Source organism: Nonomuraea sp. NPDC050783, assembly GCF_040802095.1.
Taxonomy (GTDB): Bacteria; Actinomycetota; Actinomycetes; order Streptosporangiales; family Streptosporangiaceae; genus Nonomuraea.
In genome coordinates this window covers 168,596-283,938 of sequence record NZ_JBFAHK010000009.1, presented here as the reverse complement: position 1 = coordinate 283,938, position 115,343 = coordinate 168,596, and the positions used below count along the sequence as shown (strand labels likewise).

95 protein-coding genes (2 of these 95 running past the window's edge) are annotated in these 115,343 nt (G+C 73.6%); 58 read left to right on the top strand and 37 right to left on the bottom strand.

Going from position 1 to position 115,343, the window contains the following annotated elements; all coding sequences use genetic code 11:
* The 4 genes from AB0H75_RS25715 to add all read left to right on the top strand — a co-directional run.
* Positions 1–698 carry the 3' portion of a hypothetical protein gene (locus AB0H75_RS25715; protein WP_367800193.1) on the top strand. The gene continues 139 nt to the left of window position 1, outside the view, so only the last 698 of its 837 coding nucleotides appear in the window; its start codon lies off the left edge, out of view; its stop codon occupies positions 696–698.
* A gap of 338 nt (positions 699–1,036) precedes the next feature.
* Positions 1,037–1,900 carry an oxidoreductase gene (locus tag AB0H75_RS25710; protein WP_367800191.1) on the top strand — a complete coding sequence of 288 codons (864 nt, stop codon included), beginning with the start codon at positions 1,037–1,039 and terminating at the stop codon, positions 1,898–1,900.
* 15 nt (positions 1,901–1,915) lie between these two features.
* Complete coding sequence (locus tag AB0H75_RS25705; protein ID WP_367800190.1) at positions 1,916–2,491, top strand: TetR/AcrR family transcriptional regulator; 576 nt, start codon at positions 1,916–1,918, stop codon at positions 2,489–2,491.
* A gap of 82 nt (positions 2,492–2,573) precedes the next feature.
* The gene (gene add / locus AB0H75_RS25700) at positions 2,574–3,614 is read left to right on the top strand and encodes an adenosine deaminase (RefSeq protein ID WP_367800188.1); all 1,041 of its coding nucleotides are present in this window, start codon (positions 2,574–2,576) and stop codon (positions 3,612–3,614) included.
* Between the two features lie 45 nt (positions 3,615–3,659).
* Here the strand turns inward: add and pgl are convergent, their stop codons facing one another.
* The 6 genes from pgl to tkt are packed head-to-tail and all read right to left on the bottom strand — an operon-like array spanning position 3,660 to position 11,753.
* Positions 3,660–4,433 carry a 6-phosphogluconolactonase gene (gene pgl, locus AB0H75_RS25695; RefSeq protein ID WP_367800186.1) on the bottom strand — a complete coding sequence of 258 codons (774 nt, stop codon included), beginning with the start codon at positions 4,431–4,433 and terminating at the stop codon, positions 3,660–3,662.
* Positions 4,434–4,465: 32 nt separating this feature from the next.
* Positions 4,466–5,380, bottom strand: coding sequence for a glucose-6-phosphate dehydrogenase assembly protein OpcA (locus AB0H75_RS25690; protein ID WP_367800184.1), 915 nt, complete (start codon positions 5,378–5,380; stop codon positions 4,466–4,468).
* Positions 5,381–6,982 carry a glucose-6-phosphate dehydrogenase gene (gene zwf / locus AB0H75_RS25685; RefSeq protein WP_367800182.1) on the bottom strand — a complete coding sequence of 534 codons (1,602 nt, stop codon included), beginning with the start codon at positions 6,980–6,982 and terminating at the stop codon, positions 5,381–5,383. It abuts the gene before it with no gap.
* A 1-nt stretch (position 6,983) separates the two neighbouring features.
* Positions 6,984–8,561: a glucose-6-phosphate isomerase gene (locus AB0H75_RS25680; protein WP_367800288.1), complete on the bottom strand. Its 1,578-nt coding sequence runs from the start codon at positions 8,559–8,561 to the stop codon at positions 6,984–6,986.
* On the bottom strand, positions 8,561–9,652 hold the full coding sequence (gene tal / locus AB0H75_RS25675; RefSeq protein ID WP_367800180.1) for a transaldolase: 1,092 nt from the start codon (positions 9,650–9,652) through the stop codon (positions 8,561–8,563). Before tal ends, AB0H75_RS25680 begins: the two co-directional genes overlap by 1 nt.
* A gap of 7 nt (positions 9,653–9,659) precedes the next feature.
* Complete coding sequence (tkt, locus tag AB0H75_RS25670; protein WP_367800179.1) at positions 9,660–11,753, bottom strand: transketolase; 2,094 nt, start codon at positions 11,751–11,753, stop codon at positions 9,660–9,662.
* Between the two features lie 271 nt (positions 11,754–12,024).
* Here tkt and AB0H75_RS25665 point away from each other — a divergent pair, with 271 nt between their 5' ends.
* Positions 12,025–12,969 carry a heme o synthase gene (locus tag AB0H75_RS25665; protein ID WP_367800177.1) on the top strand — a complete coding sequence of 315 codons (945 nt, stop codon included), beginning with the start codon at positions 12,025–12,027 and terminating at the stop codon, positions 12,967–12,969.
* Between the two features lie 119 nt (positions 12,970–13,088).
* Entirely contained in the window at positions 13,089–14,276 is a 1,188-nt protein-coding gene (locus AB0H75_RS25660; RefSeq protein WP_367800175.1) for a PrsW family intramembrane metalloprotease, read from the top strand.
* 64 nt (positions 14,277–14,340) lie between these two features.
* Here the strand turns inward: AB0H75_RS25660 and AB0H75_RS25655 are convergent, their stop codons facing one another.
* Together AB0H75_RS25655 and AB0H75_RS25650 are read right to left on the bottom strand one after the other, a co-directional pair.
* Positions 14,341–15,051: a vancomycin high temperature exclusion protein gene (locus tag AB0H75_RS25655; RefSeq protein ID WP_367800173.1), complete on the bottom strand. Its 711-nt coding sequence runs from the start codon at positions 15,049–15,051 to the stop codon at positions 14,341–14,343.
* Between the two features lie 40 nt (positions 15,052–15,091).
* Positions 15,092–16,090, bottom strand: coding sequence for a heme A synthase (locus tag AB0H75_RS25650; protein WP_367800171.1), 999 nt, complete (start codon positions 16,088–16,090; stop codon positions 15,092–15,094).
* Positions 16,091–16,204: 114 nt separating this feature from the next.
* On the opposite strand from AB0H75_RS25650, the gene AB0H75_RS25645 reads away from it, so the two are divergent.
* Genes AB0H75_RS25645 through AB0H75_RS25625 form a run of 5 tightly spaced genes read left to right on the top strand, consistent with a single transcriptional unit; the run spans position 16,205 to position 20,755 of the window.
* Complete coding sequence (locus AB0H75_RS25645; RefSeq protein ID WP_367800169.1) at positions 16,205–17,131, top strand: dihydrodipicolinate synthase family protein; 927 nt, start codon at positions 16,205–16,207, stop codon at positions 17,129–17,131.
* A complete protein-coding gene (locus tag AB0H75_RS25640; RefSeq protein ID WP_367800168.1) occupies positions 17,128–18,129 on the top strand; it encodes a proline racemase family protein in 1,002 nt (333 codons plus the stop codon). Before AB0H75_RS25645 ends, AB0H75_RS25640 begins: the two co-directional genes overlap by 4 nt.
* The gene (locus AB0H75_RS25635) at positions 18,126–19,103 is read left to right on the top strand and encodes a proline racemase family protein (RefSeq protein ID WP_367800166.1); all 978 of its coding nucleotides are present in this window, start codon (positions 18,126–18,128) and stop codon (positions 19,101–19,103) included. The genes AB0H75_RS25640 and AB0H75_RS25635 overlap by 4 nt, the downstream gene beginning before the upstream one ends.
* On the top strand, positions 19,100–20,065 hold the full coding sequence (locus tag AB0H75_RS25630) for an ornithine cyclodeaminase family protein (protein ID WP_367800164.1): 966 nt from the start codon (positions 19,100–19,102) through the stop codon (positions 20,063–20,065). The genes AB0H75_RS25635 and AB0H75_RS25630 overlap by 4 nt, the downstream gene beginning before the upstream one ends.
* Before the next feature lie 12 nt (positions 20,066–20,077).
* Positions 20,078–20,755: a GntR family transcriptional regulator gene (locus AB0H75_RS25625; protein ID WP_367800162.1), complete on the top strand. Its 678-nt coding sequence runs from the start codon at positions 20,078–20,080 to the stop codon at positions 20,753–20,755.
* Positions 20,756–21,105: 350 nt separating this feature from the next.
* Here the strand turns inward: AB0H75_RS25625 and AB0H75_RS25620 are convergent, their stop codons facing one another.
* Complete coding sequence (locus AB0H75_RS25620; RefSeq protein WP_367800160.1) at positions 21,106–22,020, bottom strand: DMT family transporter; 915 nt, start codon at positions 22,018–22,020, stop codon at positions 21,106–21,108.
* A gap of 91 nt (positions 22,021–22,111) precedes the next feature.
* Between AB0H75_RS25620 and AB0H75_RS25615 the strand changes: the two genes are divergently transcribed.
* The gene (locus AB0H75_RS25615; RefSeq protein WP_367800158.1) at positions 22,112–23,290 is read left to right on the top strand and encodes an MFS transporter; all 1,179 of its coding nucleotides are present in this window, start codon (positions 22,112–22,114) and stop codon (positions 23,288–23,290) included.
* Positions 23,291–23,349: 59 nt separating this feature from the next.
* On the opposite strand, the gene AB0H75_RS25610 is transcribed toward AB0H75_RS25615, so the two are convergent.
* Positions 23,350–24,141 (bottom strand): ABC transporter permease, encoded by a 792-nt coding sequence (locus AB0H75_RS25610; protein WP_367800156.1) that lies wholly within the window; start codon positions 24,139–24,141, stop codon positions 23,350–23,352.
* Complete coding sequence (locus AB0H75_RS25605; RefSeq protein ID WP_367800155.1) at positions 24,138–25,046, bottom strand: ABC transporter ATP-binding protein; 909 nt, start codon at positions 25,044–25,046, stop codon at positions 24,138–24,140. The genes AB0H75_RS25610 and AB0H75_RS25605 overlap by 4 nt, the downstream gene beginning before the upstream one ends.
* A gap of 175 nt (positions 25,047–25,221) precedes the next feature.
* Between AB0H75_RS25605 and AB0H75_RS25600 the strand changes: the two genes are divergently transcribed.
* The 10 genes from AB0H75_RS25600 (at position 25,222) to AB0H75_RS25555 (ending at position 35,167) form a co-directional block, all read left to right on the top strand.
* Positions 25,222–26,463, top strand: a complete 1,242-nt coding sequence (locus tag AB0H75_RS25600; protein ID WP_367800153.1) for a multidrug effflux MFS transporter — start codon at positions 25,222–25,224, stop codon at positions 26,461–26,463.
* Between the two features lie 122 nt (positions 26,464–26,585).
* Positions 26,586–27,299 (top strand): helix-turn-helix transcriptional regulator, encoded by a 714-nt coding sequence (locus AB0H75_RS25595; RefSeq protein ID WP_367800151.1) that lies wholly within the window; start codon positions 26,586–26,588, stop codon positions 27,297–27,299.
* Positions 27,296–28,708 (top strand): Fe-S cluster assembly protein SufB, encoded by a 1,413-nt coding sequence (sufB, locus tag AB0H75_RS25590; protein WP_367800149.1) that lies wholly within the window; start codon positions 27,296–27,298, stop codon positions 28,706–28,708. The genes AB0H75_RS25595 and sufB overlap by 4 nt, the downstream gene beginning before the upstream one ends.
* Positions 28,708–29,829 (top strand): Fe-S cluster assembly protein SufD, encoded by a 1,122-nt coding sequence (gene sufD, locus AB0H75_RS25585; RefSeq protein WP_367800147.1) that lies wholly within the window; start codon positions 28,708–28,710, stop codon positions 29,827–29,829. The genes sufB and sufD overlap by 1 nt, the downstream gene beginning before the upstream one ends.
* Complete coding sequence (locus AB0H75_RS25580; RefSeq protein WP_367800145.1) at positions 29,826–30,143, top strand: non-heme iron oxygenase ferredoxin subunit; 318 nt, start codon at positions 29,826–29,828, stop codon at positions 30,141–30,143. The genes sufD and AB0H75_RS25580 overlap by 4 nt, the downstream gene beginning before the upstream one ends.
* A gap of 6 nt (positions 30,144–30,149) precedes the next feature.
* Positions 30,150–30,896: a Fe-S cluster assembly ATPase SufC gene (gene sufC / locus AB0H75_RS25575; RefSeq protein WP_367800144.1), complete on the top strand. Its 747-nt coding sequence runs from the start codon at positions 30,150–30,152 to the stop codon at positions 30,894–30,896.
* A complete protein-coding gene (locus AB0H75_RS25570) occupies positions 30,893–32,149 on the top strand; it encodes a cysteine desulfurase (protein ID WP_367800142.1) in 1,257 nt (418 codons plus the stop codon). The genes sufC and AB0H75_RS25570 overlap by 4 nt, the downstream gene beginning before the upstream one ends.
* Before the next feature lie 2 nt (positions 32,150–32,151).
* A complete protein-coding gene (gene sufU / locus AB0H75_RS25565) occupies positions 32,152–32,589 on the top strand; it encodes a Fe-S cluster assembly sulfur transfer protein SufU (protein WP_367800140.1) in 438 nt (145 codons plus the stop codon).
* A complete protein-coding gene (locus AB0H75_RS25560; RefSeq protein WP_367800138.1) occupies positions 32,586–32,948 on the top strand; it encodes a metal-sulfur cluster assembly factor in 363 nt (120 codons plus the stop codon). Before sufU ends, AB0H75_RS25560 begins: the two co-directional genes overlap by 4 nt.
* A gap of 281 nt (positions 32,949–33,229) precedes the next feature.
* Complete coding sequence (locus AB0H75_RS25555) at positions 33,230–35,167, top strand: DEAD/DEAH box helicase (protein WP_367800137.1); 1,938 nt, start codon at positions 33,230–33,232, stop codon at positions 35,165–35,167.
* 76 nt (positions 35,168–35,243) lie between these two features.
* Here the strand turns inward: AB0H75_RS25555 and AB0H75_RS25550 are convergent, their stop codons facing one another.
* The 4 genes from AB0H75_RS25550 to AB0H75_RS25535 all read right to left on the bottom strand — a co-directional run bounded on the left by AB0H75_RS25550 (position 35,244) and on the right by AB0H75_RS25535 (position 39,686).
* The gene (locus tag AB0H75_RS25550; RefSeq protein WP_367800135.1) at positions 35,244–36,215 is read right to left on the bottom strand and encodes a carbohydrate ABC transporter permease; all 972 of its coding nucleotides are present in this window, start codon (positions 36,213–36,215) and stop codon (positions 35,244–35,246) included.
* A complete protein-coding gene (locus tag AB0H75_RS25545; RefSeq protein WP_367800133.1) occupies positions 36,215–37,123 on the bottom strand; it encodes a carbohydrate ABC transporter permease in 909 nt (302 codons plus the stop codon). The genes AB0H75_RS25550 and AB0H75_RS25545 overlap by 1 nt, the downstream gene beginning before the upstream one ends.
* A 28-nt stretch (positions 37,124–37,151) precedes the next feature.
* Entirely contained in the window at positions 37,152–38,411 is a 1,260-nt protein-coding gene (locus AB0H75_RS25540) for an extracellular solute-binding protein (protein ID WP_367800131.1), read from the bottom strand.
* Positions 38,412–38,627: 216 nt separating this feature from the next.
* Positions 38,628–39,686 (bottom strand): LacI family DNA-binding transcriptional regulator, encoded by a 1,059-nt coding sequence (locus AB0H75_RS25535; protein WP_367800129.1) that lies wholly within the window; start codon positions 39,684–39,686, stop codon positions 38,628–38,630.
* 239 nt (positions 39,687–39,925) lie between these two features.
* Here AB0H75_RS25535 and AB0H75_RS25530 point away from each other — a divergent pair, with 239 nt between their 5' ends.
* The 7 genes from AB0H75_RS25530 (at position 39,926) to AB0H75_RS25500 (ending at position 45,637) form a co-directional block, all read left to right on the top strand.
* The gene (locus AB0H75_RS25530) at positions 39,926–40,900 is read left to right on the top strand and encodes an acetylxylan esterase (protein WP_367800127.1); all 975 of its coding nucleotides are present in this window, start codon (positions 39,926–39,928) and stop codon (positions 40,898–40,900) included.
* A 127-nt stretch (positions 40,901–41,027) separates the two neighbouring features.
* Positions 41,028–41,291 (top strand): phosphoribosyl-ATP diphosphatase, encoded by a 264-nt coding sequence (locus AB0H75_RS25525; protein ID WP_020547470.1) that lies wholly within the window; start codon positions 41,028–41,030, stop codon positions 41,289–41,291.
* Between the two features lie 63 nt (positions 41,292–41,354).
* A complete protein-coding gene (hisG, locus tag AB0H75_RS25520) occupies positions 41,355–42,200 on the top strand; it encodes an ATP phosphoribosyltransferase (protein WP_367800125.1) in 846 nt (281 codons plus the stop codon).
* Between the two features lie 101 nt (positions 42,201–42,301).
* On the top strand, positions 42,302–43,186 hold the full coding sequence (locus AB0H75_RS25515; protein WP_367800123.1) for an ABC transporter ATP-binding protein: 885 nt from the start codon (positions 42,302–42,304) through the stop codon (positions 43,184–43,186).
* Positions 43,186–43,920 (top strand): ABC transporter permease, encoded by a 735-nt coding sequence (locus tag AB0H75_RS25510; RefSeq protein WP_367800121.1) that lies wholly within the window; start codon positions 43,186–43,188, stop codon positions 43,918–43,920. Before AB0H75_RS25515 ends, AB0H75_RS25510 begins: the two co-directional genes overlap by 1 nt.
* Complete coding sequence (locus AB0H75_RS25505) at positions 43,917–45,035, top strand: histidine kinase (protein WP_367800119.1); 1,119 nt, start codon at positions 43,917–43,919, stop codon at positions 45,033–45,035. The genes AB0H75_RS25510 and AB0H75_RS25505 overlap by 4 nt, the downstream gene beginning before the upstream one ends.
* The gene (locus tag AB0H75_RS25500; RefSeq protein WP_367800117.1) at positions 45,032–45,637 is read left to right on the top strand and encodes a response regulator; all 606 of its coding nucleotides are present in this window, start codon (positions 45,032–45,034) and stop codon (positions 45,635–45,637) included. Before AB0H75_RS25505 ends, AB0H75_RS25500 begins: the two co-directional genes overlap by 4 nt.
* A 35-nt stretch (positions 45,638–45,672) precedes the next feature.
* Here AB0H75_RS25500 and AB0H75_RS25495 read toward each other — a convergent pair whose 3' ends face one another.
* Positions 45,673–47,169: an aminotransferase class V-fold PLP-dependent enzyme gene (locus AB0H75_RS25495; protein WP_367800116.1), complete on the bottom strand. Its 1,497-nt coding sequence runs from the start codon at positions 47,167–47,169 to the stop codon at positions 45,673–45,675.
* Positions 47,151–47,468, bottom strand: coding sequence for a hypothetical protein (locus AB0H75_RS25490; RefSeq protein WP_367800115.1), 318 nt, complete (start codon positions 47,466–47,468; stop codon positions 47,151–47,153). The genes AB0H75_RS25495 and AB0H75_RS25490 overlap by 19 nt, the downstream gene beginning before the upstream one ends.
* Positions 47,469–47,619: 151 nt before the next feature.
* Here AB0H75_RS25490 and AB0H75_RS25485 point away from each other — a divergent pair, with 151 nt between their 5' ends.
* On the top strand, positions 47,620–48,282 hold the full coding sequence (locus AB0H75_RS25485) for an acVLRF1 family peptidyl-tRNA hydrolase (RefSeq protein WP_367800113.1): 663 nt from the start codon (positions 47,620–47,622) through the stop codon (positions 48,280–48,282).
* A 133-nt stretch (positions 48,283–48,415) separates the two neighbouring features.
* Here AB0H75_RS25485 and AB0H75_RS25480 read toward each other — a convergent pair whose 3' ends face one another.
* Positions 48,416–49,237, bottom strand: a complete 822-nt coding sequence (locus AB0H75_RS25480) for an NAD(P)H-binding protein (RefSeq protein WP_367800111.1) — start codon at positions 49,235–49,237, stop codon at positions 48,416–48,418.
* Between the two features lie 97 nt (positions 49,238–49,334).
* On the opposite strand from AB0H75_RS25480, the gene AB0H75_RS25475 reads away from it, so the two are divergent.
* The 13 genes from AB0H75_RS25475 (at position 49,335) to AB0H75_RS25415 (ending at position 64,675) form a co-directional block, all read left to right on the top strand.
* A complete protein-coding gene (locus AB0H75_RS25475) occupies positions 49,335–49,898 on the top strand; it encodes a TetR/AcrR family transcriptional regulator (protein ID WP_367800109.1) in 564 nt (187 codons plus the stop codon).
* Positions 49,899–50,001: 103 nt separating this feature from the next.
* Positions 50,002–50,751: an MEDS domain-containing protein gene (locus tag AB0H75_RS25470; protein ID WP_367800108.1), complete on the top strand. Its 750-nt coding sequence runs from the start codon at positions 50,002–50,004 to the stop codon at positions 50,749–50,751.
* A 175-nt stretch (positions 50,752–50,926) separates the two neighbouring features.
* Complete coding sequence (locus tag AB0H75_RS25465; RefSeq protein WP_367800107.1) at positions 50,927–51,946, top strand: LacI family DNA-binding transcriptional regulator; 1,020 nt, start codon at positions 50,927–50,929, stop codon at positions 51,944–51,946.
* Between the two features lie 32 nt (positions 51,947–51,978).
* A complete protein-coding gene (locus AB0H75_RS25460) occupies positions 51,979–52,641 on the top strand; it encodes a DUF1961 family protein (RefSeq protein ID WP_367800105.1) in 663 nt (220 codons plus the stop codon).
* 125 nt (positions 52,642–52,766) lie between these two features.
* Positions 52,767–53,396 (top strand): YesL family protein, encoded by a 630-nt coding sequence (locus AB0H75_RS25455; RefSeq protein WP_367800104.1) that lies wholly within the window; start codon positions 52,767–52,769, stop codon positions 53,394–53,396.
* A 29-nt stretch (positions 53,397–53,425) separates the two neighbouring features.
* Positions 53,426–54,949, top strand: coding sequence for an extracellular solute-binding protein (locus AB0H75_RS25450; protein ID WP_367800103.1), 1,524 nt, complete (start codon positions 53,426–53,428; stop codon positions 54,947–54,949).
* Positions 54,950–55,007: 58 nt separating this feature from the next.
* A complete protein-coding gene (locus tag AB0H75_RS25445) occupies positions 55,008–55,991 on the top strand; it encodes an ABC transporter permease (RefSeq protein ID WP_367800101.1) in 984 nt (327 codons plus the stop codon).
* Between the two features lie 13 nt (positions 55,992–56,004).
* Positions 56,005–56,928: a carbohydrate ABC transporter permease gene (locus AB0H75_RS25440; RefSeq protein ID WP_367800099.1), complete on the top strand. Its 924-nt coding sequence runs from the start codon at positions 56,005–56,007 to the stop codon at positions 56,926–56,928.
* On the top strand, positions 56,925–59,627 hold the full coding sequence (locus AB0H75_RS25435) for a Tat pathway signal sequence domain protein (RefSeq protein ID WP_367800097.1): 2,703 nt from the start codon (positions 56,925–56,927) through the stop codon (positions 59,625–59,627). The genes AB0H75_RS25440 and AB0H75_RS25435 overlap by 4 nt, the downstream gene beginning before the upstream one ends.
* Positions 59,628–59,770: 143 nt before the next feature.
* The gene (gene abc-f / locus AB0H75_RS25430) at positions 59,771–61,369 is read left to right on the top strand and encodes a ribosomal protection-like ABC-F family protein (protein WP_367800095.1); all 1,599 of its coding nucleotides are present in this window, start codon (positions 59,771–59,773) and stop codon (positions 61,367–61,369) included.
* Between the two features lie 113 nt (positions 61,370–61,482).
* Positions 61,483–61,698, top strand: coding sequence for a helix-turn-helix domain-containing protein (locus AB0H75_RS25425; protein ID WP_125642298.1), 216 nt, complete (start codon positions 61,483–61,485; stop codon positions 61,696–61,698).
* A gap of 126 nt (positions 61,699–61,824) precedes the next feature.
* Positions 61,825–62,646 (top strand): enoyl-CoA hydratase/isomerase family protein, encoded by an 822-nt coding sequence (locus AB0H75_RS25420; protein WP_367800093.1) that lies wholly within the window; start codon positions 61,825–61,827, stop codon positions 62,644–62,646.
* Between the two features lie 142 nt (positions 62,647–62,788).
* Positions 62,789–64,675: an ABC transporter ATP-binding protein gene (locus AB0H75_RS25415; protein ID WP_367800091.1), complete on the top strand. Its 1,887-nt coding sequence runs from the start codon at positions 62,789–62,791 to the stop codon at positions 64,673–64,675.
* Here the strand turns inward: AB0H75_RS25415 and AB0H75_RS25410 are convergent.
* Positions 64,647–65,528: a sulfotransferase gene (locus AB0H75_RS25410; protein ID WP_367800089.1), complete on the bottom strand. Its 882-nt coding sequence runs from the start codon at positions 65,526–65,528 to the stop codon at positions 64,647–64,649. The two genes, AB0H75_RS25415 and AB0H75_RS25410, sit on opposite strands and share 29 nt — an antisense overlap.
* 76 nt (positions 65,529–65,604) lie before the next feature.
* Here AB0H75_RS25410 and AB0H75_RS25405 point away from each other — a divergent pair, with 76 nt between their 5' ends.
* Both AB0H75_RS25405 and AB0H75_RS25400 read left to right on the top strand, forming a co-directional pair.
* Positions 65,605–66,513 (top strand): LD-carboxypeptidase, encoded by a 909-nt coding sequence (locus AB0H75_RS25405; protein ID WP_367800087.1) that lies wholly within the window; start codon positions 65,605–65,607, stop codon positions 66,511–66,513.
* Positions 66,514–66,546: 33 nt separating this feature from the next.
* Positions 66,547–67,410: a hypothetical protein gene (locus AB0H75_RS25400; RefSeq protein ID WP_367800085.1), complete on the top strand. Its 864-nt coding sequence runs from the start codon at positions 66,547–66,549 to the stop codon at positions 67,408–67,410.
* A gap of 3 nt (positions 67,411–67,413) precedes the next feature.
* Here AB0H75_RS25400 and AB0H75_RS25395 read toward each other — a convergent pair whose 3' ends face one another.
* The 3 genes from AB0H75_RS25395 to AB0H75_RS25385 all read right to left on the bottom strand — a co-directional run bounded on the left by AB0H75_RS25395 (position 67,414) and on the right by AB0H75_RS25385 (position 72,188).
* Positions 67,414–69,696, bottom strand: coding sequence for an ATP-binding cassette domain-containing protein (locus AB0H75_RS25395; RefSeq protein ID WP_367800083.1), 2,283 nt, complete (start codon positions 69,694–69,696; stop codon positions 67,414–67,416).
* 85 nt (positions 69,697–69,781) lie between these two features.
* Complete coding sequence (locus AB0H75_RS25390; protein WP_367800081.1) at positions 69,782–70,945, bottom strand: histidinol-phosphate transaminase; 1,164 nt, start codon at positions 70,943–70,945, stop codon at positions 69,782–69,784.
* 61 nt (positions 70,946–71,006) lie between these two features.
* Positions 71,007–72,188 carry a PP2C family protein-serine/threonine phosphatase gene (locus AB0H75_RS25385; protein WP_367800079.1) on the bottom strand — a complete coding sequence of 394 codons (1,182 nt, stop codon included), beginning with the start codon at positions 72,186–72,188 and terminating at the stop codon, positions 71,007–71,009.
* Between the two features lie 307 nt (positions 72,189–72,495).
* Here AB0H75_RS25385 and AB0H75_RS25380 point away from each other — a divergent pair, with 307 nt between their 5' ends.
* From AB0H75_RS25380 to AB0H75_RS25365, 4 genes are all read left to right on the top strand, one after another.
* Positions 72,496–74,994, top strand: coding sequence for a lantibiotic dehydratase (locus AB0H75_RS25380; protein ID WP_367800077.1), 2,499 nt, complete (start codon positions 72,496–72,498; stop codon positions 74,992–74,994).
* Entirely contained in the window at positions 74,994–76,430 is a 1,437-nt protein-coding gene (locus AB0H75_RS25375) for a hypothetical protein (RefSeq protein WP_367800075.1), read from the top strand. Before AB0H75_RS25380 ends, AB0H75_RS25375 begins: the two co-directional genes overlap by 1 nt.
* 36 nt (positions 76,431–76,466) lie before the next feature.
* Complete coding sequence (locus AB0H75_RS25370; protein ID WP_367800073.1) at positions 76,467–77,321, top strand: NAD-dependent protein deacetylase; 855 nt, start codon at positions 76,467–76,469, stop codon at positions 77,319–77,321.
* Positions 77,322–77,466: 145 nt separating this feature from the next.
* The gene (locus AB0H75_RS25365) at positions 77,467–77,829 is read left to right on the top strand and encodes a YchJ family protein (protein ID WP_367800287.1); all 363 of its coding nucleotides are present in this window, start codon (positions 77,467–77,469) and stop codon (positions 77,827–77,829) included.
* A gap of 27 nt (positions 77,830–77,856) precedes the next feature.
* On the opposite strand, the gene AB0H75_RS25360 is transcribed toward AB0H75_RS25365, so the two are convergent.
* The 5 genes from AB0H75_RS25360 to AB0H75_RS25340 all read right to left on the bottom strand — a co-directional run bounded on the left by AB0H75_RS25360 (position 77,857) and on the right by AB0H75_RS25340 (position 82,884).
* Positions 77,857–78,717, bottom strand: a complete 861-nt coding sequence (locus tag AB0H75_RS25360; protein ID WP_367800071.1) for an SAM-dependent methyltransferase — start codon at positions 78,715–78,717, stop codon at positions 77,857–77,859.
* Positions 78,718–78,789: 72 nt separating this feature from the next.
* Complete coding sequence (locus AB0H75_RS25355; protein ID WP_367800069.1) at positions 78,790–79,788, bottom strand: LacI family DNA-binding transcriptional regulator; 999 nt, start codon at positions 79,786–79,788, stop codon at positions 78,790–78,792.
* Positions 79,785–80,675 (bottom strand): carbohydrate ABC transporter permease, encoded by an 891-nt coding sequence (locus AB0H75_RS25350; protein WP_367800067.1) that lies wholly within the window; start codon positions 80,673–80,675, stop codon positions 79,785–79,787. The genes AB0H75_RS25355 and AB0H75_RS25350 overlap by 4 nt, the downstream gene beginning before the upstream one ends.
* Complete coding sequence (locus tag AB0H75_RS25345) at positions 80,675–81,562, bottom strand: carbohydrate ABC transporter permease (RefSeq protein ID WP_367800285.1); 888 nt, start codon at positions 81,560–81,562, stop codon at positions 80,675–80,677. The genes AB0H75_RS25350 and AB0H75_RS25345 overlap by 1 nt, the downstream gene beginning before the upstream one ends.
* Positions 81,562–82,884: an ABC transporter substrate-binding protein gene (locus tag AB0H75_RS25340; RefSeq protein WP_367800065.1), complete on the bottom strand. Its 1,323-nt coding sequence runs from the start codon at positions 82,882–82,884 to the stop codon at positions 81,562–81,564. Before AB0H75_RS25340 ends, AB0H75_RS25345 begins: the two co-directional genes overlap by 1 nt.
* 166 nt (positions 82,885–83,050) lie before the next feature.
* Between AB0H75_RS25340 and AB0H75_RS25335 the strand changes: the two genes are divergently transcribed.
* The 5 genes from AB0H75_RS25335 to AB0H75_RS25315 all read left to right on the top strand — a co-directional run bounded on the left by AB0H75_RS25335 (position 83,051) and on the right by AB0H75_RS25315 (position 88,749).
* Positions 83,051–85,138 (top strand): beta-galactosidase, encoded by a 2,088-nt coding sequence (locus tag AB0H75_RS25335; protein ID WP_367800063.1) that lies wholly within the window; start codon positions 83,051–83,053, stop codon positions 85,136–85,138.
* Positions 85,135–86,250 carry an arabinogalactan endo-beta-1,4-galactanase gene (locus AB0H75_RS25330; RefSeq protein ID WP_367800061.1) on the top strand — a complete coding sequence of 372 codons (1,116 nt, stop codon included), beginning with the start codon at positions 85,135–85,137 and terminating at the stop codon, positions 86,248–86,250. Before AB0H75_RS25335 ends, AB0H75_RS25330 begins: the two co-directional genes overlap by 4 nt.
* An 88-nt stretch (positions 86,251–86,338) precedes the next feature.
* A complete protein-coding gene (locus AB0H75_RS25325; RefSeq protein WP_367800059.1) occupies positions 86,339–87,067 on the top strand; it encodes a hypothetical protein in 729 nt (242 codons plus the stop codon).
* Positions 87,068–87,190: 123 nt separating this feature from the next.
* Complete coding sequence (locus AB0H75_RS25320; RefSeq protein ID WP_367800057.1) at positions 87,191–87,820, top strand: nitroreductase family protein; 630 nt, start codon at positions 87,191–87,193, stop codon at positions 87,818–87,820.
* Positions 87,821–87,918: 98 nt separating this feature from the next.
* Complete coding sequence (locus AB0H75_RS25315; RefSeq protein ID WP_367800055.1) at positions 87,919–88,749, top strand: SAM-dependent methyltransferase; 831 nt, start codon at positions 87,919–87,921, stop codon at positions 88,747–88,749.
* Positions 88,750–88,756: 7 nt separating this feature from the next.
* Here AB0H75_RS25315 and AB0H75_RS25310 read toward each other — a convergent pair whose 3' ends face one another.
* The 4 genes from AB0H75_RS25310 to AB0H75_RS25295 are packed head-to-tail and all read right to left on the bottom strand — an operon-like array spanning position 88,757 to position 95,519.
* On the bottom strand, positions 88,757–90,148 hold the full coding sequence (locus tag AB0H75_RS25310; protein ID WP_367800053.1) for a GH1 family beta-glucosidase: 1,392 nt from the start codon (positions 90,146–90,148) through the stop codon (positions 88,757–88,759).
* Positions 90,145–92,460, bottom strand: coding sequence for an alpha-xylosidase (yicI, locus tag AB0H75_RS25305; protein ID WP_367800051.1), 2,316 nt, complete (start codon positions 92,458–92,460; stop codon positions 90,145–90,147). The genes AB0H75_RS25310 and yicI overlap by 4 nt, the downstream gene beginning before the upstream one ends.
* 54 nt (positions 92,461–92,514) lie before the next feature.
* A complete protein-coding gene (locus tag AB0H75_RS25300; RefSeq protein ID WP_367800283.1) occupies positions 92,515–94,494 on the bottom strand; it encodes a beta-galactosidase in 1,980 nt (659 codons plus the stop codon).
* A gap of 5 nt (positions 94,495–94,499) precedes the next feature.
* Positions 94,500–95,519 carry a LacI family DNA-binding transcriptional regulator gene (locus tag AB0H75_RS25295; RefSeq protein ID WP_367800049.1) on the bottom strand — a complete coding sequence of 340 codons (1,020 nt, stop codon included), beginning with the start codon at positions 95,517–95,519 and terminating at the stop codon, positions 94,500–94,502.
* A 111-nt stretch (positions 95,520–95,630) separates the two neighbouring features.
* Here AB0H75_RS25295 and AB0H75_RS25290 point away from each other — a divergent pair, with 111 nt between their 5' ends.
* Both AB0H75_RS25290 and AB0H75_RS25285 read left to right on the top strand, forming a co-directional pair.
* Positions 95,631–98,228 carry a beta-galactosidase gene (locus AB0H75_RS25290; RefSeq protein WP_367800047.1) on the top strand — a complete coding sequence of 866 codons (2,598 nt, stop codon included), beginning with the start codon at positions 95,631–95,633 and terminating at the stop codon, positions 98,226–98,228.
* Positions 98,225–99,400: an SGNH/GDSL hydrolase family protein gene (locus AB0H75_RS25285; protein WP_367800045.1), complete on the top strand. Its 1,176-nt coding sequence runs from the start codon at positions 98,225–98,227 to the stop codon at positions 99,398–99,400. The genes AB0H75_RS25290 and AB0H75_RS25285 overlap by 4 nt, the downstream gene beginning before the upstream one ends.
* Positions 99,401–99,433: 33 nt before the next feature.
* Here the strand turns inward: AB0H75_RS25285 and AB0H75_RS25280 are convergent, their stop codons facing one another.
* Positions 99,434–100,636 carry a hypothetical protein gene (locus tag AB0H75_RS25280; RefSeq protein WP_367800043.1) on the bottom strand — a complete coding sequence of 401 codons (1,203 nt, stop codon included), beginning with the start codon at positions 100,634–100,636 and terminating at the stop codon, positions 99,434–99,436.
* 168 nt (positions 100,637–100,804) lie between these two features.
* Here AB0H75_RS25280 and AB0H75_RS25275 point away from each other — a divergent pair, with 168 nt between their 5' ends.
* Positions 100,805–101,389, top strand: a complete 585-nt coding sequence (locus AB0H75_RS25275) for a hemerythrin domain-containing protein (protein ID WP_367800042.1) — start codon at positions 100,805–100,807, stop codon at positions 101,387–101,389.
* A gap of 36 nt (positions 101,390–101,425) precedes the next feature.
* Here AB0H75_RS25275 and AB0H75_RS25270 read toward each other — a convergent pair whose 3' ends face one another.
* Entirely contained in the window at positions 101,426–102,646 is a 1,221-nt protein-coding gene (locus AB0H75_RS25270) for a PP2C family protein-serine/threonine phosphatase (protein ID WP_367800040.1), read from the bottom strand.
* Between the two features lie 426 nt (positions 102,647–103,072).
* Here AB0H75_RS25270 and AB0H75_RS25265 point away from each other — a divergent pair, with 426 nt between their 5' ends.
* Positions 103,073–103,264, top strand: a complete 192-nt coding sequence (locus tag AB0H75_RS25265; protein ID WP_367800038.1) for a DUF6203 family protein — start codon at positions 103,073–103,075, stop codon at positions 103,262–103,264.
* A 114-nt stretch (positions 103,265–103,378) separates the two neighbouring features.
* Here the strand turns inward: AB0H75_RS25265 and AB0H75_RS25260 are convergent, their stop codons facing one another.
* From AB0H75_RS25260 to AB0H75_RS25245, 4 genes are all read right to left on the bottom strand, one after another.
* Positions 103,379–106,003, bottom strand: coding sequence for a WD40 repeat domain-containing serine/threonine protein kinase (locus tag AB0H75_RS25260; RefSeq protein WP_367800036.1), 2,625 nt, complete (start codon positions 106,001–106,003; stop codon positions 103,379–103,381).
* Positions 106,004–106,079: 76 nt separating this feature from the next.
* The gene (locus AB0H75_RS25255) at positions 106,080–106,250 is read right to left on the bottom strand and encodes an MbtH family protein (protein ID WP_367800034.1); all 171 of its coding nucleotides are present in this window, start codon (positions 106,248–106,250) and stop codon (positions 106,080–106,082) included.
* Positions 106,229–111,808, bottom strand: coding sequence for an amino acid adenylation domain-containing protein (locus AB0H75_RS25250; RefSeq protein WP_367800032.1), 5,580 nt, complete (start codon positions 111,806–111,808; stop codon positions 106,229–106,231). The genes AB0H75_RS25255 and AB0H75_RS25250 overlap by 22 nt, the downstream gene beginning before the upstream one ends.
* Positions 111,805–115,343, bottom strand: partial view of an amino acid adenylation domain-containing protein gene (locus AB0H75_RS25245; RefSeq protein ID WP_367800030.1) — the 3' portion only. The gene runs 3,001 nt beyond the window's last position; only the last 3,539 of its 6,540 coding nucleotides appear in the window; the start codon falls outside the window, past its right edge — the gene reads right to left on this strand; its stop codon occupies positions 111,805–111,807. Before AB0H75_RS25245 ends, AB0H75_RS25250 begins: the two co-directional genes overlap by 4 nt.

The window sequence follows — 115,343 nt, the reverse complement described above, 5'->3', positions numbered from 1 at the left end:
CCACCGTGTCGGCCTGGGCCGTGAACCGGGCCGCCCGCGAGCACCCGGCCGAGGTGGCCGAGCTGCTGGAGGTGGGGGAGCGGCTGCGTGCCGCCTGGCCGGAGCGGGACCCCGGCACCCTGGCCGAGCTGGCCCGCCGCCGCGGCGAGGCCGCCGGGCGGCTGCTCCGGCTCATCCGGCAGGAGAGCGCGTTGTCGGCCGCGGCCGCCGCCGAGGTGGAGCAGACCCTGGACGCGGCCGTCGTGGACGCCGGCGCGGCCGGGCAGGTGCGCCGGGGCCGGCTGGCCAGGCCGCTGGCCTACAGCGGCTTCGCGCCCGCCCCGGTCCCGCGCGTCGGGCCGGCGGCCGGGAAGCAGGGCGGGGCGGCGGCCGGGAAGCAGGGCGGGCCGGCGGCGGGGAAGCGGGGCGGGGCGGCCGGGAAGCGGGGCGCGGGTGAGGACGAGGCCGCCGCGGCGCGCGCCCGCGAGGAGGCCGCGGCCAGGAAGGCCAGGGAGCGGGCCGAGGCGGAGGCCGCGCACCGGGAGTGGCGCGAGGCGCTGGAGGCGGCCCAGCGGGACTTCGACGAGCGCGCCGCCGAGGCCGAGCGGCTGGAGCGGGCACTGGCCGAGGCACGCGACCGGCTCGGCGACAGCAGGAGCCGCCTGGAGGTGACCCGACGGGAGGAACGGCGCGCCCGGCGACGACTGGAACGCCTGTGACCCACCGCCCGGCCTTTCGGCGGCGGGTAGGTCGGTGGTGGGCTGGGCAATGGCGGGACGGCTCTGATTCGCCGTCCGGTGTTTCGGCGGTGGGTGGGTCGGTGGTGGGTTGGGCGATGGCGGGACGGCTCTGATTCGCCGTCCGGTGTTTCGGCGGCGGGTAGGTCGGTGGTGGGCTGGGCAATGGCGGGACGGCTCTGATTCGCCGCCCGGCGTTCCGGCGGTGGGTGGATCGGCGGTGGGTCCGGAGTGGGGGTGATGCGGTGGGGAGGGTTCTGGGCGGTGGGTGAGGTGGTGGGTTATGGTGTACGAAACGGTTTCGTACACCTGGAGCGACGATGACCTCGTGGACCCCCGACTCCATGCCCGACCTCACCGGCACGACCGCCGTCGTGACCGGCGCCAACAGCGGCATCGGCCTGCCTACGGCGCTCGAACTGGCCAGGCACGGCGCCCGCGTCGTGCTCGCCGCCCGCTCGCCCGAACGGGGCGGCGAGGCGGTCGCGGGCATCCTGCGGCAGGTCCCCGGGGCCCGGGTCGAGTACCGCCGGCTCGACCTGGCCGACCTGTCGTCGGTCCGGGAGTTCGCCGCCGCCACCGACGCCGTGGACCTGCTGGTCAACAACGCCGGCATCGGCATGATCGCCCGCCAGGAGACCAGGGACGGGTTCGAGATGCAGTTCGGCGTCAACCACCTCGGGCACTTCGCGCTCACCGGCCTGCTGCTGCCGAAGCTGCTGGCCGCCCCCGCGCCGCGCGTGGTCACCGTCTCCAGCGACGCCCACTCCGTCGGCCGCCTCGACTTCACCGACCTGGGGCTGGAGCGCGGGTACGGCCGCTTCAGCGCGTACGGGCGTTCCAAGCTGGCCAACCTGCTCTTCGCCCTGGAGCTGCAGCGGCGCGCCGAGCGGGCCGGTACGGGCCTGCTCTCCGTCGCCACCCACCCCGGCACCACCGCCACCAACATCATCAAGCTCGGCCCGCTGCAGTTCCTCCTGGGCGTGTTCCTGAAGGGCGCGGCGGCCGGCGCGCGGCCCTCCCTGTACGCCGCCACCGCGCCGGGGATCCGCGGCGGCGAGTTCGTCGGCCCGCGGCTCAAGCTGCTCACCCCGTCGAGGACGGCCAGGTCGGAGCAGGTCGCGCGGCGGCTGTGGCAGGTGTCCACCGAGCTGACCGGCGTACGATTCAAGGAGTTCGACTAGCAGAAGGACGTGTACGTGGCTCCCCTCGACCCCGAGCGCGACAAGGCCATCCTCGACGCCACGATGGAGCTGCTCTCCGAGGTCGGCTACGACCGCATGTCGGTCGACCAGATCGCGCGGCGGGCCAGGGCCAGCAAGGCCACCATCTACCGGCGCTGGGCGGGCAAGCCGGAGCTGGTGGTCGACGTCATCTGCCGCCGCTTCGACATGGACGCCCCGCCCGGCGAGGACACCGGCTCGCTCCGCGGCGACCTGGCCTCGATCTTCCGGGGGCTGTGCGGGACGGTGGAGCGCAAGCACACCCTCGTCATCGGGCTGTCCTCGACGCTGGTGTCCCACCAGGAGCTGGCGCGGACGCTGCGCGCCCACATGCCGGCCAAGGACCTGAGCCAGGTCGGGGCGCTGGTCGAGCGGGCGGTGCGGCGGGGCGAGCTGGCGGCGGCGGTGGATCCGGCGCGGCTGTTCGGGGTGGCCGAGGCCCTGGTGTGGCACCGCATGATCTTCACCGGGCCGCGGTTCGGCGAGGAGTTCGTCGAGGAGTCCGTGGACGGGGTGCTGCTGCCGCTGGCCCGCGCCTGGGCAGCGGCCTGACGCCGGGAAACCTTACATTATTCCGTCAGATTGCCCCGCCAAACCTATCGATCCGCCGGGAAGCGCCCTTAAGGTCGTCGCCATGACGACCATGACGACCCCCGACCTGGAGACGTTCATCGCCGCGCTCCCCAAGGTCGAGCTGCACGTGCACCTGGTCGGCTCCGCCTCGGTGCCCACCGTCCTGGAACTGGCCCGCCGCCACCCGGACGGGACCGAGGTCCCCCGTACGGAGGAGGAGCTGCGCCGCTTCTACACCTTCCGCGACTTCCCCCACTTCGCCCGCGTCTACACGGCCGTCAACGCCCTGGTCCGCGAGCCCGAGGACGTGGCCACGCTCGTCCTCGGCCTGGCCCGCGACCTCGCCCCCCAAGGCGCCAGGTACGTCGAGCTGCAGGTCACCCCGTACGCCCACCACGTCGTCGGCATGCCGATGCGCGAGGTCACCGAGGCCCTCGACCTGGCCGCCCGCCGCTCGGCCGCCGAGCACGGCGTGGAGATGGCCTACATCTTCGACATCCCCGGCGAGCACGGCGAGGAGGCCGCCAGGATCACCCTCGAGCACGCCCTCCAGGAACCTCCCGCCGCGCTGGTAGGTTTCGGCATCGGCGGCATCGAGCAGGAGCGCCCGAAGTACCGCGACGCCTACCGCGCCGCGTTCGCCGCCGCCCGCGCGGCGGGCCTGCACAGCGTGCCGCACGGGGGCGAGATGAGCGGCCCGGAGACGATCTGGGAGGTCATCGAGGGCTATGGCGCCGAGCGCATCGGCCACGGCATCAGCTGCCTGGCCGACTCCCGCCTGGTCGCCCACCTGCGCGAGACCCAGCTCCCCCTGGACGTCTGCCCCACCTCCAACCTCCGCACCGGCCAGATCGCCCGCCTGGCGGACCACCCGCTGCCGCGGATGCTGGAGGAGGGCCTGTACGTCACGCTGAACAGCGACGACCCGCCGATGTTCGCCACTACCCTGGCCGACGAGTACCGCGTCGCGGCCGAGGTCCTCGGCCTCGACCGCGCGGGGCTGGCCGCGCTGGCGGCCAACGGGGTGCGGGCGTCGTACCTGCCGGAGCCCCGCAAGCAGGCCCTGCTCGCCGAGATCGACGAGCTGACGGCCGGAAGCTGACGGCTGGAAGCTGACGGGGCTCCGGGAGGATCGGGCGAGCGGCGATCAGGGCGAGGCGAGCCGCCCCAGCTCCGGCGGGATCTTCCCGGCCGCCGCCCGGTCCAGCAGGAACAACGTGCGGTTGCGCCCCCGCGCCCCGGCCGCCGGCACCTGGACCGGCCCGGACTCCGACAGGGCCAGCCGGACCGCGCCCGCCTTCTCCTCGCCGGCCGCCACCACCCAGACCTCGCGCGCGGCCTGGATGGCCGGCAGCGTCAGGGAGATGCGGGTGGGCGGCGGCTTGGGGGAGCCGTGCACGGACACCACGGGGCGGGTGTCGTACAGGGCGGGCATGCCGGGGAACAGCGAGGCCACGTGGGAGTCGGGGCCCATGCCGAGCAGCATCACGTCGAAGGCCGGCACCGGGCCGTGGTCCTCCGGCCGGGCGGCGGCCCGCAGCTCGGCGGCGTAGGAGTCGGCCGACTCCTCGGCCGACATGCCCGAGTCGGGGCCGCGCATGACGTGCACCCGCTCGGGGTCCACGTCCACGTGGTCGAGCAGGGCCTCGCGGGCACCGGTCTCGTTGCGCTCCTTGTCGCCCGAGGGCAGGAAACGCTCGTCGCCCCACCAGATGTCCAGGCGCCGCCAGTCGACCGCGTCCCGCGCGGGCGTGGCGGCGATGGCGGCCAGCGTGGCGATGCCGACCGTGCCGCCGGTCAGCACCAGCGAGGCCGAGCCCTTGGCCGACTGGGCGTCGACCAGGCGGGTGATGATCCGCGCCGCCACGGCCTTGGCCAGGACGTCGGCGTTGCGGTGGACGACGATCGTGGGGACGCTCACAGACGCCAGTTTCGCAGTCACGGTCTCTCGCGTCATCCCTTGTACGTCCGGGCGAACCGCTTCACCGCGGCCTCGTAGATCTCGTCGCTGTCCAGCCTGCGCAGCTCCTCGGCCATCAGCTCCGACAGGCTGCGCCGGGCCAGGGCCACGTTGCGGTCGGGCTGGCCGGGCCGCGACAGCGTGGCCAGCCGGGCGTCGTTGCGCACGACCGCCAGCTCGCCGTCGCCGGTCTGCAGCCGCACCGCGGTCAGCCCGGGGCCGCTGGAGTCGGTCACCTTGATCGTCGCCCCCAGCCGCTCCGACAGCCACGCGGCCAGCAGCGGCGCGCTCGGGTGCCCGGGCGAGGCCTCCACCACGCCCTTGCGCACCCGGCCCACCGGCTGGTCGAAGGCGGCGGCCAGCAGGCTGCGCCACGGCGTCAGCCGCGCCCACGACAGGTCGGTGTCGCCGCGGGCGTACCCCTTGGCGCGGATGACCAGCGACTGCACGCCGCCGTCGTCGAAGCCCTTGGCGTCGGTGATGCGGCGCTGCGCCAGCGCGCCGATCGGGTCCTTGGAGGGCACCTCGGGCGCCGCGCCCGGCCACCACGCCACGACCGGCGTGTCGGGCAGCAGCAGCGGGCTGACCACCGAGTCGGCGTGCTGGGTGAGCTCGCCGTACAGGCGCAGCACCACCACCTCGCCCGGGGTGTTCTCGCCGATGCGCAGCTCGGCGTCGAGCCTGATCGGCTCCTCCGGCTCGCGGTTGACCAGCACGATGATGCGCGAGGGGTGCTCGCGGGCCGCCTCGGTGGCCGCGCGCAGCGCGTCGTACTGGTGGCGCTCCTCGCAGACCACCACCAGCGTCAGCACCATGCCGATGGCGGGCGCGCCCATCTGGTGGCGCAGGTGGGTGAACTGCGCCGAGATCTTGCCCGCCGTGGTGTCGGACAACATGAACGTGGTCATCTAGAGTCTCCTCCACACCCGGCCGTCGCGGGCCATCATCGCGTCGGCCGACTGCGGCCCCCAGGAACCCGACTCGTAGGGCTCGGGCTGGCCCTGCGTGGCCCAGAACTCCTCGATCGGGTCGAGGATCGTCCACGACAGCTCCACCTCGCGCTGGTGCGGGAAGAGCGGTGGATCGCCGATCATCACATCGAGCAGCAGCCGCTCGTACGCCTCCGGCGACGACTCCAGGAACGACTCGCCGTAGGCGAAGTCCATGGACACGTCGCGCACCTCCATGGCCGTCCCCGGCACCTTGGAGCCGAAGCGCACGGTGATGCCCTCGTCCGGCTGGACCCGCACGACCAGCGCGTTCTGACCGAGGATCTCGGTGTCGGTCTTGCTGAACGGCAGGTGCGGCGCCCGCTGGAACACCACGGCGACCTCGGTCACCCGGCGGCCCAGCCGCTTGCCGGTGCGCAGGTAGAACGGCACCCCGGCCCAGCGCCGGTTGGCGATCTCCAGCTTGACCGCGGCGTAGGTCTCGGTGATCGAGTCGGCGGAGATGCCCTCCTCCTGGAGGTAGCCGACGACCTTCTCGCCGCCCTGCCAGCCGGCGGAGTACTGGCCGCGCGCGGTGTACGCCTTGAGGTCGGCCGGCAGCCGCACCGCCCGCAGCACCTTCTCCTTCTCCCGCCGCAGCGCGGAGGCGTCGAACGAGGTCGGGTCCTCCATCGCCACCAGCGCGAGGAGCTGGAGCAGGTGGTTCTGGATCACGTCGCGGGCCGCGCCGATGCCGTCGTAGTAGCCGGCGCGCCCGCCGATGCCGATGTCCTCGGCCATCGTGATCTGCACGTGGTCGACGTAGCTGCGGTTCCAGATCGGCTCGTAGAGGTTGTTGGCGAACCGCAGCGCCAGGATGTTCTGGACGGTCTCCTTGCCCAGGTAGTGGTCGATCCGGAAGATCGAGCTCTCCGGGAAGGCCGAGGTGGTGATCTCGTTCAGCTCGTGCGCCGACTGCAGGTCGTGCCCGAACGGCTTCTCGATCACCACCCGCCGCCACGAGCCCTCGGGCGCGTCGGCGAGGCCGGTGCGCTTGAGCTGCTCGACCACCACGGGGAAGAACTTCGGCGGCACCGACAGGTAGAACGCGTAGTTGCCGCCGGTGCCGCGGGTCTGGTCGATCTCGTTCAAGGCCATGGCGAGCGCGTCGAAGGCGCCGTCGTCGGAGAACTCGCCGGGCACGAAGTGGATGCCCTCCAGCAGTTGCTTCCAGACCTCCTCCCGGAACGGCGTCCGGGCGTGCGCCTTGACGGCGTCGTGCGTCAGCTGGGCGAAGTCCTGGTCCTTCCAATCGCGCCGGGCGAAGCCGACCAGCGAGAAACCGGGCGGCAGCAGCCCCCGGTTGCCCAGGTCGTAGATCGCCGGCAACAGCTTGCGCTTGGCCAGGTCACCGGTCACGCCGAACAACACCATCACACAAGGCCCCGCCACCCGTGGCAACCGCTTGTCGCCGGGGTCGCGCAACGGGTTCGCGGCGGCCGCCTCGATCGTGGTGGCGGTGCCCGCGACGGCCGCCGCCACGGTGGTGGCGTCCTCCATGGGTGATCCAGGGTCTGTCATCTCAAACCTCCTGTGCGGCTGCGAGCAGGTGCGCGACTCCCGCCGCGCGGTCGGTCAGGTGCAGGCGTACGGCGGGCCGCCCGCGCGTCGCGAGCGCCTCCAGGTCGCCGAGCGCCTGGGCGAGCTGGAGCCGGCCCAGGGTGTACGGCCTGCCGGGGACCGCGACGTCCTCCGCCACTTCCCCCGTGATCTGCAGGAAGACCCCGTTCTGGGGCCCGCCCTTGTGGTACTGGCCGGCGGTGCGCAGGGAACGCGGCCCCCAGCCGAACGTCACCGGCCGGTCGGTGCGCAGCGCCAGCAGCGCCCGCAGCGTCGCCGCGTCGGCCATCATCCAGGCGTCGGTCATCTGCTCGAAGTCGGCCCCCTCGGGCACCGGCGCGTCGAAGGCCGCCAGCCGGTCGAGGTGGGCCGTCACCGCCAGGTAGCCGTCGCCGGGGATCGCGCGCAGCAGCTCGGCGAGGACGCCCGGCAGGTCCTTGGCGCCGGCCGGGCCGTGGACCTCGACCGGGCCGTCCACCAGCGTGGGCGCGCCGGTGGGCAGCTCGGGCAGCTCCAGCAGGGCGGCGGCGGCGCGGTCGGCCTCGGCCGCGTCGGGCCGGTCGTCGGGGTCCACGCCCAGCAGCAGCGCGGCCACGTCGGTGGCGTACTCCCAGACCAGGAACTGCGCGCCCAGCCGGCCGTCCACGCGCACGTCCCCCACGTCGTCGGCGAGGCCGACGACCAGCTCGTCCGAGACGCGCTGCGGGTCGGCGCCGACGACCGGCAGGATCCCCCGCCCCTGCTTGCCGGTGGACCCGGCGACCAGCGCCTCGATCCAGTCGGGCAGCCCGGCGACGGGCGAGAGGCGGTCCTCCAGCAGCAGCTTGTCGCGCCCGGCCAGCGCCGCGCCGCCGAGCGCCGCCCCCAGGTCGAGGCCCGGGTTGCCGGTCCCGGCCGCCAGCAGGGGCAGCACCTCGGCGGCGTCGTCCAGCAGCCGGGCCACGTCGGCGCCCGCCAGGGCGGCGGGCAGCAGCGCCGCCGCCGACAGCGCGCCGCCGTCGCCGGCCGGCAGGACGGGGTAGCCGCGCTCGCGGGCGTGCCGCTCCAGCGGCGTGCCCGGCGCGGCCACGGCCACGACGTGCTCGGCGGGCGCCAGGCCGGACCGCTCGAACAGCTCCTCGTAGACGCGCAGGCAGGCGTCGGCCTCCGCGGTGCCGGCCGCGGCCACCACCACCGTGGCCGCCGGCGGGCCGGCCGGCGCCCGCCGCACCTGGCCGGGGTCGGCGGTGTCGAGCACGGTGAGCGGCACGTCGGCGGTGTCGCAGATGGCCTCCGCGGCCAGCGCGGGGGCGCCGGCCGCGATCAGCACGACCTCGGTCAGGCCCGCGGCGCGCCGGGGCGCCACCAGCGCGTCCAGCTCGGCGAGCAGCTCGCGGGGGACGCGGAAGGGCTGCTCGGCCCCGGTGTCCCCCTCGGCGTCCTCGTCCCACAGCGTGGGGTCGCCGGCGGCGAGCCGGGCCGGCACGCCGTCGGCGACGAGGCGCCCCGCGACGGAGGAGGCGGCCGCGGCCACCCCCTCGTCGCGGTAGTGCACCTCCATCACGGAACCAGGTTCTTGGTGACGCTCTCCAGCAGCTCGCCCCAGGACGCCTCGAACTTCTGCACGCCCTCCTCCTCCAGCACCCGCACCACGTCGTCGTAGTCGACGCCGGCCTCCTTGAGCGCGGCCATGGTGTTCCAGGCCTGCTCGTAGAACGGGCGGACGGTGTCGCCGCTGATGTCGGCGTGGTCGGCGGTCGCGTCCAGGGTCTTCTCCGGCATCGTGTTGACCGTGCCGGGGGCGACGAGCTGGTCGACGTACATCGTGTCGGAGTACTCGGGGTTCTTCACGCCGGTGGAGGCCCACAGCGGCCGCTGCGGGCGGGCGCCGGCCGAGCGCAGGCGCTGCCAGCGCTCGGAGTTCATGACCTCCTCGAACGCCGCGTAGGCCAGGCGCGCGTTGGCCACGCCCGCCTTGCCCTTCAGCTCCGGCTTGCCGAGCTGGTCGAGCCGCTTGTCGATCTCGGTGTCGACGCGGCTGACGAAGAACGAGGCCACCGACTCGATCGAGGCCAGGTCGAGGCCCTTGGCCTGCGCGGCCTCCAGGCCGGCCAGCCAGGCGTCCATGACCGCGCGGTAGCGCTCCAGCGAGAAGATCAGCGTGACGTTGACGCTGATGCCCTCGGAGATGGCCTGCGTGATCGCCGGCAGGCCCTCCACGGTCGCCGGGATCTTGATCATCAGGTTGGGCCGGTCGACCATCCACCACAGGGCGCGGGCCTCGGCCACGGTCTTGTCGCTCTCGTGCGCCAGCCGCGGGTCGACCTCCAGCGACACGCGGCCGTCCACGCCGCCGGTGGCGTCGTAGACCGGGCGCAGCACGTCGGCGGCCCAGCGGATGTCGTAGGTCGTGATCGCGCGTACCGCCTCCTCGACGGTGACGCCGCGCACGGCCAGGTCGTGCAGCTGCACGTCGTAGGCGTCGCCCTTGCTGAGCGCGCTGGCGAAGATCGTCGGGTTGGAGGTCACCCCGACGACGTTCTTGTCGCGGATCAGCTGCTCCAGGTTGCCGGTGCGCAGGCGCTCGCGGCTGATGTCGTCGAGCCAGATGGCCACGCCCTGGCCGGACAGCTTGTTGAGGATCTCGCTCATCTTCTTCTCAGTTTCCCGTCGTCTCGCCCTTGTCCTGGCCCAGCTTGGCCAGGCTCGCCTTGGCCGCCGCCGCCACGCGCTCGGCCGTCAGCCCGAACTGCTCGTACAACGTCCTGTACGGAGCCGACGCGCCGAAGTGCTCGAGGCTGACCACCTCGCCCTTCTCGCCGACGAACTCGCGCCAGCCGAGGGCGATACCCGCCTCGACCGCGACCCGAGCCTTGATCGACGGCGGCAGGACGGTCTGCCTGTAGGCGGAATCCTGCCCGTTGAACCACTCGACACACGGCATGGACACCACTCGCGTGGGAATTCCCTGCGCCTCCAGCAGCTCCTGGCCCTGCACCGCGATCTCGACCTCGCTGCCGGTGGCGATGAGGATCACCCGCGGCTGGCCGTCGGACGCCTCGCGCAGCACGTAGCCGCCGTTGGCCACGCCCTCGGCGCTGGTGCCCTCGAAGACCGGCAGGTTCTGCCGGGTCAGGGCCAGCGCGGCCGGCCGGTCCTTGTGCTCCAGGACGGCCTTCCACGCGTACGCCGTCTCGTTGGCGTCGGCCGGGCGTACCACGTCGAGGCCGGGGATCGCGCGCAGCGCCCACAGGTGCTCGACCGGCTGGTGGGTCGGGCCGTCCTCGCCGAGGCCGATGGAGTCGTGCGTCCACACGTAGGTCACCGGCAGCTTCATCAGCGCGGCCAGGCGCACCGACGGGCGCATGTAGTCGGAGAAGACCAGGAACGTGCCGCCGTAGGGGCGGGTGCCGCCGTGCAGCGCGATGCCGTTGAGTATCGCGCCCATCGCGTGCTCGCGGATGCCGAAGTGCAGCGTGCGGCCGTAGCGGTTACCGGGGAACTCCTTGGTCTGGTATTCCTCGGGGATGAAGGACGGCTCGCCCTTCATCGTGGTGTTGTTGGACTCGGCCAGGTCGGCCGAGCCGCCCCACAGCTCCGGCAGCACCGGGGCCAACGCGTTCAGCACCTCGCCCGAGGCCTTGCGGGTGGCCATCGAGCCGCCCTTCTCGAACGACGGCAGCGCCTCGGCCCAGCCGGCCGGCAGCTCGCGCTGCGAGATGCGGTCGAGCTCGGCGGCGCGCTCCGGGTTGGCCTGGCGCCAGGCGGCGTAGTGCTCGTCCCACTCGGCGCGGGCGGCGCGGCCGCGCTGCACCACCTCGCGGGCGTGGGCGAGCACGGCGTCCGGCACCTCGAAGCTCTTGGCGGGGTCCATGCCCAGCAGCTCCTTGGTGGCGGCCACCTCGGACTCGCCCAGCGCCGAGCCGTGGATCTTGCCGGTGTTGCGCTTGTTGGGCGCGGGCCAGCCGATGATCGTGCGCAGCCGGATGAACGTCGGCCGGTCGGTCTCGGCCTTGGCCGCCTCCAGCGCCTGGTGGAGGGCCTGCACGTCCTCGTGGTAGTCGTCGCCGGAGGTCCAGTCGACCTCCAGCGTGTGCCAGCCGTAGGCCTCGTAGCGCTTGACGACGTCCTCGGACTTGGCGATCAGCGTGTCGTCCTCGATCGAGATGTTGTTGTCGTCCCACACCACGATGAGGTTGCCCAGCTTCTGGTGGCCGGCGATGGAGCTGGCCTCGTGGCTGATGCCCTCCTCGATGTCGCCGTCGCTGACGATGCACCAGATGCGGTGGTCGAACGGCGAGGCGCCGGGCTCGGCGTCGGGGTCGAACAGGCCGCGCTCGCGGCGGGCCGCCATCGCCATGCCGACCGCGTTGCCGATGCCCTGGCCCAGCGGGCCGGTCGTGGTCTCCACGCCGGCGGTGTGGCCGTGCTCGGGGTGGCCGGGCGTGAGGCTGTCCCACTGGCGCAGCCGCTTCAGGTCGTCCAGCGTCAGGCCGTAGCCGGACAGGTAGAGCTGGATGTAGAGCGTCAGGCTGCTGTGGCCGCACGACAGCACGAAACGGTCCCGGCCGATCCAGGTGGGGTCGGTGGGGTCGTGGCGCATCGCGCGCTGGAACAGCAGGTATGCGGCGGGGGCCAGGCTCATGGCGGTGCCGGGGTGGCCCGAGCCCGCCTTCTCCACTGCGTCCATCGCCAGGGCTCGAACGACGTCGACCGCCTGCTTGTCCAGGTCGGTCCATTCAAGGGCTGGCACGAGTTCGGTGCTCAAGTGCTCGATCTCCGGATTCTAGATGTCATCGGTTGTGCCGGTTGGCTATCCCGCCCACAGGGACCCTAACCGAGTGGAGCTGGCGATCAATTCCATTCCACGTGTGCGTGTCCATGCATGGCGCAAAGCCCCCCATTGGCCGGACCGGCCGCCCCTGCGACTACAGTTTGTTTGTTCGCAGAGGCGTCACCGGCGCCCACCATGGATCCGCTCTAATCAGAGGTTACGCGTTGACCCCGCACAGGCTGGAAGCGCCTTGACGGTGCTGACCAACAGGCAGGCGACGGCCCGAACTCCGCAGGTGGAGGCGCCGCGCTCGATCGGCATAATCGTCAAGGCCTACATCGCGCTCACCAAACCGCGGATCATCGAGCTGCTGCTGATCACCACGCTGCCGGTGATGTTCCTCGCGGCCGGCGGCCTGCCGCCGCTGTGGACGTCCGTCGCGGTCATGGTGTTCGGCACCCTGTCGGCGGGCAGCGCCAACGCGCTCAACTGCTACGTCGACCGCGACATCGACCAGAAGATGCGCCGCACCCGACGCCGCCCGCTGGCGCGGCACCAGGTCTCGCCGCGCGGCGCGCTGATCTTCGGAATCGTGCTCGGGATTTTGTCCACCATTGGCCTGTGGGCGACCACCAACGGGCTGGCGGCGCTGCTCTCGCTCGGCGCGATCCTGTTCTACGTCCTGGTCTACTCGATGATCCTCAAGCGCCGCACGGCCCAGAACATCGTCTGGGGCGGCATCGCCGGCTGCATGCCGGTGATGATCGGCTGGGCGGGCATCACCGACCGGGTCGACTGGGCGCCGCTGGTGCTGTTCGGCGTGGTGTTCTTCTGGACGCCGCCGCACACCTGGACCCTCGCCATGCGCTACAAGGAGGACTACGCCGCGGCCAAGGTGCCGATGCTGCCGGTGGTGGCCACCGAGCGGCGGGTGATCCTGGAGTCGATCGCCTACACCTGGGCGACCGTGCTGTGCTCGCTGGCGCTGTGGCCGGTGGCGGGCACCACGCTGTTCTACCCGGTGGTGGCCGCCGCGCTGGGCGTGATGTGCCTGTGGGAGGTGCACCGCCTGCTGGGCCGGCTCAACGCCGGCAAGACCGGCGTGGACCTGCGGCCCATGCGCTTCTTCCACTGGTCCAACGCCTACCTGGCGCTGCTGTTCCTCGCCGTCGCCATCGACCCCCTGCTGGCCTGACCTCCCGTCCGTCCCGGCCCTCGCCGGGCGGGCCCAGAGGTGGCCGGACGGTGACGAGTGGCTGTCCGGCGCCACCGGCCCGCACGGTCACCGGGGTCCTGATCCGTTAAAGTCACCCTATGGCGACCCGTGATCCACGCTGGGTGTTGAAGGACCGCCCGTCCACCGCGTTGATCATCGGGCTGGTCCTGACCGGCATCTGCGCCCTGATCTCGTTCTCCTTCGACGTCTTCAACGGCGAGCCGGTGCAGTTCTTCATCGCCCTCACCCTCGCCCTGGCCCCGGTGCCGCTGCTGCTGGCCGCGGTGCTCGCGCTCGACCGTATGGAGCCCGAGCCGCGCAGCAACCTCATCTTCGCCTTCGCCTGGGGCGCGGGCATCGCGGTGCTGGTCGCCGGCGTGATCAACTCGCTCAACCTGCACTACTTCATGGACACCGTGAAGCTGTCGCAGGACAGCGCCCGCAACGTCGCGGCCACCTTCGGCGCCCCGGTGGTCGAGGAGACGATGAAGGGCCTGGTGCTGCTGGGCCTGCTCAGGTTCCGCCGGGCCGAGCTGGACGGCCCCACCGACGGCGTCATCTACGCCGGCATGGTCGGCCTCGGCTTCGCCATGAGCGAGAACGTCAGCTACTACCTGGGCGCCCTGTCCACCTCGGGCGTCAAGGGCCTGGCGGTCACCGTGGTGCTGCGCGGCATCCTGTCGCCGCTGGCCCACCCGCTGTTCAGCTCGATGATCGGCATCGCCGTGGCCTACGCCGCCCAGCGCGGCTCGGAGCGGGTGTTCCTCGTCCTGGCCGGCTGGACGGGGGCGATGGCGCTGCACGGCCTGTGGAACGGCCTGGCCTCCTACGGCGGTTTCCCCGGGCTCGTGGTGGCCTACCTGACGCTGCTGGTCGTGCTCATCGTGATCATCGGCGTGGTCTTCCGCGACCGGCGGCGCATCGTCGCGCTCATCCAGCGCTACCTGCCGGCGTACGAGCCGACCAAGCTCGTCGGCGAGGCCGACATCTACATGTTGTCCACGTTCTCCCGCCGCCGCCAGGCGCGCCAGTGGGCCAAGGCGTACGGCGGCAGGCGCGGGCTGCGCGCGATGGCCGACTACCAGCTCGCCGCGACCGAGCTGGGGCTGCTGCACGAGCGGGCCGCCCGGCACATGGTGGACGAGCAGACCTTCCACGAGGAGCAGCGGGCCCTGCTGGAGTGCATGAGCACCGCGCGCCACCAGTTCCCGGTGCCGCCGGTGCACGCCCAGGCGCTGGCCGAGGGCATGCCGCCGCCCGGCTACGCGCCGGGCGCACCCGGCTGACCGGCGGCCCCGGCTGACCGGCGCGGCCGGTCAGCGCGGTCGGTCAGCGCGGTCGGCCCGCCGGTCAGCGCGGGCGGTCGTTCGCGGTCTCCAGGGCGCGGATGAGCGAGGTCTCGGGCGGGCCGGGGAAGACCGGGTCGGAGTGCAGCACCCACGCGTCCACGAACGCCTTGGCGGCGGCCGGCAGCTCGCGGGCGGCGTAGACGTAGGTGGTGCCGGGCCAGCGCCGGGAGGAGTCGTCGCCCGCCCCGAACGTCTCCAGCCCCGCCGTGCGGCACAGCGCCACCGCGCGCGGCAGGTGGAACTCCTGGGTGACCACGGTGACGCTGCGCGCGCCGAAGACCCGCCGCGCCCGCACGCACGAGTCCCAGGTGTCGAACCCGGCGTAGTCCAGCACCATCGCCGCGTCCGGCACGCCCCTGGCGCGCAGGTGGTCGCGCATCACCGTGGGCTCGTCGTAGTCCTTGCGGCTGTTGTCGCCCGACAGCAGCAGCGCCCTGACCTTGCCGGCGTGGTAGAGCTCGGCGGCGAGGTCGAGGCGGCGGGCCAGCATCGCGGAGGGCCGGTCGCCGCCGTAGAGGCCCGCGCCGAGCACCAGCGCCGCCTGCGTGGCGGGCACCCGGGCGGTCCAGCGCGGGCCCTCGGCCGTCACCCGGTGCCCCGAGCTGTCCAGCCAGGCCCAGGTCATGGGCGCGAGCGCGAGCACGCTCAGCAGCACCAGCCCCTGGTACGCGCGCCGCAGGCCCCGGCGGGAGAGGCGGATCTTCCCTGGCACGTCACACTCCTTGCCGGTCGGAGGAACGCCGGGCGGCCGCTCAGACGGCGGCGGTCGCCTCGGTGGGGGAGGGGCGCCCGGCGGCGGCGGGCAGCGGGTCGCGGACGCGCAGCGCGGTGACCGCCCGCAGCGCGGCGATCCAGACCGCGGTCGAGCCGAGCACGTGCAGCAGCACCAGCGCGGCGGGCACGGCCAGGAACCACTGGGTGTAGCCGATCACGCCCTGCGCCAGCTCCACCGCGAACAACCCCAGCGCCGCCCGCCGGGCCGCCCGGGGCGCGCCGGAGACGTGCAGCGCGAACAGCAGCGCGAACGTCAGCCCCACCACGAGGTAGGCCACGTCGGCGTGCAGCCGGGCCACGGACTCGATGTCCAGGTCGAAGCGGGAGGCGATCTCGTCGCCCGAGTGCGGGCCGGTGCCGCTCACCACCACGCCGGCCACGAGCAGCGCGAGCACCGCGGCCACCAGCACGTGGCCGAGCCTGCGCACGTCGCGGTGGACGACGGCCCGCAGGGCGCCGTCGCCCTCGCCGGCGCGGGCGTACAGCAGCCAGCAGGCGGCGATGAGGCCGGTGGACAGCAGGTAGTGGGTGCCCACGGTGAACGGGTTGAGCGCGCTGCGCACCACCAGGCCGCCCCAGAGCGCCTGGGCCAGCACGCCGAGCGGTTGCAGCAGGGCCAGGCGCATCAGCGCCGGGCGGCGCGGCGCCAGGCGCCAGGCCGCCAGCACGCAGGCCGCGCCCACGGCCAGCACCAGGAACGTCAGCAGCCGGTTGCCGAACTCGACGAGCATGTTGAGCATCGACACCTCGGGGTGCGCGACCGGCACGAAGCTGCCGGGGGTGCACCGGGGCCAGGTGGGGCAGCCGAGCCCCGAGGCGGTGACGCGCACGCCCGCGCCGGTCACCGTGATGCCCGCGTTGGCCAGCACCGAGGCCAGCGCCCAGCCCCGCAGTGACCGCGTGGTCGGCGCCCAGAAGGAGCGCAGTCCGCGTACGAGGAGGTTGGGGCGGCCGGGCTGACCGGCGGAAGGCTTCACGTCAAAAATGGTACGGGCCGGACCCCGCGGTCCCGCCACCGGGAACGGGGCTTCTCAAGCCTAGGGGTATGTGACATATTACCGGCGGAGCGCACTGACCTGGAGGAGCCCTCGATGGAACGCAAGCCCTGGCACGGCGTCATGGTCGCCACCGCGCTGCCGCTGCGCGCCGGCGACCCGTCCGACGACGGGCCCGACGACCGGCCCGACGATCTGGCCGTCGACTTCGACGGCTACGCCGCCCACTGCCGCTGGCTGGTGGACAACGGCTGCGACGGCGTCGTGGCCAACGGCTCGCTCGGCGAGTACCAGACGCTCACCCCGCGGGAGCGCGCCAGGGTGATCGAGACCGCGGTCGAGGCGGTCGGCGGCGCCCGGGTGATGGCGGGGGTGGGCGCGTACGGCGCCGCCGAGTCCCGCCGCTGGGCCGAGCAGGCGCGCGAGGCGGGCTGCGGCTCGGTGCTCCTGCTGCCGCCCAACGCCTACCGCGCCGACGAGCGGGCCGTGCTCGCCCACTACCGCGAGGTGGCCAGGGCCGGGCTGCCGGTCGTGGCCTACAACAACCCCTACGACACCAAGGTGGACCTCACCCCCGCGCTGCTGGCCAGGCTGCACCAGGAGGGCCTGATCGTGGCGGTCAAGGAGTTCAGCGGGGACGTGCGGCGGGCGTACGAGCTGGCCGAGCTGGCCCCCGGCCTGGAGCTGCTGGTCGGCTCCGACGACGTGTTGCTGGAACTGGCCGTGGCCGGCGTGACCGGCTGGGTGGCCGGCTACCCCAACGCGCTGCCCGCCTCCACCGTGGCCCTCTACCGGGCCGCCGTCGCGGGCGACCTGGCCACCGCGCTGCCCCTGTACCGCACGCTGCACCCGCTGCTGCGCTGGGACTCCAAGACCGAGTTCGTGCAGGCCATCAAGTTGTCGATGGACCTGGCCGGCCGCTACGGCGGCCCCTGCCGCCAGCCCAGGCAGCCGCTCACCGGCGAGCAGGCCGCCGCGGTCCTGGCCGCCACCGAGAAGGCGCTGGCGGAGGGGCTGAGGTGAGGACCAAACGGGTCTTCCACGCCGTCGACTCGCACACCGAGGGCATGCCCACCCGCGTGATCACCGGCGGCGTCGGCGTCGTCCCCGGTGCCGGCATGGCCGAGCGGCGCGTGTACTTCCGCGACCACCTCGACCACATCCGCAAGCTGCTCATGAACGAGCCCCGCGGCCACTCCGCGATGAGCGGCGCCGTCCTGCAGCCGCCCACCCGGCCGGACGCCGACTTCGGCGTGCTGTTCATCGAGGTGTCCGGGCTGCTGCCGATGTGCGGGCACGGCACCATCGGCGTGGCCACCGTGCTCGTCGAGACCGGCATGGTCGAGGTGAGCGAGCCGGTCACCACCGTCCGCCTGGAGGTCCCGGCCGGGCTGGTCGTGGTGGACGTGGCGGTCGAGGACGGCGTGGCCACGTCGGTGACCCTGCGCAACGTCCCGTCCTACTGCGACCGGCTCGGCGCCGTCGTCACCGTGCCCGGCTTCGGGGAGATCCCCTACGACCTGGCCTACGGCGGCAACTTCTACGCCATCGTCGACCTGGACGCCTACGGCCTGCCCTTCGACCGCAAGGCCAAGAACGAGATCATCGCCGCCGGCCTGGCCACCATGGAGGCGATCAACGCCGCCGACCGCCCGGTGCACCGCGAGGACGAGCGCATCCAGGGCTGCCACCACGTCTACTTCGCCGCCCCCGGCTCCGACGCCCGCCACTCCCGGCACGCCATGGCCATCCACCCCGGCTGGTTCGACCGCTCGCCGTGCGGCACCGGCACCAGCGCCCGCATGGCCCAGCTGCACGCCCGCGGCGAGCTGCCCCTCGGACGGGACTTCGTCAACGAGTCGTTCATCGGCACCCGGTTCGTGGGGCGGCTGCTGGAGGAGACCGCCGTGGGCGGCGCGCCCGCCGTGCTGCCGTCGATCACCGGCCGCGCCTGGATCACCGGCACCGCCCAGTACTTCCTCGACCCGCGCGACCCGTTCCCCGAGGGCTTCGAGCTGTGATCACGACCGTCGACTACCACACCGGCGGCGAGCCGTTCCGGATCGTCACCAGGGGCGTGCCCGAGATCCCCGGCGCGGACGTGGCGGCGCGGCGGGTGGCGGCCGCGGGCGTGGCGGACGGCGTGCGGCGGCTGCTGTGCCACGAGCCGCGCGGCCACGCCGACATGTACGGCTGCTTCCTGGTCCCGCCGGACGACGCCGGCGCGCACCTCGGGGCGCTGTTCTGGCACAAGGACGGCTTCTCCACCGCCTGCGGGCACGGCACGATCGCGCTGGGCGCGTACGCGGTGCACGAGGGCCTGGTGGCCGCCGCGCCGGACGGCGTCACGGACGTGGTGATCGACGTGCCGTCCGGGCGGGTCACGGCCCGGGTGCGCACCGGCGGCGGGCGGGTGCGGGGCGTCACGTTCGTCAGCGTGCCGTCGTACGTGCTCGCGCGCGGCGTCCCGGCCGGCGGCACGCGGGTGGACCTGGCCTACGGCGGCGCGATCTACGCCTCGCTGCCGGCCGCGGCCGTCGGCCTGCCGGTGGAGCCCCGCCACCTGGACGCGCTGATCGGGCACGCCCGGCGGATCAAGGCGGACCTGGCCGGGCACCCGGCCACTCGGCACCCGTCCGACGAGCGGCTGTCCGGCGTCTACGGCGTCATCTTCCACGAGACCCTCCCCGGCGGGCCGCCGGACGCAGGCGGCGTGGCCCGCCAGCGCAACGTCACGGTCTTCGCCGACGGCGAGGTGGACCGCTCGCCCTGCGGCTCCGGCACCGCCGCCCGGCTGGCGCTGCTGCACGAGGCCGGGTTCCGGGGCACGCTGGTGCACAGCGGCATCGTGGGCAGCGCCTTCACGGCCCGGGTGGGCGAGGTCGTGCCCGGGGGGATCGTCCCGGAGATCGAGGGCATGGCGTACCGGACCGGGCGGCACGTCTTCGAGCTGGATCCCGAGGACCCGATCGGAACGGGGTTCGTCCTGCGATGAGCGATCTGCCGTATCTCGACGGCGCCACCGTGGAGCGGCTGGTGCCGATGGCGCGGGCCGTACAGGTCCTGGAGGACGCCCTGCGCGCCGGGCTCGACCCCGAGGCCACCCCGCGGCGCTCCGCCGTGAGCCTGCCCGCCGGGCAGCTCCTGCTCATGCCCGCCGCCACCGCCCGCTACGCCGGCGTCAAGGCCGTCTCCGTCGCGCCGGGCAACCCGGAGCGCGGGCTGCCCCGCGTCCAGGGCACGTACCTGCTGCTGGACGGCGGCACCCTGGCCCCGCTGGCCGCCATCGACGGCACCGCGCTCACCTCGCTGCGCACCCCAGCGGTCTCGGCGCTGGCCGTGCGGCACCTGGCCGCGCCGGAGGGCGGCCGGCTCGTCGTCTTCGGCAGCGGTCCGCAGGCGTGGGGGCACGTCCTGGCCCTGCGCGAGGTCCGCCCGGTCACCGAGGTCACGATCGCCGGGCGCGACCGGGCCCGCGCCGAGGCGCTGGCCGCCCGCTGCCGCGCCGCCGGCCTGCCCGCCCGCGCCCTCGCCCGCGAGGAGGACGCCGTGCCGGCCGATCTGGCGGCGGCCGTGTCCGCGGCGGACCTGATCGTCTGCTGCACGACGGCGAGGCGGCCGCTGTTCCCCGGTAAGCTCGCCCGCGACGGCGTCACCGTCGTCGCCGTCGGCTCCCACGAGCCCGCGGCCCGCGAGCTGGACGGCGATCTCGTCGCCCGCTCCACCGTGGTCGTCGAGGCCAGGACGGCGGCGCTGGAGGAGGCCGGCGACGTGATCATCCCGATCCGCCACGGTACGATCACCTCCGGTCATCTCGCGGGCGGCCTCGCCGAGCTGGTCGCGGGGAAGGTGCCGGTCGGGCCGGGGCCGCGCGTGTTCAAGAGCACGGGCATGGCCTGGGAGGACCTCGTGGTCGCCGCCGCGGCCTACGAGGCGTGGATGTCCGGCAGGACGTAGGAGGGAGGGCGGATGGCCGCAGGGGACCGGCTCGACCTGCCGGCGGTGGGCGAGCGCCAGAGCCTGCGCGAGCAGGTCGCGCAGGCGTTGCGCGCCGCGCTGATCGCCGGCGAGATGCGGCCGGGCGTGGTCTACTCCGCCCCGGTGCTGGCCGCCCAGTTCGGCGTCTCGGCCACCCCCGTCCGCGAGGCCATGCTCGACCTCGCCAAGGAGGGCCTGGTCGAGGCGGTGCGCAACAAGGGCTTCCGGGTGACCGAGCTGTCCGACCGCGACCTCGACGAGCTGACCGAGCTGCGCCGCCTCATCGAGGTGCCGACCGTGGCCAGGCTGGCCGACAGCGCGCGGGCCGAGGAGTTCGAGCGGCTGCGCCCGGCCGCCGAGGAGATCGTCGCCGCCGGCGAGGCCGGCGACCTGCTCGCGTACGTGGACGCCGACCTGCGCTTCCACGTCGAGCTGCTGGCCCTGTCCGGCAACGCGCACCTGGTGTCGGTGGTCCGCGACCTGCGCAACCGGGCCCGCCTGTACGGCCTGTCCCAGCTCGCCGCGCACGACGCGCTCGGCGGCTCGGCCCGCGAGCACCTGGCGCTGCTGGACGCGCTCAAGAGCGGCGACGGCGAGGCCGTGGCCCGGATCATGGACGAGCACATCGGCCACGTCCGCGGCATCTGGGCCGGGCACACCGGCACCTGAGCCGGGCACACCGGCGCCTGAGCCGCCCGCGGCCGGCCGGCGGGCGCGACTTCGCGCGTTCGGGGATCGAGCACTCCCCGGGGGAGGTACCCTCAATGCGGACCGGCCGGACGGACACGTCGCGGGCCCGCCCGCACCCCCCGTCCAGCGGGGTGGCAGGGCGGCGATCCCCGCCGGATTCCGGCCGACACAGGACAAGCGCCGACACAGGACAAGCACGGTCACGCGGAACCCCGCACTCCGCTGGCCTTCCCCGGGCTCGGCACACCCCGCCCACCAAGCCGAGCCCTCCGCCGCGCGCGCCCGCGCACTCCCGTCCCGCCCGGGGCGCGCGGCGGACCCCCTTCTTCCTACTTCTTGACGCGCCTGGTCGAGCCGAGGCTCGCGGCCACCACGCACACGACGGCCGCCCACTGCTGCGCGTGCAGCACCTCGCCCAGCAGCAGCACGCCGACCAGCGCCGCCACGGCCGGCTCCAGGCTCATGAGGATGCCGAACACGCGCGGCGGCATGCGCCGCAGCGCCTGCAGCTCCAGCGAGTACGGGATCACCGACGACAGCAGCCCCACGCCCAGCCCGATGAGCAGCAGGTGCGGCTGCAGCAGGCCGGCCCCGCCGGTGGTGACCCCGACCGGCGCGACCAGCACGGCCGACACGACCATCGCGAACGCCAGCCCGCTCGTACCGGGGAAACGCCGCCCGGCCGCCGCCGACAGCAGGATGTACCCCGCCCAGCAGGCCCCGGCCACCATCGCGAAGCCGATGCCGAGCCAGCTCACCGACGCCGACTCGCCCCAGGGGGCCAGCAGCACGACGCCGGCGCCCGCCAGGGTCACCCACAGCAGGTCGATCCGCCGCCGCGAGGCCGCCACCGCCACCCCCAGCGGCCCCAGGAACTCGATGGCCACCGCGATGCCCATCGGCAGCCGCGCCAGGGCCTCGTAGAAGGTCAGGTTCATCAGGGCCAGCGTCGCGCCGAAGCCGAGCCCCACCGCCCAGTCGCGCCAGGCCAGCCCCTTCAGCCGCGGCCGCACGAACGTCCCCATGATGAGCGCCCCGGCCGCGATGCGCAGGAACACCACCGCGCTCGGCGGCAGCACCGCGAACAGCTCCTTGGCGAACCCGGCGCCGATCTGCACCGACAGGATGCCCAGCAGCACCAGCGAGGACGGCGGGATCGAGTCGGCGGCCGCGCGCAACACGTTGCCCGGCCGCGGCAGGCCGGAGCCGCGCTCGAACGGTTCGTCCAGGGCGAAGGCGGTCACGGAACTCCTCGGAAGAGACATCAGACGGATGAGCGTGACCGGTAGAGCCTACTGGCGGCCAGGTATATTTCCGCATTTAGAGTGATGTCTCATGGACGCCCCCGCTCCTCCCGCCAGCCTCGTCCGGCCGCCGCTGGGCGTCTCCGCGGCCTCGTTCGTCAGCAGCTTCGACCGCTTCGCCGTCAGCCCCATGCTCGTCGTGATCGCCACCGACCTGGGCGCGCCGCTGTCGGCGTCGGTCGCCGCGGCCAGCGGCTACTACCTGGCCTACGGGCTCACGCAGCCGCTGTGGGGAGTGCTGTCGGACCGGTTCGGGCGGGTGCGGGTGATGCGCGGCGCGCTGTTCGGCGCGGCGCTGGCGGGGCTGGTCTCGGCGCTCATGCCGGCGCTCTGGGCGCTGGTGGCGGCCAGGGTGGTGACCGGCGCCTGCTTCGGCGCGGTGATCCCGACGGGGCTGACGTACGTGGGCGACACCGTCCGGGCCGAGGCGCGCCAGCGCGCGCTGACCGACCTCATGGGCGCCGCCGCGCTCGGCACGGCCCTGGCCACCGGGCTGGCCGGCGCGCTGGCGGGGCTGGTGAGCTGGCGGGTGGCCTTCACCGTGCCCGCCGCCTGCGCCCTGGCCTGCGCGCTGGCCCTGCGCGCGCTGCCCGAGCCGCGCCGCGAGGGCGGGCCCGCGGGCGTGGCGCGCTTCCTGCGCCTGGTGCTCGGGCACCGCTGGGCCCTGCTGGTCTTCGCGCTGGCCTTCACCGAGGGCGCGATCATGCTCGGCGTCATGCCGTTCCTGGCGCCCGCGCTGGAGCACGCCGGCGTCGCCGCCGCGCTCGCGGGGCTCGGCATCACCGCCTACGGGCTCGGGCTGTGGGCCCAGGCCAAGCTGGTCAAGCGGCTGTCGGGGCGCTGGCCGGCGCCGCTGCTGATGGCCGCGGGCGGGGCGCAGCTCGTGGCGGGCTTCGCGCTGGCGGCCGCGCACGTCAGCATGGTCACCGTGGCGGTCACCGCGCTGCTGCTCGGCGGCGGCTGGTCGTTCCTGCACTCCTCGCTGCAGACCTGGGCGACCTCCGTGGTGCCGCAGGCGCGGGGCACCACGGTCGCGTTCTTCGCCGCCGCGCTCTTCGTCGGCAGCGCCGTCTCCTCGTGGGCGGCCGGGCCGCTGGCCGAGGAGGGCCGCTACCCGCTGTTGTTCGGGCTGGCCGCCGCCGCGGCGCTCCCCCTGACCGCCGTGGCCGTCCTCACCCGCCGCCGCTACCTGCTCGCCCGGACCGCCTGAACGCGCTCACGCGCCGGCCCGCCTACTCCCGGCCCGCCCGCTCCCGGCCTCGGGCCCGCTCACTCCCAGCGGAACGTCCGCGACACCAGCGCCAGCGACAGCACCGCCCAGGCGGCCAGCACGCCCAGCGGGGCCAGCGGCAGCGCCGCCCCCTGGGCGAGCACCGCGCGCAGCCCGCCGGTCAGCGCCGAGATCGGCAGCACCTCCAGCGCCGGCCGCACGCTCCCGGGGAACTTCGACAGCGGGAAGACCACCCCGCCGGCCCCCAGCAGCACGAGGTAGACGAGGTTGGCCGCGGCCAGCGTGGCCTCCGCGCGCAGCGTGCCGGCCATGAGCAGGCCGAGCCCGCTGAAGGCCGCCGTGCCCACCACGACGAGCAGCGCCGCGCCCAGGAACGACCCCTGCGGACGCCACCCCAGCGCCAGCCCCACGGCCACGATCACCACGGCCTGGACGCACTCCACCGCCACCACGGCCGCCGTCTTGGCCAGCATCAGCCCGGCCCGCGACAGCGGCGTGGCGCCGAGCCGCTTGAGCACGCCGTAGCGGCGCTCGAAACCGGTGGCGATGGCCTGCCCGGTGAAGGCCGTGGACATCACCGCGAGGGCCAGCACGCCGGGCGCCAGGAAGTCGACGCGCCGCCCGCCGCCCATGTCGACGATGGGCGCCAGCGAGAAGCCCACCAGCAGCAGCACCGGGATGACCAGGGTCAGCAGGAGCTGCTCGCCGTTGCGCAGGATGGCCCGCAGCTCCGCGCCGGCCTGCGCCAGCACCATGCGCGGGAGCGGCGCGGCTCCCGGCGCGGGCGTGAGGTCGAGGACGGGCGCCGCGCCCGCGTCGTGGGCGCTCATCGCAGCTCCCTGCCGGTCAGCTCCAGGAACACGTCTTCGAGGGTGCGCCGCTCGATGCGCAGGTCGTCGGCCGTGACGCCCTCGGCCGCGCACCAGGCGGTCACCGTGGCCAGCAGCTCGGGCCCGACCTGGCCCTCGATGATGTAGTGGCCGGCGGGCGACTCCTTGGCCGCGCTGCCCGCCGGCAGCGCGTTGAGCAGCTCCTCCAGCGCCAGCCCCGGCCGGGCCCTGAACCTGAGCTGCCGCTCGGCGCCGGTCAGCTCGGCGGGGGTGCCCTCGGCCACCACCCGCCCCCTGTCGATGATCACCACGTGGTCGGCCAGCCGCTCGGCCTCGTCCATGTGGTGCGTGGTCAGCACCACCGACACCCCGGCCGCGCGCAGCTCGGCCACCAGCTCCCAGCAGGCGTGGCGGGCCTGCGGGTCGAGGCCGGCGGTGGGCTCGTCGAGGAAGACCAGCTCGGGGCGGCCGACGACGGCCGCGGCCAGCGACAGCCGCTGCTGCTGGCCACCCGACATGCGCCGGTAGGGAGTGCGGGCGTGCCCGGCCAGCCCCAGCCGGGCCAGCAGCGCCCCCGGGTCCAGCGGGCGGGCGTAGAAGCGCGCGACCAGGCGCAGCCACTCGCCGCAGCGCATCGCCGGCGGCACCCCGCCGGCCTGGAGCATGATCCCGACCCGGGCGCGCAGCTCGGGCCGCTCGGGGGAGAGCCCCAGCACCCGGACGGTGCCCGCGTCGGCGGTGCGGAACCCCTCGCAGATCTCGACCGTGGACGTCTTGCCCGCCCCGTTGGGGCCCAGGACGGCCGTGACCGCGCCGCGCTCCGCGCGCAGGGCGAGGCCGTCGAGCGCCGTGGTGCCGCCGTAACGTTTGACCAGGTCGAGGATCTCGACGGCTGGGGAATCCATGGCCACGAGTCTAAGGACTGCGCGGGGCGGTCCGGTCCTCAGGTGAGCCCACGGAGCGGACGCTCTATGGAAAGTTCCGGAAATATCTGATAACTGGGAATTAGGAGGACCGGATAACGGTTTCCGTACCTCGGCCCTCGTGGGCCGCCTGGTTCGCGAGGAGAGGGGTTCACGCATGTCCGTGGCTGAAGCCACGTCCACGTCCGCCGCCGTCCGGTCCGAGCGCGGGAGCCGCAGGGTGCTCCTGCTGGTCATCCTCGGCGCGCTCTCGGCCATCGGACCCCTCTCCATCGACATGTACCTCCCGGCGCTGCCCGCCATCACCTCCGAGATGCTCAGCGCCCCCGCCCAGGTCCAGCTCACGCTCACCGCCTGCCTCATCGGCGTGTCGGTCGGGCAGGTCATCGCCGGGCCGGTCAGCGACGTGCGCGGGCGGCGGGTGCCGCTGATCGTGGGCGTGGCCGGGTTCATGGCGGCCTCGCTGTTGTGCGCGTTCGCGCCCTCGGTGCCCATGCTCATCGCCTTCCGCCTGCTGCAGGGCATGCTGGGCGGCGCGGCCCTGGTCATCGTGCGCGCGGTCGTGCGCGACCTGTACGACGGCGCCGCCATCGCCCGCATCTTCGCCACGCTCATGCTGGTCAGCGGCCTGGCGCCGATCCTGGCCCCGATCGCCGGGGCGCAGCTGCTGGCGTTCACCTCCTGGCGCGGCGTGTTTGTGGCGCTCAGCCTGGCCGGCGTCGTGCTGCTGGTCGCCGTGCTGGCCGGGGTGCGCGAGACGCTGCCGGCCGGGCAGCGCGAGAGCGGCGGGCTCGGGCACACCGTCCGCACGTTCTGGCACCTGCTGCGCGACCGCTCGTTCATGGGCTACGCGCTGACCGGCGGCCTGGCCTTCGCCGGCATGTTCGGCTACATCTCCGGCTCGCCGTTCGTGCTGCAGGAGGTCTACGGCGCCACCCCGCAGCAGTACTCGCTCATCTTCGGGCTCAACGCCCTCGCCCTGACCGCCATGGCGCAGGTCGGCGGCCGGCTGTCGGGCCGGGTGCCCCCGGTCGCCCTGGTGGTCGCGGGGCTGGCCGTCAGCCTGGCCGGCGGGGGCCTGCTCATGACCGCCGCGCTCACCGGGCTCGGCCTGTGGGGGATCGTGGCGGGACTGTTCGTCATCATGCTCGGCCAGGGACTGACGCTGCCCGGCACCGGCGCGCTGGCCCTGAGCTCGCAGCCGGCCCAGGTGGCCGGCAGCGCCTCGGCGCTGATGGGCGTGCTGCAGTTCGCGCTGGGCGCGCTGGCCGCGCCGCTGGTCGGCCTGGCGGGGGCGGGCACCGCCGTGCCCATGGCCACGGTCATGCTCGGGCTCGTGGCCGCCGCCGCGGCGGCGTTCGCCGTCCTGGGCCGGCCGTGGCGCCGGGCGGCGGCCTGAGCGGGCGCGAGGGACGAGCGGAGTAAGGTAAGGCTACCCTGCGTGACAAATTCCATTGCCGAGCTGCTCGGATTCGTTTGTGAGCCGGGAAGGATTTACGGCACACTGATGTTGTGAAAAACATGCCCACGATCGAGCCCGGTAGCGAGCGCGGCACCCGTGCCCGCGTCGCCAGGCTGATCCTTGAGCATGGTCCCGTCGCGGCCGCGGCCCTGGGGGAGCGGCTCGGGCTCACGCCCGCCGCCGTCCGGCGTCACCTCGACGCGCTGCTGGCCGACGGGATGATCGAGCCTCGTACGACCCGGCCGCGCGGGCAGCGCGGGCGGGGGCGGCCGGCCAAGCTGTTCGCCATCACCGACGCGGGGCGCAGTGCCTTCGAGCACGCCTATGACGACCTGGCCGGCAGCGCGCTGCGCTACCTGGCCGAGCGCATGGGGCCGGGCGCGGTGGCCGACTTCGCCCGCACGCAGGTCGCCGGTCTGGTCAAGCGGCTGGAGCCGGTCATGCGCGCGGTGCCGGCCGAGCAGCGCGTCCAGGTGCTCGTGCAGGCGCTGTCGGCGGAGGGGTACGCCGCCTCGGCCAGCAAGGCCAAGTCCGGCGGCGACCAGCTCTGCCAGCACCACTGCCCGGTGGCCCACGCGGCCGCGGAGTTCCCTCAGCTCTGCGAGGCCGAGACGGAGGCGTTCGCGCAGCTCCTCGGCACGCCGGTGCAGCGCCTGGCCACGATCGCGCACGGCGACGGGGTCTGCACGACGCACGTGAGCCCGCAGACGCTGGGCGAATCCGCACATAAGGACAAGAGTCCTCACGATAAGAGCAAGGAGACCGGAAGGTGACTGTCACCGACCGCCCGGAGCTGGAAGGCCTCGGGAATTACAAGTTCGGCTGGGCCGACCCGGACATCGCGGGGGCGACGGCCAGGCGCGGCCTGTCCGAAAAGGTCGTCCGCGAGATCTCCGCCCTGAAGAACGAGCCGGAGTGGATGCTCGACCTTCGCCTCAAGGGTCTCCGGCTCTTCGACAAGAAGCCCCTGCCCGCCTGGGGCGCGGACCTGTCGGACATCGACTTCGACAACATCAAGTACTTCGTGCGCTCGACGGAGAAGCAGGCCGCCTCCTGGGACGAGCTGCCCGCCGACATCAAGAACACCTACGACAAGCTCGGCATCCCCGAGGCGGAGAAGCAGCGCCTCATCGCCGGCGTCGCCGCCCAGTACGAGTCGGAGGTCGTCTACCACAAGATCCGCGAGGACCTTGAGGAGAAGGGCGTCATCTTCGTCGACACCGACACGGGCCTCAAGGAGCACGAGGAGCTCTTCAAGGAGTACTTCGGCTCGGTGATCCCGGTCGGCGACAACAAGTTCGCCGCGCTCAACACCGCCGTGTGGTCGGGCGGCTCGTTCATCTACGTGCCGCCGAACGTCGAGGTCGAGATCCCGCTGCAGGCCTACTTCCGGATCAACACCGAGAACATGGGCCAGTTCGAGCGCACCCTGATCATCGTGGACGAGAACAGCTACGTCCACTACGTCGAGGGCTGCACCGCGCCGATCTACTCCAGCGACTCGCTGCACAGCGCGGTCGTCGAGATCATCGTGAAGAAGAACGCCCGCTGCCGTTACACGACCATCCAGAACTGGTCCAACAACGTCTACAACCTGGTCACCAAGCGCGCCGTGGCGTACGAGGGCGCGACCATGGAGTGGATCGACGGCAACATCGGCTCCAAGGTCACGATGAAGTACCCGGCCGTCTACCTCATGGGCGAGCACGCCAAGGGCGAGACCCTGAGCGTCGCCTTCGCCGGCGAGGGCCAGCACCAGGACGCCGGCTCCAAGATGGTGCACCTGGCGCCCAACACCAGCTCCAGCGTCATCTCCAAGTCGGTGGCGCGCGGCGGCGGCCGCACCTCCTACCGCGGTCTGGTCCAGATCGAGGAGGGCGCGCACGGCAGCGCCAGCACCGTCAAGTGCGACGCGCTGCTGGTCGACCAGATCAGCCGCTCCGACACCTACCCCTACGTCGACGTCCGCGAGGACGACGTCTCGATGGGCCACGAGGCCACGGTCTCCAAGGTCAGCGAGGACCAGCTGTTCTACCTCATGAGCCGCGGGCTCGACGAGGACGAGGCGATGGCGATGATCGTGCGCGGCTTCGTGGAGCCGATCGCGCGCGAGCTGCCCATGGAGTACGCGCTCGAGCTCAACCGGCTGATCGAGCTGCAGATGGAAGGAGCCGTCGGCTGATGGGCCTGAACGAGAAGCCCCTGTCGACCCTGCACGAGAAGGCGTCCTACGACCTGGGCGACTTCGAGGTCCCGGCCGGCCGCGAGGAGGCCTGGCGCTTCACGCCGCTGTCCCGGCTGAAGGGCCTGCACAACGGCAAGGCCGAGGCCGTGGGCCACGTCCGCCTCGACGTGGACGCGGCCCCCGAGGTCACCGTCGAGACGGTCGGCCGCGACGACGCCCGCGTCGGCAAGGCGTTCACGCCCACCGACCGGATCAGCGCCCAGGCGTGGAACAGCTTCGAGAAGGCCACCGTCATCACGGTGCCGCGCGAGGCCGTCGCCTCCAGGCCGACCGTGCTGACCCTGACCGGCGAGGGCGACGGCGCCGCCTACGGCCACCTCGTGGTCGCGGTGGAGCCGCTGGCCGAGGCCGTGCTCGTGCTCGACCACCGGGGCAGCGCGGTCTACGCCGACAACATCGAGTTCGTCGTCGGCGAGGGCGCCAACCTCAAGGTCGTCAGCCTCCAGGACTGGGACGACGACGCCGTGCATGTCTCGCACCACCACGCCCAGCTCGCCAAGGACGCCACCTTCCGCAGCTTCGTGGTGACGCTCGGCGGCGACCTGGTCCGGCTGTCGCCCAGCGTGGCCTACACCGCCCCCGGCGGCGACGCCGACCTGTCGGGCGTCTACTTCGTGGACGCCGGGCAGCACCTGGAGCACCGCCTGCTGGTCGACCACTCGCAGCCCCACTGCAAGAGCAACGTCGACTACCGCGGCGCGCTGCAGGGCGAGCGGGCGCACGCCGTCTGGATCGGCGACGTGATCATCAGGGTCGAGGCCGAGGGCACCGACACCTACGAGCTCAACCGCAACCTGATCCTCACCGACGGCGCCCGCGCCGACTCGGTGCCCAACCTGGAGATCCTCACCGGCGAGGTCGCCGGCGCGGGGCACGCCTCCGCCTCCGGCCGCCTCGACGACGAGCACATCTTCTACCTCCAGGCGCGCGGCATCCCCCACGACGAGGCCCGCCGCCTGGTCGTGCGGGGCTTCCTCGGCCAGCTCATCGAGAAGATCCAGATCGAGGAGATCCGCGAGCGCGTCATGAGCGCCGTGGAGGCGGAGCTCGCCCGATGAGCTTCGAGAAGGTGTGTACGCTCGCCGACATCCCCGACGGAGGGGTCATCGGCGTGGAAGTGGGGGAGACCCCGGTGGCGCTGGTGCGCAAGGGCGGCGACGTCTACGCCCTGCACGATGTCTGCTCGCACGCCGAGGTCAAGCTCAGCGAGGGCGAGGTCTACGACGGCACGCTGGAGTGCTGGCTGCACGGCTCGTGCTTCGACGTGCGCACCGGCAAGCCGACCGGCCCGCCCGCGACCCAGCCCGTGAACGTCTACACAGTCAAGATCGACGGCGATGACGTCCTCGTCTCGCTCTCGAAGGAGTCATAAGCAATCATGTCCACCCTTGAGATCCGCGACCTGCACGTCGCCGTCGAGGACAAGGAAATCCTGCGCGGCGTCAACCTGACCGTCAACGCGGGCCAGACCCACGCCATCATGGGCCCCAACGGCTCGGGCAAGTCGACGCTCGCCTACGCGATCGCCGGTCACCCCAAGTACACCGTCACCGGCGGGCAGGTCCTGCTCGACGGCGTCGACCTGCTGGAGCTGTCGGTCGACGAGCGCGCCCGCGCCGGCCTGTTCCTGGCCATGCAGTACCCGGTCGAGGTCCCCGGCGTGTCGGTGTCGAACTTCCTGCGCTCGGCCGTCACCGCGGTCCGCGGCGAGGCGCCCAAGCTGCGCGAGTTCGCCAAGGACCTCAAGGGCGGCATGGACGCCCTGTCCATCGACCCGGCCTTCGCCCAGCGCAACCTCAACGAGGGCTTCTCCGGCGGCGAGAAGAAGCGCCACGAGATCCTCCAGATGGAGCTGCTCAAGCCGAAGTTCGCCGTCCTCGACGAGACCGACTCCGGCCTCGACGTGGACGCGCTGCGCGTGGTGTCGGAGGGCATCAACCGCTTCCGCGCCGCCGGCGACACCGGCGTGCTGCTCATCACGCACTACACCCGCATCCTGCGGTACGTGAAGCCCGACTTCGTGCACGTCTTCGCGGGCGGGCGCATCGTCGAGGAGGGCGGGCCGGAGCTGGCCGACAAGCTCGAGGCCGAGGGCTACGAGCAGTACACGAAGGCGACTGCATGACTTCCACCAGCTTGGACGTGGAGAGGATCAGGAAGGACTTCCCGGTCTTCTCCCGCGAGCTGCCCGACGGGCGACCGCTCGTCTACCTCGACTCGGGCAACTCCTCGCAGAAGCCCACCCAGGTCATCGAGACCATGCGCGAGCACCTGGCCCTGCACTACAGCAACGTGGGCCGGGCCATGCACGTGCTCGGGGCGGAGTCCACGGAGGCGTACGAGGGCGCTCGCGACAAGATCGCGTCGTTCGTCGGCGCGCCCTCGCGGGACGAGGTGGTCTTCACCAAGAACGCCTCCGAGGCGCTCAACCTCGTCGCCTACTCCTTCGGCAACCCCGCCAACACCGACCCCCGCTTCACCCTCGGCCCCGGCGACGAGATCGTCGTCTCCGAGATGGAGCACCACTCCAACATCGTGCCGTGGCAGCTGCTCGCGCAGCGCACCGGCGCGACGCTCAAGTGGTTCGGCGTCACCGACGAGGGCCGGCTCGACCTGGCCGACGGTGTCGTCACCGAGCGGACGAAGATCGTCTCGGTGGCCCACCAGTCCAACGTGCTCGGCACCATCAACCCGGTCGCCGAGCTGGCCCGGCGGGCGCACGAGGCCGGGGCGCTGATCATGCTGGACGCCTCCCAGTCCGTGCCGCACCACCCGGTGGACCTCGCCACGCTGGGCGCCGACTTCGTGGCCTTCACCGGCCACAAGATGGTCGGCCCGTCCGGCATCGGGGTGTTGTGGGCGCGGGCCGAGCTGCTCGACGCCATGCCCCCGTTCCTCGGTGGCGGCGAGATGATCGAGGCGGTCTGGATGGACCACTCGACCTACGCCCCGGCCCCGCACAAGTTCGAGGCCGGCACGCCGCCCATCGTCGAGGCCATCGGGCTCGGCGCGGCCGCCGACTACCTGACCGCGGTCGGCATGGACGCCGTCGAGGAGCACGAGCGCCTGCTGACCGGCTACGCGCTGGAGGCGCTGCGCGAGGTGCCCGGCCTGCGGATCATCGGCCCGGAGACGCTGGAGCAGCGGGGCGGCACGGTGTCGTTCACGCTGGAGGGCATCCACCCGCACGACGTCGGGCAGATCCTCGACGACCAGTTCGGCGTCGCGGTGCGCGTCGGGCACCACTGCGCCCGGCCGCTGCACCTGCGCTTCGGAATACCCGCGACCACGCGGGCGTCGTTCTACCTGTACAACACCACGGGCGAGATCGACGCTCTGGTGCGCGGCATCCATCACGTTCAGAAGGTGTTCGCATAGCCATGATCGGCGAGTCGATGTACCAGGAGTTGATCCTGGAGCACTACAAGCACCCGCAGGGGCGGGGGCTGCGCGAGCCGTACGACGCCGAGGTCCACCACGTGAACCCGACGTGCGGCGACGAGATCACGCTCAGGGTCAAGGTGGACGGCGGCCAGGTCCTCGACGTCTCCTACGACGGGCAGGGCTGCTCGATCAGCCAGGCCGCCGCCTCGGTGCTGCACGAGCTGACCACCGGCTCGTCGGTCGAGGAGTCGCTGTCGGTCGTCGACGAGTTCACCCGGCTCATGCAGGGCAGGGGGCAGGTGGAGGCCGACGAGGACGTGCTCGGCGACGCGGTGGCGTTCGCGGGCGTGGCCAAGTTCCCGGCGCGCGTGAAGTGCGCGTTGTTGTCCTGGATGGCCTACAAGGACGCAGTGGTGAGGAGTGCTGCCCAGTGAGCAAGCCCACGGAGACGCCCACGACCGACTTCGACGGTGAGACCACCGTCGAGGAGGTCATGGAGGCGCTCAAGGACGTGGTGGATCCCGAGCTCGGCATCAACGTGGTCGACCTGGGCCTGGTCTACGGGCTCAACCTCGACCCGGCCGGTGACGCCAAGCCCGTGGCCACCATCGACATGACGCTGACCAGCGCGGCCTGCCCGCTGACCGACGTCATCGAGGACCAGGCCCACTCGGCCCTGGACGGCATGGTGTCGGACGTGAAGATCAACTGGGTCTGGCTGCCGCCGTGGGGGCCGGACAAGATCACCGACGAGGGGCGCGAGCAGCTGCGTATGCTAGGCTTCAACGTGTGATCTCTTACGCTGTCGCGGCTGGCGTCCGAACGTCAGCCGTTTCAGCGTGTCACCAAGGTTTTCGGAAGGTCCGAACTCGGCCGGGAATTATCCGATAACATCCCGGCGTTGGTAACAGATGTACCTGACGCCTCATCGCGCGTTGAGCACTGCCTGCGGCCGGTGCCCCGGTGCATCCCCCCATTTTTCTTTGATCTTGTACGGCGTGTGCCGTACATCTTGGCTCGTCCTTTCGCAGAAGTGACGTGCCACTTCGACGGAAAGGCACGACTTTCGTGACCATGCTTGACGCTGTCATGCCCACGCTCGACGACGAGAACGTCTCCGGCGCGCCCGCCACGGCGGCCCCGGAACGCGCCGCCGAGCCGGGCCCGTCCGAGTTCGAGCTGCTGGGGCTGCCCAGGCCGCTCATCTCCGGGCTGGCCAGGATGGGCATCGACAGTCCCTTCCCCATCCAGAGCGCGACGATCCCCGACGTGCTCGCCGGCAACGACGTGCTCGGCCGCGGCCAGACCGGCTCCGGCAAGACGCTCGCCTTCGGCCTGCCCACCATGGCCCGCATCGCCGGCGCGAGGCCGGCCCCTGGCCGCCCCCGCGCCATGATCCTCGTGCCGACCCGCGAGCTCGCGCTCCAGGTCCACGACGCCCTCGAACCCCTCGGCCGCGGCCTCGGGCTGCGCATGAAGGTCATCGTCGGCGGCATGTCCATGGGCAAGCAGATCGAGGCGCTGCGCCGCGGCGTGGACCTCGTCATCGCCACCCCCGGGCGGCTCGGCGACCTTATCAGGCAGGGCGAGTGCTCGCTCTCCGACGTCGAGGTCAGCGTCCTGGACGAGGCCGACCACATGTGCGACCTCGGCTTCTTCCCCGTCGTCACCGACCTGCTCGCGCAGACCCCGACCGACGGGCAGCGGCTGCTGTTCTCCGCCACGCTCGACGGCGACGTCGACAAGCTCGTGCAGCGCTTCCTCAAGAACCCCATCACGCACTCGGTGGCCCCGGCGACCTCGCCGGTCGACACCATGGAGCACCACGTGGTGCAGGTCACCCGCGACGACAAGTTCGACGTGACGGCCGAGATCGCCAACCGCGAGGGACGCACCATCATCTTCGTGCGCACCCAGCACGGCGTCGACCGGCTGTGCAAGCAGCTCGCCCGCGTCGGCGTCAAGGCCGGCGGCCTGCACGGCGGCAAGCGCCAGAACCAGCGCACCCGCATCCTCGCCGAGTTCCGCGAGGGCGCGATCAACGTGCTGGTCTGCACCGACGTCGCGGCGCGCGGCATCCACGTGGACAACATCTCGCTGGTGCTGCACGTGGACCCGCCCCAGGACCACAAGAGCTACCTGCACCGCGGCGGGCGTACCGCGCGGGCCGGCGAGAAGGGCACGGTCGTCACGCTGGTGCTGCCCAACGAGCGGCGCTCCACCGACGCCCTGACCCGGCGGGCCGGCATCCACCCGTTCCGCCTCAAGGCCACCCCGGGTCACCCGCGGCTGGCCGAGGTGACCGGCGCCCGTGTGCCGAGCGGCGAGGCCATCCCCGTGTGGGAGCCGGACGTCCGCAAGCCGCTGCGGCCGCGCCGCGACGGCGGCCACGGCGGCGCCGAGCGCCGCGGTGACCGGGGCGGCCGGCGCCCGCGCCGCGACTTCGACGGCGAGCGCCGCCCGCGCCGCCACGAGGACGGCGAGCGTCCCTTCGGCGGCGGCAACGGCGCCGGCGAGGACCGGCGTCCCCGCCGGCACTCCGACGAGCCGCGCACCATCGGCGGCGACCGCGACCGCGGCTACCGCCCGAGGCGCGGCTTCCGCGAGGGTGCCCGTGACGGCTTCCGCGACGGCGCCCGTGACGGCTTCCGCGACGACCAGGACCGCCGCGGCGGCAGCCCGCGCGACGACCGTGGCTTCTCCGGCGACCGTGGCTTCTCCGGTGACCGTGGTTTCTCGGGTTCGGGCGACCGGGGCTTCTCCAGCGAGCGCGGCCACTCCGGTGACCGTGGCTACTCGGGCGACCGTGGCTTCTCCAGCGACCGTGGCTTCTCCGGTGACCGTGGCTTCTCCGGCGATGACCGGCGAGGTGGTTACCGGGGCGGCTACCGCGGCGACGACCGCGGCGGGCGCGGACAGGAGCGCGGGGCGCGTGGCGACTGGCGCGGCGGTTCCGACGACCGCGGCAAGCGTCCCCGCCCGTTCTCGTCCGACCGCCGATACGCCCGCTGACGGCTGACGGCACACCACGACGGACCGCCCGCCGTACCTCCTGCGCGAGGTGCGGCGGGCGTTCGCGTGCCGGGGGTCAGCCCTTGAGGCCGCTCAGCGCGATCCCCCGGGTGAAGTACTTCTGGAAGACCAGGAAGAACACGATCGTCGGCACCGACGCGATGAACCCGCCCGCCATGATCGCCCCTTGCTGGTCCGGCGCCCCGAAGTAGGAGTTGAGCCGCGCCAGCGCGACCGGCAGGTTCGCCATCTCGTCGCTCTGCACGATCACCAGCGGCCACAGGAAGTTGTTCCACTCCGCCAGCACGATGAAGATCGACATCGCGGCGAGCGCCGGCCGCAGCAGCGGCAGCACGATCTTCCACCAGATCCGCCACTCGCCGGCGCCGTCCACCCGCGCCGCCTGGATCAGCTCGTCCGGCACCGACTGCAGGAACTGCACCAGGAAGAACAGCACGAACGCCTTGGCCAGCGCCGGCACGATGTAGGCGGTGTAGGTGTCCAGCCAGCCCAGGTTACGCATGATCACGTAGTTCGGGATCAGCGTGGTCTGCCAGGGCACCATCATCGACGCGATGATCATCAGGAAGATGATCCGCCGCCCCCTGATCCGGTGCTTGGCGATCACGTACGCCGCCAGCGAGCAGATCAGCAGCGACCCCACGGTGATCGACGTGGTGACGAGGACGCTGTTGAACAGGAACCGCCAGAACCCGAAGTCCACGTGGAAACGCTGGAACACGCCCTGCAGATGGCCCGGGTTGACCCGTTCCGCGGTGTACTCGGGATCGTAGAAGTTGACGAACGACGGCGAGCGCGGCACGAACGACGGCGGCACCCTCCCCAGCTCGGCCGGCGGCTTCAGCACCGTGATGATCAGCCAGTAGAACGGCACCACCATGGTCAGCGACAGCAGGTAGAACGGCAGGCGCAGCAGGTGCCGGTTGACCCGGGCCCGCCCGCCGCCGGCGCGGGGCTGCTCGTGGCGCGCCCGCCGCGCCGGGCCGGCCGGGCCCGCCGGGGCGGTCGTGTCCAGCGGGACGGCCATCACAGCTCCTTCATCGCGCGCCCGACGCGCAGGTTGACGAGGCTGAGCACGAAGATGATCAGGAACAGCACCCAGGCGATGGCCGAGGCGTAGCCCAGCTTGAAGTGGGTGAACCCCTGGTCGTAGAGGTAGGGCACGATCATCAGCGCCGAGTCGAGCACGCCGCCGATGTTGTTGGTGCCGCGGAAGATGATGTAGACCGCCTCGAACACCTGGAACGCCCCGATCAGCCCGGTCACCACCACGTACGTGGTCACCGGCCGCAGCAGCGGCAGCGTGATGTGGCGGAATCGCTGCCAGGCCGAGGCGCCGTCGATCCTGGCCGCCTCGTAGAACTCCTCGGGGATCGAGCCGAGCCCGGCGACGTACAGCACCATGCCGTACCCCATGCCGCCCCACACCGACATCAGCACCAGGATCGGGATGGTCAGCGCCGGCGTGGCCAGCCAGGGCACGGCCGCGCCGCCGAACCAGCTCACGACCGTGTTGGCCAGGCCCACCTCGCTCGGGAACAGCACCCACTTCCACATGAGCATGAGCGCGATCGAGGAGGTCACCGAGGGCAGGAAGAACAGCGTGCGCATGACCCGGTGCGGCCAGCTCGTGCCGTTGAAGGCCAGCGCCAGCCCCAGCGACAGCAGGGTGCCGAGCACGACCGACCCGGCCACGTACAGGGCGGTGTTGCCGAGCGCGTGCCGGAAGCGGGCGTCGCCCGCGAGCCGGGTGAAGTTGTCCAGGCCGGTGAGGACGGCGGGGTTGACGCCGTCGAACCGGGTGAAGCTGAGGTAGAGCGAGTTGGCCAGCGGCCAGAGCAGGAACGCCGCGAACAGCGCGAGGAAGGGCAGCAGCATCGCGTACGAGGTGCCGTAGCGGCGCAGCCTGCTGCCGAGGGGGGCGGGACCCGCCATTGTCGAACTCCTATCGGCCGTCGGGCTGCTATCCGGCGTTGCGCTCCATGACCTTGGCCGCCTCGGCCAGCGCCGTCCTGACGTCCGACTTGCCGAGGATGGCCGACTGGAGCTGCTTGGCGACGTCCGAGGCGCTCTCGTCCCAGCCGGGGCAGCCCGGGGCCGCCTTGCCGGTGCCGATCGCCTCGGCGAACACCCGCGCCTGGTCCGGCGTGAACGTCGAGCCGCCCACGATCTTGTCCGGGCGCGGCGGGATGTAGGAGATGTTGCGCTTCCTGGCCTCGCCGGAGACGGCGGCGATGGCCTCGTCGCTGTACATGAACTTGACGAAGTCCGCGCCGGTCCTGGCGTACTTGCTGAAGGAGGTCACGCCGATCGCCCGGCCGCCGATGAACGTGGTGGGACCGGCGGGCCCGGCCGGCAGCGGCGCCAGCGCCCACTTGCCCTTCAGCTTCGGCTTGTTGGCGTCGATGCCGAGGGCGATCCAGTTGCCGGCGACGACCATCGCGGTGCCGGTGTCCAGCGCGTCGGAGCCCTCGACGGTGGCGGTGGGCACGCCGTGCTCGCGATAGAGGTCCACCCAGTACGTCAGCGCCCGCTCGGCCTGCGGCGTGTTCAGTGAGGGCTTGCAGTCGGGGGTGTAGAAGGTGCCGCCGGCCTGGTAGAGGTAGTTGAAGTAGCCGATCCAGTCCAGGTTGCCCCAGTCCTGGCTGTAAGGTTTCTTGACCCCGGCCGCCTTGAGCCTGCCGATGTCGTCCACCAGTTCCTGCCACGTCCTGGGCGGGGCGGCGATCCCGGCCTCCTTCAGCAGGTCCGTGCGGTAGTAGAGGGCCAAGGTGGACATGTCGAGCGGCACGCCGTACACCGAGCCGTCGGGGGAGACCGCCGACTCCCACTGGGCGGGCTGGGCCTGGCCCTTGAGCGCCTCGATGCCGTGCTCGCGCAGGTCCACCATGGCGCCGCGGGCGCCGAACTGGATGGTCCAGGTCATGCCGCCGGACAGGATGTCGGGGCCGGTGCGGCTGGTGGCCGCGGCCAGGAGCTTGGCGTAGGCGTCGTCCCACGACAGGGTCTGCACCTTGACCGTCACGTTGGGATGTTTCTGGTGGTAGAGGTCGGCCGCCTTCTGGAAGGTCGCCGTCTCGTCGTCGCCGCCCGTGGACCAGAAGGACAGGGTCATGGGGGCGTTCTGGTCGGCCTGCCGGGTCTGGGTCTGGCCGCTGGTGGCGCAGGCCGCGCTCAGGGCCGCCACCAGGACCGTGCTGCACGCTGCCAGGGTTCGTCGCATGAGGCCATCCGATCTCTCCGTCGGATGGGCGCCGGACTTGCGCCGGCGGACGTGCGGATGTGCCTGCGGGTCCCATGACCGGCGCCCAATTGTCCGTGCGGAGCGGATCTCATCACTTAAGCGGGTAAGCCACAATAGGGAGTTTTTTAAGAGAGCGCGTTCCCGGCCGTTCACAACGGTGATGACCTCCGGTTACGCGGCCGCCGGAAAATCCGGTCACGATGAAAACGGAGCGGTGCTCCCCCGGGGGAGCAGGCGCGCGGGCGGCTCCTGGGCGCCGCCAGGCCCTCCTCCGTCCCGCCCGCCCCGCACCTGTTCGCCCCGCACCTGTTCGCCCCGCACCACGCGCAGCAGGACCCTGGCGGCGTGCGCGCCGTAGGCGGGGACGTCCCGCGTGACGGCCGTCAGCGGCGGCCGGACCACCTGGGAGAGCGGCGAGTCGTCCCAGGCCACGATGGACAGCGCGGTCGGCACGTCCAGGCCCATCTCCTGGGCCACCGACAGGCCCGCCACCGCCATGATGTCGTTGTCGTAGACGATCGCCGTGGGCCGCGGCCGCGCGCTGAGCAGCAGGCGGGTCGCCCGCGCCCCCTCCTCGCCGGTGTAGTCCGTGTGCGCCACCGGATGCCCCGCCAGGCCGGCCGCCGCGCAGCAGCGCGCGAACGCCTCGTCCCTGATCCTGGTGTGCAGCAGCGCCGGCAGGCCGGCCACCCGGGCCACCCGCCGGTGGCCGAGCGCCGCCAGGTAGCCGACCACCTCGCGCAGCACGGCGGCCTCGTCCGACCAGACCGCGGGCAGCGAGCCCGCGCCCGACGGGTGCCCGGCCACCACCGCCGGCATGCCCAGCCGTTCCACCACCGGCACCCGGGGGTCGGCGGCGCGCAGGTCCACCAGGATCGCGCCGTCCACCCGGCCCTCGCCCCACCAGCGCCGGTAGAGGGCGATCTCGGCCTGGTGGTCGGGCACCACCTGCAGCATCAGCGCGCACGAGCCGGCCGCGAGCTCGTCCTCGACGCCGCTGATCAGCTCCATGAAGAACGGCTCCACGCCGAGGAAGCGCGCGGGCCGGCACAGCACCAGGCCGATGGCGTCGGCCCGGGCGCCGCTGAGCGAGCGCGCGGCCAGGTTGGGCCGCCAGCCCAGCTCCTGGGCGATGGCCCTGACGCGCGCCCTGGTCTCCGCCGAGACCCCCGGGCGGCCGTTCAGCGCGTAGGAGACGGCGCCCTTGGACACGCCGGCCCGCCGGGCGACGTCGGCGATCGTCGGCCTCTTCACGCGTGCTCCTCTCCGCGTCCCCGCCGCGCGCGACACATCGCTGAACCGTATCAGCGACATTGACAATGCCCGCCTCGGTAGGGGCACAATGCTTTTCCGGTTCATAAACCGGAAACGGGTTCGCGGACAAGCCCCCGGGAGTTCCGGGCGGCCGGCGCAGTCATCGGATCTGCGGGCGGCCGCGCGGCGGGTGCGCGTACGGTGAGCACACCCTGTCCGATGCGTACGCAGGAGCGCAGATGTTCGTCGACATGCCCCTCGCCCGGCTCCGCGAGTACCTTCCCGAGCGTGCCGAACCGGCCGACTTCGACGCCTTCTGGCGGCGCACGCTCGCCGAGGCCCGCGCCCACGACCTCGCCGCCGCGTTCGTCCCCGTCCCCTCGGAGCTGACCGTCGCCGACGTGTACGACGTCACCTTCGCCGGCTTCGGCGGCCACCCGGTCAAGGGCTGGCTGCTGCTGCCCCGCCAGGCCGCGGGGCCGGTGCCGTGCGTGGTGGAGTACCAGGGCTACGGCGGCGGGCGCGGCCTGCCGATCGACTGGCTGTTGTGGCCCAGCGTCGGCTACGCGGTGCTCGCCATGGACAGCCGGGGCCAGGGCGCGGGCGGCTGGCGGCGCGGCGACACGCCCGACCCGTACCCCGGCACCGGGCCGCAGACGCCGGGCGTCATGACCAGCGGCGTGCACGACCCGGCCGACTACTACTACCGGCGGCTCTACACCGACGCCGTGCGGGCGGTGGAGGCCGCGCGGGCGCATCCCGGGGTGGGCCCGGTCGCGGTGGGCGGCGCCAGCCAGGGCGGGGCCATCGCCCTGGCCGTCTCGGCGCTGGCCGACGAGGTCACCGGCGAGCTGGCCTGCGCGCTCGTCGACGTGCCGTTCATGTGCCACATCAGGCACGCCACCGAGATCACCGGCGAGTACCCGTACGCCGAGATCGCCGCCTACTGCCGGGCGTTCCGGGAGCGGGTGGAGGACGTGTTCGCGACGCTGGCCTACTTCGACGGGGTCAACTTCGCGGCCCGCGCCGCCACGCCCGCGCTGTTCTCGGTCGCGCTGCAGGACGGGATCACGCCGCCGTCCACGGTGTTCGCCGCCTACAACCACTACGCGGGGGAGAAGGACATCCGGGTGTACCCGTACAACGGGCACGAGGGCGGCGAGTCGGCGCACGCCCTGGAGCGCGTCGCGCGGGCCAGGAAGGCGTTCGGCTGACCGCACGGCCAGGGGCGGCCGGCCGGGCGGCCGGCGGGCGGCGTCTCGCGTGGCGGAATCGGGGCGGCGTCATCCGCTCCCGCAGACTAGGCTTGTCAGGCACGTCATCCGACCGACGAGAGAGACCATGAAGACCTTCGAAGAGCTGTTCGCCGAGCTGTCAGAGAAGGCCCGGACCCGGCCCGCCGGCTCGGGCACCGTGGCCGCCCTCGACGCCGGCGTCCATGCCATCGGCAAGAAGGTCGTCGAGGAGGCCGCCGAGAGCTGGATGGCGGCCGAGCACGAGTCAGACGACAGGGCGGCCGAGGAGATCTCCCAGCTCCTCTACCACGTGCAGGTGCTCATGATCGCCAAGGGCATCGGGCTCGACCAGGTCTACAAGCATCTCTAGGGCGCGCGCCGCGCCCGCCGCCGTCCCCGACCTGGACAAGCACGAGAGCGAACGAGGACCGACATGCTGCGTCTGGCAGTACCCAACAAGGGCGCGCTCAGCGAGGCCGCCCAGGCCATGCTCAAGGAGGCCGGCTACCGGCCCCGCCGCGACAGCAAGGAGCTGGTCGTGGTCGACCAGGACAACGGCTGCGAGCTGTTCTTCCTGCGCCCCCGCGACATCGCCGTCTACGTCGGGGAGGGCACCCTCGACGTCGGCATCACCGGCCGCGACATGCTCGTCGACTCCGGCGCGCCGGTCGAGGAGATCATGCCGCTCGGCTTCGGCGGCTCCACCTTCCGCCTGGCCGCCACGGCCGGCACGATGACCTCGGTCAAAGACCTCCAGGGCCGGCGGGTGGCCACCTCCTACGCGGGGCTGCTGGAGAAATACCTGTCCGACCAGGGCGTGGACGCCCGCGTGATCAAGCTGGACGGCGCGGTCGAGACCGCCATCAGGCTCGGTGTGGCCGACGCCGTGGCCGACGTCGTCGAGACCGGCACCACGCTGCGCAACGTCGGCCTGGAGGTCTTCGGCGACCCGATCATGCGCTCGGAGGGCGTGCTGATCAAGCGGCAGGGCGCGCCGGAGACGGCCGGCGAGGGCCAGCTCGTCCGACGCTTCCAGGGCGTCGTGCACGCCCGCGACTTCGTCATGATGGACTACGACATCCGGGCCGAGCGCATCGAGGAGGCCATCGCGCTCACGCCCGGCATGGAGGGGCCCACCGTCTCGCCGCTGCACCGCGAGGGCTGGGTGGCGGTGCGCGCGATGGTCCGCCGCAAGGGCCACCAGCAGGTGATGGACCAGCTCTGGGACATCGGCGCGCGGGCCATCCTGGTCACCGACATCTACGCCTGCCGCCTCTGACGCCCGCCCTCCGCCGCGGAGGGCACCCCTGACAAATGTCACGGCCGAAGCCGGAAGGATCGCACTTACCGGGCGTCGGCCGTGACCCTAGCGTTTCAGACATGAACGCCATCACGTTCGACCGCGTCAGCAAGCACTACGGGGACGTGCTCGCCGTCAACGATCTCTCCCTCGCCGTCGAGCCCGGCTCCACCGTGGCCCTGCTCGGCCCCAACGGCGCCGGCAAGTCCACCTCCATCAGCCTGCTGCTCGGCCTGCTGCGCCCCACCTCCGGCCGCGTCTCGGTGCACGGCCGCACCCCTGACGAGGTGGTCCGCGACGGCGAGATGGGCGCGATGCTCCAGCAGGGCGCGCTCATCCCCGAGCTGAGCGTCAAGGAGCTCGTGGACCTCGTCCGCCGCCTCTACCCGCGCCCGCTGCCCCTGGACGAGGTCCTGGAGCTGGCCGACCTGACCGGGCTGGCCGGCCGGCGGGCGAACAAGCTGTCCGGCGGCCAGGCCCAGCGCGTGCGCTTCGCCCTGGCCATCGCGGGGGCGCCGAAGATCCTGCTGCTCGACGAGCCGACCGCCGCCATGGACGTGGAGTCCCGGCTGCGGTTCTGGGCCGGCATGCACGACTACGCGGCCGGCGGGCGCACCGTGCTGTTCGCCACCCACTACCTGGAGGAGGCCGACGCGCACGCCGACCGGGTGGTGGTCATCGCCCGCGGCCGGCTGGCCGCCGACGGCACCGCCGCCGAGATCAAGGCCGGGGTGGGCGGCCAGACCGTCCGCTTCGCCCTCGGCGGGCAGCCCTCCGCCGGGCTGGACCGGCTGCCCGGCGTCACCGCCGTCGAGATCGCCGACGGCGCGGTCACCCTGCACACCGCCGACCCCGACGCCACCCTGGCCGCGCTCTACCGCGGCACCACGCTCGACGTGCGGCACGTGCAACTGTCCGGGGCCGACCTCGAAGCCGCCTTCCTCGCCCTCACCCGGGAGTCCTGATGTTCTACTACGCCAAGACCGAGGCGCTGCGCATGCTGCGCAACCGGCGCTACCTGATCTTCGTGGTGGCCTTCCCCGTCCTGCTCTACCTGATCAACGCCAACATCTACGGCAAGCAGACCGACGACCAGGGCGTCGCCTACAACGTCGTCCTCATGGTGTCGATGGCCGCCTACGGCGCGCTGGCCTCGGCCATGATGAGCTCGGCCGTGCCCTGGGCCACCGAGCGCCAGTCCGGCTGGCTGCGCCAGCTGCAGATCACCCCGCTGCCGGGCTGGGCGATCGTCGCCACCAAGCTGTGGACCGCGATGTTGCTCGTGCTGCCGTCGCTGCTGCTGGTCAGCGTCGTGGCGATCGTGCAGCAGCACGTGTCGATGCCGCCCGCGCGCTGGCTGGGGCTGCTGCTGGCCATGTGGCTGGGCACGATCCCGTTCATCGCGCTCGGGCTGGCCATCGGCTCGATGTTGTCGGCCGACGCCGCCCAGCCCGCCGCGATGTTGTGCATGTTCGGGCTGGCCCTCGCCGGGGGCCTGTGGTTCCCGCCGGAGGTCTTCGGGTCCACGATGAAGGCCGTCGCGGACGTCACTCCGTCCTACCACTACGCGGCGCTCGGCTGGAGCGTGGTCGGCGGGGGCGGCGTCGAGCTCGCCGACGTGCTGGTCGTCGCCGGATGGGGAGTGGTGCTCGGCCTGGCCGCCGCCTACCTCTACCGGCGGGCTACCGTTCGGTCATGAGCTTCGCCGAGCGCATCAGCTTCGGCAGGGAGGACGAGCGGCCGTCACTGGCGCGGCGGCTGCTCGGCATCTCCGTCGGGCTGGTCTACCTGGTCTTCCCCGTCGCGGAGATCGCGACCGGCGCGATCACCGGCACCCGGGCGCTCTGGGCCGGACTGCTGCTGGCGGTCTTCGTCACCACCTTCCTGGCGACGGTGGCGAGCGCCAGGAGCTTCGTGGAGCGCAACCGCTGGACCTACCCGCTGCTCGCGGTCACCACCGCGCTCGGGATCACCGGCGCGCTGGTGATCGGCGGCTCCTGGCTGAGCCTGCCGGTCTTCACCGTCGTGCTGTACGGGTTCGCGCTGCCGCCCGCGTGGGCGCTCGTGGGCCTGGCCACCAGCCTGGCCGTGGTCGTCGGCGGCGGCCTGCTGCACGGCAGCAGCCCCGAGTCCATCATCATCCTCGGCCTCCAGGTGGTGACGCTCGGCATCCTGTTCATCAGCGTCCGCAACACCCGGACGCTGGCCTTCAAGCTGCGCCGCGCCCAGGACGAGATGGCCCGGCTGGCCGCCGCCGAGGAGCGGCTGCGCATCGCCCGCGACCTGCACGACCTGCTCGGCCACAGCCTGTCGCTGATCGCGCTGAAGAGCGAGCTGGCCGGGCGGCTGGCCGAGGGCTCGCCCGAGGTGCGGCGGGAGGTCATGGACATCGAGAACGTCGCCAGGAAGGCGCTGTCGGAGGTGCGCGAGGCCGTCACCGGCTACCGGCGGCACGGCCTGGCCGAGGAACTCGACGGCGCCAGGTCCGTGCTGGCGGCGGCGGGCGTGCGGGCCCGCGTGCAGGTGACGGGCACGCCCCTGCCGGAGCCGGCGGAGAGCCTGCTGGCCTGGGCGGTGCGCGAGGGCACCACGAACGTCGTGCGGCACGCGCGGGCCGCCTGCTGCGAGATCAGGGTGACGCACGGCGACGGGCACGCCATCCTGGAGATCATGGACGATGGACGCGGCGCGGGGCCGTACCGGATGGGCAACGGGTTGTCGGGGCTGGGCGAGCGGGTCGCCGGGGCGGGCGGCGCCATGACGGCCGGGCCGGCCGGGCGGGGGTTCCGGTTGCGGGTGGAGGTGCCCGCGTGATCCGGGTGATGCTGGCCGAGGACCAGGGCATGGTGCGCGGCGCGCTGGCGTCCCTGCTGGGCCTGGAGCCGGACATCGAGGTCGTCGGCGAGGCCGCCGACGGCGCGCAGGCCGTCGAGGTCGCCGCGCGGGCCCGGCCCGACGTGGCGCTGCTCGACATCGAGATGCCCGGCGTCGACGGCCTGGCCGCCGCCGCAGCGATCACCCGGGACGTGCCCGGCTGCCGGGTGATGATCCTGACCACGTTCGGGCGCCCCGGCTACCTGCGTACGGCCATGGAGGCCGGGGCGGTGGCCTTCCTCGTCAAGGACAGCCCGGCCAGGGAGCTGGCGGCGGCCATCCGGCGGGTGCACGCGGGGGAGCGGGTCATCGACCCCGGCCTGGCCGCGGCGGCGCTCAGCGCCGGCCCCAACCCGCTGTCGGGGCGCGAGCGCGACGTGCTGGCCGCCGCCGCGGACGGCTCCACCATCGGCGACATCGCCGGGCGGCTGCACCTGTCGGAGGGCACCGTGCGCAACTACCTGTCCTCGGCCATCCAGAAGACCCACGCCCGCAACCGCATCGAGGCCGTGCAGCGCGCCCGCACCCAGGGCTGGCTCTGACGCCCCGGCGGGCTGGCTCTGACGCCCCCGGCCGGTTAGCGCAGCGCCGCCACCGCCCTGATCGCCTGGTCCACCTGCTCCGGGGTGGTGACGATGCTGGTGCCGAAGCGCAGCAGCGGCGGGTTGTACGGCGTCACGCTGGCCACCACCTTCTGCTCGTGCAGCCGCCGGACCGCCTCGAACGGCTCCATGCCGCTCACCGAGCAGCACACCAGCCCGGCCGACAGCTCCGCCGCCACCGGCGTGGCGAGCGTGACGGAGGGCAGCTCGCGCAGGCCCGCCTTGAGCCGCGTGGCCAGCTCCTGGGTGCGGCGCTGCACGCGGTCCTTGCCGATGGCCGACATGAACGCGAACGCCCGCGGCAGCGCCCACCGGTGCTCGAACGCCTTGAACCCGCCCGGCGTGACCAGCTCGGCCGTGCTCGGCCCCGGCGCCCGGCCCTGCCAGGCGTCGAACGCGGCCCCGCTGAAGCTCGGGATGACCGGCGAGATCGCCTTCCAGTCGCCGCCCCACACGATGCCGGTGCCGCGCGGCCCGAACAGCCACTTGTGGGTGCCGCTCACCAGGAAGTCGCAGCCCAGCTCGCCCGGCCCGTCGGCCAGCGCGCCGAACCCGTGCACCCCGTCCACGCACAGCAGCGCCCGGTCGTGCTCGTCGCGGCCCCGGTTGACCTCGGCCAGCAGGTCGGCGACGGCCCGGACCGGGACGCGCACGCCGGTGCTCGAATGCACCCAGGTGAGCGCCACGACCCGGGTCCGCGGGCCGAGGCCCTTCCTGACGGCCTCCACCATCCGGTCGGCGGAGGCGGTGGCCGGGTCGTCGTACAGGCGGACCCTGCGGACCTTCGCCCCCGTACGCTCGGCCAGCAGGCGCAGGCCCTCGTGGGTGGCCAGGAAGTCGTGCTCGGTGGTCAGCACGTCCTGGCCGGGGCGCAGCCGGACGCCCGAGTACAGCAGGCCGAGGCCCATCGTCGTGCTGTCGGTGAGGGCGATGTCGCCCGGCCTGGTCGGGATGCCCAGGTACTGGGCCGCGGCCTCGCGGACGGTCTGGTCGGGCTCCGCGCCGCCGGGCGGGACGTACTCGGGGTCGGCGTCCAGGCCGTCGCGGTAGGTGCGGACGGCCTCCCGTACCGGGGCCGGAGCGGGCGCCAGGACGAACGCGGCGAACTGGGCGTAGGCCGGGTCGAGCGCGAACTGGGCGCGGACGGAGGCCCAGTCCTGGGGGTCGAAGGCGGCGCCGCCCGCGTGCGGCGCGGCGGATCCGGAGGGGGCGGGGCCGGAGGGGGCCTGCGGCTGGGCGGGCGTGCAGGCCGCGACCCCGGCCAGCAGTCCCGTGCCGAGCAGGGCCCGTCTGTTCAGGGCCCGTCTGTTCTGGGGCATGCCTCCTTCATAGCCGTACGGAGGCCCGCGGCCCAGCATGATCCGGTGACGATCGGGCTCGCGCCGCCGCCAGGCGCCGGCCGCGGTCACCTCCCTGGCCAGGTCCGCGACGCGGACGATGCCGAGGCAGCGGTTCATCTCGTCGGTGACCACCAGGTCGTCGTAGACGCGGCCGGCGTCCCGGGAGGCGGCCGCATCGCGGCGGCGGGCGGCGTCACCGCGGGGACCAGCAGCTCCTGCGGCGCCCCGTACGAGCCCGCGCCGGTGGACCCGAGCAGGTAGCCGAGGTTCCGAAGGCCGTCCAGCCCGATCTTCCGCAACGGCCGGTCCTGCTCGTGGCACGGCCCGGTGAGCAGGAGGACGGCCTCGCGCGGGTGCCGGTCCGCCCCGTGCAGCGGGGCGAGCGCGCCCGCCCCGGGGAGCGCCGCGTGGACGGGCAGCTCCAGCGTCATCGGCAGCGGCCCGGCCCGGCCCGGAGCAAGGGGCCGGCACGGCTCGGGCGCACAGAAGACCTACGAATCAGATTTAACCGACATTTCCCCTTCGGTTCCGTGCCGGGGTGGCGGGGCACCGGCGGGAGCGGGGTCGGCTAGCCTTCCTGACATGAGCGGGCGTCCGGCCAGGGGCGGTGGCCGGTGGGTGGTGGTGCCGCCGGAGCGGGTGCACCCGTGGATCGACGGGTTCGCCGAGCGGCACGGGCCGTTCACGGCGAGCGGCGACGAGCGGGTGGTGCGGCTGCGGGCCGATGACGGCGCCCTGGCCGAGCTGCACGTGCCGTTCCCGCCCATGACGCCGGGGCCGCCGCACGTCAGCAGGCTGGTCGCGCACGCCCGCGCCGAGCGCAGGGTGGGCGTGTTCCTGGTCCGGCTCGGCGGGTACGCCGCCGGGGTCTTCCACGGCGGCGCGCTGGTGGCCTCCAAGGTCGGCTCGCGGCTGGTGCAGGGGCGCACGGCGGCCGGCGGCTGGTCGCAGCAGCGCTTCGCCCGGCGGCGGAGCAACCAGGCGGCCCAGGCGTTCGACGACGCGGTGGAGACCGCGGTGCGGGTGCTGTCGCCGCATCTGGGGGAGCTGGAGGCCGTCGTGCTCGGCGGCGACCGCCGGGCGGTGGACGCGCTGCGCGGCGACCGGCGGCTGGCGCCCCTGCTGGCGCTGGAGTCCGAGCCGTTCCTCGTGGTGCCCGACCCGAAGCTGGCCGTGCTCCGCGACACGCCGGCCACCTTCCGCGCGCTGCGCGTCCGGGTGGTGGACCCGGAGCCGCCCGCCTGACGGGGCCGCCCGCCTGACGAGGCCGCCCGCCTGACGGGGCCGGGCGCTTGACGGGGCTGGGCGGTGGCGCTCAGGAGGCGAAGGCGACTCAGAAGGCTCAGGAGGTGAAGGCGGCTCAGGAGGCGAGGCCGCTTCAGGAGGCGAAGGCCGCCCTGTGGTCGGCGAGGAACCGCTCCAGGGTGCGCGGTGGCCGCCCCGTGATCTCCTCGACCGCCGCCGTGGTGGAGGCCCAGCGGCCGTCGCCCGTCTCGGCCATCAGCGCGGCCAGCTCGGCCGCCAGCGGGCTCGGCAGGCCCTGCCGCTCCAGGTGGGCCGCCATCTCCGGCACCGGCAGGTCCACGTAACGGACCGGGCGGCCGAGGGCGGCGGTGACGCGCTCGGCGATGCCCTCGTGCGACAGCGACTCCGGCCCGGTGAGCACGTGGTCGCCGCTCGCCCCCACCGGCCGGGTGAGCAGCGCCGCCGCGACGTCGGCGATGTCCCTGGCGTCGATGTAGTTGACCTCCTTGGGGCCGTACGACCCGTGGAAGCGGCCGTCCCTGATCTCGCCCGGCAGGTTCTGCATGAACCCGGTCGGCTGCAGGATCGCGTACGGCACGCCCGAGCGCCGCAGGTGGGCGTCCACCTCGCCGTGCATGCCGCCGCCGAGCCTGCGCCCGGGCCGGGCGCCGCGCACGGACACGGTCACCACCTGGGCGACGCCGGCCCGCGCCGCGAGGTCGATGACGGCCCGGTGCGCGGCGACGAAGCCGGGCCACAGCGAGCTGTTGAGGAACAGCCGGTCGCCGGCCGACAGCAGCCGCCCGATCGTCTCCGGCCGCTCGAAGTCGCCCGGCGCGTGCGCGCACCCCAGGTCGTCGGCGGGCCGGCGGGCGACAGCGAGCACGTCGTGCCCGCGCAGCCGCTCCACCAGCGCCCGCCCGACGGTGCCGGTGGCCCCGGTGATCACGATCATCCCTGACACCTCCTAAGCGGAATCTCGGCTTCCGCTTGGCGCCGACGCTACACTAAGCGGAATTCGATCGTCCACTTGCGGGCGGGAGGGAGGCCACGTGCGCGCGGACGCCAGGCGGAACCTGGGCAGGATCGTCGAGGCGGCGGCCGAGGTCATGGCCGAGCGCGGGGTCGAGGCGCCGATGGAGGCCATCGCCAGGCGCGCCGGGGTCGGCGTCGGCACCCTCTACCGCCGCTTCCCCGACCGGCACGCCCTCCTCGCCGCCGTCGGCGACCACTACGTCCACGCCATGGCCGCCGCCCTCGACCGGGCCGCCGGCGAGGTGCCCGACGCCTGGAGCGCCATCGGGCGGTTCGTCTCCTGGGCGGCCGAGCCGGGCCGGGCCGCGCTGGCCGCCGCGCTGGCCGAGCTGCCCGTGGAGGCGTACACGGGCCGCGCCTCCTTCGCGCGCGCCCGCGCCGGCTGGCTGGAGCGGCTCGACGCGCTCGTGCGCCGGGCGCAGGCGGAGGGCTCGATGCGCCAGGACGTCGGCGCCGACGACCTCGTCCACCTGCTCAACGTCTTCACCTGCCACCCCGACCGGCTCCCCGCGCCCGTCGCCGCCGACCCGGGCCGGTACCTGCGCCTCATGCTCGACGGCATGCGCGCCGGGGCGGGTTGAGCGGATGACTGGATGCGGCCGGTCCCCGGATGTGATGCTGGTACCGAGGTCGAGAGGCGAGGTGGGCATGCGTAGTCAGGGGCCGCGTCTGGAGTGCCTGAGGATGAGGCCGCACGACCACATCGGCTGGGCCTTCACCGGGCCCGAGGAGTTCGCCGCGCTCGCCGGGCCGTTCCTGGCCGAGGGCGCGGCCAGGGGAGAGCGGATGATGTACGTCTGCGCCGAGCCGGCCCCGGACGCCGCGGCCCTGCTGGGCGGCGGGTTCGACCCCGGCGCCCTGGTGGTGGCGAGCATCGCGGAGGTCTACGGGCCCTCGGGCGTCGTGGACGCGGCCGGCCAGCGCGCCACCTTCGCCGCCGCGCTGGCCCGCGCGAAGGCCGACGGCTACAGCGGGATCAGGGTGGCGGCCGACAACACGCCCCTGGTCGCCGGCGAGGAGGGGCTGGCGGCGTGGCTGCGATGGGAGATCGTGGCCGACCGGTTCATGTCCGAGCACGCGGTCACCGGCCTGTGCGCCTTCGACCGCGACAAGGTGGACGTGGACCGCCTGCGCCACCTGGCCACGTTCCACCCGCTGTCGTCGGCGGGCAGCCCGGCCCCCCAGTACCGCGTCTTCGCCGAGGCGGGCAACCTGCGCGTCGAGGGCCAGATCGACTCCCTCGCCGTCAGCCAGCTCCGGCTGGCCCTGAGCGTGCTCCCGCCGGACACCGGCGTGCTGATCGACCTGGCCACGGCGGGCTTCACCAGCCGGGTGCCCCAGGCCCACCTGCGGCGCCTGGCCGACACCGGGGTGACCGTCACCATCCAGGGGGTGCCCGCCGGCCCCGATCCGGTCCTCGGCGAGCTGCGCTGAACGGGTGCCGGTGCGAGCGGTGACCGTGCCCTTGTGACCGTTTTGAGGTTTTGAGACGATTCAAAAGAATCTTGATGCCCGCTATGATGAGCCGAGTTCACCGTGGGGCTCCGTACGCGGACCACGTGAAAGCGGCGAATCATGCACCTGCAGCAGCACGGCCTCGTGAGGATCGATGGCGACCAGGAACATCAAGGAGGTCGCGCAGCTGGCGCGGGTCTCCGTGGGCACGGTGAGCAACGTGCTCAACCGCCCGGAGATCGTATCCCCCGCCACCCGCGAACGCGTCTTCGAAGCGATCAAGAAACTCGGGTTCGTCCGCAACGAGGTGGCCCGCCACCTGCGGGCGGGCCGCAGCAGGACCGTCGGGCTGGTCGTGCTCGACGTCGCCAACCCGTTCTTCGTGGACGTGGCCCAGGGCGCCGAGTCGGTCGCCGATGAGCACGACACGATGGTGGTGCTGTGCAACAGCGCCGGCGACCCCGGCCGCGAGCGCCGCCACCTCGACCAGCTCGAACAACAACGGGTGATGGGCATACTGGTCACCCCGGTCGAGATGGACAACCCCTGGCTGGAGGAGCTGGTCGCCCGCGGCACGCCGGTGGTGCTGGTCGACAGCCCGGCCACCGGGCGGCAGTGCTCGGTCGCCGTGGACGACCGGCTCGGCGGGCAGATCGCCGGCGCCCATCTCATCGAGCGCGGGCACCGGCGCGTCGCGTTCGCCGGCGGGCCGCCGTCCATCAAGCAGGTGGCCGACCGGCACGCGGGCATCGCCGGCGCCGTCGCGGCCGCCGGCGGCGCCGTCGAGCTGATGACCTGCACCGCGCCCTCGATGACCGTGGCGGGCGGGCGGATCATCGGCGAGCGCGTCGCCGCGCTGCCGCCCGGCGAGCGGCCCACCGCGGCCTTCTGCGCCAACGACATGATGGCGCTCGGCTTCCTCCAGGCGATGGCCACGCACGGGCTGCGCGTGCCCGAGGACCTGGCCATCATCGGCTACGACGACATCGACTTCGCGGCGGCGGCCGCGGTGCCGCTGTCGTCCATCAGGCAGCCGCGCGAGCTGCTCGGACGCACCGCCATCGACCTGCTGCTGGAGGAGGTCGCCGAGCCCGAGCAGCACCGGCACCGGCAGGTCATCTTCCAGCCGGACCTGGTGGTGCGCAAGTCGAGCGCCATGCGCCGCGACCCCTGACCCCCTGAGTCGCGCCCGGCGAAGGAGCCCGTTTGACCGCCACGGAGATCTACCGCAACCCCCTGTCCACCCCCGCCGAGCTGGCCGGTTTCCGGATGGAGGGTGACGGGGCCGTGTCCTTCCCGCAGGGGAGGCTGCGCCTGGAGAGCCGCCGCCCGCCCGCCGACGGTCAGGCGGCCAACCTGGTGCTGTGGTGCCCCGAGGAGTTCCCCGCCGACGTGCGGATCGAGTGGGACTTCTGGCCGGTCCGCGAGCCGGGCCTGGCGATCATGTTCTTCCACGCCCGCGGCCGCCGCGGCGAGGACCTGTTCGACCCCGCCCTGGCTCCCCGCACCGGCCCCTACGAGCAGTACCACCACGGCGACCTCGACGCCTACCACGTCTCCTACTTCCGCCGCATGTGGGAGTCCGAGCGCGCCCTCCACACCTGCAACCTGCGCAAGAGCCACGGCTTCCACCTGGTGGCCCAGGGCCCGGACCCGCTGCCGGGCGTGCTGGACGCCCGCGGCCCCTACGCGATGCGCCTCGACGTCAAGGGGGCGGCGATCACCTTCTCCATCAACGATTTGGTCTCGTTCCGCTGGGTGGACGACGGCTCGATCGGGGGTCCCGCCCTGGCCGGAGGCAAGATCGGCTTCCGGCAGATGGCTCCGCTCATCGGGGAGTACGGAAATCTCCGCGTTTTTCGTCATTGACTTTGAGTCGATTCAACACTAATTTCGCACCACCGACCGGCGTTCACCCGCTCGTAACGAGAGGGGAACCACGGTGCAACGCCCACCCCCGTGTCCTCGCACACGCCGTCAGAAGGTGCTGCGGGATGAGCCATCCAGCCATGTCGATGAAGGTCCAGGCCGTCTGCTCGGAGATTTTCTGGGTGGCGCGGCTGAACCTGCTGTGGATCGTCTTCACCCTTCTGGGCGGCGTGGTGCTCGGGCTCGGCCCCGCCACCGTAGCGGCCTACACGCTCGCGCGACGGCACCATCGTCATGAATCGTTTCAGGTCTGGGCCGCGTTCTGGTCCGTCTACCGACGGGAGTTCGTCCGGGCCTCGTTGCTGGTCCTGCCCCTGGTCCTCGCGGCCACGGTCCTGGCCGGCAACTACCTCTACCTGTCCGCTCTCGGGTCCGGCGCGGGAGCGCTGCGCGCCGTCACGTACGTGGCGCTCGTGGCGCTCGCCGCCGTCGGGGCCTACCTGGGGCCGCTCTACGTGCACTACGAGTTGCCGCTGTGGGGGTACATCCCGAAGGCATCACTGCTGGCGCTGACGCGGCCGGCCTCGACCGTGCTGCTGTTGTTCGTGCTCGCGGCGATCGTCTTCGCCGCCACGACGGTGCCCGCCCTCGCGCCGCTCGTCAGCGTCGGCGCGTGGATCTACCTCAACACGTGGCTCTGCCTGCGCTTCTTCGCGGAGAACGAGGCGCGCCTGCTTGCGAAAGGGAACTCATGAGCGCTTTCCGCCCACGGCTCGCTGCCGGCTTGTTAACGCTATCAGCCGTCCTGCTCGCTTCCGCCTGCTCGGGCGGGGGTGAGCAGGGCCAGGCCGGCGGCGACTCGCTGACCATGATGGTCCCCCTGTTCGGCACCGCCCCCAACCCCAAGGGCGAGATCCAGCAGGCCGTCGAGAAGCTGATCGGCAAGAAGCTCGCCATCACCTGGGTGCCCAACGCCGAGTACAACGAGAAGACCAACGTCGTGCTCGCCTCGGACAAGCTCCCCGACGTCATGGTCATCCAGGACAACAAGGCGGCCTCGTTCGTCAAGGCGGCGCAGGCGGGCGCGTTCTGGGACCTGACCGACAAGCTCGACACGTACCCGAACCTCAAGCCCAAGTCCGAGCAGGCCTGGATCAACTCCAAGACCGACGGCAAGAACTACGGCATCTACCGGGTGCGCCCGCTGCTGCGCTCGGCCGTCGTGCTGCGCAAGGACTGGCTGGAGAAGCTCGACCTGAAGCTGCCCGAGACCACCGACGACCTGTACGAGATCGCCAAGGCGTTCACGGAGAAGGACCCGGACGGCAACGGCAAGAAGGACACCTACGGCATGATCCTGCCGAAGTGGCCCGGCACCGGCTTCGCCGCCTCCAGCCCCTACAACGCCATCGACGTCTGGTTCGGCACCCCCAACAACTACGGCATGCGCGACGGCAAGCTCGTCCCCGAGTTCGACGTGCCGGAGTTCTGGGAGGCCCAGAAGTACATCAAGAAGTTCATCGACGAGGGCCTGGTCAACGCGGACTGGGCCACCTTCGACACCGGCAAGTGGAACGACCCGTTCGTCCAGGGCAAGGGCGGCATCATCATCGACGTCAACGTGCGGGCCGGCCAGCTCTACGACCTGTTCAAGGAGCTCGACCCCAAGACCTACGACCAGAAGGTCGCGATGGTGGGCAACCTCAAGCGCCCCGACGGCAAGAAGTTCTCCCTGCCGTTCACGGGCTTCAACGGCATCGTGGCGATCTCCAAGCAGAACGTCCGGACCGAGCAGCAGCTCGACGCGGTGCTCCGGACGCTGGACAAGCTGGCGTCCAAGGAGGGCGCGGTCCTGGTCAACAACGGGATCGAGGGCCGCAACTTCAAGGTCGAGGACGGCTTCGCCGTGAAGATCAACGAGCAGGACCCGGCGATCAAGACGATCAACAACGACGTCGAGAAGGCGTTCATCCAGCTCGGCACGACCGCCAGCCTCGGCGTGGCCGGCGAGGCGTACGAGTGGACGCGCGAGAGCGAGGCCGAGAGGGCGTGGCTCAAGCAGCGCGACGAGCTGATGAACCTCGACCTGCAGACCGCCGTCCACGACCCGTCGCTGCCGGTGATCTCGAAGACCGCGGTGGAGAAGGGGGCCACGCTCAACCCGATCCCCACCGACGCCCGGATCAAGTACCTGGCGGGCGAGCTGACCGAGGAGCAGACCAAGGCCGAGTTCAAGCGCTGGTACGACGGCGGGGGCACGCAGATCCTGGCCGAGCTCCAGACCGCCATCGCCAACCTCGGCGGCTGACCGACCCGACCGAGAGGGCCCGGACCAGCCGGGCCCTCTCCCGCGAGAGGAGGCCGCTGTGGCCACCGACCTGGCGCCACCTTCCGCGAAGGCGGCCCGCAAGGCCGGGCGCTCGCCCGAGGGCGCGCCCGGCAGGATCCGGCTGGGCGTCGCGATGCGGCGCTACCGCTGGCTGTACCTGATGCTCATCCCGGGCCTGGCCTACTTCGCGCTGTTCAAGTACCTGCCGATGTACGGCCTGACCATCGCCTTCCAGGACTTCGTGCCGTTCCTCGGCTACTCCGGCAGCCCGTGGGTCGGCCTCAAGCACTTCGAGGAGCTGTTCACCGGGCCCGACTTCGGGCGCCTGCTGTTCAACACGCTGTTCCTCGCGCTGCTGACGGCGGTCTTCGTCTTCCCCGCGCCGATCGTCCTGGCCCTGCTCCTCAACGAGCTGCGGGTGAGCGTCTACAAGCGGTACGTGCAGTCGCTGATCTACATCCCGCACTTCCTGTCGTGGACGATCGTCTTCTCCCTGACGTACCTGCTGTTCTCGGTGGACTTCGGGGTCGTCGCCGGGTGGATCCACGGCCTGACGGGCGGCCCCAAGGTCGACTACCTGGCCCGGCCGGAGTGGTTCCGGCCGCTGGTGGTCCTGCAGCTCATCTGGAAGACCTCCGGATGGGGCACGATCATCTACCTGGCGGCGCTGGCCGGGGTGGACCCCAACCTGTACGAGGCGGCCCGCATGGACGGCGCCGGCCGCTGGCGCCAGTTCGTGCACGTCACGCTGCCGGCCATCCGGCCCACGATCGTGGTCATGGCCATCCTGACCTCCGGCAACCTGCTCGACCAGAGCTTCGAGCAGATCTGGCTGCTCACCAACTCGCTGAACCGCTCGGTCGCGGACGTGTTCGACACCTTCGTCTACTACGTCGGCGTCCAGCAGGGCGGCTACAGCTACGCCACCGCGGTCGGCCTGTTCAAGGGCGTGGCGGGAGTCGTGCTCATCTTCGGTTCCAACTGGCTGGCCAAGCGCCTGGGCCAGCGCGGACTGTTCTAAGGAGTGCCCGGACATGTCTGCCACGACCACCGGCTCTGCCACGACCACCGGCGAGCCCGGCACGCCGATCCGGCACTACAGCTCGGCCGGCAGCCGGATCTTCGACACGCTCAACATCCTCTTCCTCGGCGGGGTGGCACTGGTCACCGTGCTGCCGCTGCTCTACGTGCTGGCGGGGTCCTTCGCGAGCGAGGCGGAGATCGCCTCCCGGCCGTTCTTCCTGTGGCCGGAGAAGTTCGTCACCAGCACGTACGCGTACATGTTCGAGAACGACACCATGATCCGGGCGCTGCTCACCACGGTCGGGGTGACGGCCGTCGGCACGGTGGTGCAGCTCCTGCTGACCTTCACCATGGCGTACCCGCTGGCCAAGCGGTACCTGCCGGGCCGCGCGCTGGTGCTGAACCTGGTGGTCTTCACGCTGGTCTTCGGCGGCGGGATCGTCCCCACCTACCTGGTGGTGCGCGACCTCGGCCTGCTGGACAGCTATTGGGCGCTGATCCTGCCGCTGGCGATCAACCCGTTCTACCTGATCATCGTCAAGTCGTTCTTCCAGGAGCTGCCGCAGGCGCTGGAGGAGGCCGCGCGCATCGACGGCTGCACCGAGCTGGGGGTGTTCTTCAAGATCGTGCTGCCGCTGTCCAAGCCGATCATCGCGACGTTCTCGCTGTTCTACGCCGTCGGCATCTGGAACGACTACATGTCGCCGCTGCTGTACGTCAACGACAGCAGCAAGTGGACGTTGCAGGTGCTGGTGCGCCAGCTCACCAGCCCCGACGCGGCCAACGCCATCAGCGCGCTGGACACGGTGTTCTTCCCGGTGGAAGGGCTGAAGTTCGCGGTCGTCGTCGTGGCCACGCTGCCGATCCTGCTCTTCTACCCCTTCCTGCAGAAGCACTTCGCCAAGGGCGTGCTGATCGGGGGCGTCAAGGAATGACCGCCGAAGGAGCCCGGGCGACCGCGCTGCGCTGGCTGGACCGGCCGGGTGACCAGGGGGTGACCTGGGGGGTCCCGTGGCCGCGCGGCGCGGTCGCGCCGGGGACGCCGTTCGCGCTGACCGACGAGGCCGGCCGCGACGTGCCCGTGCAGAGCTGGGTGAGCGCGACCTGGCCGGACGGCTCGGTCAAGTGGTCCGCCCACGCCGCCGGCGCCGGCCCGGCCGCCGCGGGGTACCGCCTGGAGCCCGGCCGCGCGCCCGCCGCGCCCGCCACCCCCGTCACCGTCACCCGCGACGGCGGCGCGCTGGCCGTCACGACCGGCGTGGTCACCTGGACGATCGAGGAGTCCGGCCCCACGCTGGCCCGCTCGATCGCGCGTCACACGGCCGGGAGCACCAGGGAGATCGCCAGGGACGTCCGCCTGGTCAGCCTCCACCAGGCCGGCCCCACCCCCGACGAGGGCGCCGCGCCGCCCCGCGAGCAGGCCACCGGCCTGGTCGAGCGGGTGACGGTCGAGCAGGACGGCCCGGTGCGCGCGGTCGTCCGCCTCGACGGGCACCACGGTGGGAGCCACGGTGGGAGCCACGGTGGGCACCACGGTGGGCACCACGGTGGGCACCACGGTGGGCATCACGGTGGCCGGCTGCCGTTCTCGGTCCGGCTGTACTTCCACGCCGGGGCCGAGGCGGTGCGGATCCTGCACACGTTCGTCTGGGACGGCGATCCGGAGCGGGACTTCCTGGCCGGGCTCGGCCTGCGCGCCGACGTCGTCATGCGCGACGAGCTCCACGACCGCCACGTGCGCCTGGCCGGGTCCGGCGGCTTCCTCACCGAGGCCGTGCGCGGCCTGACCGGGCTGCGCCTGGACCCCGGCGAGAGCGCCCGCCGCAACCAGGTCGCCGGGCTGCCCTGCGGCGAGCTCGCCCCCGAGGTGGCGAGCCGCCTGCACCTCGTGCCCGCCTGGAACGACCACACCCTCGACCAGTCCTCCGCCGACGGCTTCACGCTGCGCAAGCGCACCGCCGAGGGCCACGCCTGGGTGACGGTCCCAGCCGGCACCCGCTCGGCCGGCTACGGCTACCTCGGCGGCGTGAGCGGCGGGCTGGGCTTCGGGCTGCGCGACTTCTGGCGGCTGCACCCCACCCGCCTCGACGTCAGGAACGCCGCCGCCGGGTCGGCCACCGTCACCGTCTGGCTGTGGTCGCCGTCCGCGCCCGCCATGGACCTGCGCTTCTATCACGACGGCATGGGCCAGGACACCTTCGCCGAGCAGCTGGAGGGCCTGGCGATCACCTACGAGGACTACGAGCCGGGCTTCGGCGACCCGCGCGGCATCGCGCGCACGCACGAGCTGACCCTGCGCGCCCTCGGCGCCACGCCCTCCGCCGGGGAGCTGGCCGGCTTCGCCGCCGCCATGAACGAGCCCGGCCTGCTGACCGCCGCGCCCGCCCGGCTGCGCGAGGCGGGCGTGTTCGGCGTCTGGGAGCCGCCCGACCGCTCCACGCCCGCCCGCGCCGCGATCGAGGACCGCCTGGACTTCCTGTTCGACCTGTACGTCCGCGAGCGCGAGCAGCGCCGCTGGTACGGGTTCTGGGACTACGGCGACGTCATGCACACCTACGACGCCGACCGGCACACCTGGCGCTACGACGTCGGCGGCTACGCCTGGGACAACTCCGAGCTGTCGCCGGACCTGTGGTTGTGGCTGCAGTACCTGCGCACCGGCCGCGCCGACGTCTTCCGCTTCGCCGAGGCGATGACCCGCCACACCGGCGAGGTGGACGTCTACCACCTGGGCCGCTGGAAGGGCCTGGGCAGCCGGCACAACGTGCAGCACTGGGGGTGCAGCTGCAAGCAGGTGCGCATCTCCAACGCCGCCTACCGCCGCTTCTACCACTACCTCACGGCCGACGAGCGCACCGGCGACCTGCTGGACGAGCTGAGCGCGCCGGAGGAGACGTTCACGGTGGTCGATCCGCGGCGCAAGGTCCGCGAGGACGTCTACACTCCCGACCCGTCGGCGCTGTCGGTCGGGCTCGGCACGGACTGGGGCGCGCTGGCCGCCGCCTGGCTGACCCGCTGGGAGCGGCACGGCGACGAGCGGGCCAGGGACCGGCTGCTCGGCACGATGGCCGACATCGGCGCGCTGCCGCGCGGCTTCCTGACCGGCGAGGCCCGGCTGGACCTGGCCACCGGCCGCTTCGACACCTCGGCGGACGACATCGCGGTCTCGCACCTGTCGTCGTTGTTCGGGCTGCCGGAGATCTGCGCCGAGCTCATCGACCTGGTGGACGTGCCCGGCTTCGAGCGGGCGTGGCTGGAGTACTGCCGCCTCTACCTGGCCACCCCCGAGCAGCAGGAGGCGGAGGTCGGGCGGCGGCTCGACGGGATCTCGCTGATCCAGGCGCACAGCCGGCTGACGGCGTACGCGGCGGCCCGGACCGGCGACGCGGAGCTGGCGGCCTGGGCCTGGCGCAGGTTCGCCCGCGACGAGGGCGACCAGCTCAACACCAACCCGCTGCAACGGCAGGAGACGTGGGAGCTGACGCTCGTGGACGGCCCGCACGTCCTGGCCCCCGTGCGGGAGGCGGCGTTCGTCAGCACCAACGACGCCGCGCAGTACGGCCTGGCCGCCATCCACAACCTGGCCCTGATCGCCGAGCACCTGGAGGAGGCGGGCCCGGAGAAGGGACCCTGAGGGAAGGGACGGGCCCGGCGGGGCGTTAACCAGAGGTGGAGCTCCAGCCCGGAGCCCTACACTGATCGTATGCGCACTCCCGATTGATCAGGCGTAGCACGCCCATAACCCTCGTTTCCTAGCTCGGGAGTGTTTCCGCCACCATGATCATCGCTAATGATATCGAGCTGCGCGCGGGCGCGCGCCTGCTCATCGAGAAGGCCTCCTTCCGGGTCAACCCGGGGGACAAGATCGGGCTCGTCGGCCGCAACGGCGCCGGCAAGACCACGCTGACCAAGGTGCTGGCCGGCGAGGCCCTGCCGGCCGCCGGCTCGGTCACCACCAGCGGCTCGATCGGCTACCTGCCCCAGGACCCGCGCACCGGCGACCTGCAGGTGCTGGCCCGCGACCGCATCCTGTCCGCCCGGGGCCTCGACGAGGTGCTGCGCGAGCTGCGCGAGGCCGAGCTCGGCATGACCTCCGCCGACGAGCGCACCCGCGAGCGGGCGGTGCGCCGCTACGGCCGCCTGGAGGACCAGATGCACGTGCTCGGCGGGTACGCCGCCGAGTCGGAGGCGGCCTCGATCGCCTCCAGCCTCGGATTGCCGGACCGGGTGCTCGGCCAACCGTTGCAAACGCTTTCCGGCGGTCAGCGCAGGCGCGTGGAATTGGCCCGAATTCTATTCAGTGGCGCCGAAACTCTCCTTCTTGACGAGCCGACAAACCACCTAGATGCGGACTCAATCGGCTGGCTTCGTGATTTTTTGCGCAGCCATCAAGGTGGTTTGGTGATCATCAGCCACGACGTCGGCCTTCTTGAAGCCACGGTCAACAAGGTCCTGCACCTGGACGCCAACCGCGCCGTGATCGACCACTACAACGTGGGCTGGAAGGCGTACCTCGCCCAGCGCGAGACCGACGAGAAGCGCAGGAAGCGCGAGCGCGCCAACGCCGAGAAGCAGGCCGGCGCGCTGCTGGCGCAGGCCGACAAGATGCGCGCCAAGGCCACCAAGGCCAAGGCCGCCCAGGACATGATGCGCCGCGCCCACCGCCTGCTCGCCTCCACCGAGGAGGAGCGCGTCTCCGACAAGGTGGCGCGGCTGCGCTTCCCCGACCCGCAGCCGTGCGGGCGCACCCCGCTCATGGCCAGGGGCCTGTCCAAGTCGTACGGCTCGCTGGAGGTCTTCACCGACGTCGACGTGGCCATCGACCGAGGTCACCGGGTCGTCATCCTGGGCCTCAACGGCGCCGGCAAGACCACCCTGCTGCGCCTGCTGGGCGGCATCGAGACGCCCGACACCGGCGAGATCAGGCCCGGCCACGGCCTGAAGATCGGCTACTACGCGCAGGAGCACGAGACCCTCGACGCCGGCCGCACGCTGCTGGAGAACATGCGCTCGGCGGGCGGCGAGTTCACCGACACCGAGCTGCGCAAGGTGCTCGGCTCGTTCCTGTTCACCGGCGACGACGTCGACAAGCCCGCCGGCGTCCTGTCCGGCGGCGAGAAGACCCGCCTCGCCCTGGCCATGCTGGTGCTCTCCAGCGCCAACGTCCTGTTGCTCGACGAGCCCACGAACAACCTCGATCCCGTCTCCCGCGAGCAGGTCCTCAACGCTCTGAGGTCGTATTCAGGAGCAATCGTCCTGGTCACCCATGACGAGGGTGCCGTTGACGCCCTGTCACCGGATAGGGTGATCTTGCTACCGGACGGAACCGAAGACGCATGGAGCGACGAATTTTCCGATCTTGTGGCACTTGCCTGATCTTAATTTGAGTGGGTACGGATCTTTTCCCGTGGAGTAGGTAGCCGATCCCGCTGAAATGACTGATCATGGCGGAGTAACGCTGCGGAAGTCCGGCACTACAGGAGGTACTCGTGGCCGAGACACTGAAGAAGGGCACCCGGGTCACCGGGGCCGACCGGGAGAAACTGGCCGGCGATCTCAAGAAGCGCTATGCCCAGGGCGAGAGCATCCGCGCTCTGGCCGCTTCCACCGGCCGGTCCTACGGGTTCATCCACCGCATCCTGAGCGAGTCCGGCGTGACTCTGCGCGGGCGCGGCGGGGCGACCCGAGGCAAGTCCAAGCGCTGACGGCCGCCTCGGAACGTGCGACCGCAGCCGCCCGTCCCTAGTCAGCCAGCCGTCGCGCCCGGGCCAGAACGATATTCTGTAGGCTCGGGCGCGACGGGACAGCACTTCGGAGACCGGGAGCGGGCGATGGCGGAAGCGCAGGCGCGACAGCACGGGGGGCACACGGAAGACGTCTCTGCCGAGCGTTCGGCGGAGGGCGGGCTTCGCTTCGAGGTGGACGGTGAGATAGCGACGATCACGCTGGACCGGCCGGACAAACGCAACGCGCAGACGTTCGCGACCTGGTCGGCACTGGCCCGGATCGGTGAGAGCCTGCCCGGGCAGGTGCGCGTCGTCGTCGTGAAAGGTGAGGGACCGTCCTTCTCGGCAGGGATCGACCTGCGGATGTTCACACCAGAGGGGGTGCCCGGACAGGGCTCGTTCAGCTCGGCCGCCAGGAGCGGCGAGGCGGGCTTCGAGCACAGCATCAGGCAGGCCCAGGCGGGGTTCCTGTGGCTGCGCCGTCCGGAGATCGTCTCCATCGCCGCGGTGCAGGGGCACGCGATCGGCGCGGGGTTCCAGCTCGCGCTCGCCTGCGACCTGCGCATCGTGGCCGACGACGTCAAGTTCTGCATGAAGGAGCCCGCGCTGGGGCTCGTGCCCGATCTCACCGGGACCAAGCCGCTGGTCGAGCTGGTCGGCCTGGCCAAGGCGATCGACATCTGCCTGACCGCCCGAGTCGTGCGCGCCGAGGAGGCCGCGCGCATCGGCCTCGCGGAGCAGGTGGTCCCCTTGGGCGAGCTGGACCGGGCCGTGCGTGACAAGGCGGCGGAGCTGCTGTCCACCAACCGGGACGCGGCCGCCGCGACCAAGCGGCTCCTCCAGGGGGCGCGGGCCCGCACGCTGGAGGAGCAGAGCGTCGCCGAGGGGCTGGAGCAGGCCGCCCGCATCAAGGCGCTGTTCGGCTGACCCGCGCCACGGGACGGCTCCGCGGCTGTTCGGCTGACCCGCGCCACGGGACGGCTCCGCGAAGGGGATATTTCGCGCTGAGCTGATCGGGGAATCCGCGCGCGGGACCCGGCGCTGTGTCCGGGGGAGGAGGATCCCCCGGATGGCGATGAGTGGAGGGGGCTTCGGGCCCCAGGTGATGATGTCGCTGCGCCGCGACGACTCGGTGACCGGCCAGCGGCTGCGCCCCGGCACGGTGCGGCGCATCGCCGGGTACGCGCGCCCCTATACCCGGCAGATCGTCGCGTTCCTGTTGCTCGTGGTGGTGGGCGCGGTGATCGTGATCGCCAACCCGCTGCTGATGAAGGCGATCATCGACGACGGCATCCTGCCGCGGCGCACCGGCGTGGTGATCGGGCTGGCCGTGGCGATCGGCGCGCTGGCGCTGGTGGACGCCGGCCTGACGCTGCTCCAGCGCTGGTTCTCGGCGCGCATCGGCGAGGGCCTGATCTACGACCTGCGCACCGAGGTGTTCGACCACGTGCAGCGCATGCCGGTCGCGTTCTTCATGCGCGCCCAGACCGGCGCCCTGGTGAGCCGGCTCAACACCGACGTGATCGGCGCCCAGCGGGCGCTCACCAGCACGCTGTCGTCCGTCGTGTCCAACGTGGTGAGCCTGGTCCTGGTGCTGGGCGCCATGCTGGTGCTGTCGTGGCAGGTGACGCTGGTCGCGCTGGTGCTGCTGCCGATCTTCGTGCTGCCCGCCAAGTACGTCGGCCGCCGCATGTCGGCGCTGACCCGCGAGCAGATGCAGCTCGACGCCGAGATGAGCTCGGTCACCACCGAGCGCTTCAACGTGGCCGGCGCCATGGTGGCCAAGCTGTACGGCCGCCCGGAGGACGACGCCGAGATGTTCGGCGCCAGGGCCGCCCGGGTGCGCGACGTCGGCGTGCGCGTCGGCATGTACGGCACCGTCTTTCGCGTCGCGCTCGGCCTGGTCGCCGCCCTGGCCACGGCCCTGGTCTACGGCATCGGCGGCGTCCTGTCGACCACCGGCTACTTCGAGCTGGGCACGCTGGTCGCCCTGGCCGCGCTGCTGATGCGCCTGTACGGCCCGCTGACCGCGCTGTCCAACGTGCATGTGGACGTCATGACCGCGTTGGTGAGCTTCGACCGCGTCTTCGAGATCCTCGACCTCAAGCCGATGGTGGCCGACCGGCCCGGCGCGGTCCCGGTGCCGGACGGCCCGGTGACGATCGACTTCGACGACGTGCACTTCCGCTACCCGGCGGCCGAGGAGGTCTCCCTGGCCAGCCTGGAGTCGGTGGCCCGGCAGGACACCGGCCCCTCGCAGCCGGTGCTCAAGGGCGTGTCGTTCACGGCCCGCCCCGGGCAGATGATCGCCCTGGTCGGCCACTCGGGCGCGGGCAAGACCACGATCACCTCGCTGGTCTCCCGCCTGTACGACGTCAACGAGGGCGCCGTCCGGATCAACGGGCTGGACGTGCGCGACGCCACGCTCGCCTCGATCCGCGACACCGTGGGCGTGGTCATGCAGGACGCCCACCTCTTCCACGACACGATCGCCGCCAACCTCCGCTACGCCAGGCCGGGGGCCACCGACGAGGAGATCTGGGCGGCGCTGCGGGCCGCGCAGATCGGCGACCTGGTCGAGTCCCTGCCGGAGAAGCTGGAGACCGTGGTGGGCGACCGCGGCTACCGGCTGTCCGGCGGCGAGAAGCAGCGCCTCGCGCTGGCCCGGCTGCTGCTCAAGGCCCCCCGCGTGGTGGTGCTGGACGAGGCCACCGCCCACCTCGACTCCGAGTCCGAGGCGGCCGTGCAGGTGGCGCTGAAGACCGCGCTGGAGGGCCGCACCTCGCTGGTCATCGCGCACCGGCTCTCGACCATCAGGGAGGCCGACGAGATCCTGGTCGTGCACGAGGGGCGGGTCGCCGAGCGCGGCGGCCACGAGGAGCTGCTGGCCCGCGGCGGCCTGTACGCCGAGCTGTACCGCACCCAGTTCAGCTCGTCAGGTAGCCCAGCCGGGTGAGCTCCTTGCGGGCCACCCGCTCCACCAGCTCCAGGTCCGGGGGGCGCAGCCGGGAGCGCCAGGCGCCGACGCCGGCGTCCCGGGCGTACAGCGCGACCTTCGACACCCGCGTGTCCAGGAACTCCGCGAGCGCGGCGGCCGCCCGCGCCGGCTCGCGCACCAGGTCCTCGTAGCGCAGGGTGAGGAGCTGGCCGGCGGGCAGGGCCTGGCGCAGCTCGGCGTTGATCCGCACGGCGCTGCGCCAGCGCAGCGCGCACTTGCCCGCGGCGGGCATGCCCTTCCAGCGGTCGAGGTGCTCGTCCTTGTTGACGCCGAGGAAGGGGTTGGGGAACTCGGTCTGCCCGCTCAGCATCGCCGGCCGGAACCAGGCCAGGCACGCCGGGTCGGCGAGCATGTCGGCGGTGACGTCGCGGCCGTCGCGGATGAGCTGCACGAAGCGGGCGTCGGGAAAGGCCTGCCGCAGCACCGGCGCGCTGTAGAGCAGGTCGGGGCCGCCGTCGCCGAACCGGACGACCTCGCCGGTGGCCACGCACGGCCCCGCGCCGGTGACGCCGCCCGCCTCCCGGCACGGCGCCGGGCACTCGCCGCACGAGCCGGGCAGCACCTGCCACGCCTCGGCGAACGCGTCGCGCAGCACCCGCACGGCCCCGGAGGTGCGGCCGATGGAGGGCCTGCGGGCGAAGGCGTAGACCACGTGCGCCACGCTCGCCCGGCCCATCGTCACGTGGAAGCCCGGGGAGCGCTTGAGGGCGCGGGCCAGCAGGTCCGCGCCGGAATGCGGGGCGCCCAGCAGGAAGACCGGGCGGCGGACCTTGATGCCGTTGACCACGAGGATGTGGGGCGGAAGTCGCATACGCCACCCAAGTGTGACACCGTTTGCCAGGTGAACGAGCCAATGATGCCGCAGGCCGCCGCCGGGGAGTCGCCGGATGCGGCCGAGTGATCTGCGCGAGGGCGACACGGTCGCGATCGTCGCGCCGTCGGGGCCGCCCGACGCGACCCTGCTGCGGCGGGGGACGCGGCGGCTGGAGGACCTCGGGCTGAAGGTGGTCGCCGGCCCGCACGTGCTCGACCGGCACGAGCTGGGCCATCTGGCGGGCCAGGACGCCGCCCGCGCCGCCGACCTGCAGTCCGCCTGGTGCGACCCGGCCGTCTCCGCGGTGTTCTGCGCCCGCGGCGGCTACGGCGCCGGGCGGCTGCTGGACCTGCTCGACTGGGACGCGATGCGCGCGGCCGGCCCCAAGATCCTCCTGGGGTCGAGCGACATCACGGCGCTGCACAACGCCTTCGCCGTCGAGCTGGGGGTGCCCACCCTGCACGGGCCGATGCCGGCCTGCGACCTGCTGGGCGGCGAGGACGGCCCCGAGCCGCGCACCTGGGCGAGCCTGCGGGCGGCCCTGTCCGGCACGCAGGAGCCCGTGCCGGGCGAGCTGGTCCTGGTGCCCGGCCGGGCCGAGGGCGAGCTGTCAGGGGGCAACCTGTCGCTGCTGGCCGCCATGTGCGGGACGCGGTGGCAGCCGTCGTTCGCCGGGCGCATCGCCTTCCTGGAGGACGTGGGGGAGGAGCCGTACCGGATCGACCGGATGCTCACCCAGCTGCTGCAGGCCGGGGTGTTCGACGGGGTGCGGGGGATCGCGCTCGGGTCGTGGGTGGGGTGCGGCGATCCGTACCCGGTGCTGCGGGACCGGCTCGTGCCGCTCGGCGTGCCCGTGCTGGCCGGGCTCCCGGCGGGGCACGGCTCGCCGCAGATGAGCCTCTGGCTGGGCGAACTTGGGGTTATCGATACCGAATCGTGCTCGCTGGCTGGTCAGATCCGCGACGGGGAGCGGGCACCCTAGGAGGGACGAATCCGGAAGAAAGGGACACAGCGCGTGAGCTTGTTCAGGAGGGAGCCCCCGAGCAGGCCGGCGGCGGACGCGGACCTCGACTCGCTGCTCGCGCTGGTCGCCGAGTCCCGGGGCTTCACCTGCGAGTTCGCCCACGACGGCGGCTCGGTCACGCTGCGGGGCGAGACGACCCTGACCGTCCGGCTCACCGGGCTGCGGCGCGAGGCCGGACGGCGGGCCAGGGAGGACTGGCCGGTGCTGGTCAGCGAGCACCTGGCGCACGCCGTGGCCACCGCCGGCGAGCAGGTGGACGTGTGCGACCTGCGGCAGGCCGCGCCCCTGCTGCGCACCCGCGTGGAGTCGGTGGACGAGCTGGCCGACCTGACCCGCGTGGTGGGCCGCCACCTCAACGCCGACCTGGTGGAGCTGCTGACCGTCGGCGGCCGGCCGGTGCGGCCCGAGGAGGCCGGGTGCTGGCCCGTCCCCACGGCGCGGGCGCTGGACCTGGCCGTGGAGAACGTGCGCCGCGAGGAGCGGCTGTCGGCCGAGATCATCGAGCTGTCCGGCACGCCGGTCACCCGGCTGACCGGGACGACGCCCGCCGCCGCGACCCACCTGCGCTGGCTGGCCGACCACCTGCCGCTGCCGCGGGACGGGGCGCTGGTCGTGCTGCCGGACCCGTACACGCTGCTCGTGCACCCCGTGGACGGGATCGGCGTGGTGCGCGCCATCGAGCGGCTGCGCGTGCACGCCGCCCGCACCGGCGGGCTCAGCTCGCAGGTCTACTGGTGGCACGGCGGGCGGCTGACCCTCATCAGGGCCGACATCGTCGCCCGCGGCGGCCAGACGCGCCTGGTGGTGGCACCTCCGCCGGAGTTCGCGAAGGTCCTGGCCCGCCTGGCCGCCTGAGGCTCACCCCTTCACGTACTCCCGCAGGTGCGCGGCCGTGAGCGTGTCGCCGCTCGCGACCAGCTCGGCCGGGGTGCCGGTGAAGACCACCCGGCCGCCGTCGTGGCCCGCCCCTGGGCCGAGGTCGATGATCCAGTCGGCGTGCGCCATCACCGCCTGGTGGTGCTCGATGACGATGACCGAGTTGCCGTCGTCCACCAGCCGGTCGAGCAGCGCCAGGAGCTGGTCCACGTCGGCCAGGTGCAGACCGGTCGTGGGCTCGTCCAGCACGTACGTCGTGCCACCCCGCGCCATGTGGATGGCCAGCTTGAGCCGCTGCCGCTCGCCGCCCGACAGCGTGGTCAGCGGCTGCCCCAGCCCCAGGTAGCCGAGCCCCACGGCGGACATCCGCGCCAGGATCTCCCTGGCCTGCCCCGAGGTGAAGAACGCGGCGGCCTCGGCCACCGGCATGGCCAGCACCTCGCTGATGTTCTTGCCGCGCAGCGTGTACGTCAGCACCTCCGGCGTGAACCGCCTGCCCTCGCACTTCTCGCACACCGACGCCACCTCGGCCATCATCTGCAGGTCGGTGTAGATGAGTCCGATGCCCTTGCAGGCCGGGCAGGCGCCCTCGGAGTTGGCGCTGAACAGGCTCGCCTTGACCCCGTTGGCCTTGGCGAAGGCGGTCCTGATCGGGTCGAGCAGGCCGGTGTAGGTGGCCGGGTTGCTGCGGCGCGAGCCGCGGATCGGCGACTGGTCGGCCACGACCACGCCCTCGCGCCCGGCGACGTACCCGTGGATGAGCGAGCTCTTGCCCGATCCGGCCACGCCGGTGACCACGGTCAGCACGCCGAGCGGCACGTCCACCGAGACGTCGCGCAGGTTGTGCAGGCTCGCGCCCTCGACGCGCAGGTGCCCGGCGGGCGTGCGGACCCGCTCGCGCAGCCGCGCCCGGTGGCCGAGGTAGCGGCCGGTGAGGGTGCCGGAGGCGCGCAGGCCGTCGAGGTCGCCCGCGTAGCAGATCTGGCCGCCGCCGGCGCCCGCGCCGGGGCCGAGGTCCACCACGTGGTCGGCGATGGCGATGGTCTCCGGCTTGTGCTCGACGACCAGCACCGTGTTGCCCTTGTCGCGCAGCCGCAGCAGCAGCTCGTTCATGCGCTGGACGTCGTGCGGGTGCAGCCCGGCGGTGGGCTCGTCGAAGACGTAGGTGACGTCGGTGAGGCTGGAGTTGAGGTGGCGCACCATCTTGACGCGCTGCGCCTCGCCGCCCGACAGCGTGCCCGACTCCCGGTCCAGGCTCAGGTAGCCCAGGCCGATGCCGGTCAGCGAGTCGAGCGTGGCCAGCAGCCCGTCCAGCACCGGCCCGACGGCCGCGTCGCCGATGCCGCGGACGAACCGCGCCAGGTCGTCCACCTGCATGGCCGAGCACTCGGCGATGTTGCGGCCGTTGATCCTGGCCGCGCGGGCGGCCTCGTTGAGCCGGGAGCCGCCGCAGGCCGGGCAGGCGGTCAGCTTGAGCGCCCGCTCGGCGAAGGCGCGGGCCGCCGGTTGCAGCGACTCGCGGTCCTTGCCCAGGTACGCCCGCCGGACCCGGACGGCGAGCCCTTCGTAGGTGAAGGTGTTCGTGCCGTACTTGATCTTGGTGGCGGGCTTGTGGAGGAGGTCCTGCCACTGCTGCTCGGTGAAGTCCTTGAGCTTGACGGCCGGGTCGAACAGGCCGGAGTTCGCCACGACCTGCCAGGGCCAGCTGCCCACCGGGAACCCGGGGATTTTGACGGCCCCCTCGTCGAGCGACAGCTCCCGGTCCACCAGCGCGTCCACGTCGATCTCGGACGCCCTGCCCAGCCCCTCGCACTCCGGGCACATGCCCTCGGCCAGGTTGAAGCTGAAGGCGGAGGCGGGCCCCGCGTGAGGGACGCCGATGCGGCTGAAGACGATGCGCAGCATGGTGTGCGCGTCGGTGACGGTGCCCACGGTGGAGCGGGCGTTGGCGGCCAGGCGCTCCTGGTCGACGATGATCGCGGCGCTGAGGTTGTGCAGGGCGTCCACGTCGGGGCGGGCCTGGCTCGGCATGAAGCCCTGCACGAACGCGCTGTAGGTCTCGTCGATGAGCCGGCGCGACTCGGCGGCGATGGTGTCGAAGACGAGGGAGGACTTGCCGGAGCCGGAGACCCCGGTGAAGACGGTCAGGCGGCGCTTGGGCAGGTCGAGGGAGACGTCCTTGAGGTTGTTCTCCCGGGCGCCACGGACCTGGATGAGGTCGTGGCCGTCGGCGGCGGTGTGGTCGTGGCGGTCGGTGGGAACCACGGGACCCCTTGTCGTCGGGATTACTTAGGGCGTAAGGAGTTAGCCGGGACAGACTACTACGTCCCGGACGCCCCCGCGCCTCCCGTCAGGCGGACAAGGGATTGGCGTGCCGGTGGTGCAGGCCGATGACCGGGATCTCGTGCAGGCTGCCCGAGTACAGGAACTGGGTCATGCCGATGAGCAGCCGCCGCACGTCCTCCTGCGGGCGGACCACCAGGCGCAGGAACTGGCTGGTGGTGCCGAGCTTGTTGCCGCACTCGCGCACGTACACGCCGTGCTCGGTCAGCAGGTGGTCGCGCAGCGGCACCCCGTCGTGGCCGGGGGGCAGCTTGACCAGCAGGAAGTTGCCCTGCGAGGCGAACACCGACAGCCCGGGCATGGTGCTGAGCTGCTGGTACATGGCCCGCCTGTCGTTGCCGAGCCGCCGCAGGCTGTCGTGGTACTCGGCGCCGAACTGCTTCATCATGAACACCATGACCTCGGCGAAGGAGTTGAGGTTCCACTTCGGCAGCGCGTCGCGCACCCGCCCGGCCAGCGCCGGGTTGGCGACCATGTAACCGAAGCGCACGCCGTGCAGGCCGAAGTTCTTGCCCAGGCTGCGCAGCACGATGACGTTCGGCCGCACCGCGGCCTCGGCCGCCACCCCCGGGTACGGCTCGGCGTCCACGAACTCGCCGAACGACTCGTCCACGATCACCAGGTCGAGGTCGATGAGCTCGTCCATGAGCCGGACGACCTCGTGCTTGGGCAGGTAGCCGCCGTCGGGGTTGTTGGGGTTGCAGATCACCGCCACGCGCGAGCCGCGCACCCGGACGAAGGAGACGAAGTCGTTGACGTCGAGGGAGAAGTTGCGGCTCTCCAGCAGCGGGTACATGTCCACCCGCTTGCCGGTCTCCAGCGGCTGGTCGGTCCACCGGCCGAAGGTCGGGATCGGCACCGCCAGGCTCTCACGCACCAGCAGGTGGTCGATCCAGGTGATCAGCTCGGTCGAGCCGTTGCCCATCGCGACCGTCTGCGGGTGCAGGCCGAGCGTGGCGCACAGCTCGGCGGTGATCGTGCCGGCGTCGCTCGGGTAGAACTTCAGTATCGTCTCCAGGTTCCTCCCGAGGTGCTCGAAGATCTCCGGCGTCGGGAAGTACGGGTTGCACGGTATGCAGAAATCCACCGGGGCGCGCTCTCCGGCCGAGCCGCGCAACAGTGAGAAGTACGACGGGCTGTGCGCCTGTGTACGCAGCAGGCTCAGCTCCACGACACCTCCATGGAACACACGTGTCCGATGTGTGGAGGTACGCGCGTCCGGGGCGAGTGGTTCATGAAATCTCGCGGGTCCTGCTCACCGTCAGGATCGCGATGTCGTCGCGCGGGGCCGTGCCGGTGAAGCGGCGCACGTCCGCGCCGAGGGTCTCGGCCAGGCGGGCGGGCGGCCGGCGGGCCCAGCCGCCCAGGCGCGCCCCCAGGGGGTAGAACGCGCCGCCGGGGTCGCGGGCCTCGGTGACGCCGTCGGTGCACATCAGCAGCGTCGCCCCGCGGGGGAAGGCGAACCGGATGGCGTGGCGCGGCTCGGGGGCCAGCCCCGCCAGGCCGAGCGGCACGGCGGGCTCGCCGAGCGGGGCCTGGCGGGCGCGGCCGTCGTGGATGACGTACGGGGTGAGGTGCCCGCAGTTGACCGCCTCGACCTCGGGGTCGCGGTCGATGTCCAGCACCAGGGCCGTCACCAGGCGCTCGGGCTCGCCGGAGCGGGTGGCGCCCATGTTGTGCCGGGCCACGGCGGACTCCATGGCGTCCACGACCCCGAGCAGCGTGGCCTCCCGGTAGGCCGCCTCGCGGAAGGCGCCGAGCACGGCGAGGGCGGTGCCGATCGCGGGCAGGCCCTTGCCCTGCACGTCGGCGATGAGCACGCGGGTGCCGTAGGGGGAGGCGGCCACCTCGTACAGGTCGCCGCCCACCATCGCGTCCTCCTCGACCGGCTGGTAGAGGCCGTCGACCAGCACGTCGCCGGTGGCCAGGGGCAGCGGGCGGACGATCTGGCGCTGCAGGGCCGCCGCGGCCGAGCGCAGCCGGTAGACCTCCTCCTCGCGGTGCACCCGGTAGCGGCAGCTCAGCACGGCCGCCACGCCGAACAGCGCCGCGAACCCGGCGGCCAGGATGTTGTCGCCGGGCTCGGAGCCGACGTAGGCGAAGGTGCCGGCCATCGTCAGCACCACCCACACGGACGCGAACGCGGTCTGCCGCACGCTGCCGAGCCCGGCCGCGATGGAGGGCAGGAAGACCAGCAGCGGCAGCAGGCGCACCGCCGTGCCGGTGAGCGCGTCGAGCGCGATGAGCGCCACGGTGACGCCGACGAGCACCACCGCGAACACCGGCGCGGGGAGGGAGGGCCCCACCCGCCGCCGTTCAACGCCGTTCGCCACGGCCGCCCCCCACTCCGTGCCGTCGTCGCCCCTTTTCCCGTGGTCGTGCCCGGCCGGGTGGACGCGGAAAACGGCGGGCACGGGAAACGGCGGGCGGTGCTCCGGCGAACGCCTCCGGCAGGAAACCCTTCACCCTTCTCCGGCCGCCATCATCCGGCCGCTTCGGCCATGCTGTGCAGCCACGATATGCCCACGGCTACGGAAAGTAAACGACCGTAACCAGCATGGTCAGATTTGCTGTTATTGATCGGGATATTTCGGGCGCAGCCAATTGCCGAGTGTGACGATTTCTCGTTGGGGAACGCATTGACACAAGTAAACGATCTTGTAAATATCTGTGTTACCCGTATTCCTGAATTTGGTCGTCGCCAGAAAGAGGAACGTGTACATGGGCGAGTCCGGCACGTCGCAAGACCATGAGTGGACCCTGCTCCCGGCCGTGGTCGTCCGGAGCGCCGGATTCCCCTGGGACCTCGTCCGGACCCTGGCCTGCCCCAGGGCCGCCGAGACGGCGGCGGCCGTCGCGTCGCTGGAGAGCAAGGCCCTCGGCCTGCTCGCCACCGCGGCGGCCCGCCGCGAGGCCCGCCCGGACGGACCGCACGCCGGCCGGGCGGGCGCCCTCCGCTCCGCACGCCTGCCCGCACGCCTGCCCTCCCGCCTGCCCCACGGCCTGCGCAGCCGGCTGCGCAGGCTGCGGCCCCTGCCGCCCGGCACCCTCGCCCCCGAGGACTGGCTGGCCGACTGGAACCACGTCACCGGCCTGCTGGAGGAGGCCCGGCTCGCCCTCACCGAGCTGACCGCCGCCGACGCCGCCCTGGCCAGGGCCGCCGCCGCCGCCGCGGTCGCCGCCGACGAGCGCTTCCTCGACGCCCTCGCCTGCACCGCGCCCGCCGCCTACCGCGACCTGTGCCGGGGCCCCGCCGACCCGGCCCGGCTCGCCCCGCACGTGCAGCGGCTGGCCACCAGGCCCGCCCCGACCGGCTTCCACGCCCCCGCCGGCGCCGGTCGCGTCGAGCCCGCCCTGCCCAGTGGCTACACCTGGGCCGGGCACCACGAGCTGACCCGGCGCGTCGCCTACCCCGACGCCCGCGTCGGCGAGGCGCTCCAGCAGCGTGTGCTCGCCGACCTCGCCCTGGTCGCCGGGCTGGTGCCCCGCCGGCGCGCCGGCACCGCGCCCCCGGCCGACGGCGCCGCCTTCGCCGACCGCTGCGACGGCCGGCGCACCGTCGCCGAGATCGCCGGCGACCTCGGCGTCAGCCTGGAGCGGGCCTCGGCCGCCCTCGCCGTGGCGGTGCGCCGCGGGCTGCTCACCCACGACCTGTGCCCGCCGGCCACCGTCGCCGACCCGGTCGGCTGGCTGCGCGAGCGGCTGCCCGGCGACGAGCCCGTCCTGCCCGAGCCGGGGCTCGTGCCCGCCAGGGGCGTGCCCGCGCAGCGGCGGCGCGCGCTGGCCGGCCCCCGCGCCGCCACCGGCACCGGCCTGCCCGCCGACCTGCCCGCCGGGCGGCGCGTCCACGAGATCGCCGAGCTGCTGGAGCGCTACCCCGCCGCCGCGCCCGAGGTGAAGCTGGCCGTGCAGAGCCGCATCGAGGCGCTGGCCGGCGGTGCCCGGCGGGCCGGGCGCGGCGAGCGGGCCGAGGAGCGGGTCATCGTGCGCGAGGCCGCCGCCGGCACCCTCCGGCTCACCGCCGGCGGGCCGCTCGCCGCCGACCTGCGCGAGCGGGTGCCCGCCGCGCTCGCCCCGCTCGCCGAGGAGGCCGAGCTGGCCCGGGTGCGCGCCAACCGGCTGCTCGCCACGCGGCTGGGCGCCGGCTCCTTCCCGCTGGCCGAGGTGCTGCGCGCGGCCGGCGACCTGGAGATGCGGCACGGCGAGCGGATGGCCGGGCGCATCGCCGGGCTGGTCCGCGCCGCGCCGCCCGGCACCGCCGTGCTCGACCTGGCCCCGGCCTTCGGCGCGCCGGTCGCGCCGGCCGCGCCCGTGCTCTGCGCGGCCGACGTCATGGTGGCCGCGCCGGCGCTGGAGGCGTACGAGGCGGGCCGCACCCCGCTGGTCCTCGCCGCCGTCCACGGCACGCCCGGGCTCGCCCCCTGGGAGCCGCCGCCCGGCAGGGACGGCGCCGCGCTCGTCGCCGAGCGGGACGCCGCCGTCGCCCGCGCCCTCGGCGGGACGAGCGCGCTCAACGTCGTCTCGCCGCGCGCCGACGGCCTGCCCGCGCTGGCGCTGCCCGGCCCCGTCCTGGAGTACGGCGGCGCGACCGCCGACCCCCGGCGCCACCGCCTCGGCCTCGACGACCTGTACGTCCACAGCGACGGCCGCCGGGCCGCGCTGCGCGTCAAGGACACCGGCGAGCCGCTGCTGTTCCACAACGGCGGGCACGACAGCGTCCTGCACACCGCGCTCGCCCTGCCGAGGGTCCGCCCGCCCGCGCTTCCCGACCTGCCCTACCTCCCCCGCCTGACGTGGGGGAACGTCGTCCTCTCCCGGCGGCGCTGGCGGCTCGGGCGGGCCACGTCGGAGCCGCTGCGCCACGCCTCGGGCGAGCGCGACCTGCTGCTGGCCATGGCCCGGCTGCGCGAGGCCCACGGCCTGCCCGGCACCTTCTTCGCCACCCCCACGGGCACGGGCACGGGGACGGGCACAGGGACGGGCGAGCTCAACCCCCTCTACGTCGACACCCGCGCCCCCTCCCTCATCGGCGAGCTGGCCGCCCTGACCGGCGCCGCCGGCCCGCTCACGCTCACCGAGGCGCTGCCGGGCCCCGATGACTGCTGGCTGCGCGAGGGCGGGCTCCGCTTCGCCGCCCGGCTCCGCTGCGTCTACCTGCGGCCCGCCGGGCGGCCCGGCACGGCGCCGGGTCCCCGTCCGTGGAAGGAGGAACCCCGCTGATGGACGACGTGCTCGTCGTTCCCCCGTTCACCGACTTCACCACCGAGGTGGTGCCGCCCGCCGGCATGGCGCTCCTCGACCTCAACGAGCACCTGGTGCGGCGGCTGGCCGAGCCCGCCCGGCTGCGGGCCGCCGCCGCCCGGCCCGCCGCCGGGCCGCTGACCGCGCTGTTCGGCCGGGCCGCGGCCGCGATCCTGGAGCGGGAGGCGTACGACGACGCCCACCTGCGGGCCGTCGGCACTGCGCTCGGGCTGGCCGCCGACCCCGCCGTCCGGCTGGCCGTGGACGGGCTGGAGCTGACCGAGGGCAGCCCGGAGAGCAGCCGTGACCTGCTGGGGGCCGCCCGCCGGTGCGAGCTGTTCGCGCCCGAGGTCGAGCTGGCCCGCGAGGTCGCCGCCGGGCGGCGGGCCCACGTGGTGGTGGACCGCGCCGACCAGCTTCCCGCCGCGTTCGCGCTGGTCGAGGCGCTGAGGGCGGGGAGCCCGGGGAAGAGGGGCGCGGGGGAGGGGGTGACGCTGTGCGGGCGCCTGGTCATCGAGCACCGCGGCGCGCTGCGGCGCGTCCCCGAGCTGGCCGGGGTGAGGTGGGGGAGCTGGTCGCCCGAGCGCGTGATCGCGTCCTGCTGGCACGCCACCGGTTCGGCGCGTGCCACCGGTTCGGGGCACGCCGCCTCCGGTCCGGCTTCCGGCTCGGCTTCCGGCGCGGCTTCCGGGGTGGTGCGCTGGGTGGACGGGGGGCGGCCGGTGCCCGGCGGTGGGGTGCCGTGGGCCGGGCGGGTGGACGCGGCGCGGGCGGCGGCCCTGGCCCCCGAGGCGCTGGGCCGCTGCCGGGGGCTGACGCTGCTGGTGGCGCGCGCCGACTTCCTCGGCACGGCCCTCGGCATGACCGGCGCGAGCGTGGACCTGCGCCGCCTGCCGGCCGCGCTGCCGCCCGGCGTGCCGGTGACGTGCGAGCTGGCGGTCGGCGCGCCCGGCGTCACCGCCGAGGCCGTGGACGAGTCGGTGGAGCTGCTGGCGGGCGGGGCCGAGGGGATCCGGCTGGGCGGGCTGCGGCCGTACCGGATGGGGGCGCGCGCGCCCTGGGCGGCGGGCGAGGTGGCGCGCCTGCCGCCCGACCCGGGGCACGACCTGCGCCGGTGGGCGGAGTTCGACGCGCCGGGCACCCTCCGCCCCGCCGAGGTGGCCACCCTGCTCCGGCGCTGGACGGCGCGGCTGCCCGGCCTGTTGCCCGGCCGCCTGGCCGCCTGCGCCGTCACCGGCCCGGCCGTGCCCGGCCCGGCCTGGGACCCCTGCACGGAGATCGTCACGGGTGTGGGCCCCGACGGGCGGGGGCCGGGGACGTTCGCCGTCAACCTGCGCTCCGGCCGCTTCATCCGCCTCGCGGCCGGTCCGCACGTCCCCGGCCACCTGGCCGGGCCCGTCCGCCGCCGGCCGTGAACCGGGCACCCGCCCGCGTCGGGCACCATGGAAGACGTGACACAAGGCACTATGGGGGCGTCCCTCGGCAGTCTGGACGAACTGGTCGGCGGGGGCGGCGTGGCGGTGCTGAGCGGGGCCGGGCTGTCCACCGAGTCGGGCATCCCCGACTACCGCGGCCCGACCGGCCGGGCCCGGCGCGCCGAGCCGATGACCTATCAGCGTTTCGTCGGCAGCGCCGAGGCGCGGCGGCGCTACTGGGCGCGCAGCCACGTCGGCTGGCGGCAGATCGGCCTGGCCAGGCCCAACGCGGGCCACCGCGCCGTGGCCGCGCTGGAGCGGCACGGCCTGATCAGCGGCATCGTCACCCAGAACGTGGACGGCCTGCACCAGGCGGCCGGCGCGCGCCACGTGATCGAGCTGCACGGCGGCCTCGACCGGGTGGTGTGCCTGACCTGCCGCGAGCGCACCCCGCGCGCCGAGCTGGAGCGCCGCCTGCGCGAGGCCAACCCCGGCTGGGCCGCCACCAGCGACGTGATCAACCCCGACGGCGACGCCGTGCTCACCGACGAGCAGGTCGCCGGGTTCCGCGTGGTCGACTGCGCCTCCTGCGGCGGCCTGCTCAAGCCGGACGTGGTCTTCTTCGGCGAGAACGTGCCCCGCCCGCGCGTGGAGGAGTGCTTCGCCGTCGTGGAGCGGGCGCGGGCGCTGCTCGTGCTCGGCTCCTCGCTGGCGATCAGGTCCGGGCTGCGCTTCGTGGACCGGGCGGCGGCGCTCGGCATCCCGATCGCCATCGTCAACCAGGGCCCGACCGGCGGCGACGCCGCGGCCGGGCTCCTGGTGGACGCCCCGCTCGGCGCCACCCTGACCGGCCTGGCCCGCCGCCTGGGCGCGCGGCCGGATGCAGAATAAGCCCGTGCCGAAGAAGCCCGCCTCCGGGAAGCCCGCCTCCGGGAAGCCCGCCTCCGGGAAGCCTGCCTCCGGGAAGCCCGCCCCCGGACGACCCGCCCCCGGGCGACCCGTCCCCGGCGAGCCCGACCGGCCGTGCCCGTGCGGCCTGCCCGCCGCCTACCGCGACTGCTGCGGCAGGCTGCACCGCGGCGAGGCCGCCGCCGCGACCGCCGAGCAGCTCATGCGCTCCCGCTTCAGCGCGTTCGGCGTGGGCGACGCGGCCTACCTGTTGCGCACCTGGCACCCCGCCTCCCGCCCGCCCCGGCTCGACCTCGACCGGCGGCTGCGCTGGACCCGGCTGGAGGTGCTGGAGACCACCGGCGGCAGCGTCGTGCACGCCGAGGGCACGGTCCGCTTCCGGGCCCACTACCTGGAGCGGGGCAGGGCAGGGGAGAGGGCAGGGGAGCTGGAGGAGCACAGCAGGTTCGTCCGGGTGGACGGCCGCTGGGTGTACGCCGGCGCGCTCTGAGCCCGCGGGCCGCGCGGGGCGCGCGGGCTACGCCTCGGGCTTGCGGGCCACCCCGCCGACGAAGGTGTGGTACGTGATGCCCGGCTTGGCCTGGCCCTGCCCGTCGGGCCGCCACTCGGGCAGCGGCACCAGGCCCGGCTCCAGCAGCTCCAGCCCGTCGAAGTAGGCCAGGATCTCGTCGCGGAAGCGCCACCGCCCGGTGCCCATGGTGTCGTTGAAGATCCGCTCCGCCGAGTACGCCTGCTGCGACACCTCCGGCAGCGCGGGCCCCGGGTTGTGGAAGTGGGAGATGGCCAGGTAGCTGCCGGGCGCCAGGCGCTCCATGAGCCGCCGGGTGATGCCGCCCGGGTCGTGGTCGTCGGCCAGGTGGTGCAGGATGCCGAACATCAGCAGCCCCACCGGCCGGTCGAAGTCGATGAGCCGCCTGACCTCGGGGCTGTGCAGGATCGCCTGCGGGTCCAGCAGGTCGGCTTCGACGACGGTGGTGGTGTCGTCCACGGCCAGCAGCGCCCGCCCGTGGACGAGCACGATCGGGTCGTGGTCGACGTAGACGACGCGCGCGCCGGGCGCGACCGACTGGGCGATCTCATGTACGTTGCCCTGCGTGGGCAGGCCCGAGCCGAGGTCCAGGAACTGCCGGATCCCGGCCTCGCCGGCCAGGAAGCGCACCACGCGGCCCAGGAACTCGCGGTTGGCCCTGGCGGCCTCCGGCGCGTCCGGCGCGACCTCCATCGCCCGCCGCGCGGCCTCCCGATCGACCGCGTAGTTGTCCTTGCCGCCGAGGATGAAGTCGTAGACCCGCGAGACGCTCGGCCTCGTCGTGTCTATCCCGCGCGGCGCGCGCTCCTGCTCGTTGTCGGCCACGGTCGGCTCCTCCTGGCTGGTCACGTCGGGAGACGTCGCGCATGATCGTACGCCGTCGCGTACCGGCGCATCTCCCCTTTCGGTCATTTGCCGCGATCAGCCGGACTCGCGGACCACCAGCTCCGTCGGCAGCACCACCGGATCGACGTGCCCGGCGCCGTCCAGCAGCGCGAACAGCAGCCGCATGGTCTCCTGCGCCATCTCGGCCAGCGGCTGCCGGATCGTGGTCAGCGGCGGATGGGTGGACACCGCCACCGCCGAGTCGTCGAACCCGCCCACCGCCACGTCGTCCGGCACCCGCCGCCCGGCCGCGCGCAGCGCCGCGAGGGCACCGGCCGCCATCAGGTCGGAGGCCACGAAGACCGCGTCGAGGTCGGGGGAGCGCTCCAGCAGCTCGGCCATCGCCCGCTCGCCGCTGGCCTGCGTCCAGTCGCCGTGCGCGATGAGCCGCCGGCTGGCCTTGCGGCCCAGCACCTCGGCGAACCCCTCCAGGCGCTGGATGCCGCCCGGCGTGTCCATCGGGCCGGTGATCATCGCGATCCGGCGGCGGCCCTGGCGCACGAAGTACTCGGTCATCTGCCGGGCGCCGAGGCGCTCGTCGGCGGCGGCGTACGGGATGACGTGCTCCTGCCCGATGACCGCGCCGCAGGAGACCGCGGGCGGCCCGCCGGAGCCGAGCAGGCCCACCAGCGGGTCGCCGGCGTGCGTGGAGACCAGCAGCACCCCGTCGGCGTGGCCGCCGCGCACGTAGCGCACCACCCGCTCGCGGTCGCCCTCGTCGCCGGCCAGCATCATCACCAGCGACATGTCCCGCTCGGCCAGCATCCTGATCGCGACCCGGATCATCGTGCTGTAGTTGGGGTCCTCGAACAACTTCTCGTGCGGCTCGGACAGCACCATCACCACCGAGCCGGTGCGCTGGGTGACCAGGCTGCGGGCCACCCGGTTGACGACGTAGCCGGTCTCGGAGATCGCCCGCTCGATCGCCACCCGCGCCGCCGGGCTGACGTACTTGTCCCCGTTGAGCAGGCGGGAGACCGTGCCGCGGGACACGCCCGCGGCCGCGGCCACGTCGTGGATCGTAGGGCGTTTCATTTGACGGCTCCGGAGGACAGATCGGTCCTCCAGTATCGCTGCATCGTGAGGAAGAGCGCGATCAGCGGGACGATCGACAGCAGCGCCCCGGTCAGGATCAGGTTGTACAGCGCCGGCTGGTTGGCGCCGGCCGCCAGCAGCGTGTAGAGCCCGACCGTGAGCGGGAACTTGCCGTCGTCGCCGAGCATGATGAACGGCAGCAGGAAGTTGTTCCAGATCGCCACGAACTGGAACAGGAAGATCGTCACCATGCCGGGCACCATGAGCGGCAGCGCCACCCGGGCCATCAGCCGCGCCTCGCCCGCCCCGTCGATCCGCCCCGCCTCCAGCAGCGAGTCGGGGACGGCCGCGGCGGCGTAGACGCGGGCCAGGTAGATGCCGTACGGGTTCAGGATCTGCGGCAGCAGCACGGCCCAGTACGTGTCGGCCAGTCCGACCCGGCTGAACAGCAGGTACTGCGGGACGGCCAGCACCACGGCCGGCACCAGGATGCCGCCGATGAGCACATTGAAGATCGCGTTCCGGCCGGGGAAGCGGTACTTGGCCAGCGCGTACCCCGACACCGCCGACACCGCCGTGGACAGCAGCGCGCCGCCGCCCGCGTACAGCACCGTGTTGCCCGCCCACAGCCAGAACACGCCGTCGCGGTAGGCGAACAACTGCCGCACGTTGTCGAGGAAGCCGGTCCCGAACGACAGCGTCGCGGTGGTGAACAGCTCGCCCGGCGACTTGGTGGCCGCGACGAGCACCCAGAGCACAGGGAACAGGCAGTAGAGCGCCCCGACCAGCAGCAGCGCGGTCGGCACGACCCCCCAGGGCCGGCCGGTCGCGCCGCGGGCGCGGGCGCGGTGGCGGCGGCGCGCGGTGGCGGTGATCCCGGTCATCATCAGCCCTCCCCGAAGGCGCGGCCGCGGACCACGCGCAGGAACCCGAACGACAGGACGAGCGAGATCGCCGCGATGACGACCGAGGTGGCGGCGGCCGAGTACAGGTCGCCGGTGACGAACGCGTCGCGGTAGACCTTCATGAGCGGGCTCCAGGTGGAGCTGATCGTGTTGGTCAGCGGGCGCAGCGTGGTGGGCTCGGTGAACACCTGGATCGTGGCGATGACGGAGAACACCGTGGTGAGGATGATCGCCGGCACCAGCAGCGGGATCTTGACCCGGAGGGCGATCTGCAGCTCGGAGGCGCCGTCCAGCCGCGCGGCCTCGTACAGGTCGCGCGAGATGGCCCGCAGCGCGGTGTAGAGCACGAGCATGTTGAAGCCGGTGCCGCCCCACACCGCCACGTTCGCCATGGAGTAGGTGACGGCGGTGGGGCCGAGCAGGTCGACGTCCAGCACCGCGCGGATCGGGCTGAGCGAGGGCAGGTAGAGGAAACCCCACAGCAGGGTGGCGGCCACCCCCGGCACGGCGTACGGCAGGAAGATCGCGATCCGCGAGAACCGCGCCAGCCGCGCCCGCGCCGAGTCCAGCAGCAGCGCGAACAGCAGGGCCAGGCCGAGCATGACGGCCAGCACCAGCACGCCGTAGCCCAGCACCCGCAGCCAGCCCTGCCACAGCTCGGCGTCGGCGAGCGCGGCGGCGAAGTTGTCGAGGCCGGCGGAGACCTCGCGCCGCGCCCCCTTGCCGAGCCCGAGCCCCGACACCTTGGTCCGGCGCGTGGCCAGGTAGACGGTGTAGCCGATGGGCACGGCCAGGAAGAGCGTGAACAGCACGATCGCCGGGGCCAGGAAGAGGTACGGCCACCCGCCGCCCTTGCCGGAGCGTCCCATCACGAGGCGAGCTGGAAGCCGGACTTGCGCATGTCGGCGACCGTGGCGTCCTGCATGGACCGGACGGCGTCGGAGAAGGACGTCCGGTTCCGCGCGGCCTTGCCGAAGGCGTCCCTGAAGGTGTTGTAGGTCACGCCCACGTTCGGGCCGAAGGTGAAGCCGCGCGCCCCGGCGGAGACGGCGGCGGCCTGCTTCCAGAAGTCGGGCTGGCCGGAGAAGTACGCGGGGGGCTCGCCCAGCGTGGACTGCGCCTTGGTGGCGGCCGGGTAGATCGCGGCCTCCTTCACCAGCAGGTCCAGCGCGGCCGGGTCGGTGTTGAGCCAGGTGGCGAAGCGCGCGGCGGCGGCCCTGTGCGGTGTTCTGGCGGAGACGGCGGTGGACGAGCCGCCCCAGAAGCCGGTGACGTTCTCGCCGGCGTTCCACTGGGGGAGCGGGGCGACGGCCCACTTGCCCTTGGCCTTGGGCGCGTTGCTCTCCAGCACGCCCGGCGCCCACACCGCCGACGGCCAGGTGAGCAGCTTGCCGTCGTTGAGCGCCTTGTTCCATTCGGGGGTGAAGTACGGCATGTCGTCGATGACGCCCTCCTTCACCAGGCCGCCCCAGTAGTCGGCGACCTTCACGGTGGGCCCGTCGGCGATGCCGACCTTCCACGACTCGCCGCTGATGGACCACCATTGCGCGCCGGCCTGCTGCGCCAGCCCTGTGAACGCTCCCGGATCACTGCTGGAGAACGTGCCGAGGTAGACCTTCGGGTCCTTCTTGCGCACCGCGCGGGCGGCGTCGGCGTACTCCTGCCAGGTCTTCGGGACCGGGATGCCGTACTCGTCGAGCAGGTCCTCGCGGTAGAAGAGCATCATCGGACCGCTGTCCTGGGGGATGCCGTAGACGCCCTCGGTGCCGAGCGTGACCAGCCCCCACAGGCCCTCGGAGAACTCGCCCCTGATCGCCGCGGTCTCGGCCTTGAGGTCGGCCACCGCGTCGGCGGCGACGAACGAGGGCAGGTGCTGGTACTCGGCCTGCACCAGGTCGGGCGGGTTGCCGGCCTTGGCGGCGGTGAGGTACTTGGCGGCCGCGTCGTCGCCGCCGGCCTGCTTGCTGACCGTGACCTGAACGTCCGGGTGCGCCTTGTTCCAGATCGCGACGATCTTGTCCATGTTGGGGGCCCAGGTCCAGTAGGTGAGCTTGACCGGCCCCTGGGCGGCGGTGGCGGCGGGGCCCTGCGTCGCCTCGGTGCCGCGGGGGGCGGGCTCGCCGGACCCGCAGGCGGCGAGGGTGGCCGTGAGTGCGACGGCCAGAGCTGCTCCAAGGCGGTTGGCGCGCATGCGTACCTCCGTAAGGTCCTGTGAACGTGCACAGACTGGAACAGCCGCGAAATGCCCGTCAAGAGTCGTTACGTTCTCGTTAATCCCGCCGTCCGGATGCCCTGTTCCCCTGAGGGGTGCAACGGGATTACTGTGCACGTTCACAGAAGCTTTCCAAGGGGGATGGATGTATCCGGAGCGTCCTGGCGGCCTCGCCTTCGGCGGGGACTACAACCCGGAGCAGTGGCCGCGCGAGGTCCTGGAGGAGGACGTGGCGCTCATGCGCGAGGCCGGGGTCAACCTGGTCAGCCTCGGGATGTTCTCGTGGGCGCTGATGGAGCCGGCCGAGGGGCGCTACACGTTCGGCTGGCTGGACGAGATCCTCGACCGGCTGCACGCGGGCGGCGTCGCGGTCGACCTGGCCACGCCGACGGCCGCGCCGCCCGCCTGGTTCGTCGCCGCGCACCCCGACGTGCTGCCGGTGACCAGGGAGGGCACCCGGATCGGGTTCGGCGGGCGGCAGAGCGCCTGCTCCAGCGCGCCGGCCTTCCGCGAGGCGACCGCCCGGCTGGTGCGCGCGCTGGGCGAGCACTACCGCGACCATCCGGCCGTGGTCATGTGGCACGTCCACAACGAGTACGGCGCCCCGCTCGGCGAGTGCTACTGCGAGCACAGCGTGGCGGCCTGGCGGGACTGGCTCTGCGCCACCTACCGCGACCTCGCCGCGCTGAACGACGCCTGGGGCACCACCTTCTGGGGTCAGACCTACACCGACTGGGACCAGATCGACGCCCCCCGCTTCAACCACACGGTCGTCAACCCGGCCCAGCGCCTCGACTACGCCCGCTTCAGCGACGGCCAGCACCGCGAGCACTACGCGCTCCAGCGCGACATCCTGCGCGAGCTGACCCCGCATCTGCCCGTCACCACGAACTTCGCCGGCACCGTCAACTGCAAGTCCGCCGACCTGTGGCGGTGGGCCCGCGAGCTGGACGTGGTCGCCAACGACCACTACCTCAAGGCCGAGCGGCCCGACAACCACATCGACCTGGCCATGTCCGCCGACCTGGCGCGCTCGGTGGCCGGCGGCGCGCCCTGGATGCTCATGGAGCACTCGGCCGGCGCGGTCAACTGGCAGCCGCGCAACCTCGCCAAGCGGCCCGGCGAGATGCGCCGCAACAGCCTCGCCCACGTGGCGCGCGGCTCCGACAGCGTGCTGTTCTTCCAGTGGCGGGCCTCCAGGTTCGGGGCCGAGAAGTTCCACTCCGGGCTGGTGCCGCACGCCGGGACCGACTCCGGGCAGTGGCGCGAGGTGGTCCGGCTGGGCGCCGACCTGCGCAGGCTGGCCGGGGTGCGGGGGAGCCGGGTGCGGGCCGAGGTGGCGCTGGTGTGGGACTGGGAGTCGTACTGGGCACTGGAGCTGGACTGGCGGCCGTCGGTGGACCTGACGTTCCGGGAGCGGATGGACGCCTTCTACGAGGCGTTGTGGCGGGAGCACGTCACGGTGGACTTCGTCCACCCTTCTGCTGATATTTCGGGGTATCGGGTGGTGGTGGCGCCCAGCTCGTACCTGCTCACCGAGGCCGCGGCCAAGAACCTGCACCGGTACGTCGAGGCGGGCGGCCACCTGCTCGTGTCGTACTTCTCCGGCATCGTGGACGAGCACGACACCATCCACCCCGGCCCCCACCCGGGCGCGCTGCGCGAGCTGCTCGGCCTGTCGATCGAGGAGTTCCACCCGCTGCGCGACGGCGAGACCGTGACCGTGACCGGCGAGACCGTGACCGTGACCGGCGAGGCCGCGACCCCGGCCGACGCGATGCCGGCCGGTGGGGACACGGCCGGCGGGGACGCGGCCGGTGGCCGGCCGGCGCGGATCTGGTCGGAGCGGGTGCGGCCGGCGGGCGCGGTCACCGTGCGGGCCTTCGCCTCCGGCCCGGACGCCGGCCATCCCGCCCTGACCCGCCACGACCTCGGCGCCGGCACCGCCTGGTACCTGGCCACCGCCCCCGTCGCCGGCCTGCGCGGCCTGCTCGCCCGGGTGCTCGACCACGCCCGCGTCACCCGCCCCCGGGGCCTGCCCGACACCCTGGAGCTGGTCCGCAGGGGCCGCCACGCGTTCCTCATCAACCACGGCGACGAGCCGGTGACGGTCGAGGGGGTGACCGGCGTCAGCGTCCTGGACGGCGCGCGCTGCGACGGCCGGGTCACCGTCGCGCCCGGCGCCGTCACGGTCGTCGAGGAGACCCCCCACCCCGAAGGAGAACCCGCATGAGACGCCTCCTGCCCGCCCTGCTGTCCGTCCTGTCCCCGTTGTTACTCGCCATCCCCCTGGCCGCCGCCCCCGCCCAGGCCCAGGCCCGCCTCCCGATCCGCGGCGCGGACGTCTCCAGCCTCGCCAAGTCCGAGGCCCTGGGCGGCGTCTACCGCGACGCGCTCGGCCGCCGCGGCGACCCCCTGCGCATCCTGGCCCAGGCCGGGCTGACCCACGTCCGGCTCAAGGTCTGGGTGAACCCCGCCGACGGCTACAACACCAAGGCCCAGGTGCTCGCCGTCGCCAGGCGCGCCAAGGCGGCCGGGCTGAAGCTGCTGGTGGACTTCCACTACTCCGACACCTGGGCCGACCCCGGCAAGCAGTACAAGCCGGCCGCCTGGGAGGCGCTGCCGTTCGACCAGCTCAGGCAGGCCGTGTACGACCACACCTACGACGTGCTGGACGCCCTGCGCCGCCAGGGCACCACGGCCGACCTGGTGCAGATCGGCAACGAGATCAACGGCGGCCTGCTGTGGCCGGACGGCTCCAACACGAACTGGGCCGGCACCGCCGCCCTCCTCGGCTCCGGCTACGACGCCGCCAAGAAGGTGTCCGCCTCGACCAGGGTCGTGCTGCACCTGGCCAACGGCGGCGACAACGGCCTGTACCGGTGGTGGTTCGACAACGCCGCCGCCCACGGCATCCGCTACGACGTCATCGGCGTGTCGTACTACCCGTACTGGCACGGCACGCTGGAGAGCTTCCAGGCCAACCTCAACGACGTCGCCACCCGCTACGGCAAGCCGATCGTGGTCGCCGAGACCGCGTACCCGTTCACCACCGCCGACGACGACGGCTGGGAGAACCTCGTCACCTCGCCCGAGCCCTACCCGGGCTACCCGGCCACCCCGCAGGGCCAGTCGGCCATGCTGGCGAAGGTCGCCGCGGTGGTCCGCCAGGTCCCGAACGGCCTCGGCCTCGGCCTGTTCACCTGGGAGGCCACCTGGACCGGCGTCAAGGGCAACGGCTGGGACCCGGCCGACCCGTCCTCGGGCAACGCCTGGGAGAACCAGGCCCTGTTCGACTACGCCGACCGCGCGCTGCCCGCGATGGCCGTCCTCGGCCACGTCTGATCCGCCCCGCGATCCGTCATCCGCCACGGCCGTCTCCGCGAACTGTTCATGACCTTCAAGCAGATCCATCCGACGATGGGAGTGCACAGTGCGGAAAGAGCACGACAGGTCCATGTCCCGGCGGTGGCGGCTGACGGCGCTGCTCACCGCCGTGATCGCGGCGTTCTCGCCGGCCGCGGCGCAGCAGGCGCACGCGTCCGCCGCCGGGCTGCGCGGCTTCGACGCGGTCACCACGGTGAACGAGCGGAACGTGTGGAAGCACATGGCGTTGATCGGCGACCAGTACGCCATCTACACCGACCGCGGGCTCATCGAGGGCCCGGCGCCGATCCGGCAGAAGTGGCCGTTCCTGCCCGAGCAGTTCACCCATGACGTCGACTCGGCGGGCGTCGCCATCAGCGGGCCCGGCTTCCGCTGGCGGCACACCTGGACCAAGGGCAACCAGGCGATCACCTTCGAGGACACCGGCATCGTCAACGGCCCCTTCTTCATCCCCAGCCCGTACGACGGCCTCAGCGACTTCAACGACCCGATCGACGGCCGGATCAGGCACTACGGGGTGCGGGGCGGGCTGGCCACGTTCCTGTTCGACGGAGCCTTCGAGACGCCCAGCAGGCCGCTGGCCAACGACACGTTCCTGCCCGCGCGCTTCCACAGCGATCTCGACGACATCTCCCTCGAATGGGAGCAGAACCGGTCGAAGATCAGTTACTACAAGGGCAACGAGCGGGTGATCTTCACCGGCAACCAGATCGTCGAGCTGGTCGCCCTCGACGCCAAGTGGCCGTTCCTGAACGCCTGGCGGTCCGCCGCCTGAGGCCCGGCACGGCGCAGCACAGCACAGCACGGCACGTCGTGGTGGTCCGGGCGGACGGCCCGGGCCACCACGCGCGCGCCCGGCCTCCCCGGCACCCGGGCGCGCGGTTGACATGATGGGCCCATGACTCCCGATGAGCTGCTCACCACCACCCGCAGCGTCCGCAAGCGCCTCGACCTGACCCGGCCCGTCCCGCTGGAGCTCGTGCGCGAGTGCCTGGAGATCGCGTTGCAGGCGCCCACCGGCGGCAACAGCCAGGGCTGGCACTGGATCGTGATCACCGACCCCGAACGGCGCAAGGCCGTCGGCGACTACTACGGCCGCGCCACGCGCGCCTACCTCGGCTCGGGCGCCTCGGCCGGCGACCTGTTCCAGGACGACCCGGAGCGGGCGGCCACGCAGCGGCGCGTCTCCGACAGCGCGGCCTACCTGGGCGAGCACATGGGCGAGGCGCCGGTGCTGGTGATCGCCTGCATCGAGGCGCCGCGGCTGCCCGAGGGGAACCAGGCCGGGCTGTGGGGCTCGTTGCTGCCGGCCGCGTGGAGCTACATGCTGGCCGCCCGCGCCCGCGGCCTCGGCACCGCCTGGACGAGTCTGCACCTGGTGTACGAGAGCGAGATCGCCGAGCTGCTGGGCATCCCGCCGAGCGTCCGGCAGGGCGTGCTCATGCCCACCGCCTACTACACCGGGGAGACGTTCAGGCCGGCCCGTCGTCAGCCGCTCGACGAGGTGCTGCACCTCGACTCCTGGTAGCGGGGCCGGGCTCGCCGGGTTTGTGGTGAATGCCCGCGTTCGCGCCGGTTCCGAATTAAGATCACCGGCGTAATTCCCCCCATCCCAAGGAGCCGGCAGTGTCCGACAGCGAGCAGGAAAGCGCGCCGCAAGGCATCGACACCAGCAGGCCGAGCGTCTCGCGCGTCTACGACTTCATGCTCGGCGGCAAGGACAACTACGCCATCGACCGCCAGGTCGCCGAGATGGCGCTGAAGATCGCCCCGGACGCGCCGGAGGCCGCCAGGGCCAACCGCGAGTTCCTCCGGCGCACCGTGCGCTACCTGGCCGGCGAGGCCGGGATCCGGCAGTTCCTCGACGTCGGCTCCGGCCTGCCCACGCAGGGCAACGTGCACGAGATCGCCCAGGCGGTCGCGCCCGGCGCGCACGTCGTCTACGTCGACCACGACCCGATCGTGCTCGTCCACGGCGGGGCGCTGCTCGCCGACGACGACACCACCGCCGTCGTGCACGCCGACGCCCGCGAGCCGGAGAAGATCCTCGGCGACCCCGGCACCAGGGCCCTCATCGACTTCGACCGCCCGGTGGGGCTGCTGATGTTCGGGCTGCTGCACCACCTGGCCGACGACGAGGACCCGGGCGGCGTCCTGGCCCGCCTGGTGGCCCCGCTCGCCCCGGGCAGCCACGTGGTGATCTCCCACTTCCACAACCCGGGCGCGGCCCATCCGGAGGTCGCCGAGCAGGCCGCCAGTGCCGAGAGACTGTTCAACGAGCACCTCGGCACCGGCCGCTGGCGCACCCGCGAGGAGCTGCTGGCCTTCTTCGACGGCCTGGAGCTGGTGGAGCCCGGCCTGGTGCCGCTCCCGGAGTGGCGTCCCGACGGGGAGGACCACGCCACTCCGGGCATCACTTACCACACCTTCGTGGGTGGCGTGGGGCGCAAGCCGTAGCCGGCGGCTACTCCGGCAGCTTGCCGGTGGACACCACGTCCCGGTACCAGTGGGCGCTGTCCTTCCAGGTGCGCTTCATCGTCTCGCGGTCCACGTGGACGATGCCGAACCGCTTGGCGTAGCCGTGCGCCCACTCGAAGTTGTCCATCAGCGACCACACGAAGTAGCCGCGCACGTCCGCGCCGCCCGCGATCGCCTCGGCCACGGCGGACAGGTGCCGGCGCAGGTAGTCGATCCGGTCGGCGTCGTGGACCACGCCGTCCGGCCCGACCGGGTCGGGGAACGCGGCGCCGTTCTCGGTGATCATGGTGGGCAGGTCCGGGTAGTCGCGGTGCAGGCGCAGCAGCAGCTCGGTCAGGCCGGTCTCGTCGATGTTCCAGCCCATCTCGGTGTACGGGCCGGGCTGGCGCACGAACTCCACGTCGTCGCAGGCGATCCACGGGGAGGCGGTGCCGTCCTGGTGGCCGTCGGCCGTCTCCTTCGGCCCCGAGCCGTCCCAGTGCCGCACCAGCGTCGGGTTGTAGTAGTTGACGCCGAGCACGTCGATCGGCTGGCGGGCGGTGGCCTCGTCGCCGTCGCGGACGAACGACCAGTCGGTCACCGAGGAGGTGGCCTCGATCAGCTCGCGCGGGTAGGCGCCCTCCAGCATCGGCCCGAGGAAGGCCATGTTGGACAGCAGGTCCGCCTTGCGCACCGCGGGCGCGTCGGCCTCGGACACGCCGCGCACGTGGTGCAGGTTGAGCGTGACCGACATCAGGGCGTCCCTGGCCGCGGTCGAGCGCAGCGCCTGCACGGCCAGGCCGTGGCCGAGGTTGAGGTGGTGGACGGCGGCCAGCGCGGCGGCCGGGTCGGTACGGCCCGGCGCGTGCACGCCGGAGGCGTAGCCCAGGTAGGCCGAGCACCACGGCTCGTTGAGGGTGATCCAGGCCCGCACCCGGTCGCCGAGCCGCTCGCCCATCAGGCGGGCGTAGTCGGCGAAGCGCGACGCGGTGTCGCGGTCCGGCCAGCCGCCGGCGTCCTCCAGCTCCTGCGGCAGGTCCCAGTGGTAGAGGGTGGCCACCGGGGCGATGCCGCGCGACAGCAGGCCGTCCACGAGCCGGTCGTAGAAGGCCACGCCCGGCTCGTTGAGCGGGCCCGCGCCGCCCGGCTGCACGCGCGGCCAGGAGATCGAGAACCGGTAGGCGCCCACGCCCAGCCCGGCCAGCAGGTCCAGGTCCTCCTCCAGCCGGTGGTAGTGGTCGCAGGCCACGTCACCGGTGTCGCCGTTCGCGACCAGCCCGGGGGTGTGGGAGAAGGTGTCCCAGATCGACGGGCCGCGGCCGTCCTCGTCCCAGGCGCCCTCGACCTGGTACGCGGCGGTGGCGGTGCCCCACAGGAAGCTCTCGGGGAAGGTCGTCATGCTGCTCCTTCAAGGATGATCTCGATCTCGTTCGTGTCCGCCCCGGCGGTGACCCGCACGCCGCCGGGGGTGGTCTCCAGCCGCGCGTGCCGGGCCTCGCGCACCCCGGCGAGCAGCAGGCTCCAGGGCGCGGGCGCCCCCGCGACCCGGCGGGCGCGCACGCGGTCGCCGGCCCGCGACACCTCGAACACCGTACCGACGCCCCCGTCCACGGTGGGAACGGTAACAGTGCGGCTCCCGCCGTCCGCCGGCCGGTACACCTGAAGCGTGACGCCGGCCGCGTAGTCGTAGTCCGGCCGGTCATCCCGCGCCCCCACCGGCAGCACCGCGCCCGGCCGCACCAGCAGCGGCAGGCTGTCGAAGCCGTGCCGCTCGGTGCGCCAGGCGGGCCCGGTGACGACCTCGCCGTCCAGCAGCCGCGTCCACTCGCCCGCGGGCACGTAGTACGACACCTCGCCCTCGCCGGACAGCACCGGCGCGACCAGCAGGTCGGGGCCCAGCATGTACTGGGCGTCGAGGTGGTCGCAGGCCCGGTCGCCGGGGAACTCCAGCTGCATCGCGCGCATCACCGGCAGCCCCTCCTCGGCGGCCTGGACCGCGGCCCCGTACAGGTAGGGCATGAGCCGCGCCTTGAGCCTGGTGAACGAGCGCAGCACGTCCACCGCCTCCTCGTCGAACAACCACGGCACCCGGTACGACCCGCTGCCGTGCAGCCGGCTGTGCGACGACAGCAGCCCGAAGGCCACCCACCGCTTGAACACCGCCGCGTCCGGCAGGCCCTCGAACCCGCCGATGTCGTGGCTCCAGAACCCGAACCCGGCCAGGCCGAGCGACAACCCGCCGCGCAGCGACTCGCCCATCGCCTCGAAGGTGGACTCGCAGTCGCCGCCCCAGTGGACCGGCAGCCGCTGCCCGCCCACGGTCGCCGACCGGGCGAACAACACGGCCGGGCCGCGCTCGGCCAGCACATCGTGGACGGTCCGGTTGTACAGCAGCGAGTAGTAGTTGTGCATGCGCTCGGGGTCGGCGCCGTCGGCGTAGGCCACGTCCGTCGGGACGCGCTCGCCGAAGTCGGTCTTGAACGCGTCCACCCCCATGTCGAGCAGCGCGCGCAGCTTGCCCGCGTACCACGCGCGGGCGGCCGGCGAGGTGAAGTCCACCAGCGCCCGGCCGGCCTGCCAGTGGTCGTCCTGCCACACCGTGCCGTCCGGGCGGCGCAGCAGGTGCCCCAGGCGCGCGCCCTCGTCGAACAGCGCCGACGCCTGCCCGATGTACGGGTTGATCCACACGCACACGCGCAGCCCGCGCTCCTTGAGCCGGCGCAGCATGCCCTCGGGGTCGGGGAACACCTCCGGGTCCCACTCGAAGTCGCACCACCGGTAGCGCCGCATCCAGAAGCAGTCGAAGTGGAACACACTGAGCGGGATGTCCCGCTCGGCCATGCCGTCCACGAACGAGGAGACCGTGGCCTCGTCGTAGTCGGTGGTGAACGAGGTGGACAGCCACAACCCGAACGACCAGGCGGGCGGCAGCGCCGGGCGGCCGGTCAGCGCGGTGTAGCGGCGCAGGATGTCGGCCGGCGTCGGCCCGTGGATGACCAGGTACTCCAGGTCGTGGCCCTCGACGCTGAACTGCACCCGCGACACGGTCTCCGACCCCACCTCGAACGACACCCGCCCGGGATGGTTGACGAACACGCCGTAGCCGCGGTTGGTCAGGTAGAAGGGGATGTTCTTGTAGGCCAGCTCGCTGGCGGTGCCGCCGTCGTCGTTCCAGATGTCGACCGACTGCCCGTTGCGCACCAGCGGGCCGAACCGCTCGCCGAGCCCGTACACCAGCTCCCCGGCGCCCAGCCGGAGCTGCTCGACGAGGAAGTGCCGCCCGCCGGGGTCCGTCATGGCGCCGAGGCTCCTGCCGCCGCTGCGGGTCAGCTCGCGGCCGCCCGCGCTGAACGTCATCTCCCACGGCGCGTCCCTGCGCAGCCGCACGGTGAGCGCGCCGCTGGTCAGGCTCGCGTGCCCGGCGTCCACGGCGACCTCGGCCGCCGGCGCGTCGTCGCGCACCTCGAAGGCGGGGGCGGCCGGCACCGACCCGGCGAAGTGCACCGTGCGGACCCGGATCACGTCCGGCATCGGCGAGGACAGCTCCACGCGCAGGACCGGGCCGTCGATGGTGTCGCCGCGGCGGGTGACCGGGCGGGCCGGGGCGAGCACCCGCAGCGAGGCGGCCTCGGCGGTCACGTCGTGGGCCGCGGCGGCGTAGGCCGCCCGCACCCCGGGGCGCATCCGCCAGTAGCCGTCTTTGAACTTCATGCTGGATCCGTCCTCGGGAGGTCTCTGGTAGGGCTTGCGGGGGTCAGGCGCGGGTCACGTGGAGCGCAGGGCGGCGACGGCGCGCGGCGCCAGCGTCACCGGGCCGTCGGTGACGGCGCCGGTCAGCAGGTCCTCGGCGGGCCCCGCGACCGGCACCTCGGCCGTGGCGGAGCCGTGGTTGAGCAGGAACAGCACCTCGCCGCGGCGCACCGCCTCGACGCCGGGCGGCAGGTCCGCGACGGCGCCGCGCACGCCCGCGTCGGCCAGCGCCCGCGCGGTCAGCCCGGCCAGCGCGGCGGGCTCCGGCATGGTGGCGACGTACCAGGCGACGCCGTCGCCGACGCGGTGCCGCAGGATCGCCGGGCGGCCGGCCAGCTCGCCCTCGGTGAACTCGGCCACCGCCTCGGCGCCCTCGGCGGCCATCAGCTCCGTCCAGGCGTGCGCCGTGAAGCCGGGCCCGCCGCTCCAGCGGCAGCCGACCTCGCCCTCGGCGGGCAGCCACTCCTCGCCGGAGGCGCCCAGCGCCTCGCGCAGCGGGACGGGGAAACGGCCGGTGCGGACGTGCCCGTCCGGGTCCACCACGCCGGAGAACGGGCCGACCACCAGCACGCCGCCGCCGCGCGCGTACGCGGTCAGCGCCGCCGCCTGCCGGTCGCTCACCAGGAACAGGTTCGGCACGACGACCAGCGCGTACCCGCCGAGGTCGGCGTCCGGCGGGACCACGTCCACGCTGACGCCCCGCTCCCACAGCGGCACGTAGTAGGCCAGTAGCTGCTCGTCGGCGTTGAGCCGGTCGCTCGGCCGGCCGCGCTCCTCCAGCGCCCACCAGCTCTCCCAGCCGAACACCAGCGCCACCCGCGCCGGCACCGGCTGCCCCGCCACCGCGGCCAGCCGGCGCAGCTCCCGCCCGTGGGCGCGCACCTCGCGGTGCAGCCGGGTGTCCGGGCCGGCGTGCGGCACCATCGCGGCGTGGAAGCGCTCGGCGCCGAAGCGGGAGGCCCGCCACTGGAAGTAGCACAGGCCGTCCGCGCCCCGGGCCAGCGCCTGCAGCGACTCCAGCCGGAGCTGCCCGGCCGGCTTGGGCAGGTTGTGCGGCCGCCAGTTGACGCCGCTCGTGGCCTGCTCCATCAGCAGCCACGGCCGGCCCCGGCCGAGGCCGCGCATGAGGTCGTGGACGAGGGCGGTGCGCGCGGGGGAGAGCGGGTCGCCCGGGTCCGGGTACCAGTCGTTGGCGACCAGGTCCTCCTCGGCGGCCCACTTCCAGGCGTCCACGGGCCGGAACAGGCCCATGAAGTTGGTGGTGACCGGGACGTCCGGGGCGTGCTCGCGCAGCACGTCCCGCTCGGCGCGGAAGTGCTCCAGCAGGGCGTCGGAGCAGAAGCGCCGCCAGTCGAGGCTCTGCGTCGGGTTGATCATGTACGGGGCGCGGCGGGGCGGCAGGACCTCCTCCCACCGGGCGTAGCGCTGGCTCCAGAACGTGGTGCCCCACGCCTCGTTGAGCGCGTCCAGGCCGCCGTGACGCCGCCGGAGCCACGCGCGGAACGCCTCCGCCGAGGCGTCGCAGTGGCAGATCTGGCCGTACTCGTTGCCCACGTGCCACAGGGCCAGCGCCGGATGACCCGCGTACCGCGCGGCCAGGTCCGTCACGATCGACAGCGCCCGCTCCCGGTAGACCGGCGAGGACGGGCAGAACTGGTTGCGCGAGCCCCACCAGAGCCGGTGCCCCGACTCGTCCACCGGCAGCGTCTCCGGCCAGCGGTGCCCCAGCCACGGCGGCGGCGAGGCGGTCGGCGTGGCCAGGTCCACCGCGATCCCGGCCCCGGCCATCAGGTCCATGACCCGGTCCAGCCAGCCGAAGTCGCGCGCCCCCGGCTCCGGCTCCAGCCGCGCCCAGCTGAACACGCCGACCGTCACCAGGTTGACCCCGGCGGCCTTCATCAGCTCGGCGTCCTCGGCCCAGACCTCCTCCGGCCACTGCTCGGGGTTGTAGTCCCCGCCGAACAGCAGGCCCCGGCCCTCGGTGAGCCGGCGCATCCCGGTCACCGGCCGCTCCTCGGGGGCCCGGAGCTGCCGCCCGGCACCAGCCGGCACGGCACCAGCCGCCGTTGCGGCGGGCCGTCGCCCTCCAGCCGCTCGATGAGCATGCGCGCGCCGAGCCGGCCCAGCTCCTCGCCCGGCGGCTCCAGCGTGGTCAGCGGCGGGTGGAACATCTCCGCCACCCGCGCCGACGACAGCACCAGCATCAGCGTCAGGTCCCGCGGGATGCGCCAGCCGCGCGCCGCCACGGCCGCCACCACGCCGGCCGCCGCGTGGTCGTCCATCACGGCCAGCGCCGTCACGTCGGGGTGCGCCGCCAGCAACTGCTCGAACGCCCGCCCGCCCTCCTCGGCCGAGCCAGGACGGAAGCCGTCCACGTAGCCGAGCCCCGCCGCGCGGGCGGCCGCGGCGAACTCCTCGCCCGCCCGGATCGCCGGGCCGTAGCCGTCGGCGTACAGGTCGGTGGACAGGTTGAACAGGGCCAGCTTGCGGTGGCCCAGCCCGGCCACGTGCGCGACCGCCTCGCGGGCGGTGGCGGCGAAGTCGATGTCGGCGTGGTCGATCGAGCCCGGCTCGCGGGTGCGCCCTATCATGCTGAACGGCACCCCGGCCGCGGACAGGAACTCCGTGCGCTCGTCGTCCAGGCCCACCTCCATCAGCAGCACGCCGTCCACCAGGCCCAGGCCGGTCAGGTGGCGCAGCTCCTCGATCGGCTCGGCGCTCTCCGGCGACAGCAGCAGGTGGTAGCCCAGCTCCTTGGCCGCCTCGGCGGCGCCGGTCGCGAACTGCATCTCGGTCAGGCCGAAACCGCTGCGCGGGGCCGGGAACAGCAGCGCCACGATCCTGGTCCGCTTGCTCTGCAGGCCGCGCGCCAGCAGGTTCGGGCGGTAGCCCAGCTCGGCGGCGGCCTGCTCGATGCGGCGCTTGGTGGCCGCCGCGACCGGGCGGGTGCCGTTGAGCGCCGCGGAGACCGTGCTGACCGCCACCTGGGCCCGCTCGGCCACGTCGCGCAGGGACGACATCACACTCCCGGACGGGGGTTGTCGAAACGTTTCGCACAACCTAAAGTCCGTTTTGTGATGATGTCAATGGGCTGAATTCGGCCATCCCGAAACGCCGCTACGATCGGCCCCGTGCTGAGCCTCACCGTCCCCGGGCCCGCCGGAGCGCCGCTGCGCGGCCACCTCGTCATGGGGGAGGAGCCCGGCGTCCCCGGCGCCGTCACCGCCGACTCCCGGCACCTGTGGCGGGGCGGGCGGCCGTGGTTCCCGGTCAGCGGCGAGTTCCACTACGCCCGCTACCCGGCGGCCGAGTGGCGCGAGGAGCTGCTCAAGATCCGGGCGGGCGGGGTCACGGCGGTGGCCACGTACGTCTTCTGGAACGTCCACGAGGCGCGGCCCGGCCGCTTCGACTGGAGCGGCGACCGCGACCTGCGCCGTTTCGTCACGCTCTGCGCCGAGACCGGGCTGGACGTGGTGGCGCGGATCGGCCCGTGGGCGCACGGCGAGTCGCGCCACGGCGGCTTCCCCGACTGGCTGCTCGCCGCCGGCTGCGAGCCGCGCACCGACGACCCCCGCTACCTGGCGCTCGTCCGGCGCTTCTACGCCGAGATCGGCGCGCGGCTGCGCGGGCTGCTGCGGCGCGACGGCGGGCCGGTCGTCGCCGTGCAACTGGAGAACGAGCTGCACGACCGGCCCGGCCACCTGCTCACCCTCAAGCGGCTGGCCCGGGAGTGCGGCATCGACGCGCCCCTGTGGACCGCCACCGGCTGGGGGCACGCCCGGCTGCCGCGCGACGAGGTGATCCCGCTGTTCGGCGGCTACCCCGAGGCCGCCTGGGACACCGCGCACGACGGCCCGCCCGGCCAGAGCCGCGCCCACTACTTCTTCGGCCACGGGCGGGACGACGACTCCATCGGCGCGGACCTGCGCGCCGGGGCCGGGGCCGGGGCGCCGGCGGGGGACGGCGGTGACGGCGGCGACGGCGACGGCGGCAGCGCTGACGGTGACCTGGCGCGCTACCCGTTCGCCACCTGCGAGCTGGGCGGCGGCATGTTCCTCGCCTACCACCGGCGGCCGCTCGTCGGCGCGGCCGACGTGGCCGCGCTGGCCCTGGTCAAGCTGGGCAGCGGCTCGGCCTGGCAGGGCTACTACCTGTACCACGGGGCGTCCCAGGCCGAGGGGTTGCAGGAGTCGCACGCCACCGGCTACCCCAACGACTGCCCCGCCGTGGACTACGACTTCCAGGCGCCGCTCGGCCAGTACGGGCAGTTCCGCGAGTCCTGGTTCCGGCTGCGGCTGCACCACCTGTGGCTGGCGAGCGACGGCGGCGACCTGGCCCCGATGACGCTCACCCTGCCGCCCGGCGCGCCCGCCGGCACCGCGGACCGCCGCACCCTGCGGTGGGCGGTGCGCTCCGACGGGCGCTCCGGGTTCCTGTTCGTCAACAACCACGAGCCGGCGGAGGCGCTGCCCGCGCACGACGGCGTGCGGTTCCGCGTGCTGCTGGGGGAGCGGTCCCTGACGGTGCCGCGCGAGCCCGTCACGGTGCCGCCGGGGGCGTACTTCGCGTGGCCGCTGGCCCGGCCGCTCGGCGACACCGGCCTGCTGGTGACGGCCTCCGCCCAGCCCGTCTGCACGCTCCCCGCCCCGGACCCGGCCGCACCGGACGGGAGCGGGCCGGACGGTGGCGGGCGGGACGGTGGCGGGCGGGACGGTGGCGGGCCCGTGATGGTGCTCGCCCAGGTGGCGGGCATCCCGGTCGAGCTGACCCTGCACGGCGCCGAGCGGGTCGAGGGCCCCGGCGTGTCCGATCGGGACGGCTCCGTCCTGGTCGGGCGGGACGGCCCCGGCGTGGTCGGGCGGGACGGCCTCGGCGTGTCCGAGCGGGACGGCCCCGTCCTGGTCGGGCGGGACGGTCCTGTCCTGGTCGAGCGGGACGGCTCCGGTGTGGTGGTGCGCGGCCTGCGGCCCGGGCCCGGCTGCCTGCTGCGGGTCACCGGCCGCGACGGCCGCACGGCGCGGGTGCTGGTGCTCGACGAGCGGAGCGCGCTCGGCGCCACCCGCGCCCGGCTGCGCGGCGCCGACCGGCTGCTGATCAGCGACCGCCCCGCGGTCCCGGACGGCGACCGCCTGTTCCTGTACGGCGGCCGGCCGGGCGACCATCTGCGGATCTTCCCGCCCGTGAGCGCGCCCCCGCCCCCGGACGGCGGCGTCTTCGAGGCCGTCGAGCTGCCGGACCCGCCCGCCGCGGCCGAGCCGGTCGCCGCCGCCGTCGAGCGGGTGGCGCCGGCCGGGCCGCCCAGGACGGCCGTCGCCGACCCGCGTTCGGGCCGCGCCTCGGCGCCGTCGGACGCCGACTTCGCGCACGCCGCCGTCTACCGCGTCCCGGTGCCCGCCCGCCTCCTCGACACGGGCGACGAGGTGCTGCTGCGGCTCGACTGGACGGGCGACGCCGCCCGCGCCCTCATCGGCGGCCGGCTGGTGGCCGACCGGTTCTGGCACGGCCCGCCGTGGGAGATCGGGCTGCGCCGCCACCGCCGCGCCCTGCTGGAGCACGGCGCGATCGAGCTGCGCCTGCTGCCCTGGCCGCGCAACGTCCCCCAGGAGGTCCCCGTGTACGTCTCCCCCCAGGTCCGCGATCGACTGGGAGCGCCGCCGGAGCTGCGCGCGGCGGCGTTCGTCCCGGTCCCGCGCACCGTCCTCGCCTTCGACGGGGGCGAGGCCCGATGACCGGCCGCTGGGTGGACACCTGGACCGCCATGCCCCAGCGCGCCGAGCCCGCCGACCTGCCGCCCCCGCCGTACGCGGGCGGCGATCGCCCCGTGCTGGCCGACGCCACGCTGCGGCAGACCATCCGGGTGTCGGCGGGCGGCGACCGGCTGCGGCTGCGGCTGTCGAACGCCTTCGGCGCCGCGCCCCTGCCGGTCACCAGGCTGACCGTGGCGTTCCCCGCCGGGGGCGCGGCGGGCGCGAGCGCGGTCGAGCCGGGCACCTGCCGGCCGGTGACGTTCTCCGGCCGCTCCTCGGTCGTCGTCCCGCCCGGGGCGCAGGCGGTGTCCGACCCGGTGGACCTGCCGCTGCCGCCCGCCTCGGTCGTCACCGTGACCGCCTACCTCGCCGAGGGCCAGCCCGGCGCCGCGCTCACCGCGCACCCGGGCTCCCGCACGACCTCCCACCTGGCGCCCGGCGACCAGTGCGACGCCGCCGAGCTGGCCGGCGCGACCCCCGTCGACCACTGGTACCTGCTCAGCGCGGCCGAGGTCCTGGCCGCGCCCGGCACGTCCGCGCTCGTCCTGCTCGGCGACTCGCTGACCGACGGCCGCGGCTCCACCACCAACGGCAACGACCGCTGGCCCGACCAGCTCTTCGACCGCCTGGGCGAGGCCGCTCCCGCCATCGCCAACCAGGCGGCGGGCGGCAACCGGGTGCTCCGCGACGGCCTCGGCCCGAGCGCCCTGGCCCGCCTGGACCGCGACGTGCTGGCCCGCAGCGGCGCCCGCTGGCTGCTGGTCTTCGAGGGCGTCAACGACCTCGGCACCGCCGAGCCCACCCCCGGCGCCCAGCGGCGCAACGCCGAGGACCTCCTCGCCGCCTACGACCAGATCGTGACCCGCGCGCACGCCGCCGGCCTCGTCGTGTACGGCGCGACGCTCACCCCGTTCGGCGGCCACGACTACGACGACCCCGGCGGTCACCGCGAGGCCGCCCGCCAGACGGTCAACGACTGGATCCGCGGCGGCGGCCGCTTCGACGCGGTGGTCGACTTCGACCGCGCCGTCCGCGACCCGGCCGACCCGCGGCGGCTGCGGGCCGCCTTCGACGTGGGCGACGGCCTGCACCTGAGCCCGGCCGGCTACGAGGCGCTGGCCGGCGCGGTGCCCGCCGGGCTGTTCCCGCGATAGGCCAGGTCAGGCCAGGTCAGGCCAGGGCTCCGCTCAGCGGTTGGCGGCCAGGCTGTGCACCGGGTGCTCGCCCTCGGTCTGGAGCCGGTACTCGTGGCCCGACTTGGCGCGGTTCTCGTCGATGACCCGCTCGGAGGGGGCCTTCTCGCCGCCCATGAGGGCTTCCTGCATCTTCTGGAAGCGCTCGTGGGCGTCCTGGACGTAGCCGGTGCCCAGCGTGGTGTAGTCGATCTGGGTGGTCAGCAGCTCGCGCAGGTACGCCTTGTTCGGCTCGAAGGTCACCGGCTGCGGCAGCTCGGGCGCGCACACCTCCTCCGGGTCGCGGCCGTCCTGCTGCTTGAACAGCTCGGCCGCCAGCCGCAGGTGCTCCAGCTCCATGTTGAGGTGCAGCTCCCAGATGGCCTTCACCTTGGGGTCGGACTCGGTCTCCATGAACGAGTGGTACAGGTAGCACTCGTTGTACTCGTGGTTGAGCAGCATCTCCCACCAGCTCTCGCCCGGGTCCACCAGGGACTCATAGTGGGTGACGTGCTCCTCCTCGATCATCCCGATCTCCTGGTAGAGCTGGCGGGCGATCGGCTCCATGTACTCCGGGCCGACGTTCATGTAGAAGTTCATCGTCTGCTGCTCGGTGGACATGATCGTCAGCGCGTGCAGCTTCGAGATCGGCGCGGCGGAGGTGCGGTCGTAGGGCACCCGCACGTTGTCCACCGGGTTGCGGTGGTGCAGGTACGTCGGCCGGCCGGGCATGACCTCGGTGAGCTGGTCGACGATCTTCTCGGCCTTGCGGTGCTCGATCATCTCGTACAGGTTGGAGTACCGGTAGAGGTGGTCGAAGTCCTCCAGCACGCCGAACTGGTACGCCTGCTGCAGGTAGGGGTCCGGCTCCATGCGCGCCACCCACGCCGTCAGGTCCACGGCCACCTGCTCGTAGGAGATCGTCGTCTCCAGCACCGACGCCACGCCGGGCAGCAGCCAGTTGACCGCCTTCTGCTGCTGCTGCTCGATGTAGCGGGAGCGGGCGAGCTGCTGCTTGAGCTCGATGTCCTGCAGGTGCCGGGCGAGCTGGTGGCTGAACATGATGGCCTCGACCTCGATGCCGTTCATCGTGATGATCCGGCACATCGTGTACGGGTCGCAGTGGTCGGGATCGACGGGCATGACGTTCAGCTCGCGCCAGCTGCGCAGCTGCTTGTCCAGCGGGATACCCCGCTCCTGCAATGGGTTGAAAGGCATGACGCCGTGCTCCTCGCGCTGTCGGAAACATCCGGATTCCGGCGTACCCGGGGGCCCTGGGGACAACCTCCCGCCCTGACCGGCGAAAGCCCTGGAAAAGGTAATGGCGGGCGTGGCCGCCGACGGCCCCGGGTAGGCCCGCCCCGGGGGACCGGAGGAAGGACGATCATGACCGCACAGAGGACCGCGCCCGGGAAGACCGCCGCGACCGACGTCATCGACCTGCTGTACGCCCAGCACGGGATGATCAGGGACCTGTTCGACGAGGTCGAGCAGGCGCCGCCCGACCGGCGCGGCGAGGCGTTCGGCCGCCTGGTGCGGCTGCTGGCGGTGCACGAGACCGCGGAGGAGGAGATCGTGCACCCCTACGCGCGGCACAAGTTCGACGGCGGCGACGGCATCGTGAACGACCGCCTCGCCGAGGAGCACCAGGCCAAGCAGCTCCTGGCGCAGCTCGACCGGGCCGGGACGGACGCGCCCGACTTCGCCGAGAAGCTGGCCGTGCTGCGCGGCGCCGTCGAGGCCCACGCCCGCGCCGAGGAGCGCTACGAGTTCAGCAAGCTGCTCGCCCACACCACCGAGGCCGAGCGGCGCGCGATGGCGGTGGGCCTGAAGGCCGCCGAGGCCATGGCGCCCACGCACCCGCACCCGGGCGTGGAGACGGCCGGCCAGAACCTCCTCATGGGCACGCCGATGGCGATGATGGACCGCGTCCGCGACGCGATCCGCCAGGCGACAGGCAAGAACCCCTGACCCCGGCCGGCGGGCCGGCCTCGCGGGGCCGGCCCGTCAGATCGTCATCAGATGGCGGTCCTGGCTGCGCCACTCGATGGTCATCACCGTGGCGTCGTCGTCCAGCCGGCCGTCCTGGTGCCGCATGATCGCCTGGATGAGCCGGCGCAGCGTCTCCGGCGCGGACACCCCGTCGGCCTCGTGGCGTACCACGAAGTCGACGAACCGCTCCAGCCCGAACACCTCGCCGCGCGGGCTGCGCGCCTCGACGATGCCGTCGGTGTAGAACAGCAGCCGGTCGCCGGGCTCCAGCTGGTACTGCATCAGCCCCGTGGACATGCCCAGCCCGAAACCCATCGGCGGGTCCGGGATCGGCGTGCTCTCCAGCGTGGCCACCCGCTGCCCGCCGCGGATCACCAGCGGCGGGTGGTGACCGCGGTTGACCCAGCGCAGCCGGCCGCTCTCCAGCTCCAGGGTGGCCAGGAGGCCGGTGGCGAACCGGCCGGTGAACTGCTCACCGATGGCCTTGTCCACGGCCTCGCTCAGCTCGGGCAGCTCGACGCCCTGGCGGCGGTTGTGGCGGCAGGCGGCCATGGCGACCGAGGCGGTGAGCCCGGCCGAGGTGTCGTGGCCCATCGCGTCGAACAGCGACGCGTGCAGGACGTCCCCGTCGATCGCGTAGTCGTAGGCGTCGCCGCCCACCTCGTACGCGGGTTCCAGGGCCGCGCTGACCACCACCGTCTCGTCGGCGAACGTGCCCGGCGGCAGCAGGCTCCACATGACCTCCGCCGACAGCGTCATCGGCCGGGCCCGCACCAGGCGGGCGTAGGAGTCGCTGTGCGGGCGCTTGCTGACGACCAGCAGCGCGACCAGCGAGGCCAGCTGCTTGATCCGCCACTCCACCAGCGACATGTCCCCGTCCGGCACGGTCGCCCCGAGCACCCCGATGCGCTCGGTGCCGTCCAGCAGCGGCACCCAAACCCGCCGCGCGCCGCCGCCGCTCCGCACGGGCACGGTGTACACCAGCTCCACGGCGCGGAAGGACCGGCCGGGCAGCGTCGTGTCGATGCCCAGCCGCTCCAGCTCCCGGCCCGCCGCGTCGAGCTGGCCCGGCAGCGGCACCAGGTGCTGCTGCTGCAGGTCGGCGACGTAGACGAGGGTGTGGGTGAGGCCGACCAGCCGCGCGTGCTCGGCGATCAGGGGCGGCAGGTCCTCCATCGCGGCCAGATGGCTGGCTTCCAGCAGGCCGCCCAGGGCGCGCTCGCCATCGCTCCGCACCGGCTTCCCCTCCCTCCCTCCCTCCCGACGGACGTAGGTGATCCCTACCCCCGTCGTGCCCGCTCACCCCGTCCGCCGGGGTCGTTCGCCCGGGACGTCGGTGAAGCCGGTGAAGGGGCCGGTGGTGGCGCCGGAAGGTCACCGCGCCCGGCGGGGGGGCCACCGGGCGCGGTAGATCGGGGTGTTACCGGTTACTCGGTGTGGATGGTTCCGTTGTGGGCGGAAGCCTGCGGAGCGAAGGCGAGAGAGAGCGAGAACAGGCTTCCGGCCGTCAGCGCGATGATGGCGATGAGCCGTCTCATGCGCTTCACGCTAACAACGGCGGCCGTCGCGCGTCTTCGTGAGTTGTGACAAATCGCGGCGGCACCTCGCCGGTGCGCGGGGCGGATTCCGTGACGGCGGTCCCGTCCGGGGAAGGGGGAGCGTATGAAACGTCTGCTCAAGGTCCTCCTGGCCCGCCGCCTCGCCGCCACCCCGGTCGGCGCGCTGATCCTCGGGATCGGCTGGCTCCTCGGCCGCCGCCGCCGTCGCCGCGCCCAGCAGGCGGGCCGGCCGGCCGATCACCGCACGGCCTCGCGCCCGGCCCAGCGCCCGGCCCGGCGCGCCGCCCGCCGCTGACACCCGCCCGCCTGCCCGCGCGCCCCTGGCGCCCAAGCCCGCCTACCAGGCCCTGCTCGCCTGCCCGCCCGCCTGCCCGCGCGCCTGCGTGCGCGGGCGGGCGAGGACGGCGCGTCAGCCGGGGCCGAGGCTCCACAGGCGCAGCAGCCGGTCCTGGCCCGCCGTCACCACGACCGGCCGCCCGGACCGCTCGGCCAGCGCCAGCGCGCGGATCCCGCCGCCCTCGCCGGAGCCGAACTCGCCGACGATCTGCCCGTCGTCGAGGCTCCAGACGCGCACGAACGCCTCCCCGCCCGACGGCGCGTGCCCCACGACCGCGACCGGCACGCCGTCCAGCGTGCCCGCCACCAGCGCGGCGGTGCCGCGGTCGTCCGGGCTGCGGTCGCTGAAGTCCCACTTCTTCCTGCGCTTGCCCGTCGCCAGGTCGTACACGCGCAGCGTGGCGTCCAGGTGGGTGGAGACGAGCACCGGGTCGCCCTTCAGCTCGCCGCACGCCAGGCGCTCGATCCCGCCGATCTCGCCGGTGGTGAACGTGCGCGTCACCACGCCCGTGGCCAGGCGGCGCACCCGCACCCGGTTCGCGCCGTCGCCCGTCACCAGCACGTCGTCGCCGTCCAGGCGGCCGAACGCCAGGCCGTTGATGCCCTGGAAGTGCTCCGTGCTGGTGGGGCCGAGCTGCCTGCCGGTGGTGACGTCCCACAGGCGCACGGTGCCGCGCAGGTCGCGCAGGCTGTCGTACTTCTGCGACACCGCGACCACCCGGCCGCCGCCCGTGACCGTCACCGCCACGATCGGGTCGCCCGCCTTGTGGGAGGCCAGGCTCTTGCCGGACGGGCTCCACAGCCGCATCGCGCCGTCGGCGTGGCCGGAGGCGATCACCGGCTCGCCGCCGCGCTCGCCGTACGCGACGGCCGTGGCCCCGGCGCCGCCGTCGCCGAGCCTGGCGGGCGCGGGCGCGGAGAGGTCCCAGGCGAGGACGGAGCCGTTGCCGGTGCCGCACGCCACGCCGGACCCGCCCGCGGCCATCGCCGCCGGGGTGCCCGCACCGGCGGGCGGCCGCACGGGCTCGCCGATCCGCGTCCCGAACGGCTCCGCGGCGGCGGTGCTGGGAGAAGGGGACGGCGAGGAGGACGGCGGCGGGGAGCCGGTGGCCGTCCCGGTGACCGTCCCGCTGCCTGTTCCGGTGTCCGCTCCGGTGTCCGTGGAGACGGACGGCCGGACCTGCCCCTGGCTCTGCCGTCCGGCGTCGCGGTCGGGCCTGAGCACGACGAACGCCGACACCGCGGCCGTCGCCAGCGCCGCCGCCCCCGCGCTGAGCACCGCCCGCCGGCTGACCCGCTTCCCGCCACCCGGCGACGTCTCCACCTCGGCCATCCCGGCCCCCGGCGCACGCCCCCACGTCCCAGGCGCACCACCGTCCCCCGGCCCAGCTTGCGAATAAGCCCCCGGCCCACGACCGCCACCCGACCCGTGACCGCCGCTCTGTCCGTGCCCGGCGCCCGGCCCATGTCCGGCGCTCTGTCCGTGCCCGGGACCCGGCCCGTGTCCGGCGCTCGGCCTGTGTCCCGCGTCCGGCCTGTGTCCCGCGTCCGGCCTGTGTCCCGCGTCCGGCCTGTGTCCCGCGTCCGGCCTGTGTCCCGCGTCCGGTCCGTATCCGGCGCTCGGTCCGTGACCCGGGTCGGGGACGCGGCCTGCCGCTGGGGCGCCCGCTCGCCGATCCGGCGTGTCCGCCCGGCGATCCCGTGCGTCCGCCCGCTGATCCGGTGGGCTCGCCGCTGCCGGATGGCCCGCGCCCGGCGTGCCCGAGCTCGCCCGGCCCGGCCCCGGTCGGGGCGCGAGGGGCGGGCCCGCGACCGGTGACGGCGGGGCGGGCGGAAGGAGCGGCGGAGGGCCGACCGGGTCTGAGGGCGGCGGCGGGGCGGGCGGGGTCGGGCCTGGGTGGCTCATCAGCCGTTTCATCAGCTCGGTCGGCAGCGGCCGGGCCGCCGGGTCCTTGGCGAAGCACTCCCGCAGCACCTCCGCCAGCCGCGCGGGCACCCCGTCCAGCCGGGGGACGCCGCTGAGCACGGCGTTCAGGATGGCCGGGACCGTCTCCCCGGGGAAGGGCGGCCGCCCCGTGGCGGCGAACACCATCGTGCCCGCCCAGCTGAACACGTCCGACGCCGGCCCGACCCGCGCCCCCTCGAACTGCTCCGGCGACATGTACGTCGGCGTCCCCACCACCCCGGACGCCATCGTCGCCGCGTCCAGCGCCTTGGCGATGCCGAAGTCGATGACGATCGGCCCCTCGGGGCCCATCAGCACGTTGCCCGGCTTGAAGTCCCGGTGCACGATCCCGGCCTGGTGGATGGCGGCCAGCGCGGTCAGCGTGGAGATCGCCAGCCGGTCCAGCGCCCCGCCGGTACGCGGCCCGGCCGCCCGGACGACCTGCTGGAGCGTGTCGCCCGGCACGTACTCGCTCACGATGTACGGCCGCTCGTCCATCGTCCCGACGTCGAGCACCGCGGCCGTGCAGAACGCGGCCACCCGCCGCGCCGCCTCCACCTCGCGCAGGAACCCGCGGGTGATGGCGTCGTCCCCGCTCAGGTGGCTGTGCAGCAGCTTGATGGCGGCCTCGCGCCCGCCGTCGCCGACGGCTTTGTAGACCGTGCCCTGGCCGCCGGAGCCGAGCACGCCGACGAGCCGCCAGCCGCCGACCCGTTCGGGGTCGCCCGGCCGGAGCGGGCGGATTTCCGGCATCCCGCTCCTTTCCTGGACATCCCTAAGCGATCCACACGATAGCCGGTATCGGCTTCGGGGGACGCCGCCCGGGACGTCAGCGCGCGCTGAGGGGCCGCATGTCGGTCCACACCTCCTCGATGTGCGCCAGGCAGGCGTCCTTGGCGCCGCGGAACCCGGCCGCCCGCCACCCGGCCGGGACGTCCCGGCCGGCGGGCCACACCGAGTACTGCTCCTCGTCGTTGATCACGACCTGGTAGTCGTCCATGCGTTCTCCTTCACCGCGGCCCCGCGTTCGCGCAGGGCCTGGAAACCGATGAGATCGTCGGGCGGCGCGTCCGGCACCAGCTCGTCGAAGTCCCACAACACGCGGCGCCGCCGGGCGACCAGCACGCAGAGCGCGATGGCGGCGCCGAGCAGCACGTACAGCAGGCCGATGCCGCGGCCCTCGCCGGTGCCGATGACGCGGCCGACCGTGCCCGCGAGCGCGCCGCCGTCGGCGAGCAGCGGCTCCAGCAGGGACGTGCCCAGCGGCGCGACCACCGCGTACCCGATGGGCAGCGTCGAGAAGGCCACGAGCTGGTTGAGCGCGAACACCCGCCCGTGGTAGCGCTGCGGGATCTTCACCTGCACGATCGTCGTGTAGACCCCGTTGAGCAGCGTCAGCGACAGGAACAGCCCGAACACCCCCGCCGTGATCACGAGCAGGTCCTCCCGGGCGCCGATCACCATGGCCGAGACCGCCAGCGTCAGCGTGAACATGAGCTGCCCGCGGAAGCGCCGCACCCGCGGCCCGCCCCAGACCGCCATGCCGAGCCCGCCGAGGAACACCCCGAGCCCGCCGGCGAACGACACCCGTCCCACGTCGGCGATCGACGCGAACGACAGCACCAGCGGCGAGATCATCAGGAACAGCGCGGCCATGAACAGGTTGACCACCGCGAAGAACGTCACCATCCGCCGGAAGCCCTTGTTGCCCCACGAGTAGCGGAACCCGCCGACCAGCTCGGCCGCCACCGTCTCGCGCCGCCGCAGCGCCATGGTGGCGGGGAAGCGGATGAGCAGCAGGCTGCCGATCGCGATCGCGTAGCTGATCACGTCGAGGGCGAGGATGCCCTCCAGCCCGATGAGCGCCATCAGCCCGGCGGCGGCGAGCGGCACGATGAGCTGCGCGACGCCGTTGATCATGCCGACCACGCCGTTGGCGTGGCCGAGGAACCGTTTCGGCACGAGCTGCGGGACGGCCGACTGGTACGCCACCCGCTGGAACGCCAGCGCCACCGACAGGCAGGCCAGCAGCGGGTAGATGTGCCAGACCTGGAGGTTGCCGGTCCACAGCAGCAGCCCGAGCAGCAGTTGCGAGCCGAACGCGCCCGCGTCGCCGAGCAGCATCACCCGCCGGCGGTCGCTGCGGTCCACGATCGTCCCGGCGAGCGGCGCCACGACCATGCCCGGCACCAGCGCCAGCACCGAGAACAGGGCGAAGTCGACGAGGGAGCCGGTGGTCAGGTAGATCCAGAGCGGGACGGCGAACTCGGTCAGCGCCGATCCCACGATCGACACCGCCTGCCCGCCCGCCACCCCGAAGAACCGCCGCAGGCTGGGCCGCGGTCCGGCCTGCGCCCCCTGTGCCCCCTGTGCCCCCTGTGCCCCCTGCGGCCGCCGGGGCCCCGGCACCCCGGCGGCCGCCCTCGCCACGGCCGCCGGGACGTCGGAGGTGTCCGGGGTGAGCGCCGCGGCCGGTCCGTCCGCGACCGCCGGGGTCTCGCGGGAGACGCCCTGGAGCCACCACGTCTCCTCGCTGCCATCGGTCCGTTCCAGGGCGGCCGTGTCGCCCGCGGCGAGGGCGGCGTGCGTCCTGGTAACGATCTCCGCCAGCTCATCCGCCCGATATTTCACGAAAAAGTGTGCAGCCTCGTCCAGCACCGCGCACGCGGTCACCGGCGACAACACGTGCCACTCCCGGTACCGCTCCTGGTAGAACTCCATGATCGGATCGCGTTCCCCGGCCACCGCGATCACCGGTGCCGCCAGCCGGCCGGCGTCCTCCTCGAACAGCCGGGTGAAGTACCGCTCGGCCGCCCGCGTCCCCTCCCGGCGGTTGCGCACGATCAGCCGCAGCTCCTCCGGGCTGAGGTCGGACACGTCCAGCCCGGCCGCCGTGAGCGCGTTGACCCGCCCCTGGTCGCCACGCAGGTCGTCCAGCCGCTCGCGCAGCCGGGACAGCCGCCCGCCCGGCCGGGCGAACGGGAAGACGCCGCCCAGGTAGAGCGCCTCCACCTCGCGCCCGGCCCCGTGCAGCAGCCGGGCGATCTCCGCCGTGATCATCGCGCCGAGCCCGCAGTGCCCGTACAGCACCACCGGCCCCGCGATCCCGGCGCGGATCTCCTCGGCGCAGCGCCGCGCCACCTCCTCCGGCGGCATCGCCTCCTCGCCCAGCTCGTGCCCGGGCACGGCGATCGAGTACAGCGCCCAGTCGCCGGGCAGCGCGTCGGCCAGCGGCTTGTAGATCACCGCGCTGCCGCCCCCGTACGGCGCGCACACCAGCGTGGCCGTGACGGCGGACCGCGCGGGCGTGAGCCGGTGCAGCAGCCCGCCGCTCCCGGCCCCGTCGCCGGCCCGTGCCGACGAGGGCTCGCTGAGCAGCGCCGCCGTCTCCCGGACGGTGGTGTGCTTGAACAGGTCCATGAGCGTGAGCCGCCGCTCCGGCGCGATCTTCCGCAGCCGGGCCAGCACCCGCATGGCCAGCAGCGAGTGCCCGCCCAGCTCGAAGAAGTCGTCGAGGGCGCCCACCCGCGCGAGCCCCAGCACCTCGGCCCAGACCGCCGCGACGGCCTGCTCCGCCGGTCCCTCCGGCGGGACGAGGGCGTCCTCGCCGCCGGGCCGCTCGTCCTCCGGGTCGGGCAGCGCGGCGCGGTCCACCTTGCCGTGCGACTTCAGCGGCAGGTGGTCGAGCCACACGTACCGGGACGGGACCATGTAGTCGGGCAGCCGGTCGCGCAGCCAGGCCCGCACCTCGGCGGCCGGCGCCGGCGTGCCGCCCTCCACCGGCAGCAGGTAGCCGACGAGCCGGTCGCCGCGCAGCTCGGCCACCGCCTGCGCGACCCCGGGGCAGCCGGCCAGGACCGACTCGACCTCGCCCAGCTCCACCCGGTACCCGCGGATCTTGACCTGGAGGTCGCGGCGGCCGAGGAACTGCAGGCTCCCGTCCGGCAGCCACCGCCCGAGGTCGCCGGTCCGGTACAGGCGCGCGCCCGGCCCGCCGTCCGGGTCGGGCACGAACCGCTCGGCGGTGAGCGCGGGCCTGCCCAGGTAGCCGCGGGCCAGCCGGTCCCCGCCGAGGCAGATCTCGCCGGCGACGCCCACGGGGACCGGGCGCAGCCGTCCGTCCAGCACCCGCACCCGCGCGCCCGGCAGCGGCCGGCCGATCGGCAGCGTCGTCTCCCGCGCCGGCGCCGCCGGGTCCACGGCGAACGTGGTGATGCCGACCGTCGCCTCCGTCGGCCCGTAGTGGTTGACCACGGCGCAGCGGCCCAGCGCGGCCAGCTCGCGCGCCCACTCCCAGCCGGACGCCTCGCCGCCGAGCACGAGCAGCCGGCACGGCAGCAGCTCGGCCGGCTCCACCTCGGCCAGCAGCGCCGCCAGGTGGGACGGCGTGATCTTCAGGTAGTCGGCCGGGCGCTCGCGGAAGTGCTCGGCCAGCTCGCCCGCCGACGTCCTGGACGGCAGCAGGTCGAGCCGCCCGCCGGTCAGCAGCGCCAGGTAGAAGACCGTCACCCCGAAGTCGAAGGCCAGCGACTGCAGCAGCGCGAACGACGCCCCGGGCTCGACGGCGAACCGCTCGCGCACCCCGGCCAGGTACGTGACCACCTCCCGGTGCTGCACCGCGACCCCCTTGGGCCGCCCGGTGGTGCCCGAGGTGTAGATGACGTACGCCAGGTCCGCGGGCGTCACCCCGGCCTCCACCGGCGCGGCCTCCGTGGGCACCCGGCCCGGGTCGATCTCGGTCAGCCCGCCCGGCAGCGCGCCGCGCGCCCCCTCCGACGTGATCACCGTGCGCACCCCGGCGTCACCGATCAGGTACGCGATCCGCGCGGCCGGCTGCTCCGGGTCCAGCGGCACGTACGCCGCCCCGGCCGCCAGCACGCCGAGCAGCGCCACCGCCAGCTCCACCGACTGCTCCAGGCACACCGCCACCCGGTCGCCCGGCCGCACCCCGCTGCCCCGCAGGTGCCCGGCCAGCCGCCGGGCCCGGCGCGCCAGCTCCCGGTAGGTCAGCGCCTCGCCGCCGAACCACACGGCGGGCGCGTCGGGGGTGCGGGCGGCCTGCGCGAACACCAGCTCGTGCAGCAGCCCGGCGCCGAGCGGCGCGGGCGGCGCGGCCGTCTCCAGCGCGGCCAGCCGCGCCCGCTCGCCCGCGGGCAGGATCTCCAGGTCGGCCACCGGCGTGCCGGGCGCGGACACGGCGTGGCGCAGCAGCGTCTCCAGCGAGGCCGCCATCCGCTCGGCCGTGCCGGCCTCGAACAGCGCCGTGTTGCGCACCAGCGTGCCGTCCAGCCCGCCGTCGGCCGCCTCGTGCAGGTACAGGCTCAGGTCGAACCGGCTGACCGTGGTGTCGGCGTGGAACCACGACAGCTCCAGCGGCCCGGACTCCACGGGCCTGGCGGTGTAGTTCTGCAGCGCGAACATCACCTGGAACACCGCCGGCCTGCTGACGTCCCGCTCCACGTTCAGCTCGTTGACGAGCTGGTCGAAGGGCAGCTCCTGGTGGGCGAACGCGTCCAGCGCCGTGTCGCGCACCCGCGCCAGCAGCCCGGCGAACGTCGGCTCGCCGGACAGGTCCGCGCGCAGCGCGAGCGTGTTGACGAACATGCCGGCCAGGCCGTCCAGCTCCGGCAGCCCGCGCCCGCTGACCGGGCTGCCCACCGCGAACGCCTCCTGTCCCGACCACCGCCCCAGCAGGGCCTGGAAGGCGGCCAGCAGCACCATGTACGGCGTGGCGCCGCGCGCCTCGGCCAGCGCCCGCACCGCCCCGGCCAGCTCCGGGTCCAGCCGGAAGCCGTGCGCGGCCCCGGCGAAGGTCTGCTCGGCGGGGCGCGGCAGGTCCGTCGGCAGCTCCAGCGGCGGCACCCCGGCGAGCTGCGCCCGCCAGTAGGCGACGTCGGCCCGGTACGCCTCCGTGCCGGCGCGCTCGCGCTGCCAGAGGGCGTAGTCGCCGTACTGGACCGGCAGCGGCTCCAGGGTCCGGCCGGCGTGCAGCGCGAACAGCTCGTTCAGCACGACGTCCCAGCTCCAGCCGTCGGCCACGGCGTGGTGGGCGGCCAGCATGAGCACGTGGTCGGCCGGGCCGAGCCGGACCAGCAGCACCCGCAGCAGCGGCCCCGCCGCCAGGTCGAACGGCCGCGCCAGCTCCGCCGAGATCAGCGCCCGCGCCTCCTGCGGCGATCCGGCCGCCGCCGTCAGGAACGCGGTCGCCGGCTCGGCGTCGATCACCACGCGCGGGGTGCCGTCCTCGCCGGTCACGAAGCGGGTGCGCAGGCTCTCGTGCCGGGCCGTCACCTCGTGGACGGCCCGCCGCAGCGCGCCGGCGTCCAGCTCGCCCCGCACCCGCGCCGTGCAGGAGACGGTGTAGGCGGCGGTGCCGGGCACGTACTGCTCCAGGAACCACAGCCGCTCCTGCGCGTGCGACAGCGGCGGCGGCGTGCCGGGCGGGCGCGGCGGGATCGTGGTCGCCGCGGTCCGCCGCCGCAGCCGCTGGGCCAGCAGCGCCCGCTTGGCGGGCGACAGGCCGGCGGGGGAGGACCCGGGGGCGGACAGGCTGGTCACGGCACCTCCGTCGGGTCGAGCAGGCGCAGCGCCTCCTCGTCGGACAGGCCCTCCAGCTCGGCCAGCAGGATCTCCTCCGTGGCCGCCGCGAACCGGGCCAGGGTGCGGCAGGTGAAGAACGTCCTGATGGGCACGTCCACCTCGACGGTGGCGCGCAGCCGGGCGGCGGCCCGCACGGCCAGCAGGGAGTGGCCGCCGAGCTGGAAGAAGTCGTCGTCCACGCCGACGCGGGCGACGCCGAGCAGGTCGCCCCACACCTCGGCGACCAGCGCCTCGGCGTCGGTGCGGGGGGCGACGTAGGCGGGGCGCGGGCCGGTGCCCGCGGTGCCGACGGTGGGCGGGGCGGGCAGCCGCTCCACGCGGCCGTCCGCGTGCCACCGCGCCCGCTCGCCGGTACGCACGCCGTCCCGCCACAGCTCACCGACCGCCCCGGCCGTCACCGGCCACCCCCACGGATCCAGCACCCGCTCGAACGTCGCGCCGTCCCCCGGCGCGTCGGGCGCCCCGGGCGGTCGCTCAGGCGGCGCGGCGGCCTCCGGCGCCCGCTCGGGCGGCGCGCCGGCGTCCGGGGTGTCGCCGGTGCGGGCCAGCTCCGACAGGGGCAGGCCCGGATCGGCCGCCGCCACGCCGAGCAGTGCCAGGCAGCGCGCGGCCAGCCGCTCGACGGTGGCCGCCGCCAGCAGCGCCGCGTCGTAGCGGAAGGTCAGCCTCAGGCCGCCGCCGCCGTCCGGGACGACCTCCAGCGCCAGGTCGTGGTCGAGGTCGGCGGCCCGCGGCGCGAACGGCTCGCCGAACCCGGCCGCCTCCGGCGGGACCTCCTCCCGGACGGTCAGCGTCGTCTGGAACAGCGGCTCGCGGGCCGCGTCCCGGTCCACGCCGAGCGCGGTGACGAGCCGTTCGGGGGAGAGCGCGGCGTGCTCGGCGGCCTCCCGCTCGGCGTCCCCGGTCCGGCGCAGCAGCTCGCCGAAGGCCGGGTCGCCGGACAGGTCGCCGCGCACCACCAGGTGCCGGGTGAGGTGCCCGGCGACCCTGGCCAGCTCGGGCCGCTCCCGCCCCGGCACCGGCAGCCCGATCATGAACCCGGTCTGCCCGGCGTGCCGGGCCAGCAGCACCTGGTACGCGGCCAGCAGCACCGTGGACAGCCCGCCCCCGGCCTCCGCGCCGAGCCGGCGCAGCGCCCCGGCCCGCTCCGCGTCCAGCCGCACCTCGTGGCCGGCGGGGACCCGGACGGGGACGGCGGGCCGGGGCCGGTCCAGCGGCAGGTCCAGGACCGGTGCCCCGGCCAGCCGGGCACACCACTGCTCCAGCGCGGGCTCGGCCAGCCGCTCGCGGCGCGCCCGCCACAGCGTGACGTCGCCCGCCTGCACGGGCGGCGGGGGGACGTCCCGGCCCTCGTACAGCGCGGCCAGGTCGGCCAGCAACACCGGCAGTGTCCGCTCGTCGGCCGCGATCGGGTGCGCGGCCAGGCACAACACGTGGTCCCCGTCGCCCAGGCGGATCAGCGCCGCCCGCACCGGCGGCCCGGCGGCCAGGTCGAACGGCCGCCCGGCCAACTCGCCGACCAGGCGCTCCGCCAAGCGTTCCGCCGGCCCGCCGACCGGCTCGCCTGCCAGGCGCTCCGTCAGGTGTTCCGCCGGGCCGCCGACCGGCTCGCCCGCCAGGTGCTCCGCAGGCTCGCCGGGCAGGTCGTGCCGGGTCAGCGGCAGGTCGTGCCGGGTCAGCGGCAGGTGGTGCTCGTCCTGCACCACGGCGCGCGGCCGGCCCTCGGCGTCGGCCTCGTAGCGGGTGCGCAGCGCCTCGTGCCGCGCGGGCAGCGCCGCGACCGCGTCCGCCAGCGCGGCCTCGTCCAGCGGCCCGCGCAGCCGGCGGGCCAGGCTCAGGTGGCCGGAGGTGTCGCCGTCCAGGTAGGAGTGCAGGAACCAGAGCCGTTCCTGGGCGGGCGACAGCGGCGCCGCCGTCCCGGTCTCCCGGGGCCGCAGCGGCACGTCCGCGCCGGCCGGCCCGCCGGGCGCGGGCAGCGCCCCGCGGTCGATCTTGCCGTTGGGGGTGAGCGGCAGGCCGTCCATCGGGACGACCACCGACGGCACCATGTACGCGGGCAGCCGCTCCGCCAGCCGCTCCCGGACGTCGCCGGGGACGTCCCCGGCCAGGTAGGCGACCAGGCTCTCGCCGCGCACGGCGGCCGCCGCCTGCCGCACCCCCGGCAGCGCCTCCAGCGCCGACTCGACCTCGCCCAGCTCGATGCGGTGGCCGCGCAGCTTGACCTGGTTGTCGGTACGCCCGAGGTACTGGAGCGTCCCGTCGGCGCGCATCCGCACCACGTCGCCCGTCCGGTAGAGCCGCCCGCCGGGCGTCACCCCGAACGGGTCCGGGACGAACCGGTCGGCGGTGAGCCCCGACCGGTGCAGGTACCCGTGGGCCAGGCCGTGGCCGCCCAGGTACAGCTCCCCGGTGTGCGCGGGCTCGCCGTGCTCGTCCAGGACATAGACCTGGGTGTTGCCGATGGGCCGGCCGATGGAGACGTGCGCGGGTTCCTCCGGCACCTCCCAGGCGGTGGACCAGATCGTCGTCTCCGTCGGGCCGTAGACGTTGAACAGCCGGCCGGTCCGCGACCGCAGCTCGCGCGCCAGCGGCTCGCTCAGCGCCTCCCCGCCCGCCAGCGCGGTGACCGAGGGCGCGGCGAAACCGCCGGCCAGCAGCACCCGCCAGCCGGACGGCGTGGCCTGCACGTGCGTGACGCCCTCGGCGCGGACCAGCTCGCCGAGCAGCGCCCCGTCCAGCGCGGCCGCCGCGTCCGCGATCACCGTGCGGCCGCCGGTGACCAGCGGCAGGTACAGCTCCAGCCCGGAGATGTCGAACGACAGCGAGGTGAGCGCGAGCCAGGCGTCGTCCGGGCCGGCGTCCAGCAGCTCGCGCATCGCGACGAGGAAGTTCAGCAGCGCCCGGTGCGGCACCACGACGCCCTTGGGGCGGCCGGTGGAGCCGGAGGTGTAGAGCACGTAGGCGGGGTCGGCGGGACGCACCTCGACCCCGAGGCCGCTCCCGCTGTACGCCGACAGGTCGTCGTCCAGCGCCAGCACGGCCGCCCCGGTGCCCCTGGGCAGGCGCTCGCGCAGCTCGCCGGGGGCGAGCACGACCCGCGCGCCGGAGTCCTCCAGTACCAGTTCCACCCGGGCGGCGGGGTAGTCGGGGTCCAGCGGCAGGTAGGCGGCTCCGGCCTTGAGGACGGCGAGCATGGCGGCCAGGGTGCGGGCCGAGCGTCCTGCGTACAGGGCGACGACGTCGCCGCGGCCCACGCCGGCCTCGATCAGGCGGCGGGCCAGCCGGTTGGCGGTGGCGTCCAGCTCGCCGTAGGACCAGCGCGCCGCGCCGTCCACCACGGCCACCCGCTCCGGGTCCCGCGCCTCGAACAGCGCCGTCATCCCCGGCACGCCGGGCAGCGCCAGCGCGGTGCGGTTCGGGCCGCGGACCAGCCGCTCCCGCTCCTCGCCCGTCACCCGGCACAGCCGCGACAGCCGCGCCCCCGGCTCGCCGG

Bases quoted from the DNA above. Each gene is read 5' to 3' on its own strand.
- AB0H75_RS25410 (WP_367800089.1), bottom strand. From the start codon at position 65,528: ATGCGACTTCCGCCCCACATCCTCGTGGTCAACGGCATCAAGGTCCGC.
- sufD (WP_367800147.1), top strand. From the start codon at position 28,708: ATGGGCCTGAACGAGAAGCCCCTGTCGACCCTGCACGAGAAGGCGTCC.
- AB0H75_RS25440 (WP_367800099.1), top strand. From the start codon at position 56,005: ATGTCTGCCACGACCACCGGCTCTGCCACGACCACCGGCGAGCCCGGC.
- AB0H75_RS25625 (WP_367800162.1), top strand. From the start codon at position 20,078: ATGGCCGCAGGGGACCGGCTCGACCTGCCGGCGGTGGGCGAGCGCCAG.
- yicI (WP_367800051.1), bottom strand. From the start codon at position 92,460: ATGAAGTTCAAAGACGGCTACTGGCGGATGCGCCCCGGGGTGCGGGCG.
- AB0H75_RS25340 (WP_367800065.1), bottom strand. From the start codon at position 82,884: ATGCGCGCCAACCGCCTTGGAGCAGCTCTGGCCGTCGCACTCACGGCC.
- abc-f (WP_367800095.1), top strand. From the start codon at position 59,771: ATGATCATCGCTAATGATATCGAGCTGCGCGCGGGCGCGCGCCTGCTC.
- AB0H75_RS25490 (WP_367800115.1), bottom strand. From the start codon at position 47,468: ATGACGCTGGAGCTGCCCGTCCACGCGGCGCTCCCCGGGGCGGGCGCG.
- AB0H75_RS25260 (WP_367800036.1), bottom strand. From the start codon at position 106,003: ATGCCGGAAATCCGCCCGCTCCGGCCGGGCGACCCCGAACGGGTCGGC.
- add (WP_367800188.1), top strand. From the start codon at position 2,574: ATGACGACCATGACGACCCCCGACCTGGAGACGTTCATCGCCGCGCTC.
- AB0H75_RS25550 (WP_367800135.1), bottom strand. From the start codon at position 36,215: ATGGCCGTCCCGCTGGACACGACCGCCCCGGCGGGCCCGGCCGGCCCG.
- AB0H75_RS25680 (WP_367800288.1), bottom strand. From the start codon at position 8,561: ATGGAGGTGCACTACCGCGACGAGGGGGTGGCCGCGGCCGCCTCCTCC.
- AB0H75_RS25415 (WP_367800091.1), top strand. From the start codon at position 62,789: ATGGCGATGAGTGGAGGGGGCTTCGGGCCCCAGGTGATGATGTCGCTG.
- AB0H75_RS25605 (WP_367800155.1), bottom strand. From the start codon at position 25,046: ATGGATTCCCCAGCCGTCGAGATCCTCGACCTGGTCAAACGTTACGGC.
- AB0H75_RS25280 (WP_367800043.1), bottom strand. From the start codon at position 100,636: ATGCCTTTCAACCCATTGCAGGAGCGGGGTATCCCGCTGGACAAGCAG.
- AB0H75_RS25570 (WP_367800142.1), top strand. From the start codon at position 30,893: ATGACTTCCACCAGCTTGGACGTGGAGAGGATCAGGAAGGACTTCCCG.
- AB0H75_RS25515 (WP_367800123.1), top strand. From the start codon at position 42,302: ATGAACGCCATCACGTTCGACCGCGTCAGCAAGCACTACGGGGACGTG.
- AB0H75_RS25310 (WP_367800053.1), bottom strand. From the start codon at position 90,148: ATGACGACCTTCCCCGAGAGCTTCCTGTGGGGCACCGCCACCGCCGCG.
- AB0H75_RS25505 (WP_367800119.1), top strand. From the start codon at position 43,917: ATGAGCTTCGCCGAGCGCATCAGCTTCGGCAGGGAGGACGAGCGGCCG.
- AB0H75_RS25295 (WP_367800049.1), bottom strand. From the start codon at position 95,519: ATGTCGTCCCTGCGCGACGTGGCCGAGCGGGCCCAGGTGGCGGTCAGC.
- AB0H75_RS25335 (WP_367800063.1), top strand. From the start codon at position 83,051: ATGTATCCGGAGCGTCCTGGCGGCCTCGCCTTCGGCGGGGACTACAAC.
- AB0H75_RS25375 (WP_367800075.1), top strand. From the start codon at position 74,994: ATGGACGACGTGCTCGTCGTTCCCCCGTTCACCGACTTCACCACCGAG.
- AB0H75_RS25580 (WP_367800145.1), top strand. From the start codon at position 29,826: ATGAGCTTCGAGAAGGTGTGTACGCTCGCCGACATCCCCGACGGAGGG.
- AB0H75_RS25355 (WP_367800069.1), bottom strand. From the start codon at position 79,788: ATGAAACGCCCTACGATCCACGACGTGGCCGCGGCCGCGGGCGTGTCC.
- AB0H75_RS25710 (WP_367800191.1), top strand. From the start codon at position 1,037: ATGACCTCGTGGACCCCCGACTCCATGCCCGACCTCACCGGCACGACC.
- AB0H75_RS25350 (WP_367800067.1), bottom strand. From the start codon at position 80,675: ATGATGACCGGGATCACCGCCACCGCGCGCCGCCGCCACCGCGCCCGC.
- AB0H75_RS25330 (WP_367800061.1), top strand. From the start codon at position 85,135: ATGAGACGCCTCCTGCCCGCCCTGCTGTCCGTCCTGTCCCCGTTGTTA.
- AB0H75_RS25320 (WP_367800057.1), top strand. From the start codon at position 87,191: ATGACTCCCGATGAGCTGCTCACCACCACCCGCAGCGTCCGCAAGCGC.
- AB0H75_RS25345 (WP_367800285.1), bottom strand. From the start codon at position 81,562: ATGGGACGCTCCGGCAAGGGCGGCGGGTGGCCGTACCTCTTCCTGGCC.
- AB0H75_RS25285 (WP_367800045.1), top strand. From the start codon at position 98,225: ATGACCGGCCGCTGGGTGGACACCTGGACCGCCATGCCCCAGCGCGCC.
- tal (WP_367800180.1), bottom strand. From the start codon at position 9,652: ATGAGCGAGATCCTCAACAAGCTGTCCGGCCAGGGCGTGGCCATCTGG.
- AB0H75_RS25660 (WP_367800175.1), top strand. From the start codon at position 13,089: ATGGCGACCCGTGATCCACGCTGGGTGTTGAAGGACCGCCCGTCCACC.
- AB0H75_RS25380 (WP_367800077.1), top strand. From the start codon at position 72,496: ATGGGCGAGTCCGGCACGTCGCAAGACCATGAGTGGACCCTGCTCCCG.
- AB0H75_RS25525 (WP_020547470.1), top strand. From the start codon at position 41,028: ATGAAGACCTTCGAAGAGCTGTTCGCCGAGCTGTCAGAGAAGGCCCGG.
- AB0H75_RS25455 (WP_367800104.1), top strand. From the start codon at position 52,767: ATGAGCCATCCAGCCATGTCGATGAAGGTCCAGGCCGTCTGCTCGGAG.
- AB0H75_RS25470 (WP_367800108.1), top strand. From the start codon at position 50,002: ATGAGGCCGCACGACCACATCGGCTGGGCCTTCACCGGGCCCGAGGAG.
- AB0H75_RS25610 (WP_367800156.1), bottom strand. From the start codon at position 24,141: ATGAGCGCCCACGACGCGGGCGCGGCGCCCGTCCTCGACCTCACGCCC.
- AB0H75_RS25510 (WP_367800121.1), top strand. From the start codon at position 43,186: ATGTTCTACTACGCCAAGACCGAGGCGCTGCGCATGCTGCGCAACCGG.
- AB0H75_RS25645 (WP_367800169.1), top strand. From the start codon at position 16,205: ATGGAACGCAAGCCCTGGCACGGCGTCATGGTCGCCACCGCGCTGCCG.
- AB0H75_RS25275 (WP_367800042.1), top strand. From the start codon at position 100,805: ATGACCGCACAGAGGACCGCGCCCGGGAAGACCGCCGCGACCGACGTC.
- hisG (WP_367800125.1), top strand. From the start codon at position 41,355: ATGCTGCGTCTGGCAGTACCCAACAAGGGCGCGCTCAGCGAGGCCGCC.
- AB0H75_RS25690 (WP_367800184.1), bottom strand. From the start codon at position 5,380: ATGACCACGTTCATGTTGTCCGACACCACGGCGGGCAAGATCTCGGCG.
- AB0H75_RS25530 (WP_367800127.1), top strand. From the start codon at position 39,926: ATGTTCGTCGACATGCCCCTCGCCCGGCTCCGCGAGTACCTTCCCGAG.
- sufU (WP_367800140.1), top strand. From the start codon at position 32,152: ATGATCGGCGAGTCGATGTACCAGGAGTTGATCCTGGAGCACTACAAG.
- AB0H75_RS25540 (WP_367800131.1), bottom strand. From the start codon at position 38,411: ATGCGACGAACCCTGGCAGCGTGCAGCACGGTCCTGGTGGCGGCCCTG.
- AB0H75_RS25485 (WP_367800113.1), top strand. From the start codon at position 47,620: ATGAGCGGGCGTCCGGCCAGGGGCGGTGGCCGGTGGGTGGTGGTGCCG.
- AB0H75_RS25265 (WP_367800038.1), top strand. From the start codon at position 103,073: ATGAAACGTCTGCTCAAGGTCCTCCTGGCCCGCCGCCTCGCCGCCACC.
- sufC (WP_367800144.1), top strand. From the start codon at position 30,150: ATGTCCACCCTTGAGATCCGCGACCTGCACGTCGCCGTCGAGGACAAG.
- AB0H75_RS25435 (WP_367800097.1), top strand. From the start codon at position 56,925: ATGACCGCCGAAGGAGCCCGGGCGACCGCGCTGCGCTGGCTGGACCGG.
- AB0H75_RS25480 (WP_367800111.1), bottom strand. From the start codon at position 49,237: ATGATCGTGATCACCGGGGCCACCGGCACCGTCGGGCGGGCGCTGGTG.
- AB0H75_RS25600 (WP_367800153.1), top strand. From the start codon at position 25,222: ATGTCCGTGGCTGAAGCCACGTCCACGTCCGCCGCCGTCCGGTCCGAG.
- AB0H75_RS25300 (WP_367800283.1), bottom strand. From the start codon at position 94,494: ATGCGCCGGCTCACCGAGGGCCGGGGCCTGCTGTTCGGCGGGGACTAC.
- AB0H75_RS25405 (WP_367800087.1), top strand. From the start codon at position 65,605: ATGCGGCCGAGTGATCTGCGCGAGGGCGACACGGTCGCGATCGTCGCG.
- AB0H75_RS25465 (WP_367800107.1), top strand. From the start codon at position 50,927: ATGGCGACCAGGAACATCAAGGAGGTCGCGCAGCTGGCGCGGGTCTCC.
- AB0H75_RS25255 (WP_367800034.1), bottom strand. From the start codon at position 106,250: ATGGACGACTACCAGGTCGTGATCAACGACGAGGAGCAGTACTCGGTG.
- AB0H75_RS25630 (WP_367800164.1), top strand. From the start codon at position 19,100: ATGAGCGATCTGCCGTATCTCGACGGCGCCACCGTGGAGCGGCTGGTG.
- AB0H75_RS25545 (WP_367800133.1), bottom strand. From the start codon at position 37,123: ATGGCGGGTCCCGCCCCCCTCGGCAGCAGGCTGCGCCGCTACGGCACC.
- AB0H75_RS25420 (WP_367800093.1), top strand. From the start codon at position 61,825: ATGGCGGAAGCGCAGGCGCGACAGCACGGGGGGCACACGGAAGACGTC.
- AB0H75_RS25595 (WP_367800151.1), top strand. From the start codon at position 26,586: ATGCCCACGATCGAGCCCGGTAGCGAGCGCGGCACCCGTGCCCGCGTC.
- AB0H75_RS25555 (WP_367800137.1), top strand. From the start codon at position 33,230: ATGCTTGACGCTGTCATGCCCACGCTCGACGACGAGAACGTCTCCGGC.
- zwf (WP_367800182.1), bottom strand. From the start codon at position 6,982: ATGACAGACCCTGGATCACCCATGGAGGACGCCACCACCGTGGCGGCG.
- AB0H75_RS25615 (WP_367800158.1), top strand. From the start codon at position 22,112: ATGGACGCCCCCGCTCCTCCCGCCAGCCTCGTCCGGCCGCCGCTGGGC.